This window comes from Kordiimonas sp. SCSIO 12603, from assembly GCF_024398035.1.
Taxonomy (GTDB): Bacteria; Pseudomonadota; Alphaproteobacteria; order Sphingomonadales; family Kordiimonadaceae; genus Kordiimonas.
Window position 1 is genome coordinate 967,672 of the sequence record NZ_CP073748.1, and the last position, 115,343, is coordinate 1,083,014.

Sequence of the window (115,343 nt, forward strand, 5' to 3'; positions counted from 1 at the left end):
GGCGGCGTTTCAGAAAGAGGACAAGAGCACGCTGGAAGCTGGCGCGGTTATTGTTTTGCCGGTTGCGAGCAATCTATCCGACACGGACCATACTTGGGTGCGGTACGGTGCTATGGATCATCTGATCCGCCGATTGCCGGCCTCTGACCATTTCGGCGTTTACCAAACCATTGATGTATTAGATGTTATAAAAAGAGCAGGCATCTCCGCAGAACGTTTTTCCCATGCCGACATCTCCCGCATTTTTTCTGTAACTGGGGCTGCTTTGATTGTTGAAGCTAAGCTTGGCGGTACGCCGCATGAATACCAGCTTCTGTACACGCTTCATGAGCGCAGCAATACCGAGAAGGGTGTCTTGCTGGCGGACCGTGTAGAGAATGGTCTGGACCGTTTGGCTGCCAGAATTACACAGAAGATCGGCAAAAAAAATCTGGGTACTGGTGGTACTTATTATTCCGACTTTGCAAATGAAATGATGGCGGCTGCGCTTGAGCACATGCAAACAGAGGATTTTGCGTCAGCAGAGAAATATCTGGAGGCAGCAGTTAAGACAGAACCAGACAATATGGCAGCGAAGCGGCTGCTGGCCCACAGCCTGGTGGCACAAAATAAGAGCGAAAAAGCCGCTTCTGTTCTTGAGGATGGACTTCAGCACGCTGAGGCAACTGATAGCAAACGTGAACTGGCACGGCTCTATTATTTGAAGGGCATCCACAAGCTACAAAATAGGGATTTTCAAGCAGGTCTCGATTTTTTATCGCTGGCTGCTGATGAAGCTGAAGCGCTCAAAGACTGGCTGTATTTGGGGTATATCTCGGAATATAAAGGCCATGCTAAACGCGCCTTAGGCGATTTGCCTGCCGCCCAGGAACACTACCGAACGGCAATTGAATATCATCAGATTATTCAGTGCCCTTACGGCCAAGCAATGGGCTTGTTGAATATGGCGCGTACAGCGCATGATCTTGGCGATGAGGCAGGAGCGCAATCAAACACCCAATCTGCTCTGGAAATTATTGAAAATCGAGACCTCAGGTCTCTTGAGGCGGAAGCTTCCAGATGGGCAGCAACGCTTGATAAACGAATGGATCAAAACAGCTCTAATCCTTAGAGATCATTTAAGGTATTGATATTAATGCCTTAAATTGAAATTTCAGACTATTTCAGACTATTTAATTGGCATCAGCTACATGCCAGAAGCATCTATTCAGCACCTTAAGGCGCGATCAGCGCTTTTCTAACCAATAACAAAGAAAATGGTGCCCTGATGCAAAAACACCTTTCAAATAAAACACGATTTAATGCGAGAAAAACCCTTTCAGCTCTACTCTGCTCCGTAAGTATTGGCGGGAGTGCTATGGCACACTCCCCTTCAATCACTGAGGCAGTTGGACGCCAAACAGTTAGCAATAAAGTTGCCTTCATAGGAGGAACGGTTATCAGCTCTCATCTTGCTGCCCCTATTGAGGATGCAGTCGTTCTTGTTAAGAACGGTAAAATTGAGGCTGTTGGCCCTGCCACAATGGATGTTGCTGGTGACTACCAGATTGTTGATGTTACCGGGCAGTATCTGGCGCCTGGTTACATTGATGCCCATATGCATTTTTTTCAATCAGGCAGCGCGTTTACCCGGCCCGATAGTTTTGATTATAGCAAGATTCAGCCTTATGAAAGCGATCGAACCTGGGTACGGGAGCATATGGCGGATACATATTTAAGGTATCTAGTGAGTGGTGTGACTGGAGTGGTTGATATGTGCGGGCCGTCTTTGAACTACCAGGTACGTGCAGAAGCCCGCCGTGAGGCCTTCACCCCAACTGTCGCAATTGCAGGTGCTTGTATTTCCAGTTTTTCCGCTCCGATCCTTGATCTCGGGGACGGTGATCCGGTATTTCAATATACTAACTCCACAGACGATGCTGTCGCATTTGTAAAAGCTCAACTTCAAAAGGGCCCCGACCTTATAAAAATTATCTGGTCACCGGATCAGGGTGAAACGCCGCAGCAGCTTTTCGATCTGTTCAAAGATGCAATCCAATTAGCGCGCCGTGAAGGTATACCCGTCGCTGTGCATGCAACGGAGCTTGCGAACGCTAAAATGGCAATCCGGGCGGGAGCAGACATTCTTGTTCACGGCGTTATGACCGAAGCAATTGATGATGAGTTTGTCGCGCTTATAAAGCAGCATCAAACCATTTATATGCCAACATTGGTGGTCCATGAGAAAACGGTTGAAATAGCCGGGAACGATTTGAAGTTTTCAAATCACGAACATGGCCTGGCCCATCCAGATATTCTGGAGAGTTTCAAGCTTGCTGATGTCATGCCAGAGAAAGCTGGTGCAATGGTACAGATAATGCACAAATATATGCCCTATGTTGATGCGGAAGAGGCTGAAGTAGCTGCTCTTTCTGAGCAAGAACAATTTATTGTTGGCCAGCTAAGAGGCTTCTTTTCCAGTAAGCTAACCCAAATCCAGCGCGATAATCTCCTACGTCTCTATCGTGAGGGTATCACTTTGGCGCTGGGTACCGATGCAGGCAACCCCGGTGTATTGCATGGCGGTTCTTTATATACAGAAATGACTGAATGGCACAAAGCAGGACTGCCTCTGTCTGCTATTCTCAAAGCTTCGACGCTTAATGGCGCCAAGGTTATGGGGCACGAGGCCTCGCTTGGTTCTATTGAAGTTGGAAAATGGGCTGATTTGATTGTCCTTGAAAAAGACCCGCTAAAGGACCTTGATAATCTGTCGTCAGTAGCAGCAGTGATTAAGGGTGGTAGGTACCGTACTGTAAATCAATTGAAAGCGCAGCTTGAAACGAAGCGTTAAACATCATGTTGAAGGTGTAATAGTCTGTTTGGTGATGTAGCTTTTACTACCTTTGATATATTCTGTAACGAAAGCTCTGGCAGCAACTATTGGGTAGTTAATACTTAGTTAGTTGCTGCTTTACCTATACGGAAATTCAACTGGTTTATCTGTTGCGTTGATCAGGAGCAGTGTTTCTATTCGTTGACATCATGCCCGGATGCTGTATCTACTACATATGTAGTAGATAATTTCTGAAGGGGGATATGATGAAATATTACTTACTGGCAGCTTCGGTGCTTTTTGCTTCTGGAGCTGATGTTGTCGATGCAAACATGGTTGATTACGTGAACACATCAGTTGATCCCACCATTGAGATTGCACAGAAAATACCGGAACTGATGAAAGTTTATGGTGTTTCTGGCTTAGCGGCAACAGCCGTAAAAGGGGATAAGGTTCTGTTCTCTCAAGGGTTTGGTGTTACCTCAGATGGTCAGTCATATAGTTCTTCAACCTCCTGCGGTTTATATTCAGCGACGAAAGTATTGGCATCGCTTACATATGCGAACCTTGCAAAAGATGGCAGGATCAATATGGAAGGCGAACTTGCTGATTATATTGAAGATGCCCCAGAAGCATGGCGGAAAATTCCTTTCTACAGGCTCCTCAACCATACCTCGGGTATTACGATGGCAGTGAATAAAAGCTGGTTTGGTGAACTTGTTTCGAATCCATCTACCCAAAATGCAGATATTTACCAAAAGGTGAGAGATATTCCCCTTGATTATAAACCTGGGGAGTTTTCCAGGTATCGCCAGTCTGGCTATGCTGTTGCGGAAATGATTTTAAAAAATAAACTGGGTGTAAGTTTTGCCGATATAGCGCTCGAATATCTTACCTCTCCAGCAAATATGACCAATACCAAACACCCTAGTGTTTCAGATGATAGTCAGCCCGCTTTTTTGCTAAGTGCGGGCGGTTTTGTAACAACCGCGGATGATATGTCGAAGCTTTTCATTGGTATTAATAATGGTGCGGTAATAGCACCACAGGAATGGAAAGCATTTCTCCTTAATCAGGATTATCGTTTTAAGGATTACAGCCTTGGAAGTTTGATTGAGGAAAGAGACGGTATCTTAACCATGGGTCACAGCGGTGGTGGCGCCAGAGCAAATATTCGCTATGCCCCTGACGAAAAAGTAGGAGTTATGATTTGTACGGATGATCGTAGTAATAAAGGATTAGCTATTCCTTTAGCGCGTATGCTGATGCATGAAATTGTGACAGGTGAAGTACCTCCGCTGCCACTTTTAACAGCGTTTGGGGATTATAAAGCCATGAATGGTGTTGATATTATCTCTGTCTATAAACAAGCGAAAGAACGAGCTGACGGCTATGATTTCTCTGATGCTGAGGCTCTGTTGAATAATATTGGTTACACATTCCTTTCCGATAAGAGGGTAGAAGACGCAATTCAGGTGTTTAAGCTGAACGTGCAAGAGCACCCGAATTCAGGAAATGTTTACGATAGTCTCGGAGAAGCGCAGTTAACAGCTGGCGATAAACTAGGTGCGTTGGCAAGTTATCAACAAGCAGTAGCGCTTGATCCGCACAACCAAGGCGCTGCTAAGGCTGTAAAAAAGTTACTTCAGGAGAAATAAGTAGGATGAGCTAGAGAGGTAATTGGCTGAACCGCTCTAGCTCTTTTCTATGCAGTTATTTGCGTGGTGAACCTGCTTTATATAGCCTTACAAATCTGGCGATAGCAGCCAAAATTAAAACCAGCCAGCCTAATAAGATGATATTGATCATTTGTTCTGATTTCATGGAAAACAGCATTAGGTCGATGTTGCTGGTCTGCCAATAAACCCATTCGCCAGCCAGTTCAGTTGCCAGAAATTTGTTTCCGGTTTCTAAAATAACGATGCCGTCCCCTGTCGCTGGATTATAACGTACAGAGGTGTTAATGGCGGGCTCGTTGCTGCCGTCGTGACCCGCGATAAAATCACCTTTGTTGTTGGATGCATAGAGAATGGTGCCAAGCCCCCAGATATCAGCGCCCAGTTCGGAAGCATGAGGTTCGCGCATACGGGTAAGCATTTCGGGTGAAAGGACACCTCTGCCAGCCGCAAGATCGTTCGTTGGGAAATGGGCTTGAATAAATAATGTCATATCGTGGCCACTGGTATAGAGAGAGGAAGCTGCGAGTGCTGTAAATTTATAATGAGTGGCAGGCTTGCCTTGGGTATCATAGAGGGTAGCAACATTTTCGTGGTGTGTATCTAGAATGTAAGTAGACCGCATCATACCTAGTGGTTGAAAGATATGTTGTTGCATATAATCGTTGAAACTTTGGCCAGAAACTTCCTCAATAAGCAATTGCAGCAGGGTGTAACCACCACCGGAATATGCGAAAGCACTACCGGGCTCGATCCCAACCATAACGCGGCCATCTTTTCCCGGTGAAGCATCTTCTGCTTGGGTTAGGGATTGTTCAAGGGATTGAATGTCTTGTTCCGGAAGAAAACCGCCGTATCCCAATCCGTCGGTAAGCCCTGCAGTATGGCTAAGTAAGCGTCTTATCGTTACCTTGGTATTGTCAAATTGGCTGGGAGGAAGATGCCAGCGGGATAGATAGGTATCAACTGGTGTATCCAGATCTAGTTTGCCTTGTTCGACAAGTGATAAAACGCCCCATGCAGTAACCCATTTGCTTAGGGAGGCCACTTGGAAAAGGGTTTGTTGGTTAATAGCTTGCTTTGTTGAGTGGGTGTAGCCGCTATATATTTCACCATCAGCAATTAGCAACAAAACAGCATTTCCTTGTGATCGGGTTGCGATCTCATTTTGGGCCGCGGTGGAAAAGGACTGAATATCCCCTTTAGGTGCAATTGCAGTGTGAAACCAACCTCGATCAATACTTGTAAAAGTTAAAAACGCCCACAATAGTCCAAGAAAAATCGCTATGAGCATTGTGTATACATAAGGCCGCATGGGGAGCTCCAGTGTGTGTCATGATGTTGCTTTGATCATAAGTTGGCGAAGCTATCTATTTTGCAATGGTATCTGGCCAGTTGATCTGTGAACGGTGGCCTATAGTCTGCAATCGGTAAGTTTGGATCAGGGTTTAATGTTGATTCAAACCTAACCGATGTGCCGAGTTTAAAAACAGTAACGGATCACAATTTAGTTAGTAGCTAAAATTAAAGCCTGTTTTTACGCATTAAAAGTGGTTTTGAAAATAAACCGTTTTACAACTATTGCGGTATTTTTAGAAAATTTAATTTTCTATTATATAAGACTTTTTCGTAATTTTCTTATTTTAAAATGAATTAAGTGGAAATAGAATTCTACTTCTTTAGATTAGTTTAATTCAATAAAAACTATCTAATTAATTGATAATTATACATAATATGAAAATATTTTCAGAAATTAAATAACATAACATGTTAGTTTTGTTAGCTTATGTCTATTGTGTTTTTATTACATCTAATAATAGTATTTTGGCTTGTTCTAAGTAGATAAGGGAGCCATGGGCTGAACTATCAGCCGATGGCTGTTTGTACAATTGATACAAGAGAGGGAGCCCTATCATGCCAAGCACGAATGGGAATACGGTAACGGTAGCAGGCGTAGAATATACGGAAGTTTCACACGAGGTTCTGTTCGGTACTGATGAATTAGCGGAAGAGGGATTATTAAGTTTTCCGTTTGAAGCATTTAATAATCTTCCAGCATTTATTACATCCGCCAGCTTAAGTAATCCATTATTTGATTTTGGTGTTGCAGTGGTGAACGCTGCAGACGAATCTTTCGATGGATTTGTTGATGATTTGGCTGCGGTTACAACAGCTGCACTTGAATTGATTTCCGACGTAATTGTTGGCGCAGACGGTGCCGACATTCAGGTGGCCGTAACAATCAATCCAACCCTAGGGCCTGGTACTGTTGCAAGTGCAACTGCGGGAAGTTTTTTTGTTGGCCCGGAAAGTGATGACGGTTTTGTTGAAGTGTTTACATCCGCTCAACTGGAACTTCAGCAAGGCGTAGATTTGAACGGCGATACCCCAGATATCGTTATTAACGTAAATCCTGAATTTTTACTTGGTGCATCTTTTGATGTTGATCCTGATCGTGTTGCAGTGCCAGGTGTAACGGATTTTGTTTCTGTACTGGCGCATGAAATTATCCACAGCCTTGGCTTCTTGTCGTTCCGCGATAATACAGGTCAAGATTTTCTGCTGGATATTGATGGTGACGGTGAACTTGAAACGCTCGATTCTACATACGGCACATTCGTGGAATTTGATGAGGTTGATGGTTTCCTTACGCCTACCTTTAATGGTGAAAATGCCGTAGAGGTGTATGGTGAAGCAATTACGCTTGAGAGTACATTTGATAGTGCCGGTTCAGACGTTTCTCACTTTGCACTCCGTAACCCTGATGGATCTATTGCTGATACAGCATTGGCGCTTGAAAACCCCTCTGTGATCCCGGGTGATATCGTAACGCTTGGCGCGCTTGAACTCGCGGTCTTCGAGGACCTGGGTTATACGGTGGAGCGTCCAGATGGTGTTGGTCTGGTGAATACGCTTGATGGTTTGCCTTTTACGCCAACAGTTTCTGTGAATCAGCAGCTTTCCGCGAACGGAGATACGGTTGAACTGATACTACAGTTTGATTCAGCATCGCTCTTTACCACGCTCCCAAGTTCAGTTGGGATCACTGTGATAGGCGCTGATGGTTCAGAGCAAACACTGCGTGCACAGTTTAATCCGGGTGAAACAACTGTGACAATTGAGCTGGATGCAGATGAATTCTTTGATGTTACAGGTCCTGATGGCTTTACCAGCGTATCTGGTGATGTTGATGTAACACTTTTCTTCCCTGCACAGGCTGATCTAGCAAGTGGTGATCAAACTGAAACTGTTTCGGTATCTGCGAATTTGATCAGCGGCACAATCGGTGATGATGTTATTAATGGCAGCCATGGTGACGAGCAACTGTTCGGTGGTGATGGTGCTGATGAAGTGAACGGCGGCAACGGTAATGATCTTGTGAGCGGTGGTGCTGGCGACGATGATCTCATCGGTGATCACGGTAATGATACACTGTTAGGCGGCGAAGGTGATGACGAGCTTGATGGCGGCACCGGTAGTGACCAGCTGTTAGGTGGCGAAGGTGATGATGAACTTGATGGCGATCATGCAAACGACACGCTAGATGGTGGTGCAGGTAATGATGTAATTGATGGCGGTACAGGCCACGATATTATCAGCGCTGGCTCAGGTTCCGATACGGTTGAGGGTGATCACGGCGATGATCTAATCTTTGCAGGCGAAGGTGATGATATTGTGAGCGTGGGCAACGGTAGTGATACTGTATCAGCTGGTGATGGCGCCGATGTCATTGATGGTGATCATGGTGATGATTTGCTGTTGGGTGGTGCTGGCAACGACAATATTTCAGCAGGTACTGGCGGCGATACACTTTCAGGTGGCGCAGGCAGTGATACGCTTGAAGGTGGTTCGGGCGGAGATGATTTCATTTTCAACTTCGGTGATCAGGACGATGCTGATGTCATCACTGATTTTGAAAGAAATGATACCTTGTCATTTGATGGGTTTACATCGTTTGAAACAGCTGAAGATGTGTTGGCTGCTGCCAGTCAAATAGATAGTGGCGTTCTTATCACGTTGGATGCGGCAACAAATCAAACCCTTCTTCTTGAAGGTGTAGAGCTTTCGTCGCTTGCAGCATCAAACATTTCGCTAGAAGTGGAAGAGTTTAACTTGCCGACTTTCGGATCTTTCATCTCGAATGATCTGGCAAACATAGCTTAACGTCATTTTAGATACGGAAAGGCCCGCATATGGCGGGCCTTTTTACTATTGTGCGTTTTGAAGCCAGTTCTCAAAATGCTTGAGGAACCTGTCTGCATCTTCTTTTGAAAAAACAATAGGCGGTTTAATTTTCAGAATATTATGAAAGGGCCCTTCAGTACTGAGGATGATATGCCGCTCTTTAAGATACTCAATTAATTCAGCCGTTTCTTCTGTTGCCGGTTCTTTCGTATCACGGTTTCGCACCATCTCCACACCCAGGAATAAACCAAGACCACGTACATCACCCAGTATTTCAAAGCCCTGCTGCAGTGCCTGAAGTTTTCCTTTGAAATAAGCGCCAACTTCAAGAGCATTTTCTTTGAGGCCTTCATCCTTAATCACATCAAGAACAGCCATACCAATGGCACACGAAACTGGGTTGCCGCCGAAAGTGTTAAAATATTCCATACCCGTAACGAAAGCGTCTGCAATTTCCTGGGTGGTAATAACAGCAGCTAGTGGATGCCCGTTGCCAATTGGTTTGCCGAGTGTCACTATATCTGGCACCACACCTTGTGTTTCGAACGCCCACATGTGTGTGCCCACACGTCCGAAGCCTACTTGTACTTCGTCAGCAATACACACACCACCTGCGCTTCTTATATGTTCATAGACGTGTTCAAGGTAACCTTCTGGCATGATAATTTGGCCCGCCACGCCTTGCAGGCTTTCACAGATAAAGGCTCCTGGCTTTTTACCCTTGCTTTCAAGATCCAGAATGGCTCGCTTTACATCAGAGGCATATTTTTTGCCCGTTTCCTTCGTGGTACCTACATAGGTGCCTCTGTAAGGATCTGGCAACATTACTTTATGAACATAATCTGGTGCACCTTCACCGCCCGGGCCGTCAAATTTGTAGGGGCTTGCCTCAATGCAGGCGTTTGTGTTGCCGTGGTATGCGCCTTCAACCGTTAAAAGTTCTCTTGAGCCAGTGAAATTGCGGGCTAGCCTGAAAGCTAGTTCGTTGGCTTCACTGCCCGAGTTTACAAACATGCAGACAGATAGCTTTTCAGGCATGGTGGTGAGGAGTTTTTCAGCGTAATCTACCAGATTGTCGTGGAGGAAACGTGTGTTGGTGTTGAGCTTTGCCATCTGTGCTTGGCCAGCGGCAACCACCTTCGGATGGCAGTGGCCAACGTGGCAAACGTTGTTCACCATATCCAGATATTCAGTACCATTTTCATCATAAAGATAAGGGCCTAAACCACGTACTATTTTAAGTGGTTCTTTAAAACTCAAGCTAAGGGTTTTCCCCAGATGTTGCTGCCGGAAACTGTGAATATCTTCTTTGGCCTGACCATTATCTGGTTCTATTCCACATGCTTTCTTAAGTTGGCATTCAATGGCAAAAGGCGCCATGCGTTTAAGTTTTTTAAGGAGGTCAAATGCAGGGCGCACAGAAACCAGTAAATATTCATTGTCTGGATGTTTTTTATATTCCGTTGCTGCATTACAAAGTGTGGTGCAAAGCCTGAGAGCAATCAGTCCGTAAAGTACTTCGAAGTCCGCAACGGACAGTGGGCGTGCTTGATGATAAGCACTAACAATGACTTTCAGCGTTTCTATAGGATCATGTTGATCAAGCAGCGCGTAGGCACAGGCGATTGCCAGTTCATTAATGGTGTGGCTATGAACCATATCGCCAAAATCAATTAGCCCTGTAACAGTTTTAGGCTCGTTTGGATTATCTATCAAAATGTTGTAGTCATTGGCATCATTGTGGATGACAGATGTTTCGAGCTTTCCAAGCTGTGACATGATATGGCTGTGATAGTAGCTAAGAAAATGTTCAACAACGCCTTTATGTTCTTCGTTTAGATCCACTTTTTTGCTCTGGCAAATGCTGTAGCCGTGGGCCAAATCCCAATCAAAAAAACGGTATGCGCCAGTATGTTTGAAGTTTTTGAGGGCGTTATCCATTGTGCCTAAAAATGTGCCCAAACTTGTCCACAAATCAGTGCCGTGGGTTTCGGGTTTTGCTTCCGCATAGAACTGGCCTTCAAGGAAGCTGAGAACTCGAAAATGGAACTGGGTACCTTCGTCATTTGTAATGAAGCTGATCTCGGCACCATCTGTAGATTTCAGTACGTGTGGCACAGCTATTTTTGCTTTGGTCAGATGCCCCATCGCGGCGTTTTGCATATCAAGCTCGTTAAAGCTTTCCTGCCGGTTGGCAATTTTTACAATGAGCTTGTTGTCCGTCTCTGTTTTCAGAAGAAAGTTCTGGTCACTATAGCTGGCGAGCGCCTTAAGTGTGCCTTTCAAATCATATTGATTTGAAAGGTGTTCCAGAATGGTTGCTTCGTCAAAAGAAGGGGTAAGCGACTGAGACATAATTTTTACTCAAATTTCTAATGTACGTTGCGTGCGAGTTTCGCAGTGTCTTTACCAGAGGTTACAGGAACCAGTGTGAAACTATACTGATAATTGCCTGCCGGAATAGTATATTCCTTATGCACAAGTCGTCCCCACGAAGTATCGCCACCCACACCCATTTGTTTATGGTCAATGTTGAAGGTGCTGATATCGCGTTGGGGCACATCAATAGCATGTTTGGTGGTGACAGGTACAAGGCCGGAGGCCGAGGCAGAACCATCACCGGCGCTGAAATCAATATCAGATTGCAGGTATGGCCATGCGCTCGCGCTCAGTGGTCTATTACCTACAGCCATCAAGCCTGATCCGCTTTCGTTAAGGAGTGCCATCCAGCGCACATCTGTCCGGTTTTCGTTTTCTTGCGGGCGTACATAGTGATGTTCGCCTTGTCGGATATCTTTTTTGTAAAGTGAGATACGAGCAGATGTTTTCCTGTCCGCATAGCTTTCATGGGGGCCTCGACCAAACCAGCTCAAATATGTATGGCCCTTCGGCATAATCAGTTGCATGCCGTAACGTGGTAGGTTTGGAAGCTTTTGATCAGAGGGCAGTTTAAGTTTATTTGAAACTTTCACCTGACCATTGGCACCAAATTTATAGGTAAGCTCTAGTGATCCAGGAATTCCTTCGAATGCATAAGATGCTTCTACCATATTCTCGCTAGTCTCTAAGCTGATAAGGGAGAGCTTATCAGCTGCGGTTTGCCAGATAGCTGCCCATTTATGCATATTGTTGCCGAGGTCATTGTCTGTTGGCGCACGCCAGAAATTTGGTTTCAGAGCGCCTGCCAATAATGATTGCCCTGCATGTTCATACACTTCCAGCCAGCCTGTCGTTTTATTGAAGCCGAGTTTTGTATCAGCGTTTTGATAGGTAACCATACCGCCGGCATCGGTAACTGTATAAGAGGCATGCAAGGTTTTTGGGCTTACATCAGGCTCCTGTACTGGCAGCTTAAATTGTTCAAATGCGATTTCATGCCCGATTGGCAGCATTGGATCAGCTTCTCGAGTAACCGCACTCAGGGTTATGAAATATTCAGCGTTACTGGAGACAGGGAGAGTAGGAAGATTGAGTTTCAGTTCCGTAGTGGCGTCGGGCGCTACCGATGGCATGGCTTGATAACCTTCTTTTACCAGTTTTCCGCCGGCTTCAATTCGCCATTTCAGGTCATATTTCTTCAGGTCGGTGAACGCGTATTTATTTATTACGCTGAACAGGCCTGCGGCAGCATCAATCACATTAAATCGGATCGGTTGATAAACCTTTTTTACCTCATAAGCATGAGGATGGGGAATGCGATACGCATTCACAAGGCCGTTGTTCAGGAAATTGCCATCTGTTGGTAAAGTGGGATGAAAATCCTTGCCATAAGCTAGATATTTCACCCCTTTATCACTTGTGTATTCAAGGCTTTGGTCTACCCAGTCCCAAATAAAACCGCCCTGTAGTACGTCATATTTTTCAATTGCGTTCCAATAATCTTGCAGATTACCAACCGAGTTACCCATGGCATGTGCATATTCGATCATAATAGCTGGGCGTTGGGGTTTGCTTTCGGCATATTTCACCAGTCGTTCGATAGGCGGATACATTGGCGCATAAATATCTGTGTACGCTTCGAGACCCGCTGGTTCATATTGCACAGGTCGGCTGTCATCGTGTTCCTTAAGCCATTTGTACGTAGCTTCAAAAACCTTGCCTTCACCAGCTTCATTCCCAAGTGACCATATGATGATTGACGGATGATTTTTATCCCGCTCAAACATGCGTTTGGTGCGATCAATATGGGCTGGGAGCCAGCTCATTTCGTTGCCCAATTGCGTATCTTCATGAATAGCTAATGGATGTGATTCAATATTGGCTTCATCAATGATGTAAAGGCCGTATTTATCAGTAAGATCATACCAGTAAGGATCGTTAGGGTAGTGGCTTGAGCGTACGGCATTGATATTCAGTTGCTTCATTAGGCGGATATCTTTTTCCATGGAAGCCCGGTCAACCACATGGCCTGTGTGAGGGGAGGTTTCATGCCTGTCTACGCCGCGGATATAAATGGCTTTGCCGTTTACGAGCAGCTGGCTACCCGCAATCTCAATACGTCGGAAGCCAATATCATCGCGGATGACCTCTAAAGTTTTACCGTTACTGTCCTTCAGTGTAATCAGGAGTGTATAAAGATGAGGGTTTTCAGCGGACCAAAGCCTTGGGTTCTGAAGTTTACCGATAAAGGTAAATTCTGCTGTTTTCCTTAGATCTATATTTTGAGATCCACTAAGTATTCTTTCCATATGATTTGACGGATTGAGAAGTGCATATTCTACAGTAACAGTAGTGCTACTATCGACATAATTTTCAAGCGTTACATCCAGTTCAAGCTCACCAGTTTTTAGGCTTTTATCCAGTGTTGGTTTCGCGTGAAAATCGAATATATGTTGCTTTGGTGTGGCATAAAGATAAACATCTCGCTCAATACCCGAAATACGGAGCATATCCTGGCTTTCCAGATAGCTGGCGTCTGTCCAGCGGCGGATCTGGAACGCAATCAGATTTTCACCCTTCTGTACGTAGGATGTGAGATCAAATTCTGCGGGCGTTTTTGCGCCTTGACTGAAGCCAACCTTTTTTCCGTTTACCCATACGTCCAACGATGATTTAGCGGCGCCTACATGCAGGAAGATTTGTTTACCGTTCCATTTGGCAGGGAGAGTGAATGTGCGGCGGTATGATCCAACCGGATTATAGTCTTTCGGTACATTTGGCCATTTGGTGGTGAAAGGAAAACGTTCATCCAGATAAATAGGATAGCCGTAGCCTTCAACCTCCCAGTTGCTAGGTACTTTTATTTTATCCCAGTGCCTTGCATCATATTCAGGTTGCTCGAAACCTTCAGGCAAATTGGTTGGAGATCGCTGCCAGTGAAATTGCCACATGCCATTTAGGAGGACATAATTATTGCTTTCCTTTAGGGAGTTGTTGAGTGCTGCTGATTTTGATGAATAAGGAAAAAGCGTGGCGTGCGGCTCAAGTTTGTTGATGCCGAAAACAGTATGATCTTCCCACCGTTCTTGTGCAGAAACCGTATTACAAAACAGTAGGCTGGCGGCTATTGTTAGTATGCTCCAATATTTCACCGCAAATCCCCCTAGATAGCAATAAATATTAATTATTATTTATATGATAAATGACAAGATGGGGGCAAGAGTTATGTCTGTTAAGAATGGAAGAATAGAAAGGCATATTGATGTGTTAATCAATATGCCATTGTTTTATATGGCAGTTATTTAGCAGGTAAAAAGTTACTGACGACCTGTTTAAACTTTTCATTTTCTTCTGCCCATATCCAGTGACCACTTTTTTCAAACATCTCAAATTGAGTTGTTTGCTCAGGCAGCATTTTATATAGGCGGTATACAAGCTCCGGTGTGGAAACCTTGTCCGCCCGACCACCAAGGATAAGAGTAGGGATATTAAAGCCCCGCAGTTTGTCCTCAACTGTTAGGCCTTTGAGAGTGCCAGTGATTTCCCATTCTGGGTCTTCACCTATAATATCGAGATAAACTTGAAAATTAAATCGGTCACGCTTGTCGTTTGAACGATATTTCCATAAGCCTTTCCGGTTTGCCCGGTTGAACCACTGAAGTTCACGACCAAGTGCGCTCTCGTAAATCAGGTCCAAATATTCATCTTCGGACGAAAGCATACCTTTTGCACGTAATGCCATAACTTGCTCATGAATTTCAGGATATTTGGTTTTCATAAGATGGCTTACGTGATCAATATTCATTTGCTGGCTTTGAGCGTCATAGGATGCGCTCAGCATAACAAGGCGTTCAACATGCTCTGGGAACTGAATGGCATACTGCATGGCTGGAATGCCGCCATATGAATGGCCCATAACCACAATTTTTTCTGCGTTCAGGTGTGCCCGAAGCGCTTCCATATCATCCACCGTCATTTGCGGTGTAAACTTGCCTTTGATGTTTCGTTCAGAACGGCCCCTGCCAATTTCATCGAAGTAGACGATCTGGTATCCCTTTGTTTTAAGGAATTCAAACCAGCCTAAGAAAACACGGTGACCAGCACCTGGTCCGCCATTAACAATAAAAACAGGCGTGCCGCTGCCTTCAGTCTCGTAATAGATTTTACCGCGCGGTGTTTCGAGATACTGCCCATGGCCATATGGATTGCTTTGCTCTGCATCAGGTTGGCTGAAAGCTGATTGGGCGCCTAGAATGAGGGATAATAAAAGAAGAATACGCAAAGTTCGCTCCTGATCTATTCGTAAGATTGCAAGAGGAATTTCCGTGAATCGCAGCTGTGCACAAGGCCTCAATCGGTCAGTTGGACATGGATGCGGTGAACTGGATTATTGGTAAGGAAAGTTGGAGTGCCTTTATTTGATACCTGCAAAACGGCTTTTGAAATCTTTCATATAACTGCGGCTGGAAGCGATCTTGGTGCCGGACTTTAGAATAAGCGTGAAGTCACCTTTTCCTTTTGGGTCCAGTTCTTTGATAGCGTGCAGGTTTACGATGGTTGAGCGGTGGACACGCTGGAACAGTTGTGGGTCCAATGTACGGTTCATATTGCTTAAGGAATCGCGTTTTAGAAATGTGCCATCATCGGTACCAATTTCTACATAATCCCCAGCGCCTTGAATAACAGTAATACTTGCGACAGGTAATAAGACAATCTTCTTGTCCCGCTCTAGTGCGATAAATTCAGGGTAAGTAGAAACCGAGGTGATGGAAGAAATCGCTTCTGCAGCCTTTTGTGCTTCATCGCCTTTTACAAATCTAAGCCCCATTTTGAATGCCAGATAAAGACCACACCAAACAAGAATAACCAGCGAGAAATTTAATGAGCCTGAAAACCAGCGCGGCCAGGGTAGTTCCCAAACGAGTAAGCCCTGCATAGCAAAAGCTATAGGGTTAACGAGAAGGGAAACCGTCGCACCAATAATGTAGGCACTCAATAGAGTAGTCAGGAGTAGTTTTTGCGTGCTTTGCAGGCGACTTTGATCAAATAGTGGAATTAACAGAAGTGTAGAGGTAAAACCTAAAATGCCATATGAAATGTTCCGTACCAGTGCAACCTCAAGCGTTTTAAACTGGGATAGGCCAGCAAGAAACATGATGACAAAGGTAACGCCCCAGAAAATGAGATGGAAGCGCCAGAACTGATTGCCAAATCCCTTTTTGAGGTGTGCCTGTACGTCGGTATTATCTGAAGAGCTCACGAGCTACACACCCTAGGTTATTGCGTTTGTTGAACCTGTATTTTGACATATACAACATAGTACCTCTGATCAATATTTCTATTGGGTATAAACGTTTAATCGCATTTATGGTTAACGAATCAAAGTTTCTGTGCTGCATTGAATTAGATAAGAATTTAATAAAATATGATGTTTTTATCGCGCTCAAATGGTGCTTAGCGGTGTGATTTAACAAAAAACATTCATAAAAGTTGAATTAAATTGCCTTTTATCTCAATTGCGGGAACACTGAAGTTCGTGGGTGATAGAAATATCAACGAGGGATTTATCGTGAATAAATATGTAAAACTACTAGCAGGCGTTTCTGCAGGCGTAATGATGACAACAACAGCAGCTTTCGCTGGTGATAAAGGTGATTGCTATGAAGCTGTTGCAGCTTATGAAAATGGCATGCCTTCAATTGCTAAAGCGCAAGGTATGGAAGTTGAAAAGCAGGTTGAACTTGTATCGGGTGAGTTCAAGAAAGTTATCTCTGCTTCAACTGCTGCACACCGCTGCTATGTGAAAAGCATGAAATCAGCGTCTGATGCTGACCGTGCTGATCTGAAAGCTGGCATGAAAAAAGCTGGTGCTATTCTTGTTAAAGCACAGTCGCAGTTCAGCGGTTGGATTGATGAAATGTCAGTTTCCATGATGTCTGATATCGCACCGGCAGCTGGTGCAACGACAGAAGCAAGCGATGCTCCATCTGCTATGGAAGCAAGCCTTGATGTGCTTATTGGTTCTTACATGCTGCTTGATGATGCAACAGAGGTTGCGTCTCGCATGACTAAAGGCAGCTAATTTAGCTAACATAATTTGGAAGAGCCGCTCAATATTGGGCGGCTTTTTTTATGGGATTATTTATTGGCTTTGATGAATTTCACAAAATCAGGCCCAAATTCTTCCTGCTTTGAAGCCCCCACCCCGTGCACGAGACCGAAATCAGTAAGATTGGTGGGTTTCATGAGTGCCATATCCACCAGCGACTTATCAGAAAATATTACATAGGCAGGCACACTGCGCTCAACAGCAATTTCCTTCCGGTATTCCTTAAGCGCCTGATACAGATGTTGCGCGTGTTCCGGTAATTCGATGGCGGTGGCTCTTGAGCGTGAAGCGCCAGCAGCTTTTTTCTTCGAAACCAAGTCAGGCCGATACTGAAAGCTTTCTTCACCTTTGATCAGCTTTATACCTAAATCAGTAATCTTCAGGGCGCCAAATTCCATATCAGCAACAATGAAGCCTCGAGCCATTAGCTGTCGGGCAATGGTTTTCCATTCATTCTGACTGTATTCCTTACCAATACCGTAAGTGGGTAGTGTATCATGGCCAAGTTTTTCGATTTTGTCTGTAAGCTTGCCAAGAAGAACATTCACGATATGGCTGGTGCCAAAGCTTTGGCCTGTACGGTAAGCCGCAGACAAGAATTTTTGCCCAGCCTCGGTGGCCTCGCTTGTTGGTACAGGGTTCGCACAGAGATCACAGTTGCCGCAGTGTTCAAATTCTGGTGTTTCGGCGAAGTACCTGAGAAGTGTAACACGCCTGCATTCAGGTGCTTCCGCATAGGAAAGCAGGGCGTTAAGCCGCTGGTGACTACGCATTTTATGATCATCGCTCGCGAATTCATCATCAATGAACATGCGCCGCATGCGGATATCATCCATGCCGTAAAGCATGTGTGCAACAGCGGGTTCACCGTCTCTGCCCGCACGGCCAATTTCCTGATAATAAGCTTCAGGGGAGGATGGCAGATCCGTATGAAATACAAAACGGATATCCGGTTTATCAATCCCCATACCGAAGGCAATAGTGGCTACCATTATCAGATCATCCTCCGCCATAAAGCGGCTGAGATTTTCTTCTCTCTGCGCGTTTGACATGCCAGCGTGATACGCAAGTGCGTTATAGCCTTTTTCTCTTAGGATACTGCACGCTTCTTCAGTGCGTTTGCGGGAAAGGCAGTAGACAATGCCATTTTCCTGAAGGCCTTCACCGGGCTTGGTGCGGCCAGCGATAAAGCGCACCATCTGCTGTTTCCAGCCGTTTTTGATTTCAACATTCAGGCTGATGTTAGGGCGATCAAAGCCTGTAAGAAACGTATGAACCTCGCGTGAAAAAATCTTCTGTTCGATTTGATCGCGGGTGGTTTCATCGGCGGTGGCGGTAAGTGCGATTACTGGGATATGAGGAAATCTTTTATGAAGAAGAGCCAGATCTTCATACTCGGGCCTGAAAGCGGCACCCCACTGTGAAATACAGTGCGCTTCATCAATGGCGAATAAGCTTATATTCAGGATTTCGACTGCATTCAGCATGTTGGTGGTCAGCAGCTTTTCCGGCGAAATATAAAGCAGTTTCAGCTTGCCGTTCTGCATCTTTTGCCAAATTGCTGCGTTTTCTTCCCGGCTGTTACTGCTGTTAATAGTGGCCGCTTCAACGCCCAGAATTTTAAGGGCTTCTACTTGGTTTTGCATTAATGAGATCAGCGGAGAAACAACAATCCCAAAACCTGATTTCATCAAAGCTGGGATTTGGTAGCAGAGCGATTTACCAGCGCCAGTGGGCATAATAGCAAGCACACTCTCGCCCGCAGTTACGCGGTCTATAATCTCGGCTTGCTTACCTCGAAAGCTTTCATACCCAAATACGCTATGTAAAATTTCTGCTGCGGTTTGCTGCATGAAAGCCCCTAAGAGATACTAAATTTCTGCATTCTTAACGGGCTTTATATCTGGCGGCTAGTCAGAAAATTATTGGTCAAACATCAGAGCTGCGCCTTTGAGAGCGGCATCTGGTGCTGTGATAAGGTTTACAGGGATATCGGCCACGAAATGTGACATGGGTGGTTTGTGCAGAAACCGTTTCAGGAAGTGGCTGTTTGTGAAGAAATCGGAAACCTTTGGCAGAATACCGCCACCAATGAAAACACCACCTTTTGCACCAAGCGCCAAGGCAAGATCACCGGCCACGCTACCCATGATGCCGCAGAAGATAGTGAGAGTTTCCATGCAAAGTTCATCTTCACCATCCATAGCGAGCTGAGAGATTGTACTTGGTTCATAATTGAGCGGAGAAACATGGCTGATATGGCATAGCTCGCGGTAAATCCGCATCAAGCCAACGCCCGAAAGCATTGTTTCAACGGTTACACGTTCAAGGCTGTTTTGAAGATTTTCCCATACTGCTTGCTCTCGCTCGCCCTGCGGTACAAAGGAAATATGCCCACCTTCGGTGGGGACTACAGTAACACCAGCGGCATGGCGCACGAGAAGGGCAAGGCCAAAGCCGGTGCCGGGGCCCATAATGGCGATTGGACTATCTGGTGCGTTATTGCCGTTGGTTAAGATAACCAGATCGTTATTTTCCAGCGCTGTGACAGACCGGGCAAGGGCTGCAAAATCATTCACTAACTTTACATCTTCAAAGCCAAACTCCTGTTGAAGTTTACCCTCATCAAGATGCCAGCCAAGATTTGTGAGATGGGCTGTGCCATCAAAAATTGGCCCGGCAACAGCCAAACAAGCGCAGGTAGGTTTATGGTTGGGGAAATCGATTTGATACTGCTTAATAACCTGTGACATATCGTGATATTCAGAATTTGGATACGCTCTGAAATCTTGTATCTTCGGGGCTGAACTATCAGTGCTGAGTGTGGCAATTGCCAACCGTGCGTTGGTGCCGCCAATGTCGCCAACCAAAATAGTCTTGCCGCTATTTACTGTTTCCTCAAGCATGATCATCCCCTCTCACTACTTTTTACTGGTGGTAATCACAGATTATGAATTGTCCTTCCCAAGGCCTTATTTCTTAATCTTGCTTGACAGCGCTGTCAATTATTGCTTTAGATATTTTGGGAATTTTCGCCACGCTCACTTGTGTGGCAGGGACTATTTGGAAGGAATGCCGTACCTTATGGTATGAGCATAAATAGGGGCCCAAGGGGCCCACTTAGTAGTTTAGGGGAGGACTATGTTATCAACTCTCGATGTCACAGTTGTGGCACTATATGCTGTTGCGCTTTTTGCAATTGCGCAGTGGGTATCTCGTGAAAAAGCAGGGCATGAAAAAGATGCCTCAGATTATTTCCTTGCAGGCAAGGCACTGCCTTGGTGGGCGATTGGCGCGTCCTTGATCGCAGCTAATATTTCTGCAGAGCAGATTATTGGTATGTCTGGTTCCGGATATGCGATGGGGCTTGCAATTGCATCCTATGAATGGATGGCGGCTGTTACGCTCTTGGTTGTTGGTAAATATCTACTGCCGATCTTCTTGAAGCGCGGTATTTATACGATGCCACAATTCCTTGAACAGCGGTACGACCACAGTGTGCGTATGGTAATGGCCTTCTTCTGGCTCGCCGTTTATATCTTTGTGAATCTTACCTCTATTCTTTGGCTGGGTGCGCTGGCTATTTCATCAGTTGCGGGCGTTGATCTTGTTACTGGCCTTGTTGTGCTGGGTTTGTTTGCAGCGGCATACAGCTTCTATGGCGGTCTGAAAGCTGTGGCATTTACTGATATTATTCAGGTTGTTTTACTTGTATTCGGTGGCCTTGTGATCGCTTATATTATGCTTGATCAAATCTCTGGCGGTGCAGGCGTTGCAAGTGGCTTTAATACGCTTCTTGAGAGAGCGCCCGAGAAGTTCGATATGGTGTTTGAGAAAGGTCACCCTTTCTATGATGCCCTTCCGGGTATTAGTGTGATTGTTGGTGGTATGTGGATTATGAACCTCTCTTATTGGGGTTTTAACCAGTATATTATCCAGCGTGCATTGGCTGCTAAAAGCCTTCCGGAAGCGCAAAAAGGTATCGCTTTTGCTGCCTTCTTGAAGATTCTTATGCCTGTTATCGTGGTGCTACCGGGCATCGCTATCGGGGTTCTCTCTACAGAGCCTTTAAGTGCGCCGGACCAGGCGTATCCTGAAGCTATGAAGCTATTGCCAACTGGTCTTCTCGGTCTTGTGTTTGCAGCGCTTATCGCGGCTATTGTTTCAAGCCTTGGTTCCATGACCAACAGTATTTCAACCATCTTCACTATGGATATTTACCCATCCTTTGTGAAAGAAGAAAACCGCAAGAACCCTGTTGTCGTTGGTCGGTTTGTAGCGGTTGTTTCTATGTTAATTGCGATTGTTATCGCGAAGCCACTTCTTGGTAACTTTGATCAGGCGTTCCAGTATATCCAGGAATTCACAGGCTTCTTCACGCCAGGTATTGTTGTGATCTTCTTCCTCGGTATGTTCTGGAAGAAGACAACGGCTAAAGGCGCTCTTGCTGCGGCTGTTGGGTCGTTTGTCCTGTCACTCGCTTTCAAGCTTTACTGGCCTGAATTGCCGTTCATTGACCGCGTTGGTGTTGTGTTCCTTATCTGTGCGGCACTCGCGGTTGCGATTTCCCTTGTCCAGAAGGGTGGTGACCAAGAAGGTGCGGTTGAATTGAATGATATCCAGTTCAGCACTACAGCGGGCTTTAACATTGCCTCGATAATCGTTGTTGCAATTATCGCAACACTTTATACGATTTGGTGGTAAGTAGAGTTTGGAAGGTGGGCATGGGCTCGCCTTCCAAAATTTCAGGCTAAGGGGGCCGTATGTCTGGTTCTGTGACCATTGATGACGTTGCCAAAAAGGCGGGCGTTTCTATGAAGACCGTATCACGTGTTGTAAACCGTGAACCGAATGTCAGTGCTAAAACCAGAGAAAAAGTTCAAGCTGTTATCAGCGAATTGAATTACAGGCCTAATCCTTCGGCTCGTGGCCTTGCTAGCCGCAAATCATTTGTTATTGGGCTGCTGTACGATAAGCCCAGTCCAAACTATCTCGCAAAATTACAAGCCGGCGTCCTCGAAGTATGCCAGAAAAGCGGTTATAGCATGGCGCTTGGGCCGTTTGATTTTCATACTGAAAACCTTGTTGAAGATATCCTCAATTGGGTGCGCCATTCGAATATAGACGGTGTTATCCTTACACCGCCGCTCAGTGATTTTTTCCCACTTCTTACAGCTCTTCAGGCACGCAGGATTCCTGTTGTAGCTGCGTCATCGAAGGGAAACGGTGAAGTACCTTCCGTGATGATTGATGATGAAGAAGCGGCTTACCAGATGACGCGGCATCTCATTAAAGGCGGCCATACCGATATAGCGTTTGTAAAAGGACATCCTGATCATTTGTCTACCCGTTACCGTTTTGAAGGATTCTCCCGTGCGGTGGTCGAAGCGGATATTGAAGTGGTGGATACATTTATCTGTGACGGCCTTTATGATTTTGAAAGCGGCCGAACAGCGGGTGAAGCACTACTTACACAAGTGAAGCGCCCCACAGCAGTTTTTGCCAGCAACGATGATATGGCCGCGGGTGTCATGAATATGGCGCATCAGCTAAATATTAAGATGCCATTTGAACTTGCGGTCTGTGGGTTCGATGATACTCCGATTTCGCAGCAGGTTTGGCCAACCATGACGACAATCCGTCAGCCAATCCGGCAAATGGGAATTAGCGCTGGCGAGATACTTCTGAAAAATATCAACGCCAAGACAATTGAGGCGGAAATATCTCATCACCAATTTGAGCTGAAAGAGCGCGGTTCTACCCAGAAATAGCTGTGAATTTGACTAATTTCTCCAATAAATCACATTATTACCATTTGACAGCGTTGTCATATGGTAATAGCTTCCTTGTCATGAATTGAAAACATCTCGGCCCTATGATGGGAAGTGTAAGTTGGAAGGTGTGATATGGTTGATGTGTTTGATCTGGTGATTTTTGGTGGTACCGGGGACCTATCCCGTAAAAAGCTGTTGCCCGCGCTTTATGCTGGATATGTGGCTGGCCGTATCTCAAGTAAGAGCCGTATTTTTCTAACTTCACGAAGTGCACAAGATGCAGCCATGGAAGAATGGCTCAGGGAAGTGTTTGCGGCAACTACGCCAGCATGCGGGATTGATGCCATATCGATTCGTGAGTTTGCGAATATGGTGGAAGTGGTTGAACTTGGTCTCACTGAAGGTGGTGAGCAGTGGGAAACGCTTCAGGCGAAGCTTTCAGAAACCAAAAGCACTTCTGTTGTTCATTTTCTTGCAATTCCGCCATCACTATTCACAAGCACATGTAGCTTGCTTGCTGAATATGGCCTCAACGGCACCAATGCACGGGTGGTACTAGAAAAGCCGCTTGGTAATAATTTGGAAACTGCGCAAGCAATCAATGCGGATGTCGGTAAGTTTTTTGGTGAAGACCAAACTTTCCGGATTGATCATTACCTAGGTAAGGAAGCTGTGCAGAACCTTCTTGCTCTTCGCTTTTCAAATATCATGTTTGAAGAACTTTGGAGCGCCCGCACTATTGATCATATCCAGATTACGATTGCCGAAGATCTGGGTGTGCAGGGCCGCGCAGGCTTTTATGAAGGCACAGGTGCTATGCGTGATATGGTGCAGAACCATTTGCTGCAACTTCTTTGCCTTGTAGCGATGGAGCCGCCAGCGCGGCTTGATGCAGACAGCATCCGTGATGAAAAATTAAAAGTTCTGAAATCACTTCGCCCACTTGAAGGCGATTTGATCGACCGTAATGTGGTGCGGGCTCAGTATGGCGCAGGTGCTATGCATGGCGAAGCAGTAAAAGGCTATGCTGATGATCTTGAACTTGAAGATCCATCAAACACCGAAACTTTTGTGGCTATTAAAGCCCATATTGAAAACTGGCGCTGGGCAGGTGTTCCTTTCTATTTACGTACGGGGAAACGTCTTCCGGAACGGTTTGCTGAGATTGTAATCCAGTTCAAAGAAGTGCCGCATAGCCCGCATCCCGACTGGAAAGGCGGTATTAATCCGAACCGCTTCATTATCCGCCTGCAGCCCGAGGATCATCTGGCACTCCGTATGATGGTGAAGAACCACGGTGCGAAATCGGAAACGCTTCGCGAGGTGGAAATGAACCTAGATGTAATGGGCAATAGCGGCACACGCCTTGGTCCGTATCTCCGCCTTATCCTTGATGCTGTGAAAGGGGACCAAAGTCTCTTCGTACACCGTGATGAGGTTGAGCATGCCTGGCGGTGGGTGGACCGTATTATCAACCACTGGCAGGAGAAAGGCCAGGCACCAAAAAGTTATCAGGCAGGCACATGGGGGCCGTATGAGGCACATGATTTGATGGTGCGTGATCGCCGTGAATGGTTCCATGAAACCGTTGGGAAGTAAGGTTTAGAGTAATGATTTGGCATAAGTTTGATAGCCGCGATGAAATGGTAGCTGCGCTGAAGCATGCTACCAAAGAAAAGCTTGAAGCAGCACTTGATGCGCGCGGCCAGGCAAGTTGGTTGGTGTCTGGTGGTTCAACACCAAAACCGCTTTTCGAGGCAATGAGCGCAGAAAAGCTTGCGTGGGATAATGTGCAGATAGCACTTGTGGATGAGCGCTGGGTGGACATAGGTCACCCGCGGTCTAACGAAGCCTTCATGCGCGGTGCACTTGAAAAGGGTGAAACCGCGGCAGCTAATTTTATTGGTATGAAAACCGAGCATGCTGATCCGTTTGAAGCGGTTGAAGCTGTGAATGAGCGGTATGGCTCTATTGTCTATCCATTTGATAGCGTGCTTCTTGGTATGGGACCAGACGGCCATACAGCTTCCCTGTTTCCTGACGCAAAAGGGCTGGATTCTGCTTTTTACCCGGAATGCCGTAATATCTGTGCAGCGCTAACGGCTGTTAAATCAGATGTAACTGGCGAAGAAGTTGACCGCATGAGCCTAACCGCGGCTGCAATCACTAAGGCCCATCATGTGGTGCTAATGATTACGGGCGATGAAAAATTACGGGTGCTTGAGGAAGCTCTTGATCCTCAATCCCGCTTGCCAATTGGCAGGCTCGCACGCCGCAAACCGTTTGAAGTTTATTGGGCACCGTAAGGGGCCATCTGTCAGGAGTGTGTAATGACACATCCAAAACTCGTTGAAATTACTGAGCGGATTAAAGAACGCTCTAAAGATACCCGTGCAATTTATGAAGCTCGTATTGAAGCTATGCGGGCGCAAGGCCGTGCTCGTCCGCGCCTTTCCTGTGGTAACTTGGCGCATGCTCTCGCGGCCTGTTCAGAAGCCGAAAAGCATAAACTGATGCAAGACGGCATGGCGAATATTGGTATTGTAAGCGCCTATAATGATATGCTTTCTGCCCATCAGCCATATCATCAGCTTCTGGATCAGGTAAAAGAATATATCACCGATGTTGGTTCCGTTGCGCAGATGGCGGGCGGTGTTCCTGCTATGTGTGACGGGGTAACTCAAGGCCAGCCGGGTATGGAGCTTTCTCTTTTCAGCAGGGAAGTGATTGCTATGTCAACCGCTGTGGCGATGACCCACAATGTGTTTGATGCAGGGCTCCTGTTCGGTATTTGTGATAAGATCGTGCCGGGCCTTCTTATTGGCTCGCTTTCTTTCGGGCACTTACCGTTTATGTTCTTGCCCGCAGGGCCTATGCAGACAGGTATTTCCAATAGCGAAAAAGCCAAAGTGCGGCAGGATTTTGCTCAGGGAAAAGTTGGTCGCGCGGAACTGTTACAAAGCGAAAGCCGCGCTTACCACAGCCCAGGAACATGCACTTTCTACGGCACAGCAAACTCGAACCAGATGATGCTTGAAATGATGGGGCTTCAACTACCAGGTAGTAGTTTTGTGAACCCAACCGATCCGCTAAGGGAAGCGCTCTCGCGGTCAGCGGCCGCACGTATTGCTGAACTTGCACAGCCGGATGCAAATATCGGTCTGGCTGAAATGGTGACAGCGGAATCCATTGTGAACGGTACCATTGGTCTCTTGGCAACAGGTGGTTCAACAAACCACACGCTTCATATTGTGGCGATTGCGGCCGCTGCTGGTATTCAGATTACTTGGCAGGATTTTGCTGATCTTTCCGAAATTATCCCGCTTCTTGCCCGCGTTTATCCGAACGGTACGGCAGATGTGAATGCATTCCACGAAGCTGGCGGTACACCATTTGTTGTGCGCGAGCTTTTATCCGCAGGCCTTTTGAATACCAATGTTCAAACTATTCTCGGTGAAGGCATGGAAGCGTTTGCTGAGACACCAGTGCTGAAGGATGGGCTAGCCGTTTGGGAAGAAACACCAGCTAAGCCGAGTGATGATATGATTCTCCGCAAAGCAGATAATCCGTTCCAGCCAAACGGTGGCTTGGCTGTACTTCACGGTGAACTTGGTGAAGCGGTGATGAAAATCTCTGCAGTAAAGCCGGAGAAGCGGTTTGTAGAAGCGCCAGCGGTGGTGTTTGAAGATCAGGATGAACTTCTTGAAGCTTATAAAGCCGGTGAACTTGAAAAGGATTTCGTGGCAGTTATCCGGTTCCAGGGCCCAAAGGCAAACGGGATGCCTGAACTGCATAAGCTTACCCCAAGCCTTGGTGTTCTTCAGGACAAAGGGTTCAAGGTTGCACTGGTAACGGACGGCCGTATGTCTGGTGCATCAGGCAAGGTGCCTGCGGCGATCCATGTAACACCAGAGGCAGCACATGGCGGTGCTATCGCACGTGTGCAAAACGGTGATCTTGTGCGTGTAGATGCTGAAGGCGGCAAGCTTGAAATCCTTGTGGATAAAGCTGAATTTGAGGCGCGTACACCATCTACTGGCCCTGCGGTTATGGATACTTTTGGTCGTGATTTGTTTGCTGGTATGCGCAGCCTGGCTGGTCCTGCGGGCCTTGGGGCATCTTTCTTTGAAAATAATGGAATTCGCTAATGACAACTGTTCTTGAAGTAATGAAAGCAGGGCCTGTTATCCCTGTACTTGCGTTTAAAAGTGCCGATGAAGCGGTGGCTGTTTGCCGGGCGCTTTACGAAGCGGGTATCCGTGTTTTCGAAATTACCTTACGCCATGAAACAGCGCTTGAAGCGATCAAAGCGGTAGCAGATGATCTGCCAGAGGACGCAATCGTGGGAGCTGGTACAGTGCTTACGCCAGATCTGGCGGAAAAAGCGAAAGCCGCTGGTGCAGTTTTTGGCGTGAGCCCGGGACTTACAGAAGAACTGGCAAAAGCTGTTAAAGCACTTGATTGGGCGTTCCTTCCGGGTGTCGCCAGTATTTCAGAAGCGATGCAGGCCAAAGAATGGGGCTTTTCTGAGCTGAAGTTTTTCCCAGCAAGCGTTTCTGGTGGGCCAGCTTTCCTGAAGGCAGTTGGCAGTGTGCTGCCTGATCTTACCTTCTGCCCAACAGGCGGTGTAACACCTTCAACGGCGGATGATTACCGTGTACTAGCTAATGTGGCAACAGTAGGTGGTTCCTGGATCACGCCGCGCGGTGAAGACGGCACGATTGACCCTGCAAAGGTTAGAGAATTAGCTACCGCTGCAATCGCAATATAAAGATAAAGAAAACTTGTGATGCGCTTGTTCCCTCTGCTCGGTATGGTGATCATATCAGCAGGAAAGCAGGCGCATTATTATGTTATCTGATTTACTTAAAAAATTCTCATCACATGGTAGCGTTGATTGGATTGGCCTCAGGCCGGAACGCAAAGCGCCTATGAAAGTGGTGGAAGAAGTTGAGGTTACAGAAAGCGGCCTTGTGGGTGACAGGCGTGAAAAGCCCGGCAAGCGGGCTGTTACCCTTATTCAAGCAGAGCATCTGCCTGTTATTGCGAGCCTTGCTGGCCTGGAGGTCATTTACCCTGAACAGCTTCGCCGGAATATTGTTGTCTCTGGCTTAAATCTGCTGGCCCTCCGACACCATGAAATCAGAATTGGTGAAGTTATCCTCCGTACTACAGGGCCTTGTGCGCCATGTAGCTATATGGAGAAAACACTTGGATTCGGTGCTTATAACGCCATGCGTGGGCATGGGGGCTTAACCGCTGAGGTAGTTCAGGGTGGTATCATTAGGTTAGGCTCTGAAGTTTCTCCTGTTTTGAAAGATTAAATTCAACGATTGTTGAATAAATACACTTTAGTGACTTGACGCTCTATCGCTCTCGCGACTAGGCTTTCTTCAAATACTGGAGGGGAGGCCAGTCCTGTGAAGCTTATACATGTTGTTTTTGCTCTGCTACTTGTCGTGGCAGGGATTACCATTTTCGTCCTTACATCCGAACCGCCATTGAATGCTGCTGGTATTGCCAGTGATAGTATTAAAGGTGTGAGTTTAGGCGGTGATGGTGCCGAGCGCCTCAGCACGATTGGTGACGCGCCACTTTATTTCCAGATTGCCGTTATTCTTCTGGCTGTATGCCTTCTGATGATGGGTGTAAACCCAAAGCGCAGGGATACTCTCTTTAAAGGGCTTATGGCAGGAGCCGGTGCTTTCGCACTGTTTGCCTGGATTATGCTTTACACCAGTTATCAGGATTATCTGGCAACCGGACAAACAGATATTGTTGCAGGTTTCCCAGTGCCGACCAATTGGTTCTTCTGGGGTATTTGGGGCAGCTTTGTTGTTTTTAACATGATTTATGTGGTGTTCTTTAACCGCTACTTCCTTCACCCGGATGATGAAAAAGCATTTCAGGACTTAGTGGCAGAACTTAAAACCGAGAAGGGAGACGCATAATGGAAGCGATGCGTCAGGAAATTATTCTCGGCTGTGTGTTTATCTATCTACTGCTGTGTATTGGTGTTGGCTTGTGGGCAATGCGCCGTACGAAATCTGCTGGTGATTTCTTTGTAGCGGGCCGGGGCCTTGGCCCTGTGGTGATCAGCTTGGCTGTGTTTTCCTCCACCCTTTCCGGCTTTGGTTTTGTTGGTGGGCCCGGCCTTGTTTATGCAACAGGGTTATCATCTGTCTGGATGGCAGTGTGCTCCGCGCTTGGTTTCGCAACGGGCTATTATCTCATTTCCAAGCGTATCAGGATGATCGCAGAGGTGCGGGATACTATGTCTATGCCTGATGTAGTGTTTGCTCGTTACGGAAGCGAAACGGCAAGGCTGCTTACCGCAGCAACAATCATTCTGGGTGTGCTTGGGTATCTGGCGACGCAAATTCTTGCCATGGCACTTGTGCTGCAGAGCATTCTTTCTGCCACTGATATGCTTGCCGATATCAGCCTTCTGGCATGTGTGGTTATCTCATCCGCTGTGCTGATTTTCTACTGCGTAACTGGCGGTATTATCGCGTCTGTTTATACGGACCTGGTGCAAGGTATCGTGATGATTATCTCGGGCGCACTTGTGGTGATTACCGCCTACAGCGTTTTCGGTGGTGGTTTTACGGAAGTAAGCTCCATTCTGCTTGAGAAAGACGGTGAAGATATCATGCCGTTTGGGACACTGGGATCTATGGCATCGCTCAGCTGGTATTTCCTCTTCGGGCTTGGCCTTGCGGGCCAACCTCATGTTGCCAGCAAGATGATGATGAACCGGAAGCTCTCGGATAACCGTGTTGTGCTGCCGATGACCATCTTTGGTTATGTAATCGCAGCTATGCTGTGGGTGAGTGTTGGCGTGGTGATGCGGGCACTTGTGCTTGGTGATGTAGCATTGCCACTTGGCGCACCAGATGAAGCTGCACCTGCTTTCCTTTCCACTTATGCGCACCCGCTTCTGGCAGGTATTGTATTCGCAGGATTGTTTGCGGCGATTATGTCGACAGCAGATAGTTTCCTCAATATCGGTGCTGCGGCAATTATTCATGATATCCCGAAGGCTATTCGCGGAAAATCTCTGAATAACGAGCTTTTCTGGGCCCGTGCATCCACCGTGGGGTTGGCAGTTTTTGCAGCGGCTATCGCGCTATATAGTGGCGATCTGGTGGCGATCCTCGGTGCCTTTGGTTGGGGTACTTTTGCAGCCGCCTTGGTGCCGGTGATATTGATCGGATTAAATTGGAAACAAGCTTCGGCAAAAGCAGCAATAGCTTCTATTTCAATCAGTTTGCTGATCAACTTTGTAATCCAGCTTTATGGTATCAAAGTGCCGTACGGTATCAGTACAGGTTTCCTTGCAATGCTTACGAGTATGATCCTGTTCATTGGTATTTCACTGCTCGAGAAGCCGAAGAAATTACCATATGATATTGATCGGATTATGGATTTATAGCGTAATAAGCCTCAAGTAATTGAGGGCTTTTATGAAACCTGTTCTGGTGTTGATGAATGGTGCGCTGCGCCTTAGTGATCATCCGGCGCTTTATAAAGCGTCGGAAACTGGTGCGCCTGTTATTCCTGTTTATATCTATGATGATGAAAGTCGGGGTGTGCGGCCGCTTGGCGGGGCATCAAAACTTTGGTTGCTGAAGTCACTTGATAGTTTGACCAAGTTTCTCGACCAGCTGGGTAGCAAGCTGATTATTCGCCGAGGTGCCACACTTGAGGTGCTTAGAAACCTTGTCGCTGAAACGGATGTAGGCGGTATTTATATGACTCGCCGTTACAGTCCGTGGGCTAGGGATATCGAAGAAGATATTCACGGTTTTGCTGTGAATAGCCAGATTGAATGCAGGCGTTTTGGAGGTAATCTGCTTGTAGAGCCGGAAGAGCCGAAAACCCTGCAAGGTAAGCCTTATGGCGTGTTCAGCCCTTTCTGGCGAAAGCTTCAGGAAATTCTTGGCGCTGTAATGCCGTTGCCCTTACCTCAAAAATTGGTGCCGCCAGCAGTTTGGCCTGAAAGTGAAAGTTTAAGTGCGGATGATATTATCCCCAAGCCACATCACTGGTTTGCACCAATCGAAGAAGCATGGAAGGTGGGCGAAGCTGGTGCAGCTGCGAAACTGGAGCGTTTTACCGAGGAAGCTGTTCATCATTATGCCAAAGGGCGTGATTTGCCTGGGCGTGATTTCACCTCCCAGCTTTCTCCCTATCTGGCGTTTGGTGAGATAAGTCCACGGCAAATTTGGTATCATTTACAAGAGGTAACCGAAGGCCGCCCTGAATGTGAAAAGGATGCATATTCTTACCTTCGAGAGATCGGCTGGCGGGAATTTAGTTATCACCTCTTATTTCATAATGAAAAAATGCCCAAGGAGCCGTTGAGACAGAATTTCAGGGATTTCCCCTGGTTCAAAGGCGAGGGTGATACGCTTGCGGCGTGGCAAAAAGGTAAAACAGGTTTCCCGATTATTGATGCAGGAATGAGGCAGCTTTGGCAAACGGGTTGGATGCATAATCGCGTACGGATGATTGTTGCGTCTTTCCTTGTGAAAGATCTTCTTTGGCACTGGCATGAAGGGGAAGAATGGTTCTGGGATACGCTCGTGGATGCCGATATCGCGAATAACACCGCTAGTTGGCAGTGGGTAGCTGGATGTGGTGCTGACGCGGCGCCCTTTTTTCGAATTTTTAATCCTGTCACGCAGGGCGAGAAGTTTGATCCAGATGGTACTTACATCCGGAAATATGTGCCAGAGCTCAAGCATATGCCTGACAAATTTATTCACAGACCTTTTGAGGCTCCACTGCTGGTGCTGAAAGAAGCTGGTGTGGAACTTGGCGATACCTACCCTGAACCTATTGTGGATAGGAAAAAGACACGCGTTGATGCACTGGCTGCATACGAAACGGTGAAAGTCGCAAAATAACCTCTGGATTGTCTTCCGCCGATTTAAAGCCTATACCTGAGGAAACATTCAGAGGGTTTTATGCTTAAATTTATCCGCCGTTTTTTACTTGTTCTCTTTGTTCTGACCGGGCTGTTTTTTGCGCTCAGCCCCATTCTCGTACCGTGGGTGGTGGAACGGTCTGCACAAAGTGCCTTTTCCAAATCAGTGACTGGGGAATTAAGCATTGAACGAACATCCTTTAATCCCTTCACGTTGAAGCTGGAAATTGAAGGAACCCGTGTTAATGGCCCCGATGGGGAGCGAGTGGCAGAGTTTGCCAAACTGCGTCTGGATGTTGCCTGGCGTAGCGTGTGGGCAGGGCATGTTGATGTTGAAGAAGTAGCGCTCCTGAGCCCTGATATTTTTGTTGAGCTTACTGCCGATGGTTCCCCGAAAATTCTGCAGATGCTGAAACCTTCTGAGACGATAGAGGCGGCAGAAGAAGAAGCTGGAGAACCGCTCATTGTGCAGATTGCACAAATTGTGATCGAAGGTGGCCAGCTTGAAGTGCAAGATAGCCAGAATAATACCTTAAAAACTGGGGAAATTAACCTTACCGCGAAAGATATTACAACTGAGGCTGGGAAAGCTCTTAACCTTTCTGAACTTCTGGTGCCGCTTGCTGATGGACGTTTGAGTATCACGGGGGAGATTAAGCATTCGCCGCTTGAGCTTGATATACGCATCGAGGCTGAACGTTTGCCCGTGGTGAATATTGCGGCACTTGCTGGAAACCCTGATTTTAAGGTGAAAGATGGATTACTATCTGGCAGCCTCACTTTAAAACGTACAGAGGTATATAGTGCCGTTGGAAATATTGAGCTTGAAAGCTTTGAGGTTGAAACACAAACACCCCTCAAAAAAGCGAGCATTGAAAAACTCACGATCCCTGCTTTTTCTGCTGATACAGAAAACAGCTCGTTGATATTGAGTTCGGGTTTGGAGCTGGTTGGCTTTTCTGTGGAAACGAATACGCCCGTTAAACAGGCAGCTGTTCAAGCGCTTACGGTTGACGATTTTTTGTATGATTTTGCTGCCAGTGAAGTTTCTGTGGGCCCGGTGCGTATTAATAACCCAGAGCTTGTAATCGATCAGAGCCAGAAAACAGAGAATGAGCCTGCGGAAGTAAGTACCGAGAAAGATACGCCGCTCGAGATATCGCTTGCAGAACTTAAAGTGCAAAATGGCGCTGTGACATATGTGGATAGCTCATTACCGGGTGACCATCAGGTCGATGTTACAGAATTAAATGTATCGCTGACAGATGTGAAAGCTGCAGAAGCTATTGAGACAGCGTTTGATGTTTCAGCGGTAGTTGCAGGAGAAAGCCCGTTCACGGCGAAGGGTGCCCTGAAGCAGGCAGAAACGCTGAACTTAGAAGGCAAGTTCGTGCTTGATAAATTAAGCCACCAAGTGGTTAGTCCATATACAGAAACCTTTATTGGTCGCTCCTCTGAAGAGGGTGGTTTGTATATAGATATGGATTACAAAATCACCGAAAACCAACTGAATGGCAAAAATACGCTACTGTTTGATCGTTGGTCTTGGGGCAACACGCTTGATGGTTATGAAGGCGATGCTGTGCCTGTGGATATGGCCTTTGCTCTTCTTCAGGATAGCCGGGGCCGGGTGAATATGAATATCCCTGTGGAAGGGGATTTGAATGATCCCAATATCAAAATTGGTGCTCTTGTCAGGAAGGCAACTGCCAACGTTGTTACCAAACTTGTGAGTTCCCCGTTCAAACTTCTGGGAAGTTTGATACCGGGCGGTAAGAGCGATCTTGATCTTACCAAGGTGAAGTTTGAAGCATCTGTATTTGAAATGGTACCACTTGAAAAAGCAAAGCTAGATGCTTTGGCCGTAGCTCTTAAAGAACGTCCACGCTTGAAGCTGGAGTTAACAGGGGAAGCTTATCAGGCGTCCGATCTGTTGCCGCCAGTGGAAGAAGATGGTGAACCAATCATGCGAGACGAAGCTTCGCTTAAGAAATTGGCGGTGATGCGCGCTGATAGTGTGTATCAGCTGTTGCTTGAGCAGGGCGTGTCAGCAGATCGCCTGATTAAAACAATCCCGAAGGTGGGTTTGTCTAAACGCAAACGGTCTGCCTATGTACGTTTGAAGCTGATTAAATAACTCCAAGTTCCTTTAGGATCGCATCGGTATCAGCGCCTTTTTCCACAGGACCATGACTTACCTCTGGTTCTGTACGAGAAAATTTGGGTGCTGGTGCTGGCTGCATCAAACCATCTATTTCCGTGAAGCTGTTTCTTGCCTGGTTGTGAGGGTGCTTGTGCGCTTCCCAGAACGGGAGGATAGGCGCAAAGCAAGCATCTGACCCTTCAAGAAAATCGCACCATTCTTCCTGCGTTTTGGTTTTAAAGAGTGTGCGCAATTCTTCTTTCAGTTCTGCCCATTTACTGAAGTTCAGGTGGTTTTGCATCCAGCTTTCATCAAGGCCTGTTTTCTCAATAAATTCCTGCATGAATTGAGGTTCCATTGCCCCGAAGCTCACGAACTTGCCGTCTTTCGTCTCAAAAGTGTCATAGAAATGCGCACCACCGTCGAGGAGGTTCACGCCGCGCATAGGCGCCCAGCGCTGGCTTGCCATCAGGCTGTGCATCAGGGTCATCATCAAAGAGGAGCCTTCAACCATGCTTACATCAATCGCCTGACCTTTGCCTGAGTTCTTAGCCTCAAGTATGCCGCACACCATGCCGAAGGCGAGCATCATGGCACCGCCGCCATAATCACCGATCAGGTTCAGTGGTACGGTTGGTGGACCGTCCGCAGGGCCAATGCCGTGAAGAGCGCCAGATAGGGAGATATAGTTGATATCATGCCCAGCAGCATGGGCGAGCGGACCGGTTTGCCCCCAGCCGGTCATGCGGCCATAAACAATCTTCGGGTTGCGCTTCAATACATCATCAGGACCTAGGCCGAGTTTTTCCATCACGCCGGGGCGGAAGCCTTCAAAAACAGCATCTGCTGTTTCGCAGAGTTTGAAGAAAATTTCCTTATCTTCGGCGGACTTTAAGTCTAGGGCGATTGAGCGTTTACCCCGGCGGTTAATGTCAACTGGGAGTTCAACAGGGGAGGCTGCACCTTTACGGTCAACAGCAATAACCTCGGCCCCCATATCTGCCATCATCATGCCAGCAAAAGGCCCCGGGCCAATGCCAACCAGTTCAATTATTCTAACGCCAGAAAGCGGTCCCATATTGTCCTCCCACATCTCATTTATCTGAGATTTAGACTGATTAGTCTATTTTGCAAGTATCCTTTGAAAATAGAAAAAGGCGGCACCATTACAGTGCCACCTTTTTTGTAACTGCGGAAGATCGTTCGCTTATTTTGGAGCCATGCGTGCAGCAGCATCCATGCGAATTGTTTCACCGTTCAGGTATGCGTTTTCAACGATGTGAGCCGCAAGCTTTGCATACTCTGCTGGTTGACCAAGGCGTTTCGGGAACACAACCTGCTCCTTAAGGCTTTCAACAGCTGCTTCTGGAAGGCCATCAAACAGTGGTGTGTGAATAAAGCCCGGTGCAATTGTCATCACACGAATGCCTGAGCGGGCAAGCTCACGTGCAACAGGAAGCGTTAGGCCAACAACGCCGCCCTTGGATGCAGAGTAAGCTGCCTGACCAATCTGGCCTTCGTATGCTGCAACAGATGCTGTGTTGATGATAACGCCGCGTTCGCCATCAGCATTTGGTTCATTCGCCTGCATTGCCTCTGCTGCGTGAGAGAGAACATTGTATGTACCCACGAGGTTTACAGCGATAATTTTCTGGAAGTATGCGAGCGGGTTGCGGTTGCCTTCGCGGTCCAGCACCTTTTGTGGTGTACCGATGCCCGCACAGTTTACAGCAATATCAACGCTGCCAAACTGTTCTTTGGCATATTCTATAGCCGCTGTAACTTCGCTTTCGTCAGCAACATTTGTTTTCTTGTAAGCAACTTTACCGTCATGAGCAGCCACAAGTTCTGCACCTAGATCATCGTTCAGATCGATTACCAACGCGTTAGCGCCTTTTTCTACAAAATACTCAACCGTTGCACGGCCAAGGCCAGATGCACCACCAGTTACAACAGCGGTCTTACCTGCAAAATCCATTTCTCGTCCTCCGTAAGGGTTTGTTGCGGTGCAGCATATGCGCGGCGCACAACTTGATCAAGCCAAACTATTATGAAGTATATGAAAGGAAAATAGATGTGCATTGATGGAAGGCAAAAAGAGAGGAGGCGAGTGGTTGTACGCTTCCTCTCATCGCTGGGAGTTAGGTCTTTGGAAACTTTATTATTCTGCTGCTACCTGGGCTGCTGAAGTCTGCTCGTCGGCAATATGTATTGGCTTTACGCCTGGGTTTACCCATTCGCCATTACGTGCTTGGTACTGGTATGATACTTCACCCTTTTGCCAGTCTGTATCCAGAAGAATTGTCGCTTTGAAATTCTTTGGAATAACAGGCCCAACACCGCCGCCTTTAGGCCAGTCAATCACTGGGTAGCCTTCAAGGTCGATACGAATTTTAGAGCCGGGGCCCATTACCGTTTCATAGATAACAGGGCCAGCAACGTCAGCCGTGCAAACAACAGGCTGAGCAAGAGCCTGCGTTACTTCTGCAAAACCAGAAGCGCGGTCATGTACTGTATCGATGCCGAGGAATAGATGTAAGGTAGGTGCACCCGGCATACCGCCTTCTGCAATTAGAGGGAGGCGGAATAAACCAGCACGTTGCTGGCCTTCAAATGTAGTTGTTTTAGTCATGATTAATCCCAATCGTGTTCCAAGATTTAAAGAAATGTTGGTGATTCAGTTATAATCGGACGAGCATTAAAATACAATTAATGATATAAATAATTCATATTATCGCCTATAAATTGCCACTAAAAAGTGTATTTTAGAAATAAACGCTTTGAATCAAAAACTTAAAAATATAGGAAGGCAACTTAGAATTTTTTGAATTCTTTGGTGTGGTAAATGGTCCTATTCAAAATGTGTGCTTGACGCTGCGATCATAAAATTGTGATCCTGTTATCAGGAATGTAGCCATTGGCAGTCGGAATATCATGTCCATATAGAGGACAATTCGTTTATAAAGCCGGGAGGCAGTTTAGTGACTTTTGATTATGATTTGTTTGTGATTGGTGCAGGTTCTGGTGGTGTGCGGGCCAGCCGTATTGCGTCCAGTTTTGGTGCCAAGGTAGCGGTAGCTGAAGAATACCGTGTTGGCGGTACATGTGTGATCCGCGGTTGTGTGCCGAAAAAACTTCTCGTGTACGCTTCTCATTTTTCTGAAGATTTCCATCTTGCAGAAGGTTTTGGTTGGACAGTTGGTGAAACATCGTTCGATTGGAAGAAACTGATAGAACGTAAAGACGCTGAGATTGACCGTTTGAATGGCCTTTATATCAATACACTGAATGGTGCGGGTGTAGAGATCATTAATGGCCGTGCAACTGTTGAAGATGCAAACACTGTTCGTGTTGGCGATAAAACCTATACCGCCAAGAAAATTCTTGTTGCTGTTGGTGGTTGGCCTTCAATGCCTGATGTACCAGGTATTGAGCATGCGATTTCATCCAATGAAGCGCTGCACCTTGAAGAGCAGCCGAAGCGTATCGTTGTTGTAGGTGGTGGTTATATCGCTGTTGAGTTCGCAGGTATTTTTGCAGGTATGGGCAGTGAAGTGATTCAGCTTTATCGAGGTGATCAAATTCTACGCGGCTTTGATGATGATCTTCGTGAACGCCTCGCCCGTGAAATGACAGGCAAAGGTATTGATCTGCGTCTGGGTACAAACATCACTGAAATTGAAAAAACAGATGATGGTGTACGCCTTACATTGACAGATGGCTCCACGCTTGATGCTGATGCTGTGATGTATGCAACAGGTCGTGTTCCGAAAACAGAAGGCCTTGGCCTTGAAAATGCAGGCGTTGAAATGGAACGTGGTGCAGTGAAGGTTGATGCATACAGCCGTACAAACGTGCCGAGCATTTTCGCAGTAGGTGACGTAACGAACCGTGTGCAGTTAACTCCTGTGGCGATTAAGGAAGGCCATGCTTTTGCGCTGACCGAATTCGGTGGCACTGAACAGGCTGCTGAGCATGATGCTATCCCGTCTGCTGTGTTCTCACAGCCGCCGATTGGCACAGTGGGCCTTTCAGAAGCGCAAGCGCGTGAAAAATATGGTGAGATTGAAGTTTACACATCTGATTTCAAGCCAATGAAACACACGCTTGGTGGTTCTGATGAGCGCGCTTTCACAAAAATGATTGTGGATAAGAAAACGGATGTAGTTGTTGGTGCACACATGATTGGTGCTGATGCCGCTGAAATTATTCAGGGTGTTGGTATTGCGGTGAAAGCTGGGCTTACAAAAGCACAGTTTGATGCAACAGTTGCGGTACACCCATCAAGCGCAGAAGAATTTGTATTGATGCGTAACGCTAAATCCTAAATAGTGAATAGGTTCCCTTTGCCGAGAGTGCGAAGGGAACCATTTTAATATGTAGAGAGTGGTTAACAGTAAGAAGTTTATGGTGAGTATGGTATAGTTGAAATGATCTCAGGATAGCGGTTCCCTTGTATCTACCGTGACGCCTGAAGGAGGACATGGCGATGGCGTTAGAGGTTCAAAGTCTTGAATCTGCGGTGGTTCGATTTGCGGGCGACAGCGGGGATGGAATGCAGCTAACCGGGAGCCAGTTCACTAATTCAACCGCACTCTCAGGAAATGATCTTGCCACTTTCCCGGATTTCCCAGCTGAAATCCGTGCTCCTGTTGGCACCACCTTTGGTGTTTCTGCTTTCCAGATAAATTTTGGTGCAACGTCTATCAAAACAGTGGGCGATCAGCCTGATGTGCTGGTCGCTATGAACCCTGCTGCTTTGAAGGTAAACCTTGGTAACTTGCGCAAGGGTGGGATGCTGGTGCTGGATGAAGGATCATTCACTACAAGAAATCTCCAGAAAGCCGGGTATGCAGATAACCCTGTAGAGGGGGATGCGCTTGATGGCTATCAGGTGATCAAGCTTGATATCTCGAAGATGACCATGGAAGCGGTGAAAGACTTTGGCCTTGGCAATAAGGAAGCTCTCCGCTGTAAGAATATGTGGACATTGGGGCTTATGCTCTGGATGTACACCCGGAAACGCCAGCCAGTGGTTGATTGGCTTGAAAAGAAATTTGCCAAGAAGCCGGAAATCGCGAACGCTAATATTGCGGCTTTGAATGCTGGCCACGCGTATGGCGAAACATCAGAACTATCAGCACACATACACCAGTATGAAGTGGAACCAGTGCATGCTGAACCGGGCATTTACCGGACCGTAACCGGAAGTCAGGCACTTTCCTGGGGGATTGCCGCAGGTGGTGACCTTTCAGGGCTTGAGGTAATGTTCGGCAGTTACCCGATCACGCCTGCATCTCCCATCCTTCACACGCTTTCAGGAATGAAAGAGCTGGGAATTGTAACGTTTCAGGCGGAAGATGAAATTGCCGCTATTTGCGCTGCCCTTGGTGCATCATATGCAGGCGCTTTAGGGGTAACCAGTTCATCAGGGCCAGGTATTGCGCTGAAGACAGAGGCACTTGGCCTTGCCATTTCAACGGAACTTCCGCTGGTGGTGATAAACAGCCAGCGTGGTGGGCCATCAACGGGGCTCCCGACCAAGACAGAACAATCTGATCTCTATCAAGCAATTTATGGCCGGAACGGTGATGCGCCCATGCCTGTAGTGACAACCAGAAGTCCGGGGGACTGTTTCGAAGTAGCTATAGAGGCTTGCAGGTTGGCCGTAAAATATATGACGCCAGTAATGCTGCTAACGGACGGCTTTATCGCCAATGCGGCGGAACCATGGAAGCTGCCTGATCTTGATGCTATTGAGCCGTTTCCGGCTTCTCAGGCAAAAACCCCTGAAGGGGATGAAACCTTCAATCCGTTCCTTCGTGACGAAGAAACACTTGCCCGCAATTGGGGCGTGCCGGGTGTGAAGGGGACGGAGCACCGCATTGGTGGTATTGAGAAAAGTTATGACACTGGCCATATTTCCTATGACCCGGATAATCACCAGAAGATGACAGATACCCGTTTTGCCAAAATAGACGGCATCGCGGGTGATATTCCTGATCAGGTCGTTGATCAGGGTGAAGATAGTGGAACGCTTGCCGTTGTTGGCTGGGGGTCAACATATGGCCCTATCGAAGAAGCAGTGAAACGTGCGCGTGCAGATGGCCTGAGCGTTAGCCATATTCATCTTCGGTATTTGAACCCTTTCCCGAAAAATTTAGAGAGTCTACTGAAAGGGTTTGATAAAATTCTGGTGCCGGAAATGAACAACGGCCAGCTTAAAACCGTGTTGCGGGATAAGTTCTTGCTGGATGCCAAGCCGTTCACACAGATCTCTGGCCTGCCGTTTAAAATCAGCGATTTGCTCGGCGCAATCCGTGCAGAAATCGCAAGTTAAGGGGGCGAACGATGAATGAAATGACAACCCCGCAAGAGAAACTCACCATCAAGGATTTTACCAGCGATCAGGAAGTGCGATGGTGCCCGGGCTGTGGTGATTACGCTATCCTGAAGTGTATGCAGCGCACACTGCCAGAGCTGGGAGCAACCAGAGAGAATACTGTGTTTGTCTCTGGTATCGGGTGTTCGAGCCGCTTTCCCTATTATATGGATACATACGGCTTCCATACCATCCACGGCAGAGCCCCTGCAATTGCAACAGGCGTTAAGCTCGCAAAACCTGAACTGGATGTGTGGGTTATTACTGGGGATGGGGATGGTTTATCTATTGGCGGGAACCATCTGATGCATGCTATCCGCCGCGATGTGGATTTAAATATCCTGTTGTTCAATAACCAGATTTATGGCCTCACCAAAGGGCAATATTCACCAACCTCGGTGGTAGGAACAAAAACACCTTCAACCCCGCAAGGCTCTGTTGATCCAACGTTGAATCCAATTGCTTTTGCACTCGGTTCCGGTGCGCGGTTTGTGGCCCGTACTGTGGATACGGCGCAGAAACATATGCCTGATGTATTTAAGCGTGCGCATGCTTTCAAGGGTGCTTCGTTTGTGGAAATTCTCCAGAACTGTATCGTTTATAATGACGCTATTTGGGAGGAGATTACCAACAAGAAAACGGCACCTGATCATCAACTGTTGTTGGAGCATGGCATGCCCATGATCTTTGGTGCTGAGCGCAACAAGGGAATTATCTTCAATGCCAAGAGCTTTGCGCTGGAGGTGGTAACTATTGGAGAAAATGGTATCACCGAAGGAGATATTCTGGTCCATGACGAAACCAGCCTGCAAATGGCCCGCATGCTTGGTGATTTAGGTGAAAACCCCAGCGAACCAGCCCCGATGGGGGTGATTTATGCTGCGGAAGCTGATCAGAGTTATGTAGATGCCGTGCGCGGCCAGATGGTTTCTGAGAAAGGCAAGCGCAGCTTGAAGGATATTATTCACGGCGGCCAAACATGGGTTGTGGAATAAAGCCTAATCCCGCAGTTTTTCTTTATGCTGATACATGCGCAACCAGTTCTTTAAGCTGGTTTCAGGGGTATCCTTGAACGGCTCGCCTGTTTTCTCCGCAGTTTTCATACGGTCGAGCCGGAAATGGCGGTAATCATTTCTTAGTTCGCACCATGCGAGTAACAGCCATGTTGGTCCCCAGAATGTAAGCGCTAGCGGGCGCACTGTGCGCTCTGATGCATTGCCGGATTCGTCTTCGTATTCAAGGCGCAATATATCTTTAGCTCTGATCGCTTTTCGAAGTTCAGAGAAATCAATGGTCCACGGAATTTTAATGCGACTTGGCGGGGCATACATCGCCGTGCCTGAGAATATCTCTCTGTCGCGTTCAGGAAGTACAGATTTCAGTTTGTTCACCAAACTGCGGGCGGATTTTGCCATGGTTTCATCAGACCAGCTGCTTACCATTTCCGCCCCCAACATAAGGGCCTCAAGCTCGCTAACATCAAGCTGCATAGGCGGCAGGCAGTAGCTTTTATCAAGCAGATATCCAACGCCTGCTTCACCTGAAATAGGAACGCCTGTCAGGATCAGGTCCTGTACATCCCGGTAAACGGTGCGGATACTTACATCAAACTCTTCCGCAATATCTTGCGCGGTTACAGCAACCCTGCGGCCCTGCATGAAATTTACTATCTGAAATAATCTGTCTGAACGTCTCATGAGTTTGCTTTTAAAACACTATTACTGTCAATTTTTGTCAGTATAGCTTGTGCCGTAAATAATTCAGTAGATTTCACTGTGGACTTCCAGTGGCCCAAACGGCACTTTGGTTGCGATCAAACAGAGAGCATATGAGGCACCAATGGCAGCGAAGAAACATTCGGCGCTTTATCGCCATATTGAAAGTTTGCATGGAGCAAGTGCGTGGGGTCGTATGCTTGATGCTGGTACTGGTGTTAATTCCCTTAGCTGGGTTTCAAGCCTGAAAACTGAAAGTTGGACTGCTGTTACGGGTTCCTCGCAGGAAGCCGGTTGGGTGCGTGATACGCTTAAAGCCAGCATCCGCTCACAAGACAATATCATCGAAGGTAACTGGGCTGATCCTCAGCTTCTCAAAGGCGAAGTTTATGATATCGTTCTGGCAGATTATCTCTTGGGTGCTATTGAGGGGTTTGCGCCGTATTTCCAATCGTATCTGTTTTCCCGTCTGCGACCCCATGTAGGGGGAAGGCTATATGTTACGGGGCTTGAACCCTATGTGCCCACTGTGAAGCCGGAAACTGAAGCTGGTCGTCTGCTATGAGAAATTGGTAGGTACCGAGACGCATGTGTGTTGCTGTCTGGTCAGCGGCCTTACAGAGAATACCCTGCGCAGTGGGTAGTTGATAGTTTGCAGCGGTCAGGTTTCGTTGTTCGTTCAGTAAAACATTTCTCCATTGGTTTTAGGAAGCGCTTTGTGAATGCACAGATTGATCTGGTAATGCCCGGGCTTGAAACACTTGAAGATAGACAACTAGCAGATACTCTCAAAGCTCGTGGGGAAGCATTACGCCGTGAGGCGTTCGACATGATCACCTCTGAAGGAGCGCTGCGTCACTGCCGGAATTATGTGGTCGTTGCCGAACCGGCATAAGGCGCTGACCCAATTCACGATAATGGGAGGGAGCGGTTGTTTGCCTGCTCATCCCTTGCCGGGTTTCCCTTATCGCTCTAACTTTCCTACTGTCAGGGTAGGGAGAGCGTGATGCTGAAGAAAATTGGACTTGGTTTTTTGGTTCTGTTGCTGGTGTTAATACTGGCGCTTTGGATTTTCTGGCCTAAAAATTTAAATATTGGTGGTCCGCTTCTTGATTTTGTTACGGGCAAACAGCTTGAAACTCCTGATACTGCAACAATGAATGCGCGCTTCCAGCTGCCTGATGGGTTTAAGCTCGGGGTGTTTGCCGAAAATGTACCTCATGCTCGCATGATGCGTACCACAAGCCAGGGTGACCTTGTGGTTAGCAGTATGCGTGAAGGTAAGGTTATTCTCTTGCATACGGATGATGATGGTGATGGTCGCTCTGATGGTAGAACTGTGCTGCTTGAAGGGCTTGATGTACCTCATGGCCTCGCACTACAGGATGGTTATCTCTATATAGCGGAAACCCACCGGATTATCCGCGTTCCTTTTGCTGCAGCCAGCAGAAAGGTTGGTGCGATTGAAAGTGTGTTTGAAGGTTTGCCACCTGGTGGAAACCACAGGACACGTACAATTGGTTTTGGCCCTGATGGTTGGCTTTACGTAACCATAGGTTCCAGCTGCAATGTATGTATTGAAGAACATGAATACCGCGCTGCTATGTTGAGGATGCACCCTGATGGCAGTGAGGCCCGTATATACGCAACGGGCCTGAGGAACACAGTAGGATTTGATTGGCATCCAATCACAGGTAAACTTTACGGTACAGATAATGGCCGAGACCTTCTGGGTGATGATACGCCGCACTGTGAAATCAACCAGATTGAAGAAGGGCAATCCTACGGCTGGCCTTATACCTATGATGATAAGCAAGTTGACCCAGATTTTGGTTTAGGAAATGAAGATAAGATCGCTGCTTCTAAAGCTATGGTGCACGGGCTTGGTGCACATGTTGCACCGCTTGGCATTAAGTTCCTGAAGCCGAACTTGGCCCCTGAAGGGTATGATAGTGTTGCGCTTGTTGCACTGCATGGTTCATGGAACCGCAGCACGCTTTCTGGCTACAAAGTGGTATCGCTCCATTATGGTGACGATGGTTCAATTGAACAGAGAGATTTCCTTATGGGTTTTGAGGAAAATGAGGATGTGATTGGCCGCCCTGTGGATATCGAACAAGGGCTCGATGGGGCTATTTATATCTCCGATGATTATTCTGGCACCATCTACCGTGTGGGATGGGGTGATATTCGAACCTCTGCGGCCACCACGGAAAATGGGGTAGTGCGTGATCCATTTGAAGGTTTGGGCGAGGACAGCATTCGCTCATTAAGTGCGGTAGGAGAAGTACTGTACAGAGAGCAGAACTGTGCATCTTGTCATGAAGCTGGGCAGGCAGGTGAAGGTGTTCAGGTGAAACTTTTGAAGGGTTTGCAAAGTCGCTACACCTTAAGTGGTCTTCAGGCGCTGCTTGCTACACCACCTGGCCCGATGCCTAGACCTGATATCTCAGATGAAGAGCGCAAAGCCTTAGCAGCCTATTTGCTTTCAACACGTTAGGTAAGGCGTTCTTCAATAGGGATATAATCCACGTCATAACCAAAGTATCTTGGTGCAAAAACGGATAATCCCTCTGCGGTACGCCACAGAGGATCACATTTGAAGCCTAGTACGGTGACAGCTTGGTCTTTCTTGAAATCAGGATTGTTGACGCCTTCTGCTGTTGCTTCATCCACTACGGTGATGAGGTCAGGGCAAGTGGCTATAACTTTACCGTTAAGCTGTGCAACAAGATGTTCGTTTTTATAGTCAAGAAGCATAGTCTGGCCGTTAAAAGTATCTGTGCCGGATAAGGTTAATGTGCCAACAAGGAAACCGTCTTTATCTTCCCAAGTGAAATCTTTTACATATCCACTGAATAATTTATATCCGCCGCCTGCAATGCGTGCTGCTTCAATAGGGTTTTGGCCTTTACTTTTTGCAGTGCGGGCTGCTTTGCCGATTGCTGTAGCTAGTGAAAAGCTTCCGGTTACGAGAGTGCCTTTTTCCTTTGCCTGCGCGCCCGTGATCGGGGCATCGGCAACGCCCACAAGCCTGCTGATAACAGATAGTGTGCGGAAAATGTCTTCTTCCCGAGATGGATCTTGCAGGCTTTGCAGAATGATTTCATCGCCAAACATGGTAACGCCAGCGGCGGGGGTAAGAGGGTAACCAGCAACACGAACAGAGTGTTGGTTGATTTCAGGTGTAGCGCGGCCAACAGTATCAGCATCCAGCGCAGGCACACCAAGCCGTGCAGCAATGGATAGACCTTCTGCCATGCTGAGTGGCCCTATCTCACCGAGAATAACACCTGCGAAAGTTTGCCCTATATGTTGTTCGAGCAATCGAAAGGCATTTAGAACTGGCATTTCTATCTTGTTCGGGATGGTGTTCAGGCGAGTTTCCATTTCACCGCTGATCGGCGCAAGGCTTGCGAGCGCATAAGGGCAGGCAACGCGATCAGTATCCTTTAACGTATCCACGTCTATGCTTTTGAACTGTAAGCCACTGGCTAAATCAGCTGCAATAAGTTCCCGCGCTTCAGAGAGGCTACCTCCACCACCACAGCCAAGGTAGCTGCTGCCCACCAGCGCATCTTCAAGTATTTGTGGTGTTAAAGCTTTGCCACTATTTGGTGATGGATTTGCTGTGTTTGAAGAAAATGCAGATGTTGCGCTCAGGGGGAGTGCGCCTGTTGCAACAGCAAGTCCTTGAAGAAATTGACGGCGTGCCAGCATGGGCTGCTCCTTTGGTTGATGCCCATGGGGAACGAGCATCATTACGGAAATAGAAAGCTCAGAACACTAGATATTAGTAACAATGAATAAGAAACTGAACAAGGGTATTGGCAGAGGGCCTTCAGAGAATATTTCAAACGAAAGTGAACAAAATTACCCGAAGATGGATTTCCTCGAAGGGTAAGTGATCTAGTTCATAAAGAAAGTAGATCAGGGAGCATTTTATGATCAAAGTTCACCATCTGAACAACAGCCGATCTCAGCGTATTTTATGGGCGCTTGAGGAGCTTGGGCTCGAATATGAAATTATCCAATATCAGCGTGATGCGGAAACGCGTCTTGCGCCTGAAAGCTTAAGGGAAATCCATCCGTTGGGGAAATCCCCAGTGCTTGAAGATGGTGATGTGAAAATTGCCGAATCTGGCGCGATTATTGAGTATCTTATCCGCACATATGGCGGCGGTAAGTTTGCTCCTGCCGCAGATAGTGCAGCATACAACAAATATGTGGAATGGATGCATTATGCAGAAGGTTCTGCCATGTTGCCGTTGTTATTAGGATTATACACGAGCTTACTTGGTGAAGCTGCGGCACCGCTTCAACCGCGTATCCAAAGCGAGTTTGCCAATCATTTTGGTTATATGGCGCAGTCGCTTGGTGAACAGCAGTATTTCATGGGTGATGAGCTTACGGGAGCAGATTTTATGCTGAGTTTCCCGATGGAGGCTGCGAATTCAAAAGGCGCGTTAGGCTTTTTCCCTAACCTTGATGCCTATATGAAGCGGATTGAAGCGAGAGAGGCGTATAAGCGCGCTCTGGAGCGTGGCGGACCATATAAACTTGGTGCATAAATGCGTATGGCAGGCCTTGGCCTGCCATTTATGCTATAGGGATCTATTACTGAGGTGTGGTTAGGCGGTAAAACTCCAGCTTTTGAATACCGCTTTCCCTTAAGGGTACATGCTTTTTATAGTCAGGGTTTCGGCTTAACTGAGCAAAGGCATCAGGGGTATCCCATTCAACAAATGTTAGTTGCGCCGGGGCTTCGCCTTTTGTGTTGGCTTCATATTTTGGAGTTTGCATTTTATAGATAAAGCGCCCACCCGCTTCGTTTACCACCTGTTTGATTGCGTCCAGATAGCGGAAATAATCATTAGGGTGTTCAGGGTTTGTCCAGGCAACAACCAGCGTATAGCTTTTTTCCGGATCGAAGGTGATGTTTAGGTCTTGTTCAATGGTTGCGCTGTAGAATTTAATCTCTTTCCAAGCTTCTTTACGCAGCTTTACGATTTCTGGCCACATTGCTTCGTTTGTTAACTTTCTCTCTGACGCTTGATCAGGATAGGAGAAAAACAAAGCCGCTGATGGGCTGTAATCACTTATAATTTTCTGTTCAACTTTCAGGCCTGCTTCTCTTTTCAGCCCATATTTTTCCGCCAGAGGAAAGGCCGCGGAATAATAAGCTTCACGAAGCATGTTTTTCGCTGGATTGGTTTCAGGAAGAACAACGGTAAGGTATTGTCCTTTTTCAAGATGAAGGGCCGGTGCTTTATTTCCAGCATAAACCGGGGAGCTGTTTTGGTGCCATATTCCTGCAATCAGGAATATGGCGATTTGGGCTAACAAGAGGTTTTTCATTTCCATAATCCTCGGCTGTCTTTGGAAGAAATTGTTTTGTGGCACCAAGGTAGGGAAATAATTTGAAGATGTATGGATTTACTTTTGCTTTCTTTGGTGCAAAATTGCACCAATGGAAAATTGGGATGATTATAGATTTATTCTGGCTTTAAGCCGATACGGAACTGTTCGGGGGGCAGCGCATCAGCTGCGGGTTACCCATTCTACGGTTTCAAGGCGGTTAGCGGTGATTAATGACCGGTACGGCGCTCCGGTTTTTGAGCGTATTGCTGGTGGCTATCGCCCTACTGAACTTGGGGACCAGTTACTCGCCGCCGCACGCAGAATGGAACAGATAAATTATGCGGCGAACCGTAAGCAGCGCGCACAAGGTGTTGGTGAAGCGGGGCCAATTACTATTTCTATTCCGGGCGTTATGGGGCAGTTTTTTCTGCTTGATGCACTGGATGAGTTTTCCAGAATGTATCCCGAAATCGAGCTAACTATAAATAGCGGATATCACTTCGCTGATTTGGATAAATCTGAAGCTGATGTGGTGGTGCGGGCAACATCAAAACCACCGGAACACTTGGTGGGCCGAAAGTTATTCTCTTTTTATCTGAATTATTATTGCAGGGTCGATTATCTGGAAAAAACATCTGCTTCAGATGTGCGGTGGATTGTAAATTCGCGCGATCCTGCACCAGAAGAATGGATTGTGAAAACACCGTTTCCCGAAGCACCTATTGGTTGGCGGCTTGATGATTTTTTGTTGCGTCATCTGGCGGCACTTCAAGGGCGGGGAATATACCGGGGCACCTGTTATATGGCTGATCCAGACCCCAATTTGATGGCGCTCGAAGGAAGTGAACCCTTCCCGTGGCAGGATATATGGGTGTTAACGCATCCTGATTTGAAAAACACACCGCGGGTAAAACTTTTGATGCGTTTTATCTCGAAGGTGCTTACGGAAAAACAGGATCTTCTACAAGGCAGGTATAAAGTGTCGCAGTGACAAGCTGTCATCTCTGTTTTGTATCTAACACTTCATAAACTGTCTTTCACATTCATTAGCTGTGAGGGGCTGACTTATGAATATTTATCTGGTGGCAGCAGCTGCTGCATCTTTCCTGACATTTGCAATCCACACATGGGTTGGTGGGCCAGTTATTGCCAAACCACTTGTTGAAAGTGATATGCACCGGGTGCCCAAATATACCAATTATGCATGCTGGCATATTGTTACCATTATGCTTTTTGCGATGGGAGGCGCTTTTCTTTGGGCTGCTTATTTCTCAGATGCCATTGAGCTTGCCTGGTTTGCATTTTTGCTATCAAGTGCAACGCTTGTTTGGTTTGCAGTATTGATTTTATGGAAACGATTAAGCTTGGTTGAATTCCCGCAGTGGGCGCTTTTTGTCACCATTGATATTTTGGCATTTATGGGGTTGGTATAGCCCCCACGGAAGGGGCTATAGAGCTTGTTTATGCCGCGGCGCTATTTTGCGCTTCAAGGTAACCAATCAAATCTTCGATAGTTACGACAGGCATATTGTGGGCTTTACCGTAAGCGCAGATTTGAGGCAGGCGTGCCATGGTTCCATCAGGCAAGGTAAGCTCGCAAAGTACGCCTGCGGGCTTGAAACCTGCCATTCGCACCAGCTCCACAGAGGCTTCAGTGTGGCCGTGGCGAGCCAGAACGCCGCCAGTGTGCGCTCTTAACGGGAATACATGGCCGGGGCGCGCAAGTTCGCTTGGTTTGCAGCCATCTTTGATGGCGGTTTTGATCGTGGTAACACGGTCAGTCGCCGAAACACCGGTGGTTACACCTTCTTTCGCTTCGATAGAAACCGTAAAGGCAGTACCCATACTGGATGAATTATCTGTAACCATCTGCGGTAACTCTAGCTCCTGGAGTTTTTCATCAGGTAGTGTGAGGCATACAATGCCTGATCCTTCACGGATCAGAAGTGCCATTTGCTCTGGTGTAATGGTTTCAGCGGCGAAAATGAAATCACCTTCATTTTCCCGATTTTCATCATCCATAACTAAGATGCCGTGCCCTTCTTTAAGTGCAGCGATAGCATTTTCAACACGCTCAACCGGTGTGCCGAACTCGCTTAGTTCAATTGTTTGATCAGTCTGATTCACTGTTTGTCTCCATAAATTTCAGACAGCAGGAATCAGGGCGTAAATATAGGGAACAGACGCGCAAAACGGAGCACGCCCTATAGCAATAGACCACCCTTAAAAAGGTGTCATATGCTGCTTCCACTCTACCATCCGGACTATACCGTCGGCTCTGGCCTCTCACCAGATCTGCTGACCCCACCACAGGTGCGGTGGGCGCTCGCGGGCTTATCTAAAAAACAGACATACCGCCGGTCAGGAATTTCACCTTGCCCTGAGTACAAGCTATGTATGCTCCAAAAAGGAACACACATTATTTAGAGCGAACCAACGTGTGTTTCAAGGAGATTAACTACTACAGCCGCCGCCACAACCGCTGCTGCATCCGCCACCATCACCGCCGCCATCTCCGGCACTGTCACCGCCTGAAGCACCAAAGATTGCCGCGCCAGAACCTGCACTTGTTCCTGCGGCGGCCGCGGCCATACACTGGATGTGACGAGCATTGAAAATCCGTTCATCAAATGCGGATTTATTAAGTGTGTAGGTAAAGCCATTTTTCACATTAAAGCGTGCATCAAGCGCAAAGAGGGGCGGCAACCTGTCTGGTTTTTTAGGATCTATATTCTGTTGGCGGCATGCATATTTCCAGGCACGCTTAAGGCTATCTTGCGCGGAGTTTTCGCTGTGCATTGCCTCGGAAGGAATATGATGAATAAAGCGGCCAAGCCCCTTTTTGCAGAAGCTTTCATATTCACGTGTTGAAAGAATAAACTCATGCCATGCGTCATCCACAATTTTTGACGGCATAGCGATACCTTTCTTTTTCTCAACCTTATGAATGATGAAGTAGTCTTTCAGGGCAGAGAAAACAGTGTTGATGTCACTATTGCTGAGTTCAGGATATTGTTCAGATAACTTCTTTTTTACATGTTCGGGGAACTGATAATCCGCAAGAAAGGTTGCGCGGCCTGATGCTTTTAAAAGCGCATAAACACCATAAATAAGGCCAATAACAATAATAGCTGCAAAAAATTCAATCATAAATCCCCCTGTATTGCTTTTTTAAATATCTGGGAGGTTGGGCAGGATAAATCAAGTTATGCAGCTGTGTCAGACGGTTTTAAATGGTCTTCAATCGCTCTTTCAAAGTCACGCGGGTTGTCGAGCACCATATGAATGGATTTTATAGGTAAATTCGAGTTTTCAATTAGATTAAGCGCGATATTGGGTTCGGCTAGAAAGACATTGATAACATACTCTTTATCGCGTCTTAGTTCCTGACTGTCTTTTGGTTTGCTGATGTTGCGTATTGAGGAAAACGGTACAGTATGTTTGTTTGAAAAGCCCCAACAGGTTTCGATAACGCCATTCCTGATATCTACTTTGACTGGGCTGTGTTTCCAGCTTTTTAAAATGCCGATAACATATATGAACCCAAGAAAACCAAGAATAAAGGCAGGAAGGCTCCAGCTGGGTTTCAAGAAGATTAGCAGAACGTGAACCGCTACAATTTCCAATAAGGAGGCGAAAAGCATGGCCTTCATCAAACCAACATCTTGGTTGTCATCATAATAGCTGAAATGGATATCAGATTTTATGGAGGCCTTTGGTTTTAACCAGAAAAATAACCCAAGAAGTAGGGTGCTTATGGTTGGATGAAGTTTCGAAATTGTCTCGTACATAAGCACCTCTTATTGGATTAGGGATTGTTACCAATCCCAGTCATCATCATCGTCTTCATCTGTGTCCACAACAACCACGCCGTATAGGTCATAGTCATTGCTTTCTGTGATATAGGCCATCACCATATCGCCGGGGGCATAGGCTGTTGCGCCTTCCAAATATACGCGGCCATCGATTTCCGGTGCATCAGCATATGTGCGGCCAATGGCACCTTCTTCTGTTATCTCGTCAATGATAACGGCCATTTCCATACCAATACGCTTCTTCAGCTTTTCGGCAGAGATTTCCTGCGATACCGTCATAAAACGTTCCCAGCGCTCTTGCTTTACGTCTTCTGGCACTTGGCCTTCAAGTTCGTTGGCTACAGCGCCATCAACAGCTTCATATTTAAAGCAGCCAACGCGGTCTAATTGTGCTTCTTGTAACCAGTCGAGAAGATACTGGAAATCTTCTTCAGTTTCGCCGGGGAAACCCACGATAAAGGTAGAACGAATTACAATTTCAGGGCAGATTTCACGCCATTTTTTTAAGCGCTCAAGCACTTTGGCATCGTTCGCTGGGCGCTTCATTGCCTTCAGTACCTTAGGGCTTGCATGCTGGAATGGGATATCCAGATACGGCAAGATTTTTCCTTCTGCCATCAGCGGGATGACGTTGTCTACATGCGGGTATGGGTAAACATAGTGCAGGCGTACCCAGACACCTAAATCACCAAGTGCCTCTGCAAGGTCTTGCATATGCGCGCGGATTTCGCGGTCTTTCCATTCTTCGGTGGCATGCTTGCGGTCGAGCCCGTAAGCAGATGTATCCTGGCTGATAATCAACAGTTCCTGGGTGCCTGCCTCTACAAGCTTTTCGGCTTCACGAAGTACAGCCCGGATCGGGCGGCTATCCAGATCACCGCGCAGGCTTGGAATGATGCAGAATTTGCAGCGGTGGTTACAGCCTTCTGAAATTTTCAGGTAGCTATAATGGCGCGGGGTTAACTTCAGGCCAGCCTCAGGCACAAGGTGTGTGAACGGATCGTGCGGTTGGGGTGCTGCCTTGTGAACCTCTGATACCACATGCTCATATTGCTGAGGACCAGTGACTGCTAGAACACCGGGTACCACTTCGCGTACCGCGCCTTCATCCACGCCTAGGCAGCCGGTTACAATCACTTTACCGTTTTCGTTCATTGCTTCTTTGATAGCGTTAAAGCTTTCTTCCTTTGCGCTATCGATAAAGCCGCAGGTGTTTACGATAACAACGTCTGAACCCTCATATTCAGGTGAGATTTCATAACCTTCGGAACGAAGCTGCGTGAGGATGCGTTCGCTATCCACCAGTGCTTTTGGGCATCCAAGGGAGATAACACCAACCTTGCTGGTTGCTGGTGCGGCTTTCGGCGATTGAACTGTATCAGTTTGTGTCATGTTATTTCTCTGTGCGGTACCCGTTGGTCGCTAAAGCAAACCATTACACCGCATCGATGTTTCAAATGTGTAGCCCACGCCTTATTTACAAGTACAAATAACGTGGGGGATTCTATGTCGTATTTGAAACTGTTGGCCCTTTTGCCGTTCCTATATCTTTCATCAGCGATTAGTGCAACCGATGAATGCTCTAAAGACTGCCAATTATCAAAGATTCAGGCCTATTTTGCGCACCTTGATAAAGTGAGTATGCAAGGTTCAACAGTGGCTGATATTGATGCGCTACTCGGTGATATGCATGAAGATGTAGAATATATTCATGCTGAATATGATGCGAATTTTGATAGGGCGACTTGGCGCAAAGCATTTATTCGCAACCTTGAAGCAGGTGCATATCAGGACGGGCCTGAGAATATCACACAGATAATCCATACAATTCACGGCAACAGGTTTGTGGCAGTGGAATATCTTGGTGCTTACAAGGATGAGAACGGGAAAAATATTCTGACCGAACCAAGACTGGCAATGTTTGGGTTTAAAGACGGAAAAATCATAAATATCACTGAATATTGGATTGCGAAATAACTGCCCTTGTAACGGCCTTTGCTGAACTTATGTTTAGATAATAACATATAAAAATACAGCGAGGATATTATGAAAAAGATTTTAGTGGCTGCTGCGGCTTATGCAGCAGTATCAATGGCGGTTCCCGCCCAAGCTTCAGATTTTAACTCAGTTCAAACGGATCAATTTGTTGCTGATTTTGCACCTACCGAAGGTAAGAAATATGGCGTGTTGGTACTTGGTGGTTCAGAGGGCGGTAAACCAAAAGATTTGGCTACTAAAATTTCAGATATGGGATATCCGGTTCTGTCTTTAGCCTACTTTAAGGAAGAAGGCCTGCCACAGGAACTGAACGAAATCCCTCTTGAATATTTTGATGCACCGAAAGATTGGTTGCAGGCTCGCGCTGATACAAAAGATGATGGTGTGATTATTGTAGGTTGGTCGAAAGGCGCAGAACTTTCCCTTCTTCTTGCCTCGCGTGATCCTTCTTATAAAGGTGTAATGGCAATTGCCCCAAGCAGCGTTGTGTGGGCTGGTATCCTTAAGGATTGGACGAAAATACCATCGTCCAGCTGGACTGTGGGTGGAGAGCCAATGGCTCATGTGCCATTTGCACAGGGTGTTCAGATAAACTCCCTTGTTGATCTGTATGAGGCTTCTTTAAAGCAGGAAACCTTTGCAGAAAAAGCAGTGATCCCCGCAGAAAATATAAGAGGTTCCGTTCTTCTGATGTCTGGCGGTATGGATGAAATCTGGCCAGCGGGTATGATGGCGGATGATGTTTGCAAGCGTATGGAAGCTGCAGGGGGTAGTTGCTCCCACGCACATTATCCAGATGCTGGGCACCTTCTAAACCCGGATTATCCTATTGGCGGCACTGATGAGGGTAATAAAAAAGCGGGTGTGGATAGCACTGCCAAGATGAAAGCTTTTCTGAAGAAATTGAATTAATAAAGAAAGGGCGCTTTCTATAGCGCCCTTTTTAAAATCTATTCGGTTTCAGACAGCCGTTTGATAGTAGCTTCAATGCGCTTCATCTGTTCAGCGCCGGGGTTATGCTCAGTTGCTTTTCGGTAAAACTCAATGGCATGTGCTTTATCACCAGAACGTTCGTAAGCATCAGCGAGGCTATCGTAAGTGTTCCAGGAATTTGGAAAGTCCTCAATGTTTACTGCGAATAGCTTGATAGCACTTTCAAAATCTCTTTTACGCATCAACATATAGCCTACATCATTGATAATAGCTTCCATGTTGATATCTGAATTATCAGCCTTCAACTTCATGTAACGTGCGATAGCATCATCAAAATCATAAGCTAAAAAGCTGTTTGTGACTTGTTCGTGGATAAGTTTGTTTTTGTCATACAGTTTCTCATCCACAAGGCTTGCAACATGGTTGATGACCGTGTTGTGGATAATCTGATATTCAAACCCATTGCTTAGATAGATGATGGTGAGATCTTCTGTTGGGAATTTCCTGAAGCTGGAAACACCACCCCCCGTGAAACCGATGCTATCCACGCCTGCAAGAGGATAATAATCCCAGCCGTGCATGAAACGGCGATCTGAGTTGCTGTAATGGAACTGCTGCCACATCTGCTGCTTGGTGCTGTTTTTCAGAAGTTCGCCTTTATCAAGGCGATTGTTCCATTTTATGAACTCATTAAGACTGATATTGAGCCCGTTCGAGCTGTGTGCAACGGGGCCAGCATTGAAATCAAGCCGTTCATAGGTTTTAGACATCCGGTTAAAGTTATATTTCACAATCCGGTTTGGAATAACCTCGAAAGCATTGGAGTTAAAAAGAGCCGATTTGGTATTTTCAAGTTGGCGTGACAGGACAAAATCTTCAAAGCTTTGCCCAGAAAGCTTGGCGATAATCCGGCTTAAAAGCCAGAAATTGGTTTGATTATAACGGTATCTTGCGCCTGTTTCGAACTGCATATCATCTTCCGCAAGGCGCTCTATGATTTCCGCTTCAGTTAAATCTTTGAAGGCTAATCGGTGTTCCAGAATATCTGGCAGGCCTGAGGAATAGCTGAGCAAGTGCTTTACCTGTACCTTTTTCCAATTCGCCGGGAAGTTCGGGAAAAGGGTGTGGACATAAGTTTCCACAGAAAGCTTGCCTTCCTCAATAAGCTGGAAAACAGCGACTGATGTTAAAAGTTTGGTGGATGAATGTACCCAGAACATCTGATTTTTCGATAAAGGTACACGGTGCTCCAGGTTCGCATAGCCATAATATCCTTCGTGGATAGTCTTACCATCTTTGATAACAGCAAGGGCAATACCGGGAATGCCGTGGACCGCCATGACTTCGCGGATGTAGCTATCAATTTTCTCTTGGGTAGGGCTCTCGGTTGTCGCTCTGGTTTTCAGCGGTACTGCGATAAACACTGCACACAGCAGTGCCATAGATAAGAATAGTCTGCACATTGTGCATATCCTCTCTGTCTAGAGTTCACATTATATGTGGTGCCGCATGTATATTTTTATACTTATGAGAGAATATTTAGATGTTGTGAACTCAGATTCAATTAAACCTAAGTTTATTAATTCTCTTCATTGGCTGTAAAGGAAGATGGCTTTATACTCTACCCATCAATCACTAAATAACGCGCCTTGAAGGGACGAACGTGAACTATGAAAAAACGTATGAAATAGAAGATATCAATTTGGCCCCCAGTGGCCGCAAGCGCATTGAATGGGCGCGGGCAAACATGCCTATCACACATTCAATCGGTGAAAGGTTTGAGCGTGAAAAACCTTTTCAAGGCAAAGCCATTTCTATTTGCCTGCATCTAGAAGCCAAGACCGGGGTTTGGCTTGAAGCACTCCGCAAGGGCGGTGCAGACATCGCAATTACTGGCAGCCCGGGCACCACACAGGATGATACCGCCGCAGCCCTTGTCGCTGATATGGGCATATCTGTTTTTACTCGTAAAAATGAAAGCTTTGAGGAACATCTATCCTACTATGAGCGTGTGTTGGAATTTACTCCTGATTTGATCGCCGATAATGGTGGGGACCTACATCATCTGATCTACCAACACTCTGAGTTTTCTCACCTACAAACCAGCCTTATTGGAGCGACAGAGGAAACCACGACTGGCGCTAACCGTATTCGTAGAGAGGAACTGACAGGCAATTTTCCAACCTTTGTAATCAATGATACACAAGCAAAGCGGATTGTTGAAAACCGCTTTGGTGTAGGCTCCAGTGTGATGGACGGTATTATGCGGGCCACCAATATTATGCTGCACGGGAAACGGGCTGTAGTCATTGGGTATGGTTATTGTGGCTCTGGCGTAGCGCAGCGTCTCAGGGGCTTGGGTGCACATGTTGTGGTAGTTGAGGCGAACCCGCTCACACGCCTTGAAGCACACCTCGAAGGGTTCCAAACCGCCGATCTTACGAATGCGGTCTCGGTTGCTGACCTCGTGATTACCGTGACCGGTGAACGCGGTGTTTTAGGTGCTGAGCATTTTGCAGTGATGCAAGATAAAACCATCATTGCCAATGCGGGTCATTTCGCCAGTGAAATAAGTGTTGATGCGTTAGCTGATATGTCTACTACCTCCTCTGAGGTGAGGGAGCATATAACGGCCTATAGTCTATGTAATGATAATACGCTTTATCTGCTGGCAGGCGGTAATCCCGTTAATCTGGCGGCAGGTGACGGCAACCCGATCGAGATTATGGACCTTGGCCTCGCTCTACAGGCACTTAGCCTTGAACGCCTTGTGTTAGGCGCAGGAGATTATGAAAACACACCGCAGATAGTGCCAGAAGATATTGAACGCCTTGTTGCCGAAGGCGCTCTTAAATATTGGGCAGGTGTTTGATCTTTAGATGAAAAATTAGATCAGTTATGTAGTGTATGAAACAAGGTAGGTTGGTTTTCTGCCTTGTTTGCTCCATTACTTTTTACCTCATATGAGTGAGTGGAGTTTCAAATTGACTATGCTACTTTTTTGAAGACAGGGCTGAAATTCCATAGATCGGGAACGAAACAGGATATTATCTTTTTTATGATGACGGCAGTAACGTTATTTTGCCCGGCGTGTGCAAGGTGCTCGATACTATGATATATTTCTCAATGTATGATAGGAGCAATGTATGCGGGTTTTAATATCTATGCCTTGTGGAGTAGGTGAAAAAGGGCAGGTCTTACATTTTAAAGGCATCGCCCCTTTAAAGGATAGCGTACGGTTCTGTTTCTTTATTGAAATGCCAGATGGTAAACGGATGAATGTAGGGGAGTTGGCATCATATGGGTTCGGGGAAAGCCTACATGATGTTTATGAAGTAGGCGTACCAAACAATAGAGCGTCGGCTCCTAAATATGATGCATTCTTGGAAATCCCCAATGATATTATCCCAATCATTCAAACCCATAATATTCGAGAACTATATTGTGAGCTAGAAGTAGTGAATGCTACAGATGCAGCATTCACATATGATGAGTTGGAGTTAATACCCGCTTAGCGGTGTGTTACAATTGATATGCCCTTGTACGGCAAGTCTGCAACTGGAACGGGTCGGTTGTCTTGATCTGTTACCGTAATCGTCAGTACGATCATATCTTGCCCATTGTCTAAATAATCCTTCAAGGGGTTCGTAATATCTTGGTAGGAATCGAATGGGGTAAGATGATGTTTTGCCCTTTTATCATAAGGATTTGGTTCTGGAACGGAACAGTGGCCTGGCGCACCCGGACATTGGCCATGGCCTAATATCACGAATCTTGCTGCACCCGTAAAGTCAGCCACTGTATCCGTTTCTCCAATCGCGATATTGATAATCAGTGTTTCTTCCGCTTTTTGCAGGCCTTGAATTTCAAGAAAAGCATGCTTGAAGCTACGATCTGAAACGGGAATTCTAAGATACCCAGTATTAGCGTTCGCAGATGGAGTGATAGCTGCTTCATCTCCATCTGTTTCAGGGGTGAATTCGCTATCAGCATATGTGTAACCAAAATATGCCGTATCCATAGTGTCCTGGCCTTTATAAGGAAAGGGGGCGCATACCCAGTTGAGGACAGAAGTTGGTACAGTGCTGTTGCCGTTATGGCGCTGCCATTCAAACCATTGGCGGTCTACATTGCAGTGGTGACACCAGAAAATCGGATCATAAGCAGAAAGAGGTACACGCCCCATATCGCCGCCTACCCAGACATGTAAACCATTATGGGGTTGTTCGAGTGCGGGGTGGAAACGATCATAAGTTTGTTGCCTTAGTGCAAGTTCATACTGGTTTCTAAGATTAGAAAGTTCATCGTTAGGGTGTGGGTTCCGGGTGGTTTGAGTGTTAGTCACTTGTGAGTAAGCAGAGAGAAGTGGATTGGGTTTGGTTTCGCCGGTATCTAGGTCTGTATATGTTTCATCGGTGAATGCGTCTGGAATGCCGATCAAATGGGCATCTTCTGCTGACCAATCCCAATAGGGTAGCATAACAGTTGGAACAATATCCTGCAGCCTCTGCTCATATTCATATAAATATGCACGGTGCCATGTAGGGAAATTGGCATTACCATGTTGGCAGTAAACTGGAGTTGGGTATCCGTGAACACCTGCTATCCACTGATAACCCCGTTCATCGTTATTACCGCCCTCTTCGGAAATTTTATATAACCCCTCAATAGCTTTTCTAAAGTCATTCAATTCTCTAGCTGACAAATGCAGGATGTTTTTGCGCATTCTTACGCCACCTAAAGAAGCTCGAATAGATGTGGCATTTACTGTTTCAGTCATAATAAACCCTTATTAAATTTGAGCATTCAACCAACGTTTACTTTGGTCAATGATGGTTACACTCAACAAATAGCCAGCAGAGGTGCCAATACCCATGCCAGCAATCATCGCAGCGTTAAGAACAACGCTGTTAAAAACTGTCTCTTCCATGAAATGAAAACTTGCCAGATCGCCAGCTAGCATCATGCCTGCAAACATCGTAATAGCGCCGATCGTGTGAATGGTAATGATCTGTAGCCGATTAAAGTGGTGTTTAAGGCAGAGGCCTGCTTTGAGGCAGGCAGGTATGCAGAATAGCAGCATGCCGATTGTCATGCCGCTAAACAGAATAAGTGAAATTGCCCCTGAATGCAGAGCGTGGTGGTTTATAGGAAACAGTAGATCACCAAGGATCATGCCTGCACCACCAAATGATATTGCTCGTAAGCCGCAATTACAGGAAAGAGATGTAGCTTCTTCTAGTGTTAGAGACATATATCACCAGTCTTTGAGTGGAAGGATATACTTAAAACTACCTTTTAAATATATCTTGCTCTTTATAGGTGTGTCCGTGATCAGGATCATGATGTGGATAATAAATTGCCAACACAGGTTTTCTTTCAGCCTTAGGCAGGGATAGGCGATGAATGCCTGAAGGTGTTGGTAGGTGCGTTAACACTTGCCTGTGCCCTTAAAAGCTATAGTGTCATCTATTCAATAAATCTGTGAGGCAAGTATGAGCAAATGGTGGAAAATCCCTGTAGGTGTTGCAGGCGTGCTGGCGGTGGCTTCATATGCTTCGGGTATCACACCAGCATATGTTTCAAATGCGCCAGCCATGGTAACCGGTATGGGAGCGATGGTTGCCTGCTCTGCGAAATATGTTTCCGGCATTGGCGCTGAGCAGAACTTGAGCGATCTGGGCAGTTACTCTCCGCTACTGGCTGAACTTGATATTACTTATGATGACAGTGAAAAACGTGTAAGTGCGGAGTTCTTGGGCCTTGATATAACATCGGCTTCTTACCGAGAGGGTTTGGGTTGCGCGCTGGATATTGGTGATACATCGGCTCTTGATCGATTAACGATCCCAAATTTTGAGAATGAACCAAATGCTCTGTGGCCTATGGGGAATAAGGCGCTTGCGCCCGATGCGGAAGTGCAAGCTATCCTCGAAAACCTGATCGTAAAAGATAATGCGGCTGGCCTTCAGACGCGAGCGTATCTTGTGGTGAAAGACGGGCAGGTTATTGCAGAAACTTATGCTGAAGGCTTCGACGCAAAAAGTAAGCTTTTTGGCTGGTCTATGACCAAAAGCATGAATGCCATTATGGTTGGCAATATGGAAATGCGTGGCCTTATTGATCCAGCTCATAAGCCTGTGTTTGGAAATTGGGCAGATGATGAGCGTAAAGAGATTTCTCTCGATGATATGCTCCATATGGCCTCTGGTCTTGATCTCGCGGAAACCTACCAGCCAGGTGAAACTGTAACCCGCTTGTTGTTCACAGAAAACAGCGGTTCGGCTCTTGGGCTTGATGTACCGCTGGTTGCCGAACCGGGCACGCACTACCAGTATTCGTCAGGTACATCGAATCTGCTTTCACGCCTTGTATTTGAAAAGAATGGCGGTGCGCAGGCGAACCTTGATTATCTCTACGGCACGTTCCTGAAACCAATGGGAATGCGGGATACGCTTTTTGAAACAGACCCGCAGGGTGTTTTGATGGGTGGTTCTTTCATGCTTTCAAGCGCCAGAGATTGGGCGCGTGTAGGGCAGTTAATGCTGAACGGTGGTGAACTTAATGGCCACCGTATTGTGACAGAAGCCTGGGTGAAGCGTGCGCTAACACCAAACCACACCGAAAACAACAAGGGCTACGGCTATCAGTTCTGGTTGAATTATGGGAATGAGGAAGCGCGGTGGCCTGATCTACCAGCTGATACGTATGCTATGCTCGGTAGCCGTGATCAGATGGTGATGATGTTCCCGAGTGAGAATACTATTATCGTGCGTCTTGGATGGAATGCGGATAATGCCTACCCGAAAAATGAGCAGATGCGCCAGATACTGGATGCAATATCCTAAAAGGAAGAAAGGGCAAACCAAATTGGTTTGCCCTTATTTTTATCTTAATCGGAAGCAGCTTCTTCCTGTCTGGCAGCGGCCAAGCGGTCACCAGCCGATAGTGGTTTGGTGGTGATATATTCCGCCATAATCTCTTTAGTATCTGCGATTGATTTCGCTTCAGTGATTTTACCGTCTTGAAGATCAGCAGCTACGCCAAGGATTGCCATGTACATTTCCTGAGGTTCACCAAGAATAGTAAGCGCAACGGTATCATTTTCAGCGAAAAGCTTATCCCATTCTGCTCGAACTGCTGTCCACAAGCCTTCGGTTTTTTCCCAATAATCTGTGCCCACATCAGTACGGAAATCACCAAATTTCTTGTAGGTGTTCAGGCCAATCTCGTGCACGAGAACCTCTGTGTTGTTACCATCAATAATAATCTTGGCATTATCTTGCTCGTGCACCCAGCCGTTTGGCGTAATTGCGTGGCGGTTTACGGCAGAAATTGTGTGGTAATCATCGCGCTTGGTAGCGTCACGGCGCGGAAGTGGGCGCCAGCTTTTTGGCGATGTCCATGCGGGTGAACCGTTTGAGTGATCCCAAGCGGCAACAGCCGCATAACGCGGTGCATCATCAACCTGGTAAACAACCTGCGCCCATTTGCCCGCGCGTTCTGTTTCTGTCAGTTCGCGCTTTTCCCAGATGTTTGCGCCCGCATATTCCATGATGCTTGTAGGCTCAAAAATCCAGTCCTGTCGCCAGTGTTTGATTGGCATAACAGGCATTTTCTCACCGTCGCCCACAATCAGAATATGCTGAAGAGCGATATAAGTGCCTGTATCTTCGATCACACGCACCATTTCGTGGCCGCCGGAAAGCTTCGGCTTTTTGATTTCATATCCGTCTTTGAAAGAAACCGTCTCACGGAAATCGAAAGTCACTTTATAGTCACCAACCATTGCGAGAATGGCAGCTCTGTCTGCTTCAAAAGTTTGTGCAACTTTTGCTTCTGCGGCCGGTGCTGAAGATATAGCTACTGGCGCCGTATGGTTCGCGCATGCTGCAAGCCCAAACGCTGCAAGCGCAAATACCCCAGCACGTACCGGGCTGGAAAAACTAGAAAATGCCATGATGAATCCCTCTAGGCGAATAATAATAATCATTATTATTATCTCTTAAGTAAGAGAGTCAAGAATAATGCATATAAGAATCGTTTGCATTATTAGATGCTCTTATATGAATATGTTAGGAGGGCTAAAGAGTGTAATTAGTTGTGTAAGTAGCGGTGCTTTAGTAAGTTTCTAAAGATGTAAAAAAGGCTTATATTTTCAGGCCAATATCCAAGATGAATTTAGCATATCAGGGGGGAAGAAGTATGCGTTTATTCTTTGTTTTATTATTAGTTATTATTTCGAACCATGTTCTGGCTGATGAGAAAAAGATCTCCTCTGTAATTAATTTATATGGCGTAACTTTTCAGCATGGAACTCCGCCATGGATAACTGATGTAGAAAACCCATTTCTTGAGGTGAGGCCTTTTAGAAACCAGAAAGGCCGTAATTTTGTATTTGAATTGATTCCTCGGGATGAAAGTTTCAAAAATTGGAAATCAATTTTCGCTGTTTCTGCCCTAAAAAATAATAGGCCGATAGCTGCAAAAATATGGAGTGATTATTCCTTGCAAGCCCTGCGCGATGCTTGCCAAAGCTATAGTGAAGAGGTTTTGTTGATGGAAAAAAATATAGCTTTGATTAAAGTTTATTGCCCAAAAGTTGTTGGTGTACCTATGCCTGGATATGAAGGCGATGTTGGGGAGATTGGTGTTTTCGCCTTTCTTGTAATGGATAATGTATTGATAAATCACCATATCGAATGGCGTGGTAGTGCTTTTGATACTTCAAACCCAGAAACTTGGCCGATATCTGTCGAAGGGATAGAAAAAGGTTTGACGGAGCTAAAAAAAGCCAAGGCTATTAGCTCCGCTGGTATGCTTGGATTTGATTCAGAATAGTATATGTTATTCTAATCTATTCAGCGCCAACGAGTGTTCTAGCGAACTCCTTAGGGTCAAAGGGCTGAAGGTCTTCGATGCTTTCACCCACACCGATGGCGTGAACAGGCAGGCCGAATTTCTCGGCGCAAGCCACAAGAACACCGCCACGGGCGGAGCCGTCCAGTTTGGTCATGATAATGCCCGTGATCTTCGCCATCTTCTGGAATACTTCCACCTGGTGCACAGCATTTTGGCCCGTGGTAGCATCAAGCACGATCACCGTATCATGCGGGGCACCGTCCAGTTTTTTGCCAATTACACGCACTACTTTTGCCAGCTCATCCATCAGCTCTTCACGGTTCTGAAGGCGACCAGCGGTATCAATTAACAGTACATCCACATTTTCGCGGACAGCACGGTCCAAGGCTTCAAAAGCAAGAGCGGCGGCGTCTGAACCAATTTCTTTTGTAACGACAGGGACGTCTGTGCGTTCCCCCCAAACCTGAAGCTGTTCAACAGCTGCTGCACGGAATGTATCACCGGCAGCAAGCATCACGGATTTGCCTTCGCCTTTATATTTCTTGGCGAGTTTACCGATTGTAGTTGTTTTACCAGCACCGTTTACGCCAGCCATCAGGATAACGTGAGGCTTATGCTCAGGGCTTGGTATGAGCGGCTTTGCAACAGGGGTAAGGATTTTTTCAATCTCACTTGAGAGGATTTCTTTCACTTCCTCGCCAGTGATTTCCTTATCGAACCGATCTTTTGAAAGAACTTCTGTGAGCTTTGCGGCTACGCCTACACCCAGATCTGACGTAATCAGCAGGTCTTCGAGATCATCCAGAGTGTCTGCATCAAGCTTGGCTTTGGTGAAAATGCCTGTGATGCCATCTGAAATAGCGCTGGTTGATTTTTTAAGGCCGTCTTTAAGGCGCTGGAACCAACTTCTTTTTTGCTCGCTCACGGATGAGTGCTCCTGATCGTATCTTTATTATGCTTTGTCTGCTGTTGTCATACAGCGGGTATCATTTTTCGCCAAGACCACATCGATAATTTCACCAGCTTTGGCGGTGGTTTTTGTGGTCACTGGAATAAATTGTTCGGTATGGCCGTGGGCCGTGCCGTCTTCTGCCACGCGCTCTAAAAGGAGTTTAGCTTTTCGGCCAACGCTGCGATCAAACAGTTTCTGGGTTTGCATTTCGCCAGCTGCACGCAAGCGTGCGGCCCGTTCTTTGCGGATTTGCTTTGGTACTTTGTTTGGAATGCGAGCAGCCGGTGTGCCTTCCCGTTCAGAATAGGGGAATACATGCAGCCACGTAAGATCACATTCTTCGATGAGCCTCAGGCTGTTTTCAAACATCTCTTCAGTTTCTGTCGGGAAGCCTGCGATGATATCAGCACCATACACCATATCAGGGCGTGCTTTTGAAACGCGATCACAAAACTCAATGGCTTGCTCGCGCATATGGCGGCGCTTCATCCGTTTGAGGATCATGTTATCCCCAGCTTGCAGGGAAAGATGCAGATGCGGCATCAATCGATCGTCCCCAATGATGGCATCATAAAGCGGTTCATCCACTTCAATACTATCGATTGAGCTGATCCGAAGGCGCGGCAGGTCTGGCACCAGTTTAAGGATTTTCTGTGTTAGCTGGCCAAGGGTTGGATTGCCAGGCAGGTCTTCACCGTAACTGGTGATATCCACGCCCGTAAGAACCACTTCGTTATAGCCTTGCTGCACAAGCCGTTTGATTTGGTCAACCGTTTCACCCATAGCAACAGAACGGCTGTTGCCGCGACCGTAAGGAATAATGCAGAAAGTACAGCGGTGATTACAGCCATTCTGGATTTGCACAAACGCCCGTGCCCGTTCACCGAAACCGTCAATCAAATGCCCGGCAGTTTCTTTTACAGAGAAAATATCATTTACCTGTACACGCTCAAGCTCGTTAGTGGCGAGCGCTGTGAAGGATTTAGCTTCCAGCTTTTCCTGATTGCCAAGAACGGTGGTTACCTCATCCATTTTGGCGAATTCATCTGGGTTAATCTGCGCTGCACATCCCGTTACAATAATAGGTGTATCTGGGCGTTCGCGTTTCATGCGGCGAATGCTTTGACGAGCTTGGCGGGTGGCTTCTGCAGTTACAGCACAGGTGTTCACGATGATTACATCATCAAGGCCTGCTGCATCTGCATGCCGCTGCATCACTTCACTTTCATAAGCGTTCAGGCGGCAGCCGAAAGTCACAATGTCAGCTTTGTTCGTCAAACTGCGATCTCGCCTTTATACACAAGTGTTGCTGCGCCTGTCATTTGCACTGTGCCGTCTTCCAGCCATTCAACTTCAAGATCTCCGCCATCTAGGCGCACAGTTGCTTTGCGGTCAATCAAGCCTTTGCGGGTGGCGGCTACAACGCTTGCGCATGCTGCTGTGCCGCAAGCTTCGGTGATACCTGCGCCGCGTTCCCAAACCCGCAGGCGGATGATACCATTATCCACAGAAGCAATTGAAGCATTCACACGTTCGGGGAATAATTCATTTAGCTCAGCCTGAGGGCCAATCACTTCGATATGTTCGTTCTCAGCATTATCCACAAAAAATATGGCGTGCGGGTTACCCATGTTTACGCAGCCCGGGGCAGAAACACCGTCAATTTCGAAATCAGCACTATCGGTTGCCATCTCGGAAGCCAGTGGGATTTCATTCCATTCAGTGCGGGCGGGGCCCATGTTAACTGAAATACCAGCAGCAGCACGTTTTGCAGATAGAAGGCCTGCATCTGTTTCAATACTCACTTCATCTTGGCTGAGTTCATCCAAGATCAGCATACCAACACAGCGTGTCGCATTCCCGCATGCACCAACGCGGCTACCGTCAGCGTTCCAGATTTCCATGAATACATCTGCTTTCTCTGAAGCACGCAGCACAATCAACTGGTCACAACCAACGCCGCGGTGGCGATTAGCCACACGAGAAGACAGCTCTTCATTCATCATGAGAGGTTCTGTGCGAGCATCGAAAATAACAAAATCATTGCCGAGGCCGTGCATCTTTAAAAATGGGCGCATATGTATCTCTTTATTCATAATCGCGCTTATATGGGGGTTTGATCGTTGCTGTCTAGTTTTGTAATGCCGCATTTATATTAAAAAATACTAAGCGAGGCATGGACAAAAGCTTATGCCCCCCGCTAAAACGGGGCCATGAAATCACTATACATCCATATGGGCTTGCACAGAACAGGCACAACAACACTGCAAAGACTGCTGAAAACCCAGCGTGAAAAACTGGAAGAAAACGGGGTCTCGCTGGTGCTGCGTTCTGATATGTGTGCCCATGAAAACCTTGATATGCGAAGGTTTTATGCGTCTCGCTGGTGGAGGTCGAAGAAGACAGGGCCGGTTGTGGATGGTCTTGATGCGCTCGGCGGTAACAGTGTGATCGTGAGCGAAGAAGGTTTGCCGGGTATAATGCCGGGGATCCGCAGTATGCGTGCTTACCCGACTGTGGATGTATTTGCGAAAAAGATTGCTGAATTTTCACCGCGTTTTGATGTGCAGCCGCGCCTGATGTTAAGGCGGCAGGATAAATTTATAGAATCAGTCTATGCCTTCCGTGTGTCACGGGGGATGAATATGAGCTTTCGAGATTTTGTGAAAAAAGTACCAACCGCTGATCTTGATTGGCGGCGATTTACAAAAACGTTTGAAAAAGTCGGTTTGAAAAACAGTGAATTTTATGTACTCGAAGATCTGCAAGGCGAAGGTTTCGCCGGCAAGCTCATAGAGATGGTTGGATTGAAAGATGTGCTTGAGACGCCAGCGCGTTTGCCAAAAGGGAATGGACGCCAGAGTGTTGAAGCGCTGAAATTGGCTCTTGCTCTTAACAAGGCTGAGTTGCTCACCGTTAGTGATGACCGGAAGCAGTTTGTTTATCGAAAATTTGAAAAGAAGCGCGCTTTAACCGCTGAAGAGTGTTTGTACGAATTACCAATTAACCCGATTGAAAAAGACCGAGTGCGTTCCCTGATGGAAGAAGAAACTTCCTTTGAGTTCACGGATGAAGAACGTATGAAATTTCTAGCTAAATATGAAACGGCCAATAGCGAACTATTGGCCCATGATTTCGTTAAAGCAGATGCTGATATCTGGCTAGAAAATTAGCGGCAACAGGAAGTAACAAATACTGGATACAGCAAAAGTACCCAGTACATTCAGCCATAAGCCTGCTCGTATCATTTGCGGTACTTTTACTTCCCCGGTTGAGAAAATTACCGCATTTGGCCCGGTTGCTACCGGTAGCATAAAGGCACAGCTCGCCGCCATTGCAGCAGGTGCTGCCAGCATGATGGGATCAATATTTGCGGTGGTAGCTAAAGCCCCCAAAACAGGTACAAGCGCTGCAGTGGTTGCTGTGTTACTTGTCAGTTCCGTAAGGAATGTAATCAGCGCGACAATTGCCAGAATAATCAGGAATAAGTGAGCTGTTGCAAGGCCACTCATAGCTTCACCGAGCCATAGTGCGAGGCCCGTTGTTTTAATGGCTGCCGCGATGCTGAGACCACCACCAAACAGGAGAATAACCCCCCATGGCAGAGTAACTGCACTTTCCCAATCCAGCAGGTTCCCTTTCGTGTTGTCAGAGTCAGCCGGAATAATGAACATGGCAAGGCCCGCAGCCACAGCGATATGCATATCTTTAATTTTTGCAACAAACGGCAGAAGGTCTGTGAGCCAATCCCATTCGGTATAAACCTGCCGGAAACTCCAAGCGAGAGCGAGTGTGGTCATAGCAATCGCAACACGTTTTTCCGGTGTTGTTAGTGTGCCCAGTTTCGCTAGTTCTTCTTGAATAACGCTTGATCCGCCTTTGGCAAGGCGTGCCTCAAAAGGGAAACAGATGCGCGTGAGCACGAGCCATGCCAGTGGTACCATCACCATCACGATAGGCACACCAATCATCATCCATTCATAAAACAGGATTTCCCTGCCTGTGCTTTCTTCTATGAAACCTGTCACAAACAGGTTTGGTGGTGTGCCGATATAGGTGCCAAGCCCGCCTATGGATGCTGACCACGCACAGCCAATCAGAAGCGCGATCGTGAAGCGGTGCCCCTTTGCTTGCTCGCCTAAAATGGTGGAAGCTACGGTGATGGCGATGGGGATAATCATCAGTGTTGTGGCTGTGTTCGATATCCACATAGAGAGAAGCGCACAGGCAGCCATGAAACCGCCAATAAGCGCATATGGATGATCACCAACACGAGCAAGAATATTAAGGGCGATCCTGCGGTGCAAATTCCATTTTTGCATAGCCATAGCTGCGATAAATCCTCCCAGAAGAAGATAAATTACAGGGCTCGAATAGGGTAGAGATGCGCCCTTTGAATCTGTGATACCGAGTAGCGGCAGCAGCACGAGCGGCAAGAGACTTGTTGCAGGTACAGGGATAGCTTCAGTGGCCCACCAAGTGGCGAGGAACAGAGCAACAGCTACAGTTTTCCATGCCTCAGGTGATAGGCCTTCTGGCACAGGTAATAACAGAATTAGGCCGAATAAAAGTGGCCCAAGCAGTAGCCCGATTTTTTGGTATAGCGCTTTGCCTTGCGGTTCGCTTGCAGCAAGCTCCGTCATACAGTCCTCCCCGATTGCAGGCCCCCGCCTGATTTGCGCCCATCATTACCTATGAAGTTCAGTTTGGAAAAGGTTTAATTGGTCTTTGTTCGCGGAAGTATGACTTGCGAACGGCTGGGCGCTGGGTATGCTCTCTCAAAATAGAGTAGGGAGGAAGCACATATGGGCTCGTATGTTTCTAAAGGATTAAGCACTATCGCTGTGGCTGGCAGTATTTTACTGGCAGCATGTTCTGAAGTACCGGCAGAAAAAGCAGAAAAGCTGTCGCTTGAAGAATTTCAGGAAAAAGTATTCTGGGATGAGGTGAAAGAAAGCCCACAAACGCTTTCAAGCCTTCGTATTCTAGAAGAGCGGGGCATTACCGAACATAATGGCCGCCTTGATGATCTTTCTGTGGCTAAGCAGAAGGCTGACCTTGAGCGCACTAAGGCGTTGCTGCAAGAACTAAAAGATTTTGATGATGCTTCGCTCACTGAAGAGCAAAAATTGAATAAGGCCCTTATGGTGCATTCCATGGAACAAGACATCAAAGAATCTCCATATATGTTCCATAATTACCCAATTACGCAGCTATACGGTTGGCATAATAATATTGCTGGTTTCCTTACAGGAACGCATGCGATTTCAACGGTTGAAGACGCTGATCATTATATTGCGCGCCTTAACTCGTTGAGAGGGCAGTTTAACCAAGTGATGGAACAACTCCGGCTTCGCGAAAAGCTTGGTATTATCCCGCCAACTTTCATTATTGAGAAAGCAGAAAAACAAGTTGAAGGCTTTATTGCCGGACAGCCAAAAGAAAATGCTTTTTATGTTTCCTTTAAAAACAATGTCGAAAACATTGAAGGTATTAGTGATGTAGATAAATTACGCCTGCTTCAGGAAGCTGCAAAAGCTGTTGAACTGCATGTGTATACAATCTGGGGTGAGCTGAAGGCCTATCTTGCAGGCCTAAAGGCGCGCTCAAACAATGATGCAGGGGCCTGGAAACTGCCAGACGGAGCTGCTTATTATCAAACCCAGCTGGAGCATTTCACAACAACAGATATGACAGCTGAGGAAATTCATAACCTTGGTTTGAGTGAAGTGGCCCGTATTCAAGCTGAGATGCTTACGCTGTTTGAGGCAGAGGGATATGACACATCAAAGTCATTCGCTGATTTAATTAACGGTTTTGCTGCAGAAGATCGCCATTATTATCCTGATACAGATGAGGGTCGCGCTCAAATCCTTAAAGATTATACTGCGATGGTTGATGAAATCGCGGCTGGTATTTCTAATCAGTTTAACTTGAAACCAAAAGCGCCGGTTGAGGTTGTGCGAGTGCCGGTGTTCCTCGAACAAGGTGCACCAGGCGGCTATTATAACAGCCCGGCTCTTGATGGCAGTCGTCCTGGTCGTTTTTATGCGAACCTCTATGATATTAAAGGCACACCAAAATTTGGTATGCGCGCCTTGACATACCATGAAGCTGTGCCAGGCCATCACTATCAGATTGCGTTGCAGCAGGAGCAGGAAGGCCTGCCAATGTTCCGTAAGTTCCTCGGTTACACGGCTTATATTGAAGGTTGGGCGCTATATTCCGAACGTGTCGCAGCAGAGATGGGTTTCCTGAAAACCAATTTTGACCGTATTGGTGCCCTTCAATCTGAACTGTTCCGCGCTGTGCGTTTAGTGGTGGATACAGGTATGCACGCAAAGAAATGGACCCGTGAAGAAGCGATTGATTATATGGCTTCTAATACCGGTATGGCGATGAGTGATGTTGTTACAGAAATCGAGCGCTATATTGTTTGGCCAGGGCAGGCAACGGCTTATAAAGTTGGGCAGCTTTCCATTCTAGAGATGCGTGATAATGCCCGTGAAAAGATGGGTGATAAGTTTGATATCCGCGAGTTCCATGATCTGGTGCTGAAAGGCGGATCATTACCGCTTACCGTTTTGGAAGCGCGTGTTGAAAACTATATCAACAGTAAATAACCGTTACTTATTCTAAGGGGGCTTCGGCCCCTTTTTCTTTTGCGGGATCAAAGGGTTTGGTCTAGGCTATGTTCCGGTGAGGAATTTGAGTGGGCTAGCATGCTGGATCGTTACTTCAAGGCGAACGATAGGATACAAGAGGCGCTTGATCGTCTCTATGTGCAGCAACTAAGCCGTATTCTTTCTATTGGTGCTTTTTATTATCTGGTTATCAGTGTAGCGCATTTCTTCTTTGTTCCTCGTGACATATTAATCCCGTTGATATCCAGTTCACTTGCAACAGCGATTGTTTCTGTGATCATTCGTATAGCTGTTCTTCGGGGGGCTCTTACCCCAAAACAGTGCCGGTATGCTTTTATTCCAACAGGGATTTTGGGAAGTGTAGCCGTTTACCTGCATGTTTACCTGTCAGGGGATATTCTTCAGCTTACTAATAATGCGTTGATTATGTTTGTTATCTGTATGGCTACTCTGTCAGTGCGGATTTTCTTAGGGTTTTTAGCGCTTACAGCCGGGCTTTATATCTATGCAATGTTGCAGCTTGGCGGCCCGCTTGTGGGCCACTTTGCCTTCCTGCTGTTTGGTACTGCGGTTGTAAGCATTATGGGCTTTATGGTGCGTTATAAGGCTCTCTATAGCGCTGAAGAATTGGCACTTGAAAATGCAGATAAAGCAGCACGGCTTGAAGAAGCTAACAAGCTTGTGGAGCGCAAACGAGCGGACGCGGAAAAAGCTGTTGAAGAAGCGCGCAGAGCCAATATCGCCAAGGATGCATTTTTGGCCAACACCACCCATGAACTTCGGACACCACTTACTGGCGTGCTGGGTATGCTTGATGTTCTTGAAACAACTGATTTAACAAAAGAACAGGAAGAAACTGTAAGCGCAGCACAGTTCAGCGCGCGGAGCTTGCTGGTTATTATCAATGACCTTCTGGATATTGCAAAAATCGAAGCAGGAAAATTTGAGTTCAGAACCAGAAGCTTTGATCTTGAGGTTATTCTTCAGCAGGTGAAAGGATTGTTATTACCCAAAGCGCAAAATAAGAAAAATGTTCTTATTATCAAAAGGCTTACAGGCCCCCGTAAAACATTTCTGGAAGGTGATCCAGTTAGGGTTGGGCAGGTTCTTTTTAACCTGATTGATAATGCGATTAAATTTACAGATGAAGGCTCGGTTGTTGTCAGTACTCAACTGACTGTCGAAGGTGATTTCGCTCATGTTTCATGTAGTGTTAAAGATCAAGGTGTAGGGTTCCACGCGGAGGAAGCTGAAAAGCTGTTTCAGCGGTTTGGGCAGATTGATGATACCTCAACAACATCAACAGGCGGCACTGGGCTAGGGCTTCCTATCAGCCGTGAACTGGCGCGTTTAATGGATGGTGATGTGGTGGCGGAAGCTATCCCGGGTGAGGGAGCAACCTTCACCTTCACTGCTAAGTTTAAATTGTCTGACGAACAGGAAGCTACTAAATCCGCAGTGCAGACGGAAGTGCTGCCCTCTATATCCAAAGCGCCACTCCGGGTTCTTATTGCTGAAGATGTTTCCATCAATCAGATGCTGATAGAAAAACTTTTGGCAAAGCATGCGTGGCAACTTGAGTTTGCTGATGATGGTCAGATTGCCCTTGAGAAAATTGAAGCCAACCCACCGTATGATTTTATTCTTATGGATATCAGAATGCCGCGTATGGATGGTGCGCAGGTAATTCACGCTGTGCAGGGAATGGAAAAGGCAAAAGCAGATGTTCCTATCATTGCATTAACGGCCAACGCTGGCCCTGATGATAGAGCGAGTTATCTGCGAATAGGGGCAGCTGCGGTGGTTGGAAAGCCGATTAAGGAACGCAAGCTTGCTGAAGCTATTAACAGGCTGGTTTCGGTGAAAGCTTGAAACCTTTAAAACAGTCCTTTTTCCTTGACTCTCATGCCTTAAAAGCTTAACGAATGCCTGCTTTTACAGCACAACATAGCTAGAGAGTGTCTACTGAGGTCTACCCAGTGATACCCACCAGTCAGCGAGTTTCGCCCACTGGTGCTATTGGTCTTTGGTTTGAATGTTTTCTGTAATGCTTTGAATTTGAACCGCTTTTTACGAAGGTGAAGAGAGTATGTTTGATAGTTTGTCCGATCGGTTGAGTGGCATTTTTGATGGCCTGACGCGTCGTGGTGCGCTGAAGGAATCAGATGTCTCTGCAGCGATGCGCGAAGTGCGTGTAGCACTTCTTGAAGCAGATGTTGCGCTCCCGGTTGTTAAAGACTTTATCAAAAAAGTTACTGAAAAAGCGGTTGGTCAGGAAGTTCTTAAGTCGGTTACACCGGGCCAGCAGGTTGTTAAGATCGTTAATGATGAACTTGTTGGTATGCTTGGTTCTGAAGCCAGCACCATCAATACGGCAGGTGTCCCGCCTGTTGCAATCCTTATGGTGGGTTTGCAGGGTTCTGGTAAAACGACCACAACTGCGAAAATCGCTAAACGCCTGACAGAAAAAGATAAGAAAAAAGTATTGATGGCGTCGCTTGACGTACGCCGTCCGGCTGCGCAAGAGCAGCTTAAAGTGCTCGGTGAACAGATTGGTGTGAAAACGCTGCCAATCATTGCTGGGCAGATGCCTGTTGATATCGCAAAACGCGCTATGGATTCTGCCAAGTTGCAGGGTTTTGATGTTGTAATGCTTGATACGGCGGGCCGTCTTCATGTTGACCAAAGCCTGATGGCAGAAGTAGTAGCAGTGCGCGATACAACGCAGCCGCTTGAAACACTTCTTGTTGCCGACAGCTTAACTGGTCAGGACGCGGTTAATGTCGCGAAAGAATTTGATGCTCAGGTAGGTATCACTGGTGTGGCTCTCACCCGTATGGATGGTGATGGTCGTGGTGGTGCTGCGCTTTCCATGCGCGCAGTTACTGGCAAGCCGATCAAGCTTGCGGGTACGGGCGAGAAAATGGATGCGCTGGAAGATTTCCATCCTGAGCGTGTTGCCAGCCGTATTCTCGGCATGGGTGACGTTGTAAGTCTTGTTGAAAAAGCTGCTGAAACCATTGAGCAGGAAGACGCTGAAAAAATGGCCAAGAAAATGGCCAAAGGCGAATTCGATCTTGATGATCTCAGAACACAGCTTCAGCAAATGTCCAAGCTGGGCGGTATGAAGGGTGTTCTTAATATGTTGCCGGGTATCGGCAAGATGAAGAGCGCGCTTAACCAATCTGGTGTGGATGATAAAGTGTTCAAGCGTCAGGAAGCAATCATCTGCTCTATGACGAAGACGGAGCGCAAGAAACCACAGCTTATCAATGCATCTCGCAAAAAGCGTATTGCCGCTGGTGCGGGCGTTGGTGTGCCTGAGGTGAATAAGCTCCTGAAAATGCACATGCAAATGGCCAAGATGATGAAGAAAATGTCCAAAATGGGCAAAGGTGGCCGGATGCCTGGATTACCTGGTGGAATGGGCGGAATGCTTGGCGGCGGTGGCTTGCCGGGCGGCGGTCTTCCTCCTGGGTTCGATAAACTGCTCAAGTAATTTGCGCGAGCCCCCCCCTTTAAAATGATTTTATTTTGAAGGGATAAGGTGAACCGGATATTGAGCAAAACTAAACTTGAGAATAATCCCATATTGGTTTGGGATTCTGAAAGGAAACTAAAATGGCACTAGCAATTCGTCTCGCACGTGGTGGCGCAAAAAAACGTCCTTACTACCGTATCGTAGTAGCTGACAGCCGCATGCCTCGTGATGGTCGTTTCATCGAGAAAGTTGGCGCATACAACCCAATGCTCGCTAAAGACGACGAAAACCGCGTAATTCTTATCGAAGACCGCATTAAAGAGTGGATGGGCAAAGGTGCGAAGCCTTCTGACCGTGTGCTACGCTTCCTTGAAGCTGCTGGTATTGTTGCTGACAAACGCGTTCGCAACAACCCTAACAAAGCGAAGCCTGGTCAAAAAGCTCTAGAGCGTATCGAAGAGCGTAAAGAAAAAGCTGAAGCTGCTGCAGCCGCTGCTGCGGAAGCTTCAGAAGAAGCTGCTGCTGAATAAGCACACGCTTTTTGCTGTTAAAGATGGTGTACGGTTCGTTCCGTGCACCATTTTTTTATGCCTGCCTTATGGTTGTGTGTATATTATTTATAGGATAGTAACAGTGCCCACGATATGACTGTTGGGGGTGGATATGGCTGACATTGGCCTGTTGAAGAAAATCTTTGGTAAAAAGAAACCAAAGAACAAACGAATTAATGATCAGCAAGGTTTGTTGAATGAAGAAAAAGACCTGACCGGTCGCTTTTGTTCTCTGCCCTTTGAAAAGCTGGAAATCCACGGCAACGGTAATGTGTATTCATGCTGCCCGGGCTGGATTGATCTACCTATTGGTAATGCGCGTGATAACCATGTTCGTGATTTATGGAATGGGGAAAGTTCACAGAAATTCAGGGAGTCTATCCTTGATGGTTCCTTTCGTTATTGCCGCAAGAAAATCTGCCCCTCTATTCAGAATGATAGTTTGCCGACCGTTGAAGAGGCGCTGAAAAACCCGAAATATGCTGAGATTATTTCGAAACAAAAACGGATGATTGAAGATAAACCTGTTGAGATTGATTTTTCTCATGATCGCTCGTGTAATCTAGAATGCCCAAGTTGCCGAGTGAATAAAATCTTGCTGACTGAAGGGCCTGAGTTTGATGAGAAACAATATTTCCATAACCAACTGGTGGAGGAGTATTTCAGTGAGCCATCAGATCATAAATTCTCTATCAAAGTAACAGGCTCGGGTGATCCATTCGCTTCGAAAATATACCGTGAATTTCTTTCAGACCTTGATGGGGCGGATTATCCTAATCTAACCGTGAACCTTCAGACAAACGGTGTGATGTTCACGCCCAAAAATTGGGACCGTATTCATAAAATCCACGATAACCTCGGTTTTATTCTGGTAAGTGCTGATGCTGCTACTTCAGAAACCTATGATCCGATCCGGAAAGGTGGGGATTGGGGTTTGCTGATGCAAAACCTTGAGTTTTTAGGACAGCGCAGAGCAGAGGGGAAATTCACTCATTTCCGTATGGATTTTGTGGTGCAGGATACCAATTTCCATGAAATGCCTGCCTATGTGGATTTGTCGAAGAAAATGGGTGCGGATGTTGTTTACTTTATGATTGTCCGTAACTGGGGTACCTGGTCGCCTGAGGAATTTGATACAAAATGTATCTGGCGGGAAACACACCCGAAGTTTGCTGAATTCATGCAGGTACTTAGGGATCCTCGCCTTGGTGACCCAATGGTCGATCTTGGAAATGTAACGCACTACCGCAAGCAAGCGCTTGAACAGGTTAGTTGAGTATCCTCATAATTTATGCTACTCGCGCCTCTCGTTGATAAGATAAAATGTTAGACCGTGGGTAAAAAATGACACGAGCAAATGAAAAGAACCAGGCTGGAATTGAAGGTGACTGGATTTGTATCGGCGCCTTTGCGGGCTCCCACGGTGTGCGTGGTGATGTGAAGCTGAAGTCTTTTACGGAAGAACCTGAAGCCATCTTTACCTATGCCGATATTCATAATGGTGCAGCTGGTCCCAAAATAGCACTTAAGAAGGTACGTGCGAGTAAAGATGGTTTTGTTGCGCGTGTGGAAGGTGTTACTAATCCTGAAGATGCACTGAAGCTGAAAGGCAAACGCCTTTATGTGCCGCGCGATACATTCGCTGTCGAAGAGGATGATGAGTTTTATCTGGCTGACCTGATCGCGTTAACGGCCGTGGATGAATCAGGCAGTGAAATTGGATTCGTGAAGTCTGTTGAAAATTTTGGTGCTGAAGATCTTCTGGAACTTATCCTCAACGAGCCAGTAAAAGGCCTCGGGCGCAGTGTATTTATCCCGTTCCGTAAAGCACTTGTGCCGGTGGTGGATATTAAAGCTGGCCGTGTGGAAATAGCTTTCTCAGAGTGGCAAAAAAGCCAAGTATCAGAAAGAGATACGGATGATGCCGCTGGAGGGCAAAACTGATGGAACCACAGTTTACAGCGCAGCTTTTAACCCTGTTTCCCGAAATGTTTCCGGGCACCCTTGGCCAGTCCCTTGCAGGGAAAGGGTTAAGGGATGGTAAGTGGGCGCTGAAAACACTGGACATCCGCGATTTTTCAAGCGATAAGCACCGCTCAGTTGACGATACCCCCGCGGGCGGTGGTCCGGGGATGGTTATGCGTGCTGATATTCTGGGGAAAGCCATTGATGCAGCGAGAGCTGAGGCGAAACCAGAATGGCCACTTGTTTATATGAGCCCGCGCGGGAAAAGGTTTGATCAATCTGAAGCGCAGCGATGGCAAGATGCAGGTGGTGTTACAATCTTGTGTGGACGCTTCGAAGGCGTTGATGAACGTGTTCTTGAGGCGCGCGGGGTTGAAGAAATCAGTGTTGGTGATTTTGTGCTGTCAGGCGGTGAGCCAGCAGCGATCGTGATGCTGGATTCGGTTGTGCGGCTTATCCCCGGTGTGATGGGGAAGATGAGCACGCTGGATGAAGAGAGTTTTACATCGGGGCTTCTTGAATACCCTCAATATACCAGACCACAGGTTTGGGAGGGCAAAGAAATTCCGGAGGTGCTAACAAGCGGGCACCATAAAAAAGTCGCTGAATGGCGCCGCGAAAAAGCGGAAGAGTTGACTCGTATACGCCGGCCGGATCTCTGGTCGACCTATGTGCGGGAAAAAGAAGAAAAGGAATAATATCGTGAATATTATTGAAAAACTAGAGCAAGAACAGATTGCTAAACTTACTGAAGGTAAAGAAATCCCAACATTTGGTGCTGGTGATACACTTCGCGTAGACGTTAAAGTTCGCGAAGGCGAGCGTGAGCGTATTCAGGCGTTTGAAGGTGTATGTATCGCACGTGCTAACAAGGGTATCAGCTCTAACTTCACAGTTCGCAAACTTTCTTACGGCGAAGGCGTTGAGCGTGTATTCCCACTTTATGGTCCAGCTGTAGACAACATCACTGTTGTGCGTCGCGGTAAAGTACGTCGTGCGAAGCTTTACTACCTACGTGGCCGTACTGGTAAGGCTGCTCGTATCGCTGAGCGCAAAGACTGGATGAGGAAATAAGTCTTTGAAATAATATTTCAAAATTCAGCATTTAAGCTATTATTAAGTTGCTTAGTACTGGAGGCGAGATTAAAGAACGGGGGCAGGATTAATTTCCTGCTCCCGTTTTTTATTGTCTGATATCATTGGGTCAATCAGGCCAAAGGCGGGATATGTGATTTAACCGGCGATGAGCGGAGCATTTTCATGTCAGGTACCATGCCACAAACGATGTATGATAAGATTTGGGAACACCATGTTGTTGAAGAGCGTGAAGGTGGTGTGGCTCTCCTCTATATCGACAGGCATCTGGTGCATGAAGTAACAAGCCCTCAGGCTTTTGATGGGCTTCGTGCAGCTGGCCGTAAAATCCACAGATCCGATAGTATTATCGCAGTGCCGGATCATAACGTACCTACGAAAAACAGGCATCTTCCGAACCCTGATCCAATGTCTACGGCACAACTCACAGCCCTTGAAGCGAACGTGAAAGAGTTCGGCCTTGAGTATATTGCTATGGATGATGTGCGGCAGGGCATTGTGCACGTGATCGGCCCGGAGCAGGGCTTTACCCAACCAGGTGTAACACTGGTGTGTGGTGATAGTCATACCTCTACCCACGGTGCTTTTGGTGCGCTTGCGTTCGGTATCGGTACCAGTGAGGTTGAGCATGTAATGGCAACCCAAACACTGGTTCTTAAGAAATCCAAGAACATGCGGGTAACAGTGAATGGTACCTTGCCTGTTGGCTGCACGGCCAAAGATGTGGCGCTTGCCATTATTGGCAAGATCGGTACTGGCGGCGGCACGGGCTATGTTATTGAATATGCAGGTTCGGTTATCGAAGGGCTTTCGATGGAAGGCCGGATGACGCTCTGTAATATGTCGATTGAAGCAGGAGCGCGCGCGGGCCTTGTGGCGCCTGATGAGAAAACTTTTGAGTATCTAAGAGGCAAGCCAAAGTCTCCAAAAGCAGGGCAGTGGGATGCCGCTGTTAGCTACTGGAAAACGCTGGGCTCCGATGAAGGTGCTTCGTTTGATACGGAGGTCATATTAAACGGCGATGATATCGTGCCGCAGGTAACGTGGGGCACAAGCCCGGAGGATGTAGCACCTGTTACTGGTTTTGTACCAGAAGCATCGGATATTCAGGATGAGCATAAGAGTGCATCATTAGAGGCAGCACTGAAATATATGGGGCTGGAAGAAGGGCAGGCAATTACAGATATCCCGGTAGACCGAGTGTTCGTGGGTTCATGCACTAACAGTCGCATAGAGGATATTCGTGCAGTGGCGGAAATCGCTAAGGGTAGAAAGATTGCCGACCGGATTATAGAAGCGATTGTTGTACCGGGTTCAGGCCTGGTAAAAGAGCAAGCGGAAGCTGAAGGGCTTGATAAAGTTCTCACAGACGCAGGTTTTGAATGGCGGGAGCCGGGGTGCTCTATGTGCCTTGCTATGAATCCTGATAAAGCAGGTGCAGGTGAGCATGTTGCTTCCACAAGTAACCGGAATTTTGTTGGGCGACAGGGCCCCGGTGCGCGTACGCATCTTGTAAGCCCTGCGATGGCAGCAGCTGCGGCAATTGCTGGCCATTTTGTTGATGTTCGTGATTTTTAAGGCGGGGGAAGAGAGATGGAAAAATTTACGCAGGTAACCTCAATCGCAACCCCTTATATGCGGGCGAATGTTGATACGGATATCATTATCCCGGCGAAGCATCTGAAATCAATCAAACGCACAGGGTTTGGTGAGCATGCATTCGAAACGGTTCGTTTTGACGCGGATGGTAACCGTATTGCAGATAATGTTTTTGATAGTGACCGTTATAAAGGAGCGAAAATTCTTGTAACCGGTGATAACTTTGGCTGTGGTTCAAGCCGTGAGCATGCACCGTGGGCGATCGCCGAACTTGGTTTCCGCTGTATTATAGCACCAAGCTTTGCTGATATTTTCGCGGGTAACTGTGTGAAAAACGGTATCCTTACAGTGGCACTGCCTCAGGCCGAGGTGGATGCAATTGCTATGGCTGCCGAAGGCGGGCAGGATATTACGGTGAACCTTGAAGATCAGACCGTAGAAGTTGGCAACAGCAAATATGAGTTTGACTATAACGCGGCACACAAACATATGCTGCTGAACGGGCTTGATAGTATTGGACAAACGCTTCAGGCATCGGCCGCAATTTCCGCCTTTGAAGAAAAGCAAAAACATATGACACCGTGGCTCTACCGGGCATAAGCGGCAAGGGATTTAATACATTATGACAACACATAATATTATGCTTTTGCCGGGTGACGGCATCGGCCCAGAAATTATGGCGCAGGTTCGCCGTGTAATGGCGTGGGTTGAAGGCGCTTACGGTGTTACTTTCAATGTGGATGAAGGCCTTATTGGTGGCTGCGCATATGATACGGAAGGTGTGCCACTTTCAGATGATACACTTGCAAAAGCTAAAGCATCAGACGCTATTGTCATGGGCTGTGTTGGTGGCCCCAAGTGGGACGGCAAAACTGATTATGATAAGCGCCCGGAAGCTGGTTTATTACGCCTCCGTAAAGATCTTGATTTGTTTGCGAATTTGCGCCCGGCTATGTGCTTTGATGCGCTTGCGGATGCATCAAGCCTGAAGCGTGATCTGGTTGCAGGCCTTGATATTCTGTTCGTTCGGGAACTTGCGGGCGGTGTTTATTTTGGTGAACCACGCGGTATTGAAGAATTGCCGGGTGGTGGCCGTGTTGGTATCAACACACAGCGCTATACGGATGCTGAAATTATCCGAATTTCCCGCGTAGCCTTTGATATGGCGCGTAAGCGTGGTGGGCGTGTGCACAGTGCTGAAAAAGCCAATGTAATGGAGGCGGGCCTCTTGTGGAGAGAAGAAGTAACCAAACTTCATGCGGAAGAATACTCTGATGTGAAGCTTGAACATATTCTTGCAGATAACTGTGCTATGCAGCTTGTGAAAGCACCAAAGCAGTTTGATGTGATCCTTACCGATAATTTGTTTGGGGATATTCTTTCTGATGCAGCAGCTATGCTTACGGGCTCGCTTGGTATGCTGCCTTCTGCTTCGCTTGGTGATGGTGGGCCGGGGCTTTATGAACCTGTTCACGGTTCAGCCCCTGATATTGCAGGACAGGGTATTGCAAACCCAATCGCTGCTATTCTCAGTTTTGCTATGGCACTTCGCTACAGCCTGAATATGGGTGATGCAGCGGACAAGGTTGAGGCTGCAGTATCCGAGGCGCTAGCTCAGGGGCTGAGAACAGGAGATCTGCTGTCTGATGGTATGACAGAAGTGAATACTGAAGGCATGGGAGACGGTATCCTTAAAGCGCTTGGCTAGTATAGTGGAATAAGAAAAATTGATTCACCACACTATGCATTAGTGTTTGACCATTAAGGGGGCTCCCGTCATTAAGGAGCCTCAAAATTTTTTACCCACAGGAGAGTATAATGGGTTTTCGTGTCGCTGTTGTAGGTGCGACTGGTAATGTCGGTCGTGAAGTACTTAATATTCTAGCTGAGCGTGGTTTCACAGCTAAGGAAGTTATCGCGATTGCATCCCGAAAATCCATCGGTCAACAGGTGGGTTACGGTGATAAAGATCTCGATATCGTAGCGCTGGATACTTTTGATCCAAAAGGTGTTGATATCGCATTTTTTGCAGCGGGTTCAGGTGTTTCAAAAGAGTTCGCGCCAAAGTTTGCAGAAGCCGGTTGTGTGGTGATTGATAACTCATCACTTTACCGTATGGACCCTGATGTACCACTTGTTGTGCCAGAGGTGAACGCAAAGGCGCTTGAAGGCTTCTCTAAGAAAAACATCATTGCGAACCCAAACTGTTCAACTGCACAGATGCTTGTGGCGCTGAAGCCACTTCATGACGCCGCGAAAATCAAGCGTGTGGTTGTGTCTACATACCAGTCTGTTTCTGGTTCTGGTAATGCTGCGATGGATGAGCTCTTCAACCAGACACGCGCTGTGTTTGTAAACGATCCTATCGTAAACGAAGTGTACCCGAAGCAGATTGCTTTCAACGTTATCCCGCACATCGATGTGTTTATGGATGATGGTTCCACCAAAGAAGAGTGGAAGATGGTTGCTGAAACACACAAGATGCTTGATCCAGATATTGAGCTAACAGCAACATGTGTGCGTGTGCCTGTATTCATTGGTCACTCAGAAGCTGTAAATATCGAGTTTGAAAAACCGATCAGCCATATTGAAGCGCGTGAAATCCTTCGGGAAGCACCGGGCTGTTTGGTTGTGGATAAGCGCGAAGATGGTGGTTACACAACACCAACAGAATGTGTGGGTGATTTTGCAACATACATTTCTCGCATCCGTGAAGATAAAACCGTTAAAAACGGCCTGAATATCTGGGTGGTTTCAGATAATCTGCGTAAGGGTGCAGCACTGAACGCTGTACAGATTGCAGAATCTCTTGTGAACCAAGGCCTTATTTCTGCTGGATAAGCAGTGCTGACAATTAGAATTCAAGGGAAGGCGGCTTTAGATAAAGTCGCCTTCTTTGTCTGACAGCAGTTCTTTTGGGAAATGTAGGCGTACTGTTGTGCCTTCACCCTCTTCACTTTCAATAGAAAGCTGGCCGCCTTGTTTTTCCATCATCATGATAGAGAGTGGTATCCCTAACCCTGAACCATTTTGATGAAATTCATAAGTGCTGCCAATATCTTTCATAGGCTTGGTGATCACAGATATCTTCGCGGCAGACATACCAATGCCAGTATCTTTAACCGCTATCTCAGCGCCATTTTCATCTTTGGAAACGCTGATTTCAATCTCGCCATTTTCTGTATATTTCACAGCATTAATAAGCACATTTAGAAGTGCTTTTTTGGTGAGAGTAACATCGCCAGTTATATAAACAGGTTCAGTTTGCTTAATTGGCAATATCTTAAGGTTTTTGCTGGCGGCCTGTTGCATTTGCATACGTTTGCCAGCAATCGCGGTATCCGTTAAATCAAAAGTTTCCCTGGCAATTGAATTGCCCCAAAGCTCCAGCGAGGAGAGAGAGATAATATCGCTGACAAGCGCTTGCAGCGTTTCACCAATGGTACATATGCTATTGGCAAAATCCCTAACTTCTTTTGGGTCGACTTGACCGTCCCTGATAAGGGCTGCATATCCAATCATGGAGGCAAGTGGATTATGCATTTCGTGGCTGATATTCGCCATAAACATAGATTTTGTATAGTTCAGTATTAAGGAATCGCTCAGCGTATCCTGTAGTTTTTTCTGCAAGATATAATGCTGCAATTCTGCTCTGGTTCTGGCCGCGGCGATGCGTGCGAAATCCATGATCAGGCTGTCTACTTCGATAGGCTGCTGGCTGAGAGCAATGATAGCCCCTATTGTTTTGCCGTTTTCATCGATGAGCGGATAGCCGATATAGCCTTCAATGGCATCGTCCACTAAATCCTGATCATCGGGGAATTCATGCTGAACACCTTTACGGTATATGCAGTAATCGCGAGTGACCGTTTCTGCGCACGGTGTGCCCTTAAGGCCATATTGAAGATCATCAACATGTTCGCCAAAACGGTACATAGCGATGGTTTGCATGCTTTGGCGGTCTTCGCTTAATTGCCCAACGAGTGCGATATCAGCGCCGAGCGCATCACATATGCTTTTAGAAACTGCTTTCAGATAGGTTATGCCGGAAACGTTTGCCAAGCCTTCTAGTAAGGCCTTGATGGTGGGATTGATTTCTAAATTACTTCCAAAACTCTGAACGGTATCTGGCATATATGACATAGCAGCACCTTCTTATTACCCCTATGCATATACTTTACTAAATTGTGTTGAAAAGAAAGCTGTATTTTACTTCGGTTTAACTTTGCTTGACTGTCTGTAAGTTATGTTCGGTTGACAGTGATGGCCGGATTTGTCAGACCGGATAGGTGAATAATATAACAAAATCTATCAGGAGGGGCTTGATATGAGGAATATGAAATCCGGTTTATCAAAACTTGCGATTTTGACTGCGGCATCCATGGTGATGGCTGCATGTTCGCCAGCAACTAATGATGCCCGTGTTGCAGTACAGGCTGAAAGAACACCAACGCTTGCGGAAGCTCAGGCTTTTATCTTGGATGCGGAAAAACAACTAGATGCTGAAGGTTTGGCTTATGGTCGCGCTCTTTGGGTGCAGGCAAATTTCGTAACCACAGATACAAACCAACTAGCTGCAAGCGCTGATGAAAAATTCACGCTTCTTACCGTTGATTTGGCTACAAAGGCAAAGCGCTTTAATGACGTTGAAATGCCTGCCGAACTGCGCCGGAAGTTTAACAAGCTGAAGTTCCTTCTTGATCTGCCAGCTCCTCAGAATAAAGAGCGTACTGCAGAACTTGCGACCATCAAGGCAAATCTTGGGGCAACATATGCAACGGGTAAACTTACGCTGGACGGTAAAGAAGCTACGCTTGGTGATGCTTCTGATGTGCTCGCGAGAGAACGTGATCCTGCTAAGCTTCTTGAAGCATGGAATGGCTGGCGTGAAGTTTCCGTGCCGATGAAAGATCAATATGCTCGCATGGTGGAAATTGCCAACGAAGGCGCCATTGAAATGGGTTTTGATGATATTGGCGGCATGTGGCGCGGCCAGTATGAAATGGAAGATTTCGCGGGTGAAGCTGACCGTCTCTGGGGGCAGGTGAAGCCACTTTATGATTCTCTTCACTGTCATGTACGGGCCAAGCTTAATGAAAACTATGGCGATGAAGTTGTCTCAAAAACTGAAGCTATTCCAGCACACCTGCTCGGTAATATGTGGGCACAGAGCTGGGGCAATATCTATGATATGGTGAAGCCTGAAGGTGATGCCAAAACCTTTGATCTTACAGAGCGCCTTGTAGCCAATGGGTATGACGCGAGGAAAATGGCAGGTGCTGCGGATGATTTCTTCCAGTCGCTTGGTTTTGAACCACTGCCGGACACATTCTGGGAACGTTCACTGTTTGTGAAGCCGCGTGACCGGGAAGTGCAGTGCCATGCTTCTGCATGGAACCTGGATGCGAAAGACGATATCCGTATTAAGATGTGTACAAAGGTGAATGGTGAAGATTTTGCCACCATGCACCATGAAGTTGGCCATAACATCTACCAGCGTGCTTACAAACACCAGTCTGGTCTTGATCAAGGCGGTGCGCACGGCGGCTTCCATGAAGCAATTGGTGATATGATCGCGCTTTCCATCACACCAGAATATCTGAAAACAATTGGCTTGATTGATGAAGTGCCATCAGCTGATGCAGATATTCCACTTCTTATGAAGCAGGCGCTTGAAAAGGTAGCGTTCCTACCGTTTGGCTTGATGGTTGATCAGTGGCGCTGGAAGGTGTTTTCTGGTGAAGTAACACCAGCAGGCTACAATGATGCCTGGTGGCAACTGCGTGAGAAATACCAGGGTGTGAAAGCACCGAATGAGCGCCCAGCTGATGCGTTTGATCCGGGTGCCAAATATCATATCCCGAATAACACATCTTACACACGTTACTTCCTGGCACATATTCTACAGTTCCAGTTCCACCAGACAGCCTGTGAAGATGCTGGTTGGGAAGGTCCACTGCACCGTTGTTCTATTTACGGCAACAAGGAAGTTGGCGCCAAGTTTAAGGCAATGCAGGAACTGGGTTCATCAAAGCCGTGGCCTGATGCTCTTGAAGTGTTCACAGGAACACGTGAGATGAATGGTTCTTCCGTTGTGGCATATTTCGCACCGCTTAAAGAATGGCTTGATGAGCAAAACAAAAACCGTTCGTGTGGTTGGTAAATTGCCACATTAGATAATCCAGTACTGGATAATTACGAAAGCCCGGGTAGAATGCTCGGGCTTTTTTTTCTACCTTTATGAAGGATTTCGCAGTGTCTGATTTTCGCCCCCGTCGCAGTGTTCTATTTATGCCTGCCAGTAACGCACGTGCACTTGAAAAAGCGAAAACACTGGCCTGTGACGCTGTGATTTTTGATCTCGAAGATGCGGTTAGCCCGGACGCTAAGGAAGAAGCACGAGAACAGGCAGTAGCCACCATCAAATTTGGTGAGTACGGCCACAGGGAACGTATCATTCGCATCAATGGCTTGAATACTGATTGGTGGCAAGATGATCTGGCCGCCGCTGCATCTGTTAAACCGGATGCTATTTTAGTGCCGAAGATTGAATCGGCGAATGATGTGAAAGCCATTGCTGGTGCTCTTTTGGCTCAAGGCGATATGGATACAGCGATTTGGGCCATGATGGAAACACCACTTGGGTTCTTGAACGCACAGGAAATTGTGGGCGCGTCAGAACGGCTTCAGTGTGTAGTGATTGGTACTAATGATTTAGTGAAAGATTTGGGGGCAAGCCATACGCCATCAAGAGAGCCGGTCATTACAGCTCTTGGGCTTGCCATGCTCGCGGCACGTACACGAGATATCACTATTCTGGATGGTGTTTATAATGATTTTAAAAACACTGAAGGATTACATGCTGAATGCGAACAGGCGAAGGCAATGGGTTTTGATGGTAAAACCCTTATCCATCCTTCGCAGATTGAAACGGTGAATAATGTTTTTGCTCCATCTCCTGAAGAAGTTGCCTTTGCGGAACGTATGATTAGTGCTTTTGATAAGGCAAAAGCCGATGGCAAAGGTGTGGCGGTGCTGGACGGCAAGATGATTGAAGAACTACATGTAGAGCAAGCTAGAAAGATAAAAGCAACTGCCGAAGCAATTGCTGATATTGGCCACTAGCAGTATATCGGCCTCTATATATAACCCGCCATCCTTAGTTCTGCTGCGACGGATATAGTTAAACCGGCTAAGGCAAAATATATGGCTGTGGATAAAAGCAGAGAGATCAACAAGCCAGACCAAGTTAGCTTAAAGAAAACTTTTGAACCATACGCAAACATGAACAGAAGAACTGCTGAATAAACCCATAGATTAAAATAAGAAAGCATGCCGAAGAGAAGCATAGTGAGAAGAATGGGAATATTGATCAGGGCCGTATGCGCGAAGATATAACAGAGAAAACTGGCAACCTCGGCATAGTTTCTGCGTTTTCTATAATGTAGTAACCTCAGGAAAAGGGCTGCAATTGGGATCAGTATCAATTGCATTGGTTGAAGGTACTCTGAGTAAACCTCAACGGTGGCTTTTTGCCGAGCTTTTGCATACTTGAGAACAGCGTCATTTAAGTCTTTTGATTGTTCCTGCCACGCCAGATTGGCTGTGGTTACTTTCTCTACAGTTTGGTCAATCTGGCCAGAGAGATGCATAATCGCCAGAATAAGTGCGAAAATGGTGATGCAGTATTTCACCGGGTTCAGGTAAGCAACGCGCGCACCACCTATGTAATTAAGAGCAACTTGGCCGGGGTTCAGGGTAAGTTCTTTAATTGTTCGGAATACTTTTGAATCCAGTTCCATAAGCGCTTTAAAAGCGCCACCAAGAAGTGTCTTAATTTCAAGTCGCTGAGTATCGGTTTTTTGCCCACACTGATTGCAGTAGAGGCCAGTAATGGTATTTTCGCAATTTACACATGTTCCTTCATGCGGTGAAAATACTGTCATGCTGGCCTCATTAAATTTTATTTTGCTATACGCAAAATATCTTAGCTACCAAGATGTTCTTTCAGGAACTTCTCTGTTGCTTCCAACATCTTCTTTCTGTTGTCAGAGGTATACATGGAATGTCCGCCTTCTTCGAACAGGATATATTCGCTCTTTGTACCTTGTTTTTTAAGTGCTTTATGCATATCAGCTGAATGTTCGTATGGAACACGAGCATCATCTTTTGTTGCAATAAGCATTACAGGAATATTGAACTCAGTTGCGCGGTGGTAAGGGGAAACGTCTCTATCGTTTTTATCCTCGTGCCCCATTCGTTTGATCCAGGCACTACCACCAATGGTGCTTTTCTTATCTGTCACCTTGAGACGCGGTAGATTGGCAACACCGTTAATGGAAATGGCACATTTATAAAGGCCTGGTTCCTTGATTGGTCCCATAAGTGAAGCGTAGCCACCATATGACCAACCAACAATGCATACTTTTTCAGGATCAGTATAGCCTTGATCAATAACCCACTTTGTAGCGTCAGTAACATCATCTTGCATCAAACCACCCCACTGTTTTACACCTTTGGCATAGTGGTGGTCGCCATAACCGCCGGAACCACGGAAATTAGGCTGAACTACCAAGTATCCACGGCTTGCATAAAACTGTGTCCAGTAATTCCAGTGTGCATCATCTCTAACACCGTATGGACCACCGTGTGGTAGGATAATCGTTGGCATGTTTTTCGGTGTTTCAATGCCATTTGGTACGGTGATGTATGTAGGTACTGCATCATCATCCCGTGTTGGAACGTTTACAGATAAAACTGAAGCCATTTGTTTCGGATCAATGAAATCTCTGGCTGAAGCGAAATAGCCCAGTTTTTTATTTTCCCGGTCATATACATAATAACTGCCAGGGTCCGTATCATTAGAGAGCACAAACATATAGAGCTCTCTATCGCGGGCAGAGCTGATCAATGTTACGTTTTTGCTTTTAAGAGCCTTAGCAATGCTGCGCTGAATTTTTGATAGTGTTTTATCAAAATATTTCGTGTGCTGGAAATCAGTTGTGTATGTCACGCCTGCTGGCTTGTTAGTGATAGGATTTAAGGTAATAAAATCCATATCGACCATTTCATGGATAAACAGGCTTTCCACAATTTCACCGGATTGCAGATCAAGAGTGAAAAGGCCATTAGTACCGTGATCTGTTTGGCCACTTACATAAATGATATTGGGGTCTGTTGTGAAACCTTCAAAAGTGTATTTCTGGTACCAATCTGTGTTTGAAAGATCCTGCCATTCGCCTTTAGCATTTTTAAAGCGAATGTTAAATGTTTCTCCTGAGAAACCAGTCCCTAAGCGTACTTCAGAACTGTAATCTGTAAACCAGTTTTGAATACCCTGACGTGCAGGTTTAACGGAGCGATATTTACCAGAATGAACATTTGCTTTGTAAACGGTTGAAGCGCCATCAAGCTCAAAATCCATTTGCAGAAGCACATGGTCAGGATCATCAAGAAGAAGATCCACGATACGCTCATTCTGCGACATACGCTTGTTTTTCTTCGGTTTAGCAAGCCAACGAAGTTTGTTTTTCTTTAGATCGTATGATTGAACCCGTGTTTCATGCACCTTTGTGCGAAATTCATCACGTTTACTGGTGCCGCCTGATGTTAAAATCATGATATTGTCGGTTTTCCAGTAGAAGGCCTCAATACTGGTATTTGCAGGTGCCGGAATAACCTTTGGGTTCTCACCGTCAATATTTTGCACAAAAAGGGCACTTTTCCCTTTCAGGTCGATAAAGAAACCTAGCTTTGTTCCGCTAGGTGATAGTTTTGGCTGACTGATGTTTGGAAGCTTTGAGAAAGCTTCAACTGGTATGATTTTGTCTTTTGCAAGTACACTTGCTTCCATGGATGTTGTGAAGAAAAGTGCAGTGAATACGCACAAAAATCTAAGCATATTTCTCCCCCGAAAAATAAGAATGCCCAATTTTGTAGAAGATCTGGCGACTTCTACCCCCGACAAGAGTTATACATCATTATTCCTAAAGTGTAAGACTTTAGTTCGAAATGGTTTCAACAGGTACTAAATTAGCGGAAGTTTGAGTAGATGCTGGTATAATCAATAATGTATTCACAAAGTGTAGTATTTTAAAAACCCTCCTACAGGATACTCCTATAAAGAGTTCGTTTGTCTGTAATTGTTGATGGCACCTTCTGAAGGTGACGGTGGCCTCTATGCGATATGAAATACGCTAGTGTTGTGCCACCTGAAGATATTTAAACATTATCCAGAGCAGTTAGTAGGCCGGTAAATCGATCAATAGGGATTTGTGTAGTTTGTTGGTCGCTGTTTATCGAAAATATGTGAAATACAGTAAAAAATTAATACCACATCCAACGAGCACGACGCCATCCCCCTTTGTGTCATTCTAGTGCTTTATAAATTTGGATTGTACAATTAGAAGTTGTGCTTGAATGAGGCAATATCTTTCCTCAACGATAGTTCTAATTGCTGCATGTGCGAAATATTGTCCCGAAAATGATATCTTTTCTTGCAGTTGCATAGGGTTGAAGGCTAAAAGTAAACTCGAATCAAAGCGTCCGTCAGTGGCGCCGGGTCAACAATGTTAATTTCTGTCAGGGGACTTTTCATGGCAAAAGCGAAGCGTCCGCTTTCCCCCCACCTTCAGGTTTACCGCTGGGGTGCACATATGGCTGTTTCCATATTGCACCGTGCTACAGGGTCAGCTCTTGCTGTTGGCTCAATCCTGCTTGCGTGGTGGCTCGTTGCAATGGCAACAGGGCACGATTACTTCAACACTGTTCAGGGATACGCAGGCTCAGCGCTTGGCCGTATCGTTCTGTTCGGTCTTACATTTGCGCTGATGCAGCATTTAGCATCAGGTATCCGCCACCTTTATATGGATGCAGGCAAATTGTATGATCTGAAAGTGAACACTCTTTCCGCTAAAGCAACTTTCGTTGTTTCGATTGTCCTAACAATCGTGATCTGGGTTGCAGCCTATAAAGTGATGGGAGTGCTTTAAATGACAGATTATAAAACACCACTCGCGAAAGTGCGCGGCCTTGGTTCTGCCAAGGATGGAACCCACCACTGGTTCACACACCGCATCACAGCGCTTGCCAACATTCCACTGGTAATCTTTTTCGTGGTTTCCTTCGTAGGAAATGCAGGTAAAGGACACGACGAATGGGTGGCATGGCTTAAGCAGCCGCTGGTTTCAGTGTTGATGATTTTATTCGTTGCAAACTTTACGCATCATATGCGCCTTGGTTTGCAGGTGTTGATTGAAGATTATGTTCATACGCCGGGTACAAAAATGTTCTCGCTTATTATGGTGAACTTCGCTTGCATTCTGATTGCAGCAATCAGCATCTTTTCTGTTCTACGTATTGCATTCGGGGGCTAGGCCATGACTGCAGCTTATCCTATTGAACATCACACCTATGATGCCGTTGTTGTCGGCGCAGGTGGTTCTGGTTTGCGTGCAACGATGGGCCTTGCGGAAGCTGGCCTACGTACAGCATGTATTACAAAAGTTTTCCCAACACGTTCACACACTGTGGCAGCACAGGGTGGTATCGCGGCATCCCTTGGTAACATGGGCCCAGATACATGGCAGTGGCATATGTATGACACTGTTAAAGGCTCTGACTGGCTTGGTGATCAGGATGCGATTGAATATATGGTGCGCGAAGCACCAGCTGCTGTTTACGAGCTTGAGCACTACGGTGTGCCATTCTCTCGTACAGAAGAAGGTAAGATTTACCAGCGTGCGTTTGGTGGTATGACAACTGAGTTCGGTGAAGGCCCTGCGGCACAGCGTACATGTGCGGCGGCTGACCGTACTGGCCACGCGATGCTTCATGCGCTTTACCAGCAGTCTTTGAAGTATGACAGTGATTTCTACATTGAGTATTTCGCGATCGACCTGATTATGGAAGACGGCGAATGTCGCGGTGTGATTGCCATGAACATGGAAGATGGTTCTATCCACGCCTTCCGTGCCAAGTCTGTTGTGCTTGCAACAGGTGGCTATGGCCGTGCTTACTTCTCTGCAACATCAGCGCACACATGTACTGGTGATGGCGGTGGTATGGTTCTCCGTGCTGGTCTGTCTATGCAAGACCTTGAGTTCGTACAGTTCCACCCAACTGGTATTTACGGTGCCGGCGTTCTGATTACAGAAGGCGCGCGCGGTGAAGGTGGTATCCTGATCAACTCTGAAGGTGAGCGTTTCATGGAACGTTATGCACCGTCTGCGAAAGACCTTGCGTCTCGCGATGTGGTATCTCGTTCAATCTCTAACGAAATCCGTGAAGGCCGTGGTGTTGGTCCTGATAAAGATCATATGTATCTTCATCTGGATCATCTTGAGCCTTCAATTCTCGCTGAGCGCCTGCCGGGTATTTCTGAATCTGCGAAAATCTTCGCAGGTGTGGATGTAACCAAAGAGCCGATCCCGATTATTCCGACAGTTCACTATAACATGGGCGGTATTCCAACCAACTATCATGGTGAGGTGATTAACCCAACAGCTGACAATCCTGATGCGGTTGTACCTGGCCTGTTCGCGGTTGGTGAAGCTGCTTGTGTATCTGTTCACGGTGCGAACCGCCTTGGTTCCAACTCTCTTATTGACCTTGTGGTATTTGGCCGCGCGGTTGGTAAGCGTATTCCAGAAACTATCAACAAGAACGAAGCGTTTAAGCCTCTACCAAAAGGCTTTGATGAAATGGCTCTTGGTCGTCTGGATGCAGCACGCTATGCAGATGGTGGTATTCCAACGGCGGAACTTCGCCTTGAAATGCAGCGCACGATGCAAAATAACTGTGCGGTATTCCGTACAGAAGAAGTTCTTGCAGAAGGTGTTGAGAAAATCGATGCGGTGGCTGCAAAAGCTGGCGACGTTAAGACAACTGATCGTTCACTTGTGTGGAACAGTGACCTTATCGAAACGCTTGAGCTTCAGAACCTGATCCCGCAGGCAGTACTTACAATGCATGGTGCTGCAGCGCGTAAGGAAAGCCGCGGTGCACATATGCATGAAGATTATCCAGACCGTGATGACGTAAACTGGATGAAGCACTCAATGACATGGTTCGACGGTAAGAAAGTGACAATGGGTGAGCGCCCAGTGCACGATTATACGCTTACTGAAGAAGTTGAATACATCAAACCTAAAGCTCGGGTTTACTAAGGGAGGGTATGAACAATGGCTGAATTTTCACTTCCCGCTAACTCCAAAGTTGGTAAGGGTAAATCTGTAAAAGCTGATGGTGCTACAAACACCAAGAATTTTAGTGTTTACCGTTGGAACCCGGATGACGGTGAAAACCCGCGCATGGATACTTTTGAAGTAGACATGGATAACTGTGGTCCGATGGTGCTGGATGCGCTCATTAAAATCAAAAATGAGATGGACAGTACTGTAACGTTCCGCCGTTCCTGCCGTGAAGGTGTTTGTGGTTCATGTGCCATGAACATCGACGGTAAAAACGGTTTGGCGTGTACAACTGCTATTGAAGATGTGAAAGGTGATGTATCTATCACACCACTTCCGCACATGGAAGTTGTGAAGGATCTTGTGCCGAACATGTCAAACTTCTATGCGCAGTATGCTTCGATCAAACCGTGGATGCGTACTCAGAGCCCAACGCCTGAAGAAGAGCGCCTTCAATCACCAGAGGACCGTAAAAAGCTTGATGGCCTTTACGAGTGTATCCTTTGTGCTTGTTGTTCTACTTCTTGCCCAAGCTACTGGTGGAACGGTGATAAATATCTTGGCCCAGCTATCCTCTTGCAGGCATACCGCTGGCTGATTGATAGCCGTGACGAGACAACAGGTGAACGTCTGGATGAACTTGAAGATCCATTCCGTCTCTACCGCTGTCACACTATCATGAACTGTTCAAACGCTTGTCCAAAGGGCTTGAACCCAGCGAAGGCGATTGCAGAAACTAAGAAAATGATGGTTGAACGCAAGTATTAATTACGCGTTTGATTTCTAAGTTATTGAAAAGGCATGGCTTGTTGGCTGTGCCTTTTTCTTTTGGTTGATTTAGAGGGGAATAACTAAGTTTTAACATCTTCTATGCATAATGCGCCGCATGAAATGGAAAGACATATTTCTTCGGAATGGGGCAATGGTGGGTGCCGCACTAATATTTGGTGCGGCTTCTTTTTTGCTGCCTGTAAGTAGCGTGTATGCCGAAGATAAAGTTATTGCAGGTATTTCAAAACAAAGTGTGTTGCGCACCGCGTGGCGAGCAATACTTGACGAAACAGGCTTGTCAATCGAACTTAAGACCCTTCAGGCAAAGGACCGAAGGTTACAGTTTGTTGAGGGGCGCATAGATCTTGATTGTTGCTCAATCCCTGAATGGCGAACAAAACCTGAAGAAATGGCAGTGCAGCTTTATACAGAGCCGTTTTTTGTGTCTGCTCAGTTTTTTATCTACCACGAAACAATGCCGTTTCACTATAAAACGCCAGCTGATCTGAAATCAAAAACCATTGCCATTATCAGGGGGCATGATCATCTCCATCAGGAGTATTTTGGCGATAAGGTTTTGGTTAATGATTTCAGGGAACTGTTTGAAGCGGTGTCTGATGGCCGTGCGGATATTGCAATTGTGAACGAACAGGAATTTAAGTTCCAGATGTCGCAGTATGATTTTCCTGTGGCGCAGGGGGATGTGTTTCACCGTTTGGCGGCTAGGGCCAGAGTTCATAAAAGCCGGGCTGACCTGCTGCCCAAGTTAAATGGTGCAATCAAAAGGCTGAAAAGCAGCGGTGAAATCAATATGCTTATTGGCCGCGAGATGCGTAAGAGAATGTATCAATCCAAGCCTTAAGCTAGGTATATATCTCTCAGCTTTTCCAGGCGGTCATCATCTAAACCAAGGGCCTCAGCGAAATAATTTTGCAAGCTGCCATAGTGTTTTTCAATAGAAGCATAGGCTGCATGCAGGAATGAGGCTTCAACTCCTGCCAGTGGTACAACGTCAGTCGGTTTGATGGTGCGTCCAGCTTTCTTTGAAATCCACTGTGCAATTTCTTCTGTTGCTGTGTCCAAGTTTACCGCGCGGTTGGTAAGCAGGAAATCTTCCATAATCTGCTCATCAGGAATATCCAGTGCCTTCATAAGAAGGGCGCCTGCAATCCCGGTGCGATCTTTCCCTGCGGTACAGTGGAAAAGAACCGCATTGCCTTTATGATCGTCAATCAGCGTGTTGAAAAATTCTCTCAGGCCTTCCGCATTCTCAATAGGGATAGTTTCAAAAGCTTTGATGAATTGTTCATGTAACTCTTTTGCTGGGAAATCACTGTCTGAAAGACGGTCATAAAGTTCTTTAACCCATGCGGCTGCATTCCCGCCGATTGGTACTGCGTGATAATCGGGTATCCAGCTGTTCGGCCAGCGAACAGGGTGGCGATCTTTCTCTCGGGGTGAGCGAAAATCAATCACTGTTTCGATATCGCGAGCGAACATCTCTGTGCCGCAATCTTCTGTCATATCTGATAAATGGCCAGATCTGAAAATGCGGCCTGGGCGCATATACCTGCCGTCTCTTGCGCGGTAGCCTGCCATATCGCGGAAATTTTTTACACCGCATAGGGGCACGATACGTGAATCGACGTTCATAAACAGGCCTTTCTTAGGGTCGCGCGTATCCATACGACTCATGATACCGCAAAATTACTAAAACATTATGATTACGTAATGTTTTCTTAGGGCGAAATTAGCAGCTTTCAATTTCTTTTACAGGCTTGTCATTCAGTGTGCTTTCGCTACATGATACGGAGACGAAAAGATAATAGAGGTTTTCAGTGTCCGAAACCATGCACCCTGAGGGGCCACTCGCAGCTTATGCTGCCTTGGAAAAAGAAGGTGAAATCCGTGCGGATGATGATCAGCGCAGGGTTCTTGAGTATTTTGAGCGCCTTTATGGGGAATTGAAGGATTATCCCGAAGTTGGGGATAAGTCGGGCGGGCTTGCGCTAAAGAACTGGCGTTTTTCCCGCTTGTTTCAGTGGTCGGGTAAGGACAGAAAGCCTCCCCGCGGTCTTTACGTATATGGCGGTGTAGGGCGCGGCAAATCCATGATTATGGATTTGTTCTATGAGATCGCTCCGGTAAAAGCGAAACGCCGGGTGCATTTCCATGAGTTTATGCTGGATGTGCATGCGCGGCTGAAAGAGTGGCGTTCTTTATCTGGTAAGGAACGTGCGGCACGTGGCGGAAGGGCTTCAGAAGATGATCCAATCCCGCCCGTTGCACGGCAATTGGCGGCTGAGGCAACACTCCTTTGTTTTGATGAAATGCAGATCACCGATATTGCGGATGCGATGGTAATCGCCCGTCTCTTTAAGGAAATGATGGAATGTGGTGTTGTGGTTGTGGCTACATCGAACCGGCCGCCGAATGATCTTTATAAAGATGGCCTGAACCGTCAGCTGTTCTTGCCGTTCATTGATAAACTCAATACCGATTTTGACGTGATCACTTTAAATGGCCCAACGGATTACCGCTATGACCGCCTTAAAGGGGTGGATACATATTACACCCCGGTGAATAGTGAAACCACGGCCAAGCTCTCTGAAGCCTTTTTTCGTCTGACGGACCGGGATGTTGAGAACCGGGATAAAGTACCTTCTGATGAGTTAACCGTTCACGGGCGTAAGCTGTTCGTTCCGAAAGCGGCTCGTGGTGTAGCGGTTTTCTCATTCAAGCGTTTGTGTGCCAATCCTCTTGGTTCTGCTGATTATTTGGCTATCGCGCGTGCCTATCACACAGTGATCATGGTGGCGATCCCGCAGCTCAGCAAAGAGAAGCGTAATGAAGCGAAGCGTTTCGTAACCTTCATCGACGCGCTTTATGAGCACGGCGTTAAATTCCTTTGCTCCGCTGAGGTAGCTCCAGAAGAACTTTATCCAGCTGGTGACGGCTCGTTTGAATTTGAACGCACCGTTTCTCGTTTGATGGAAATGCAGTCGGAAGACTATCTTGCCAGAGGGCACGGTATAGAGGCTTAGGATAGTTTCTCTGCATTGATGAGGGGCTTTTGGTTCGAGTCGTTAGAAAATAGGCTAAATTTCACTGATATTTCCGCTTAGTTGATGGTTAGGCTTTTAATTCAGTTGAGTTTTGTTCATAAAAAATTGAAGAATATTTCCAATTATGTGTCTGGTACGCACTAAATGCATAGCTGATGGGCTGAAAAAGTACGGCAAATGGGGTGTTTTTTTACTATGGTAACGTTTCGTCAACATATACGGGGCTAGGTAGAGTAATCATGGCTTGTCTGAGGGACATAAACGCGCTAGTTACCACCTTGAATATTCTTTCGTTTTCAGTAGCGACCTCAAGCTCGTTGTCGCCAAACACTTTGCTGGAGCATAATTAAATGGCACGTAAAAAAATTGCACTGATCGGTGGCGGTCAAATTGGTGGAACCCTTGCGCATCTTGCAGCGCTTAAAGAAATGGGTGATGTGGTACTTTTCGATATCGTAGAAGGCCTACCACAAGGTAAATCACTAGACCTCGCACAAAGTGCTCCGGTTGAGGGTTATAACTCTACACTTAAAGGCGCGAATGATTACGCAGATATCGAAGGCGCCGATGTTGTTATCGTAACAGCAGGTGTGCCGCGTAAGCCAGGCATGAGCCGTGATGATCTTCTCGGTATTAACCTGAAGGTAATGAAAGCTGTTGGTGAAGGCATCGCGAAGTACGCTCCCGATGCCTTTGTTATTTGTATCACAAACCCGCTTGATGCGATGGTTTGGGCGCTACAGAAATTCTCTGGTCTGCCAACAAACAAAGTTTGCGGTATGGCTGGCGTTCTTGACAGCTCACGCTTCAGCCACTTCCTTGCAGAAGAATTCAACGTATCTGTTCAGGATGTAACAACATTCGTACTTGGCGGCCATGGCGATACAATGGTTCCGCTAACACGTTATTCTACAGTAGCAGGTATTCCTGTTCCTGATCTTGTGAACATGGGTTGGTCCACACAAGAGAAAATCGACGAGATCGTTCAGCGCACACGTGATGGCGGTGCCGAGATCGTTGGCCTCCTTAAAACAGGTTCTGCTTTCTATGCGCCTGCAACAAGCGCAATCGAGATGGCTGAATCCTACCTCAAGGATAAAAGACGTCTGTTGCCATGTGCTGCTTTCCTAAGCGGTGAATATGGCCTTAACGACATGTATGTTGGTGTACCAGTAATTATTGGTGAAAACGGTATTGAGAAGGTTGTGGAAATCGATCTTCAAGGCGAAGAAAAATCTGGCTTCGACCATTCAGTAGATGCGGTTAAAGGTCTAATGGATGCCTGTCAGAACATTGATCCAACTCTAGCATAATAGTAGGGGCACTCCTTTAGGGGTTTTGAATAATGAATATTCATGAGTATCAGGCGAAAGGCCTGCTAAAAAAATACGGCGCACCTGTTCTTGCAGGCGGTGTCGCTTACACAGCAGCGGAAGCTGTTGACGCTGCAAAAGAGCTTGGCGGTCCTGTTTGGGTTGTTAAAGCGCAGATCCACGCTGGTGGCCGCGGTAAAGCGGGCGGTGTGAAAGTTGTTAAGTCTCTTGATGATGTTGAAGCAACAGCAAAAGAGCTTATCGGCAAAACACTGGTAACGCACCAGACTGGCCCAGAAGGTAAAGAAGTAAAGCGTGTATACGTTGAAGATGGCTGTGCTATCAAAAACGAATTCTACCTTTCCATGCTTCTTGACCGTGCATCTGGCAAGCTAGCGATCATGGCGTCTACAGAAGGCGGTATGGATATTGAAGAAGTTGCTGAAGCAACTCCTGAGAAAATCGTAACAATCACGATCGACCCGGTAACTGGCCTTCAGCCTTACCACTGTCGCCGTGTTGCGTTTGGTCTGAACCTTGAAGGTGCAGCTGCTAAAGAATGTCAGAAAGTTGTGGCATCTCTTTATAATGCATACACAGATCTTGATGCCTCTCTTCTTGAAGTGAACCCACTTGTTCTTACTGAAGATGACAAGATGGTTGTTCTTGATGCGAAGATGTCATTCGATGGTAACGCTCTGTTCCGTCACGCTGACGTTCGTGAACTTCGTGATGAGAGCGAAGAAGATCCGAAAGAAATCGAAGCTTCAAAGCACGACCTTAACTATATCAGCCTTGATGGTTCCATCGGCTGTATGGTGAACGGTGCTGGTCTTGCGATGGCAACTATGGACATCATTAAGCTTAAAGGCGGCGAGCCTGCGAACTTCCTTGATGTTGGTGGTGGCGCAACAAAAGAGCGTGTAACCGAAGCATTCAAAATCATCCTTTCTGACGACAATGTAGAAGGCATCCTTGTGAACATCTTCGGCGGTATCATGCGCTGTGATGTGATCGCGGAAGGCGTTGTGGCAGCTGCTCGCGAAGTAGCGCTGGCTGTGCCGCTTGTTGTACGTCTTGAAGGTACAAACGTTGAACTCGGCAAGAAGATCATGGCTGAAAGCGGCCTTCCGATCATCACTGCTGACGATCTAAATGATGCGGCTGAGAAAGTCGTTAAGGCCGTGAAGGAGGCCGCGTAATGTCTGTTCTTGTTGGAAAAGATACAAAAGTTATCTGTCAGGGTTTCACTGGTGCGCAAGGCACTTTCCACTCTGAGCAAGCAATCGCATACGGCACAAACATGGTTGGTGGTGTAACACCGGGTAAAGGCGGCTCTAAGCACCTTGATCTTCCTGTGTTTGATACAGTGGCTGATGCACGTGAAGCAACAGATGCGAACGCTTCTGTAATTTACGTTCCTCCTCCATTCGCTGCGGACGCTATTCTTGAAGCAATCGATGCTGAAATCGAACTTGCTGTATGTATCACGGAAGGTATTCCTGTGATGGATATGGTTCGTGTGAAGCGCGCGCTTAAGAATTCTAAAACACGTCTTGTTGGCCCGAACTGCCCAGGCGTTATCACTCCAGGCGAATGTAAAATCGGTATTATGCCGGGCCACATTCACAAGCCAGGTAACGTTGGTATCGTTTCTCGCTCTGGTACACTTACATATGAAGCTGTTGCACAGACAACTGCTGCTGGTCTTGGCCAGTCAACATGTATCGGTATTGGTGGTGATCCGGTAAACGGTACAAACTTTATCGATTGTCTGGATATGTTCCTTGGTGACGAAGATACGCACTCAATCATTATGATTGGTGAAATCGGCGGTTCCGCGGAAGAAGAAGCTGCTGAATTCCTGAAGCAAAGCAAAGTGAAAAAGCCTGTAGCTGGCTTCATCGCTGGCCGTACAGCGCCTCCGGGTCGTACAATGGGTCACGCTGGTGCTATTGTTTCTGGTGGTCAGGGCGGTGCTGAAGACAAGATCGAAGCTATGCGTTCTGCTGGCATCGTTGTGTCTGACAGCCCAGCAGGCCTCGGTACAACACTTCTTCAAGCTATTGGTGCTTAACTACTAAACAGAGGGGTGCGGCGTTATACCCGCACCATTTTGCCCATGGGTGCAGACCTAGATCAAATCGCCGCGCTGGAAGGCGTAAGCCCACAATTCGTTGAAACACTTTATGAACAGTATATTGCTGATCCTACATCCGTAGATCAGGGATGGCAGAATTACTTCTCCTCCCTTGAAGCGGGTATTTCAGCATCTGGCCCTAGCTGGGGTCGGTCTGATTGGCCACTTCGCCCGGATGATGACCTTACTACCGGTCTTGACGCGACAGACATGTTCATTGAAGCCAAAGGTGACAAACCTAAAGGCGCTTCGCTTTCAAGCGAAGATGTGCGCGCAGCGACAATCGACAGTATCCGCGCTCTGATGATGGTACGTACATACCGTGTACGTGGCCACCTGATGGCAAACCTTGATCCTCTGGGACTTGAAGAACGTCCAACAAATATTGAGCTGGAGCCGGCAACGTACGGCTTCGGCCCGAACGATATGGATCGTCCTATCTTTATGGACGGTGTGCTTGGTATTGAAACCGCAACGGTTCGCGAAATTATCGCCATCCTTAAGCGTACATATTGTTCAAACATTGGCGTTGAATTTATGCACATTAACGATCCGGATGAGAAATCCTGGATCCAGCGTAAAATCGAAGGCCGTAATAACGAGATTGAATTTACTGACAAGGGTAAAATCGCGATCCTGAACAAGCTGATTGAAGCTGTTCAGTTTGAACGCTTCCTTGGCAAGAAATACACAGGTACCAAACGTTTCGGCCTTGATGGCGGTGAAGCAATGGTACCGGCTCTAGAAGCTATTATGAAAACCGGTGGTCAGCACGGCCTTGATGAAATCATCATCGGTATGCCGCACCGCGGCCGCTTGAACGTTCTCGCGAACGTAATGCAGAAGCCGTACCGTGCGATCTTTAACGAGTTCTCTGGCGGTAGCTTCAAGCCTGATGATGTGCAGGGTTCTGGTGACGTGAAATATCACCTCGGTACATCTGCTGACCGTGAGTTTGACGGCAATAAAATTCACCTGTCCCTGAACGCGAACCCATCGCACCTAGAAGCGGTGAACCCGGTTGTTATCGGTAAAACACGCGCGAAGCAGGAACAGAAAAAAGATACTGGCGAACATAAAACAACCCTTTCGCTTTTGCTGCACGGTGATGCTGCGTTTGCAGGGCAGGGTATTGTTGCAGAATGTTTCGGTATGTCTGGCCTTCGTGGTTATAACACGGGTGGTACTGTCCACTTCATCGTGAATAACCAGATTGGCTTTACAACAAGCCCGCAGTTTGCACGCTCAAGCCCATATCCATCAGATGTTGCGAAAATGGTGCAGGCACCGATTTTCCACGTGAATGGTGATGATCCGGAAGCCGTGGTATTCGCAACAAAGCTTGCGACTGAGTTCCGCCAGGAATTCAAGCGTGATGTTGTAATCGACATGTTCTGTTACCGCCGCTTTGGCCACAACGAATCTGATGAACCAGCGTTCACACAGCCGCTTATGTATGCTGCAATTAAGAAGCATCCAAGCGTTGTGAACCTGTATGCTGACCGCTTGATCGCAGCCGGCGTTATTACCGCGGAGCAGTTTGCAAGCATGGAAAATGAATTTATCAGCTACCTCGAAGACGAGTTCGAAGCTGGTAAAGATTATTCAGTGAATAAAGCGGACTGGTTTGAAGGTAAATGGCAAGGTCTTGGCCTTGCTGATGAAGACCACGAGAAACGCCGCGCTGAAACAGGTGTTGCTGAAATTATGCTCCGCGAAGTTGGTGAGCATATCACGCAGTATCCGGAGAGTTTCAATATTCACCGTACGCTGAAGCGTGTGCTTGATAACAAACACAAGATGTTTGAAGAAGGCGCTGGGTTTGACTGGGCAACAGCGGAAGCAATGGCTTTCGGTACTCTGCTTCGTGAAGGTTACGGTGTTCGCCTTTCTGGTCAGGACTGTGGTCGCGGTACCTTCTCGCACCGCCATGCAGTGTTCGTGGATCAAAAAACTGAAGACCGTTATGTGCCACTGAAAACTATTTCAGATAAAGCACACTTTGAGGTGCTGGATAGCCACCTTTCAGAATATGGTGTGATGGGCTTTGAGTATGGTTACTCAATGGCAGAACCAAATTCCCTTACCCTTTGGGAAGGTCAGTTTGGTGATTTCGCAAACGGCGCTCAGATTATTATCGATCAGTTCATCAGTTCTGCGGAAGCGAAATGGCTTCGTATGTCTGGTCTGACACTTCTCCTACCGCACGGTTACGAAGGTCAGGGGCCTGAGCACTCATCAGCGCGTCTTGAACGTTACCTACAGCTTTCTGCTGAAGATAACTGGCAAGTTGTGAACTGTACGACGCCAGCGAACTATTTCCACGTTCTGCGCCGTCAGATGCACCGTCCATTCCGTAAGCCACTTGTGATTATGACGCCTAAATCGCTTCTGCGTCACAAGCGCTGTATTTCGAACCTTGAAGATTTTGGCCCGGGCTCTCAGTTCCACCGTGTACTTTGGGACCATGCTGAAAACGAAGTTGGTGGTTCTATCAAGCTGAAATCTGATGATCAGATTAAGCGCGTAGTTCTATGTTCTGGTAAGGTTTACTACGACCTTCTCGACGAGCGTGATAAGCGCGGCCTAGATGATACGTATCTTCTTCGTGTTGAGCAGCTCTTCCCATTCCCGGTGAATGCACTTTCAAAAGAGCTTACACGCTTCAAGAATGCGGAAAGCATTATCTGGTGTCAGGAAGAACCTAAGAACCAGGGTTCATGGAACCATATTAACGAACCGCTTGAAGATACTCTTATCAGCCTTGATCTGAAGGTTAAGCGCCCTGTTTATGCAGGCCGTGCTGCAAGTGCTGCTACTGCAACGGGCCTTGCGTCCAAGCACGCAGCTGAGCAAGCAGCGCTGGTAAATGAAGCACTTGGTGGTTAAGGTTTAACAAATTTTAGTCTGAATTTTCGACTTATTGATAAAGGGTAGGAGCACACCCAATGGCAATCGAAGAAATTGTAATCCCGCAAATGGGCGAATCTGTCGCTGAGGGTACGATTGGCACATGGCTGAAACAAGTTGGTGAAGCCGTGGCTCAAGACGAGCCTATTGTTGAAGTAGAAACTGATAAAGTTGCGATGGAAGTACCAAGCCCTGTGGCTGGTGTACTTGTTGAGCATATTGTTGCTGAAGGCGATACCGTGGAAATCGGCGCACTGATTGCGAAGATTGATACAGAAGGCGCAGCAACGGCGGCACCAAAGGCTGAAGCTGCTGCTCCAGCCCCTGCAGCAGCACCAGCAGCGGCCCCAGCGGCAGCGCCTGCACCTGCGGCTGCTCCGGCACCAGCGCCTGAAGCATTGATGCCAATGTCTCCAGCTGTTCGCCGCATTGTTGAAGATTATAATCTTGATCCAACATCAATTGCTGGCACAGGCAAAGATGGCCGCCTTACAAAAGGCGACGTGATGAAAGCGATTGAGGCAGGTTCTGCTCGTACACTTTCAGCACCAGTTGCAGCATCTGGCCCGGTATCGAATGAGCCACGCGAAGAGCGCGTGAAGATGACACGTCTTCGCAAAACAATTGCTCAGCGCTTGAAGGATGCTCAAAACACTGCAGCGATGCTTACAACATACAACGAAGTTGATATGACAGCAGTGATGGCAGCGCGCGCGAAATACAAAGATCTGTTCGCGAAAAAGCACAACATCAAACTTGGCTTCATGAGCTTCTTTACAAAAGCATGTTGCCTGGCACTTAAAGAAGTACCTGCCGTAAACGCGCAAATCGATGGCGATGAAATTGTTTACAACAACTTCGCAAACGTTGGTGTGGCGGTATCTTCTCCTAAAGGTTTGGTTGTTCCGGTTCTTCGTGATGCGCAGGATATGTCTTTTGCTGATACCGAGCTTGCGATTGCAGGTTACGGTAAGAAAGCCCGTGATGGTAAGCTGACAATTGAAGATATGCAGGGTGGTACCTTCACTATCTCCAACGGTGGTATCTTTGGTTCACTTCTTTCAAGCCCTATCCTGAATGCACCGCAGTCGGGTATTCTTGGTATGCACAAAATCCAGGAACGCCCAATGGCGATTAATGGTCAGGTTGAAATTCGCCCGATGATGTATCTAGCGCTTTCATATGATCACCGCATCATTGATGGCCGTGAAGCGGTGACCTTCCTCGTACGTGTGAAAGAAGCACTTGAGGATCCAACCCGTCTTCTACTGGACATGTAGTAATCGGCAGATTGATCAATATTTAAATGGGTGGAGCATTCAGTGGTTCCACCCGTTCTTGTTAAAAAGGGACATAAAATGTCTGACACATTTGATGTAGTAGTAATTGGCGCTGGTCCTGGCGGTTATGTAGCAGCTATTCGTGCAGCGCAGCTTGGCCTCAAGACAGCGTGTATTGAAAAGCGTGAAACACTGGGCGGAACATGCCTTAACGTTGGCTGTATGCCTTCTAAGGCGCTTCTGCATGCTTCACACCTGTATGACGAAGCAAACCATGATTTTGAAAAGTTCGGCTTGAGCGTTAAGGGCCTCGATTATGATATCGAGAAGGTTCTTGCGACAAAGGACGAAACTGTAAAAGGCCTTACTGGCGGTATCGAATTCCTCTTTAAGAAAAACAAAGTGGAGTGGATTAAAGGCGCTGGTAAATTTACTGGTAAAGACACTATTGAAGTTGCTCTCAATGAAGGTGGTTCCCGCACAATCACTGCGAAGAACACTATCATTGCAACAGGTAGTGACGTAGCGAACTTGCCGGGCGTAGAAATTGACGAGAAAACAATTGTTTCTTCAACGGGTGCACTTGAACTGAACCCTGTACCGAAGAGCATGGTTGTAATCGGCGGCGGTGTTATTGGCCTTGAGCTTGGTTCCGTTTGGCGCCGTTTCGGTACTGAAGTTACCGTTGTTGAGTTTATGGATCAGGTTCTGCCGGGCATGGATATGGAAGTGCGTAAGAACTTTGGCCGTATGCTGAAGAAACAGGGCATGACCCTTAAACTTTCTTCCAAGGTAACTGCTGTTGAGAAAACAGGTAACGGTGCGAAAGTAACGTTCGAGCCTGTTAAAGGTGGCGATGCCACAACGCTTGAGGTTGATGTGGTTCTTGTATCCATTGGTCGCCGTCCGTACACAGACGGCCTTGGTCTTGAGACAATTGGCGTTGAAATGGATGAACGTTCACGTATTAAAATCGGCCATGATTTCTCAACAAATGTACCGGGTGTTTATGCGATCGGTGATGTGGTTGAAGGCCCAATGCTTGCGCACAAAGCGGAAGATGAAGGTGTTGCAGCAGCTGAGAACATTGCAGGTCTTACTGGTTATGTGAACCATGATGTGATCCCGGGTGTTGTTTACACATACCCTGAAGTGGCATCTGTTGGTAAAACGGAAGAAGAACTTAAAGAAGTTGGTATTGCCTACAATGCTGGTAAGTTCCCATTCACAGCAAACAGCCGTGCGAAGGCAAATCTTGCAACAGATGGCTTTGTGAAAATCCTTGCGGATAAAGAAACAGACCGCGTTCTTGGTGTGCACATTATCGGTGCTGACGCTGGTAACATGATTGCGCAAGCGGCAACTGCGATGGAATTTGGTGCATCTGCTGAAGATATCGCTCTTACATGCCATGCGCACCCAACAGAAACAGAAGCAATGAAAGAAGCAGCGCTCGCAGTTCACAAGCGCACAATTCATATGTAATCAGTTTCTGATTTAAGCATTTAAAAAGCCCTCGCAGATTGCTCTGCGGGGGCTTTGTTTTTTAGATGTTAGGCTGTTATTACGGCACAAGCACAATTGGAATGCCGATCACGTGCGCAAGCTTGTTTGCCACGCTACCGAGCAGTAGATCAGAAATGCGAGAGCGACCACGACGACCAATGAATACCTGGTTTACATGCAGGTCTTTCACCCGCTTGCGGATCACCTCAACAGGGTCACCCCAATGGAACTCTGTATCAATTTCAACACCGTCTGCAGCATATTTCTCAACAAGGGGCTTTAGAACGTCCTCTTTGGCGTGGCGCTCTTCTTCCGCTTTTTCCAGCGGGCGGTGCGCCATTTCATCAAGGGTCATAGGTTGGAAACCAGACCACGGGATAACAGTGATCAGTTTCACTGCTGCTCCTGTCTGTTTTGCCATAAAGGCCGCATGCCTTGCAGCGCGCTCACCCCACTCACTACCGTCTACTGCTACTAGATAAAGTTGCTTGGTCATGTCTGGTCTCCAGAATCATTTGCTTCCGATGAGCCATATTATACAGGAGTAGATTTGTAAGGATTTGACTGTGGTCAAATCAGGCGCGTTCTATACGGCACTGAAAGCAATTATATTTTGTGGTGCGAACATGGAGATATGCCACCTCAGGGTTTTGCAGTAGTGCTCTACATTCGCGCTCCAATTCTGCAGTTTTAATGACCTTGGCAGCGAGATAGTCAATCCGGTTATCTTTACTATAGCCTCGCACAATTACTTCATCCCAGCGGCTGAAAATTTCCGGTTTCTTTGATGTGTTCGAATAAGCATCGCAAGTTTCCTTATGCAGGAAGATTGGGCCCGTTTCTGCATATGGTTGATTTTCTTCAAAAGGTTGGTAGGCGAGCACTAACATATTATCACCCGCTGCGATGGTGGTCAGGCAGTGGCGACAGTGGCAGCCGGGACCGGATGAAGGATGCACCTCTGGCATCATCCCGTAAGCATCCTTACTGCTTGTTTGAAGGGCTTGAGCATCGACCGTTGGAATGCCGATAAATTTGAGCGCGGTCATATTATGTTTCCTATTATCTGGGCATGCGAAAGGGTTTGCTCCCAGTGGGAGCATTGCCAAATTTTACCGTGTTGAGTGAATTAGAGGTTCAGGAGTGCACCTTCGTGCTTCAACAGCCATTCCTTGCGGTCAAGGCCACCTGCATAGCCTGTAAGGCTACCATCAGCGCCAATAACCCTGTGACAGGGATGGATAAGGCATACGGGGTTTCTGCCGTTTGCTCGCCCAATGGCCCGAGGGCTAGAGCCGAGCTGTTTTGCTAACTCGCCGTAACTCATGGTGTTACCTGCGGGTATCTCTTGTAGTGCCTTCCAAACGGATTGTTCGTAAGGTGTGCCAATCGGGCCTGACGGAATAGAGTTCAGAATATCTCGATCACCAGCAAAATAGGCTTCAAGCTTTTCTCTTAGGCTTTCAGGAAGTGGCACTTCGGTGATTTCATGGTTCGGGTAGAATCGTTTTATCTGTTCTTCCACTCGGTGTTGGCGATCAGCAAATTCGCAGATCACCATTGTATCGCCTTCCAGCAAAATGGTGAGGCCCCCAACAGGTGTGGAGAAGGTGGATTTATGAAGTGTAGCCATGTGAAGTTCTCCATTCACTTGGGGATATTTTATAGTGTTGCCTGAATGCCGTATTAAATCGTCTCAGACTTTTGAAGCCGGATGCGAAAGCGATATCAGCAATCTGGGAAGTTGGGTCCGTAAGCATTGCTTCAGCCAGGTAAAGGCGGTTTTCATTCCTGATTTCGATGGGGGACCGGCCCAAATGTTTCTGGAAAAGCCTTCTTAAGTGACGATCAGAAACACCAAGCTCGTCTGCCAGTTCTGCCATACTATCTGGGCTGTCGCCGCGTGCTAGTATACGCATGGCACGAATGATTGTGGCTTCGGTACCTTTCCAGGCAGGGCTTCCCGGGCGTGCTTCGGGACGGCAGCGTTTGCAGGCTCTGAACCCAGCTATCTGCGGCGCATCAGCATCTGAAAAATAGAGCACATTTTCTGGCTTGGGTTTTCGGGCCGGGCAGATTGGTCTGCAAAATATTCCTGTGCTGGTAACCGCAAAAAACATCTTGCCGTCATACCTTGCGTCTCTCTTCAGCAGAATATCATAGAGAATATGTCTGGGTGTATCGTTCATGTTGGCGAGTATAGCAGAGGCTTTGGAAATTACTCGCCGTTTTCGGACCTGTATCTAGATGCCGCTGAAAAGCCTGATAGCGATGATGAGGGTAATAGAGATTGTCAGGAAAGGCCATAGGTCCAACTTTGGTATATCCCTGCTTTCCTTCAGGTGCTTAAAGAATAGAAGCATGGCACGCAGGTTTAATATTGCAGAAGTGAAGCTCAGAAAGGCCAAGCCGATAAGTATCATTGGTATTTCAGCTATGTTGTTCGACAGCTGGTAACAGGTGTAGAGAATAAGAAGTGAAATAACGCCAAGAACGCCATATAAGGCAGCTATAGTCCAGCCTCTGAATTGCTCCACGTAACGATCCTCTCAAAACTAACTAACGGCGGAATGCTTTATCATACACATCACGAAGGCGGGCGCTATCCACTTCTGTATAAACTTGTGTCGCTTTCAAGTCAGCGTGTCCGAGAAGTTCCTGAATAGTGCGCAGATCGCCCCCACGGGATAGCAGATGGGTTGCAAAACTATGCCGCATTGCATGGGGCGTTGCGCTTTCAGGCAGACCCAGCACTGCACGAACTTGTTGCATGGTGGTCTGGATAATACGGGCATTGAGCCTGCCACCACGGGTGCCGCGGAACAGGGCTTCACCAATATCAAGCGTGTGCGGGCATTTCCTTGCGTAATCGTCAACGGCACTATGAACTACCGGTAACAGAGGAACGATACGCTCTTTGCCTCGTTTACCAATAATGCGCATGCTGTCTCCCGGCGGGATATCGCCCATATTAAGGGAAAGTGCTTCACCTATACGAAGACCACATGCATATAGAAGTGTGATAACCGCGGTATCTCGAGCGGCCTCCCAATCGGTTTTCGCGAAATCACCAGCTGCTTCAAGTACGGTTTTTGCACCTTCTTCATTTAAGGGGCGAGGCACGCGGTGTGGAACCTTTGGCCCCTGAACAGCTTTAATAGCATCATTAGTAATGCCTTCGGTGCGTGCCAGAAAGCGGTAAAAATTCCGAATTGCTGAAAGGCTTCTAGCTGCTGTTCTTGCTGAGATATCATCCTGACGTCTGTTTGCGAGAAATGCACGGAAATCGCGGATTGTTAGCGAACCTAAAGCGTTAGGCGATAGAGCCATATTTTTATGGGATGCCATGAATCGAATGAAGCTGCTGAAATCCCTGCCGTACCCATCAACTGTATGGGCAGACATTCGTTTTTCGCTAGTAAGATAACGGTGCCAACGTTCCAGTAACAGGCGTGCGGCATCATCCAGCCCCGTAAGGCTTTCACCATCCAGAAACGGTTTTTGTGGGGCCAAGGTTAGTGGCTCGTCGGGTAACGAAGGCGGCCAAGAAAGCCTGAAAGCGATGGCATTTTTTCGCACGCGTTACGCATTTGAAATTTGGCTTTCTCGATTTTCATCACATCTTCGATGCGGCGATCAAGAAAGGCCCATGTATCAGCGAAATCTTCGCTTTCGTCGTTCAGCCAATACATCACGACAGCACTGTAAACACCGCTTAGTGTCATACGCTTGGTGTACCAGTTATGATCTGTGCTGGTATCTCCTGCAGCGCGCCACATGGTATCCGCCGTAGCCCAAAGTGCTTTGGAGCCGAGTGCCAGATTTTGTGGCATCGCAAGTGTTGCCAAGCCTCTTCTAACAACCTCACGGTTTGGCGTTTGTTGTTCAAGGCGTGTGCGGACGGCTACTGTAATACGGTCACGGATTTTCATGGATTGAATATCCATCTCATCCAGTTTTTCGGCAAGCGCCTTATCTGCTTCTTCAAGATGTAGCTCTAGGACTTCAATAACACCACGAGGAAAAGCAAGTTCAGCCAACTCGCGTGAGATATTTAAATCCTCTGCAGCCATTTTAAGTGCTGTCTCTGTCCAGCCATCGAACGCTACATGTGGTAGAATCGCTTCAAGTATTGGAAGGCGAAGTTCAAGTGGTGTTCTATCGTCTGAAGCTGAAGTCATGAGATGTCTCGCGATTCGCAGGTTTTTACTTATCAGCTATATTCTTAGCATGCTTAAGTGCCTGATGCGAGAGACATAGTGCCGCAATTTTGCGTTATGGTTCCAAAAATGGTATGCTTCCGGCATGAAAAGAGGTTGCTGCAGTTAGGAAACTTTGCAGAACCCTCTACTTGTGTTGAAAATACTTGTGCCATACATGGGGATTTGCTAAAGAGCGCGTGCCCATGCGAACTTGTTCGTAAATTATGGCTATGGAAGGAGTGTGAAACCCATGGAGGTTTCCGTTCGTGATAATAATGTGGATCAAGCTCTTCGTGCTCTGAAGAAAAAACTTCAGCGTGAAGGTGTTTACCGCGAGATGAAAATGCGCCGCTTCTACGAAAAGCCATCTGAAAAGAAGGCTCGTGAGCAAGCTGCAGCTGTACGTCGTGCACGTAAGCTAGAGCGTAAACGCCTTGAGCGTGATGGTCTGGTTACTAAGAATCGTTAATTCGTTTTTTAAAACAGCATAAAGCATTTAAAAAACCCCTCGGGATATGTCCTGAGGGGTTTTTTTATTTATGCGTCTGCAGGTAATTTCAATAGCCGCAGCGGTTCATATCGATCAAGCTCACTTTTTATAAAAGTGTCGCCGTAAATGCTTGTTCCGATTATTAGTTTTTCGATGCCTGATCCGTCTTTAAGGCTGATAAAATATTCAGACCTGCCAGAACGGATGTTTTCAACAGCCTCATCATGAGAGACGAGCCACTCAATACCATTGTCTAAACGACCCCCGATATGAGTAACAACCTCCTTGCCGCCCGAATCTCGCTTCCGCTTGGCAAGGTTCACCATGTGTTTCAGTGTCATTACTTCCCTTCGACCTCTTGAACTACAGCCTGAGGTGTGGGCGAAACTACTGATATTTGTACAACTGAAAAGGGAAAATTAAATTCCCTTTTTATAGTAATGCTTTGAAAATTTTACGAAAATTTGAAACTTCTAATCAATCCACGAATCAGTGCAAATCACTATTAATAGTGGTTTGTAATGTGAGTTGCCTTGACGTTGTTGCACTGTTTGCGGGGGTAAATTATATGCTCAGTCAGGCTTCAATGATGTGGGGTAAAAACCGTGAAAGATCTTTTGTTATGGGGCTTTTATCTTCCCTTATCGCCATTCCAGCGGGTTCGTCGCCTACAATCCAGCTACCAATCACGGTGTGATTATCATCAAATTGTGGAAGTGGGTGAAGGCGTTGGTAAATATAACCTTCTTCGCCATACTCCCCATCAGCGCTTTCTATAACGTCACCATTTTCCATGATGCTAACATTTGCGCCCTCGCGGGAAAATATGGGTTTTTTGACAAAAGAAGATCCTAACTCTTCGCTGTTATCAGAAAAACTAGCGGGTAATAAATTAGGATGCCCCTTGTTGAATTCCCATATAAGTGGGAGGAGTGCCTTATTGGAAAGCACAGCTTTCCATGCGGGTTCTAGGAACATTACATCGCTTGGTAGTAAGAACTTGGAGTAAACCTCTCTGAGCATATCTTCCCAGGGGTACAGTTTGAACAGGCTTTGTATCAGCGCACCATTATGATCAGCAAATTCACCAGCCGTATTAACACCAATATCTTCAAGATATGTGAAATGAGGGAAGTGACCAGCCTGTGCAGCACAATCTTCAATATAGCGAACAGTTTGTCTGTCTTCATCGGTTCCTTTGCAGGAAGAGAAATGAATATGGCTGCCTTTTTCAAACAGCCTTTCAAATCGGCTGATTAGCTTTTCCTGTATAGAATTATATTGATCTGTTTCGTCAGGAAAGTCTCCGCATTCAATTTTATCATCCAGCCATAACCACTGAAAGTATGCGCTTTCATAAAGTGATGTTGGTGTGTCTGCATTAAATTCCAGCATTTTTGCTGGGCTAGTGCCATCGTAACTAAGGTCAAACCTACCGTAAAGTGATGGGTCTTTTGCATGCCAACTGGTGGCGATTACATCCCACATATCCTTAGGGATGGCTAGTTTAGTTAAAAGTTCTTCGCTGCGTACGGCACGGTCTACCACATCAAGGCACATTGTATAAAGCTCTGCGCTTGGGTCTTCGATGTGATTTTCAACTTGTTCCAGAGTAAAGCTGTAATAGGCACGTTCGTCCCAATATTGTTCCCCATACATGGTGTGGAAGATAAAGCCGAGTTGTTCGGCTTTATCCTTCCAATCAGGCCGTTCAGCCGTTTGTATACGCTTCATGGATCAAGTTAGAGTTTCGAAAGAAAGTCGTCAGTGTCGCTTTTGCCGCCGTCAAGAGCAGCTAATTCGCTATCCAGTGATGTGCCGGACAGAACGTCATCTAATTCGTTCGCTGCTTCAAGGCGTGCTGCCTTTTCTGCCTGACGAGCTTTCAGGCGGTCTAGTGATTGGGATGCATCAGAAAAGCTGTTGTTCACATTGGCATGGCTTGATGCCAACATTTCCTGTGATTTCTGCATTTGTTCTGTTGCTTTTACTGTATCCACCTCAGCGCGCATACGTTCTTTTTTGGCGGTAAGTGCTTTGATGTTGTTGCGAATATTATTTTCGGCTGTTGCATATTGATCGCGTAACGCAGTTGCTGCTTTCAAATCACCCTGAAGTCCCATTACGCGCTCCGCAGCCTGACGAGCCAGGTCCATATTTTCGGCAGCTTTCGCTTTGCGTGCGCCATCCGTATATTTTTCGATATCTACCTCAATATCGCTGATTTTCTTGTCTTGCAGATTGCGTTTTGCAGCCATGGAGGTGAGGCTCTTCTTGGATTCCTCAAGGCTTTGATCGCATTCGCGAAGTAGCTGGTCTAGTTCCGTAAGTGCATTCGCATCTGCAATTGCTTCACCAGCTTCATTTACGTGGCCTTTAACAACTGTAATCAAACGTTTGAAAATACTCATGAGATTGCTCCGGTTATTCTTTTCTTATTATGGGCTTAGGCAGCGTTTGCTACTTCAACGAATGCAGATACGACTTCTTCATAATTTTCAGCAAGGGCTGCAATTTCTGTTGCAACACTTGTTAATAATGAGCGGGAAGAGAGTGCGCCAAACAATTCGTAATAGTCCTGACCGTTAATCGTTGTAATGCCAATTGTGCTGAGAGGCAGATATTTGTGTGCTTTCAGAAGTTGTTCGTTCAAAGCGGTTTGGTCTGCAACGTCTGCGATTGGGCAAATCAGGAGCGAAACAAGAATTTGTTCGCCGTGGACTGCCATGATAGCTGTGCGGTCTAGGTCAGTGTATGTAATTTCAATAGAAGGGTTCATACCTTCCACGAGCTTGAGGCTGATCGCGTCCTGATCGAATAAATCAGAAGAGCTGAGTTCTTCGAAAAGTGCTTTGGCTGTCCATGGTGATACATCAGTCATGAAGTTAGATCCCTTGCTTGTCATCATTTCTTGCGTAAGTGTATGGGGTGGGAAAACACAGATGGCAGAACCTTCTCTTAGGGCTGGTTCCGTATCTTTTAGTTGCTTTTTCATGCGCTCAGGCACATATACTTCTACTTTATGAAGGTTTTTCTCCTTCATAAGTTGCCTTCTGCGTGTAGCTGCATTTGTCTTTGCGGGCATCTGCCTTTTCTTCCGATATCTTTTCAATTTGTGATCGATAAATTGAAAATAATGTTCGCGAACCCCTTTCGCGAATTAAATATATGTGTTAAGCGGTAATTGTGCAACCCTAAATGGGTTATTTTTTCGGGGAGGAAATTGTGTCCGCACTTGGGGTGCTTTTTTCAAAGATTTATTTAAAGTGCGTTGAGCTCGATTGGTCTGTTCTCGCGCTTGTTGCCGTGCTTCATTATATGGCTAGTTATTTCGGTTTTATGATGCTGGGCGAGGCCGGCTTGTTGGCTGATGGCGTGTTTGCTTACTATTATTTCACCACTGTTTCGACAGTGGGGTACGGCGATTACAGCCCTGTTTCTGAGAGTGGCCGGCTATTCTTTATTCTATTCATGCTGCCAGGTGGTTTAACTATTTTTACCGTTGTTCTTGGTAAGGCTGTGAGTGGGTTTTCTCAATATTTTAAAAAAAAGGCGAACGGCATGGGTGATTACTCAAAGCTTGAAGGCGCTACTGTTATTGTGGGCTATCACCCTCAGCGTACCCGTAAAATGGTGGCGGAAATTAAGGCTGGTTCAAATGGTGATGATACGCCACTTGTTCTTATAAGTAAGAAAGATGTGCCAAGTAATCCTGATTGGCGATTTATCAAAACGGAAAGCCTATCAAGTTTTGATGATCTCAAGCGTGCTGCAGTAGAATATGCCGCCCGTGTTATCGTTTATGCAGATACCGATGATCTTACGCTTGCTGCGGTACTTGCGGTGCGAGCACTGAATAAAGACGCACATGTAGTGTGTTTCTTTTCAAGTGCTGAGAAAGCGCAGCTGTTGGGTAGTAACTGTGATGCAGAGATCGTGGTTTCTTCCAGTGTGGAAATGGTTGCACGCGAACTTACAGATCCTGGTTCAAACGCGTTTTTATCGGATTTGATGTCAGCGCAGAGCGGCGTGGCAGCATTTCGAATGGATGTACCTGAAGGAGAAGCAGGTATTTCAAGAACGCAACTTTCAAAGGAATTAATTGAAAAGGCAGGAGCTACACTGATTTCTGTGAAGCCAAAAGAAGTTGCACAACCAATTTACGATCCCAGATCTATAAAAGAATTACATGCTGGCGATACTTTCTTTTACATCGCTGACAAACGATTAGATCCTAACGATATTAATTGGCGAGGAGCATAAAATGGGGTTGTTTGATTTTTTCAAAAACAAAAAAGACGAGATGAAAGAACCTGTGTTGCCGGTTATTCACGATATTTCCTTTGGTCGCACAGTAGTGATTGATCCTTTGGCGATTTCTCTTCTGGGCGCGGATCACCGAATGAAATTATCTACACCTTCATTAACGATAACGGGGCAAGGCACGGTACCATTTGAAGACGGCGTATGGTTACACCGTTTTTATACGGATAATCATGAATTACTTCAGATCATGGGTGGTGATGGCAAGCATGATTTTGGCGTGCAGCAAATCAGCCTGTTTAGTGTTTACGACAGTATTGAACCTGCAAATGAAGCGGCGCTTGAGGCAGAAATTGCAAAGTTGAAAGCGGATACCTACACACTGGATGGTGTTGAATATAAGCGTGTTTGGTTTGATGGGGATGGCCCGACAGAGCCTGTACAGTTTCATGAAACTGTTTATCTGGATGAAGGTGGTGCGGAAAATTATGGGATTCAACAGCAATGCATGTTGTTTGGTCGCGAAGTGGATGGGCAAGAAGAAAGCTTGCTTGTAACACATGAAAAAACAGATCAAGGGGATGAGAGCGTGACGTTGATGGTCGGCGCCGTTCTTTCTCCTAATGATATTTCAATCTAGGGAAAGTAACGAGGTAAATGATGATGGATGTAATCTATGATTCAGTTGAGGGGGTGCTCCCGTTTCTAATGTATTTCGGTGCAGCAATTGTGGCGTTAGCTGCTTTTGCACGGATATATAGCTGGGTAACTCCTTATGATGAAGTTGAGCTTATTAAGAATAATAATCCGGCAGCTGCTACAACATTTGTGGGTGCAATGCTGGGGT

The 115,343-nt window shown here is 46.8% G+C and carries 102 protein-coding genes and 1 riboswitch (2 of these 103 only partly in view); of the genes, 62 read left to right on the forward strand and 40 right to left on the reverse strand.

Annotated elements, in window-relative coordinates; translation table 11 throughout:
• The 3 genes from KFE96_RS04310 to KFE96_RS04320 all read left to right on the forward strand — a co-directional run.
• Positions 1 to 1,111 carry the 3' portion of a winged helix-turn-helix domain-containing protein gene (locus tag KFE96_RS04310; protein ID WP_255834771.1) on the forward strand. It extends 416 nt beyond the left edge of the window, so the window shows 1,111 of its 1,527 coding nt (coding positions 417-1,527); the start codon falls outside the window, past its left edge; it ends in the stop codon at positions 1,109 to 1,111.
• A gap of 246 nt (positions 1,112 to 1,357) precedes the next feature.
• A complete protein-coding gene (locus tag KFE96_RS04315; RefSeq protein WP_255834772.1) occupies positions 1,358 to 2,833 on the forward strand; it encodes an amidohydrolase family protein in 1,476 nt (491 codons plus the stop codon).
• Positions 2,834 to 3,081: 248 nt separating this feature from the next.
• Entirely contained in the window at positions 3,082 to 4,473 is a 1,392-nt protein-coding gene (locus tag KFE96_RS04320) for a serine hydrolase (RefSeq protein ID WP_255834773.1), read from the forward strand.
• A gap of 55 nt (positions 4,474 to 4,528) precedes the next feature.
• Here KFE96_RS04320 and KFE96_RS04325 read toward each other — a convergent pair whose 3' ends face one another.
• The gene (locus KFE96_RS04325; protein ID WP_255834774.1) at positions 4,529 to 5,806 is read right to left on the reverse strand and encodes a serine hydrolase; all 1,278 of its coding nucleotides are present in this window, start codon (positions 5,804 to 5,806) and stop codon (positions 4,529 to 4,531) included.
• A 599-nt stretch (positions 5,807 to 6,405) separates the two neighbouring features.
• Between KFE96_RS04325 and KFE96_RS04330 the strand changes: the two genes are divergently transcribed.
• Positions 6,406 to 8,655 carry a hypothetical protein gene (locus tag KFE96_RS04330; RefSeq protein WP_255834775.1) on the forward strand — a complete coding sequence of 750 codons (2,250 nt, stop codon included), beginning with the start codon at positions 6,406 to 6,408 and terminating at the stop codon, positions 8,653 to 8,655.
• 45 nt (positions 8,656 to 8,700) lie between these two features.
• On the opposite strand, the gene KFE96_RS04335 is transcribed toward KFE96_RS04330, so the two are convergent.
• From KFE96_RS04335 to KFE96_RS04350, 4 genes are all read right to left on the reverse strand, one after another.
• Entirely contained in the window at positions 8,701 to 11,031 is a 2,331-nt protein-coding gene (locus KFE96_RS04335; RefSeq protein ID WP_255834776.1) for an aminotransferase class III-fold pyridoxal phosphate-dependent enzyme, read from the reverse strand.
• Positions 11,032 to 11,048: 17 nt separating this feature from the next.
• Positions 11,049 to 14,207: a glycoside hydrolase family 2 TIM barrel-domain containing protein gene (locus KFE96_RS04340; protein ID WP_255834777.1), complete on the reverse strand. Its 3,159-nt coding sequence runs from the start codon at positions 14,205 to 14,207 to the stop codon at positions 11,049 to 11,051.
• 146 nt (positions 14,208 to 14,353) lie between these two features.
• Positions 14,354 to 15,337: an alpha/beta fold hydrolase gene (locus tag KFE96_RS04345; RefSeq protein ID WP_255834778.1), complete on the reverse strand. Its 984-nt coding sequence runs from the start codon at positions 15,335 to 15,337 to the stop codon at positions 14,354 to 14,356.
• 132 nt (positions 15,338 to 15,469) lie between these two features.
• Positions 15,470 to 16,315, reverse strand: a complete 846-nt coding sequence (locus KFE96_RS04350; protein ID WP_255834779.1) for a LytTR family DNA-binding domain-containing protein — start codon at positions 16,313 to 16,315, stop codon at positions 15,470 to 15,472.
• Between the two features lie 309 nt (positions 16,316 to 16,624).
• Between KFE96_RS04350 and KFE96_RS04355 the strand changes: the two genes are divergently transcribed.
• Positions 16,625 to 17,137 carry a hypothetical protein gene (locus KFE96_RS04355; RefSeq protein ID WP_255834780.1) on the forward strand — a complete coding sequence of 171 codons (513 nt, stop codon included), beginning with the start codon at positions 16,625 to 16,627 and terminating at the stop codon, positions 17,135 to 17,137.
• Positions 17,138 to 17,193: 56 nt separating this feature from the next.
• Here the strand turns inward: KFE96_RS04355 and recQ are convergent, their stop codons facing one another.
• Both recQ and glk read right to left on the reverse strand, forming a co-directional pair.
• Positions 17,194 to 19,017: a DNA helicase RecQ gene (gene recQ / locus KFE96_RS04360; RefSeq protein WP_255834781.1), complete on the reverse strand. Its 1,824-nt coding sequence runs from the start codon at positions 19,015 to 19,017 to the stop codon at positions 17,194 to 17,196.
• 69 nt (positions 19,018 to 19,086) lie between these two features.
• Entirely contained in the window at positions 19,087 to 20,070 is a 984-nt protein-coding gene (gene glk / locus KFE96_RS04365; protein WP_255834782.1) for a glucokinase, read from the reverse strand.
• Positions 20,071 to 20,305: 235 nt separating this feature from the next.
• Between glk and KFE96_RS04370 the strand changes: the two genes are divergently transcribed.
• The 11 genes from KFE96_RS04370 to KFE96_RS04420 all read left to right on the forward strand — a co-directional run bounded on the left by KFE96_RS04370 (position 20,306) and on the right by KFE96_RS04420 (position 34,007).
• Complete coding sequence (locus KFE96_RS04370) at positions 20,306 to 21,868, forward strand: sodium/sugar symporter (protein WP_255834783.1); 1,563 nt, start codon at positions 20,306 to 20,308, stop codon at positions 21,866 to 21,868.
• Between the two features lie 59 nt (positions 21,869 to 21,927).
• The gene (locus KFE96_RS04375; protein ID WP_255834784.1) at positions 21,928 to 22,935 is read left to right on the forward strand and encodes a LacI family DNA-binding transcriptional regulator; all 1,008 of its coding nucleotides are present in this window, start codon (positions 21,928 to 21,930) and stop codon (positions 22,933 to 22,935) included.
• Positions 22,936 to 23,070: 135 nt separating this feature from the next.
• On the forward strand, positions 23,071 to 24,537 hold the full coding sequence (gene zwf / locus KFE96_RS04380) for a glucose-6-phosphate dehydrogenase (RefSeq protein ID WP_255834785.1): 1,467 nt from the start codon (positions 23,071 to 23,073) through the stop codon (positions 24,535 to 24,537).
• A gap of 11 nt (positions 24,538 to 24,548) precedes the next feature.
• Positions 24,549 to 25,244 carry a 6-phosphogluconolactonase gene (gene pgl / locus KFE96_RS04385; RefSeq protein WP_255834786.1) on the forward strand — a complete coding sequence of 232 codons (696 nt, stop codon included), beginning with the start codon at positions 24,549 to 24,551 and terminating at the stop codon, positions 25,242 to 25,244.
• A gap of 24 nt (positions 25,245 to 25,268) precedes the next feature.
• Positions 25,269 to 27,086 carry a phosphogluconate dehydratase gene (gene edd, locus KFE96_RS04390; RefSeq protein WP_255834787.1) on the forward strand — a complete coding sequence of 606 codons (1,818 nt, stop codon included), beginning with the start codon at positions 25,269 to 25,271 and terminating at the stop codon, positions 27,084 to 27,086.
• Complete coding sequence (locus tag KFE96_RS04395) at positions 27,086 to 27,709, forward strand: bifunctional 4-hydroxy-2-oxoglutarate aldolase/2-dehydro-3-deoxy-phosphogluconate aldolase (RefSeq protein WP_255834788.1); 624 nt, start codon at positions 27,086 to 27,088, stop codon at positions 27,707 to 27,709. Before edd ends, KFE96_RS04395 begins: the two co-directional genes overlap by 1 nt.
• A gap of 79 nt (positions 27,710 to 27,788) precedes the next feature.
• Entirely contained in the window at positions 27,789 to 28,262 is a 474-nt protein-coding gene (locus tag KFE96_RS04400; protein ID WP_255834789.1) for an MOSC domain-containing protein, read from the forward strand.
• Between the two features lie 96 nt (positions 28,263 to 28,358).
• Positions 28,359 to 28,889, forward strand: a complete 531-nt coding sequence (locus KFE96_RS04405; RefSeq protein WP_255834790.1) for a hypothetical protein — start codon at positions 28,359 to 28,361, stop codon at positions 28,887 to 28,889.
• Entirely contained in the window at positions 28,889 to 30,373 is a 1,485-nt protein-coding gene (locus KFE96_RS04410) for a hypothetical protein (RefSeq protein WP_255834791.1), read from the forward strand. Before KFE96_RS04405 ends, KFE96_RS04410 begins: the two co-directional genes overlap by 1 nt.
• A gap of 31 nt (positions 30,374 to 30,404) precedes the next feature.
• Positions 30,405 to 31,850 carry a deoxyribodipyrimidine photo-lyase gene (locus KFE96_RS04415; protein ID WP_255834792.1) on the forward strand — a complete coding sequence of 482 codons (1,446 nt, stop codon included), beginning with the start codon at positions 30,405 to 30,407 and terminating at the stop codon, positions 31,848 to 31,850.
• A gap of 60 nt (positions 31,851 to 31,910) precedes the next feature.
• Positions 31,911 to 34,007, forward strand: a complete 2,097-nt coding sequence (locus KFE96_RS04420; RefSeq protein ID WP_255834793.1) for a DUF748 domain-containing protein — start codon at positions 31,911 to 31,913, stop codon at positions 34,005 to 34,007.
• Here KFE96_RS04420 and KFE96_RS04425 read toward each other — a convergent pair.
• The 3 genes from KFE96_RS04425 to KFE96_RS04435 form a co-directional block, all read right to left on the reverse strand.
• Entirely contained in the window at positions 34,000 to 35,091 is a 1,092-nt protein-coding gene (locus KFE96_RS04425) for a CaiB/BaiF CoA-transferase family protein (RefSeq protein WP_255834794.1), read from the reverse strand. The two genes, KFE96_RS04420 and KFE96_RS04425, sit on opposite strands and share 8 nt — an antisense overlap.
• Positions 35,092 to 35,220: 129 nt before the next feature.
• Positions 35,221 to 35,991, reverse strand: coding sequence for an SDR family NAD(P)-dependent oxidoreductase (locus KFE96_RS04430; protein ID WP_255834795.1), 771 nt, complete (start codon positions 35,989 to 35,991; stop codon positions 35,221 to 35,223).
• 183 nt (positions 35,992 to 36,174) lie between these two features.
• Positions 36,175 to 36,645 (reverse strand): DUF1842 domain-containing protein, encoded by a 471-nt coding sequence (locus KFE96_RS04435; protein WP_255834796.1) that lies wholly within the window; start codon positions 36,643 to 36,645, stop codon positions 36,175 to 36,177.
• Positions 36,646 to 36,994: 349 nt separating this feature from the next.
• Here KFE96_RS04435 and gor point away from each other — a divergent pair, with 349 nt between their 5' ends.
• The 3 genes from gor (at position 36,995) to KFE96_RS04450 (ending at position 41,390) form a co-directional block, all read left to right on the forward strand.
• Entirely contained in the window at positions 36,995 to 38,341 is a 1,347-nt protein-coding gene (gene gor / locus KFE96_RS04440) for a glutathione-disulfide reductase (RefSeq protein ID WP_255834797.1), read from the forward strand.
• 161 nt (positions 38,342 to 38,502) lie between these two features.
• Positions 38,503 to 40,353, forward strand: a complete 1,851-nt coding sequence (locus tag KFE96_RS04445) for a 2-oxoacid:acceptor oxidoreductase subunit alpha (protein WP_255834798.1) — start codon at positions 38,503 to 38,505, stop codon at positions 40,351 to 40,353.
• A gap of 11 nt (positions 40,354 to 40,364) precedes the next feature.
• Entirely contained in the window at positions 40,365 to 41,390 is a 1,026-nt protein-coding gene (locus KFE96_RS04450; RefSeq protein ID WP_255834799.1) for a 2-oxoacid:ferredoxin oxidoreductase subunit beta, read from the forward strand.
• Between the two features lie 3 nt (positions 41,391 to 41,393).
• On the opposite strand, the gene KFE96_RS04455 is transcribed toward KFE96_RS04450, so the two are convergent.
• Positions 41,394 to 42,092, reverse strand: a complete 699-nt coding sequence (locus KFE96_RS04455; RefSeq protein WP_255834800.1) for a YafY family protein — start codon at positions 42,090 to 42,092, stop codon at positions 41,394 to 41,396.
• A 142-nt stretch (positions 42,093 to 42,234) separates the two neighbouring features.
• On the opposite strand from KFE96_RS04455, the gene KFE96_RS04460 reads away from it, so the two are divergent.
• From KFE96_RS04460 to KFE96_RS04470, 3 genes are all read left to right on the forward strand, one after another.
• Positions 42,235 to 42,675 (forward strand): class I SAM-dependent methyltransferase, encoded by a 441-nt coding sequence (locus KFE96_RS04460; protein WP_255834801.1) that lies wholly within the window; start codon positions 42,235 to 42,237, stop codon positions 42,673 to 42,675.
• Between the two features lie 27 nt (positions 42,676 to 42,702).
• Positions 42,703 to 43,005 carry a hypothetical protein gene (locus KFE96_RS04465; RefSeq protein ID WP_255834802.1) on the forward strand — a complete coding sequence of 101 codons (303 nt, stop codon included), beginning with the start codon at positions 42,703 to 42,705 and terminating at the stop codon, positions 43,003 to 43,005.
• A gap of 111 nt (positions 43,006 to 43,116) precedes the next feature.
• Entirely contained in the window at positions 43,117 to 44,610 is a 1,494-nt protein-coding gene (locus tag KFE96_RS04470) for a PQQ-dependent sugar dehydrogenase (protein ID WP_255834803.1), read from the forward strand.
• Here the strand turns inward: KFE96_RS04470 and KFE96_RS04475 are convergent.
• A complete protein-coding gene (locus KFE96_RS04475) occupies positions 44,607 to 45,830 on the reverse strand; it encodes a DUF917 domain-containing protein (RefSeq protein WP_255834804.1) in 1,224 nt (407 codons plus the stop codon). The two genes, KFE96_RS04470 and KFE96_RS04475, sit on opposite strands and share 4 nt — an antisense overlap.
• 224 nt (positions 45,831 to 46,054) lie before the next feature.
• On the opposite strand from KFE96_RS04475, the gene KFE96_RS04480 reads away from it, so the two are divergent.
• Positions 46,055 to 46,681, forward strand: coding sequence for a glutathione S-transferase family protein (locus tag KFE96_RS04480; protein ID WP_255834805.1), 627 nt, complete (start codon positions 46,055 to 46,057; stop codon positions 46,679 to 46,681).
• Between the two features lie 46 nt (positions 46,682 to 46,727).
• Here the strand turns inward: KFE96_RS04480 and KFE96_RS04485 are convergent, their stop codons facing one another.
• A complete protein-coding gene (locus KFE96_RS04485; protein WP_255834806.1) occupies positions 46,728 to 47,468 on the reverse strand; it encodes a DUF1330 domain-containing protein in 741 nt (246 codons plus the stop codon).
• Positions 47,469 to 47,580: 112 nt separating this feature from the next.
• Between KFE96_RS04485 and KFE96_RS04490 the strand changes: the two genes are divergently transcribed.
• Together KFE96_RS04490 and KFE96_RS04495 are read left to right on the forward strand one after the other, a co-directional pair.
• Complete coding sequence (locus KFE96_RS04490) at positions 47,581 to 48,462, forward strand: LysR family transcriptional regulator (RefSeq protein ID WP_255834807.1); 882 nt, start codon at positions 47,581 to 47,583, stop codon at positions 48,460 to 48,462.
• A 76-nt stretch (positions 48,463 to 48,538) separates the two neighbouring features.
• Entirely contained in the window at positions 48,539 to 48,904 is a 366-nt protein-coding gene (locus KFE96_RS04495; protein ID WP_255834808.1) for a hypothetical protein, read from the forward strand.
• A 28-nt stretch (positions 48,905 to 48,932) separates the two neighbouring features.
• Here KFE96_RS04495 and ribB read toward each other — a convergent pair whose 3' ends face one another.
• The 4 genes from ribB to rimO form a co-directional block, all read right to left on the reverse strand.
• On the reverse strand, positions 48,933 to 49,598 hold the full coding sequence (gene ribB / locus KFE96_RS04500; protein ID WP_255834809.1) for a 3,4-dihydroxy-2-butanone-4-phosphate synthase: 666 nt from the start codon (positions 49,596 to 49,598) through the stop codon (positions 48,933 to 48,935).
• 116 nt (positions 49,599 to 49,714) lie between these two features.
• Positions 49,715 to 49,863, reverse strand: a riboswitch (FMN riboswitch).
• 62 nt (positions 49,864 to 49,925) lie between these two features.
• Positions 49,926 to 50,621 carry a hypothetical protein gene (locus KFE96_RS04505; RefSeq protein ID WP_255834810.1) on the reverse strand — a complete coding sequence of 232 codons (696 nt, stop codon included), beginning with the start codon at positions 50,619 to 50,621 and terminating at the stop codon, positions 49,926 to 49,928.
• Between the two features lie 56 nt (positions 50,622 to 50,677).
• A complete protein-coding gene (locus tag KFE96_RS04510) occupies positions 50,678 to 51,262 on the reverse strand; it encodes a hypothetical protein (RefSeq protein ID WP_255834811.1) in 585 nt (194 codons plus the stop codon).
• Positions 51,263 to 51,289: 27 nt separating this feature from the next.
• Entirely contained in the window at positions 51,290 to 52,678 is a 1,389-nt protein-coding gene (gene rimO, locus KFE96_RS04515; protein ID WP_255834812.1) for a 30S ribosomal protein S12 methylthiotransferase RimO, read from the reverse strand.
• A 114-nt stretch (positions 52,679 to 52,792) separates the two neighbouring features.
• On the opposite strand from rimO, the gene KFE96_RS04520 reads away from it, so the two are divergent.
• Together KFE96_RS04520 and KFE96_RS04525 are read left to right on the forward strand one after the other, a co-directional pair.
• Positions 52,793 to 53,263, forward strand: a complete 471-nt coding sequence (locus tag KFE96_RS04520) for a nuclear transport factor 2 family protein (protein ID WP_255834813.1) — start codon at positions 52,793 to 52,795, stop codon at positions 53,261 to 53,263.
• Between the two features lie 69 nt (positions 53,264 to 53,332).
• Entirely contained in the window at positions 53,333 to 54,196 is an 864-nt protein-coding gene (locus KFE96_RS04525) for an acyl-CoA thioester hydrolase/BAAT C-terminal domain-containing protein (RefSeq protein ID WP_255834814.1), read from the forward strand.
• Between the two features lie 38 nt (positions 54,197 to 54,234).
• Here KFE96_RS04525 and KFE96_RS04530 read toward each other — a convergent pair whose 3' ends face one another.
• On the reverse strand, positions 54,235 to 55,680 hold the full coding sequence (locus KFE96_RS04530; RefSeq protein ID WP_255834815.1) for a beta-lactamase family protein: 1,446 nt from the start codon (positions 55,678 to 55,680) through the stop codon (positions 54,235 to 54,237).
• Between the two features lie 200 nt (positions 55,681 to 55,880).
• Between KFE96_RS04530 and KFE96_RS04535 the strand changes: the two genes are divergently transcribed.
• Together KFE96_RS04535 and KFE96_RS04540 are read left to right on the forward strand one after the other, a co-directional pair.
• Complete coding sequence (locus KFE96_RS04535) at positions 55,881 to 57,089, forward strand: adenosylhomocysteinase (protein WP_255834816.1); 1,209 nt, start codon at positions 55,881 to 55,883, stop codon at positions 57,087 to 57,089.
• A 274-nt stretch (positions 57,090 to 57,363) separates the two neighbouring features.
• The gene (locus tag KFE96_RS04540; protein ID WP_255834817.1) at positions 57,364 to 57,732 is read left to right on the forward strand and encodes a hypothetical protein; all 369 of its coding nucleotides are present in this window, start codon (positions 57,364 to 57,366) and stop codon (positions 57,730 to 57,732) included.
• Here KFE96_RS04540 and KFE96_RS04545 read toward each other — a convergent pair.
• Positions 57,729 to 58,997 (reverse strand): tyrosinase family protein, encoded by a 1,269-nt coding sequence (locus tag KFE96_RS04545; RefSeq protein WP_255834818.1) that lies wholly within the window; start codon positions 58,995 to 58,997, stop codon positions 57,729 to 57,731. The two genes, KFE96_RS04540 and KFE96_RS04545, sit on opposite strands and share 4 nt — an antisense overlap.
• 12 nt (positions 58,998 to 59,009) lie before the next feature.
• Positions 59,010 to 59,471 (reverse strand): hypothetical protein, encoded by a 462-nt coding sequence (locus tag KFE96_RS04550; protein ID WP_255834819.1) that lies wholly within the window; start codon positions 59,469 to 59,471, stop codon positions 59,010 to 59,012.
• Between the two features lie 241 nt (positions 59,472 to 59,712).
• On the opposite strand from KFE96_RS04550, the gene KFE96_RS04555 reads away from it, so the two are divergent.
• Entirely contained in the window at positions 59,713 to 61,065 is a 1,353-nt protein-coding gene (locus KFE96_RS04555; RefSeq protein WP_255834820.1) for a serine hydrolase, read from the forward strand.
• Positions 61,066 to 61,109: 44 nt separating this feature from the next.
• Here KFE96_RS04555 and KFE96_RS04560 read toward each other — a convergent pair whose 3' ends face one another.
• On the reverse strand, positions 61,110 to 62,177 hold the full coding sequence (locus KFE96_RS04560; protein ID WP_255834821.1) for a DUF6607 family protein: 1,068 nt from the start codon (positions 62,175 to 62,177) through the stop codon (positions 61,110 to 61,112).
• Positions 62,178 to 62,422: 245 nt separating this feature from the next.
• Between KFE96_RS04560 and KFE96_RS04565 the strand changes: the two genes are divergently transcribed.
• Positions 62,423 to 63,058 carry a hypothetical protein gene (locus KFE96_RS04565; protein ID WP_255834822.1) on the forward strand — a complete coding sequence of 212 codons (636 nt, stop codon included), beginning with the start codon at positions 62,423 to 62,425 and terminating at the stop codon, positions 63,056 to 63,058.
• Positions 63,059 to 63,074: 16 nt separating this feature from the next.
• Here the strand turns inward: KFE96_RS04565 and ftsY are convergent, their stop codons facing one another.
• The 3 genes from ftsY to dapF are packed head-to-tail and all read right to left on the reverse strand — an operon-like array spanning position 63,075 to position 66,109.
• Positions 63,075 to 64,004, reverse strand: a complete 930-nt coding sequence (gene ftsY, locus KFE96_RS04570; RefSeq protein WP_255834823.1) for a signal recognition particle-docking protein FtsY — start codon at positions 64,002 to 64,004, stop codon at positions 63,075 to 63,077.
• 27 nt (positions 64,005 to 64,031) lie between these two features.
• Positions 64,032 to 65,309: a tRNA (N(6)-L-threonylcarbamoyladenosine(37)-C(2))-methylthiotransferase MtaB gene (gene mtaB / locus KFE96_RS04575; protein ID WP_255834824.1), complete on the reverse strand. Its 1,278-nt coding sequence runs from the start codon at positions 65,307 to 65,309 to the stop codon at positions 64,032 to 64,034.
• Positions 65,306 to 66,109, reverse strand: a complete 804-nt coding sequence (gene dapF / locus KFE96_RS04580) for a diaminopimelate epimerase (protein WP_255834825.1) — start codon at positions 66,107 to 66,109, stop codon at positions 65,306 to 65,308. Before dapF ends, mtaB begins: the two co-directional genes overlap by 4 nt.
• A gap of 135 nt (positions 66,110 to 66,244) precedes the next feature.
• On the opposite strand from dapF, the gene KFE96_RS04585 reads away from it, so the two are divergent.
• Complete coding sequence (locus tag KFE96_RS04585; RefSeq protein ID WP_255834826.1) at positions 66,245 to 67,204, forward strand: hypothetical protein; 960 nt, start codon at positions 66,245 to 66,247, stop codon at positions 67,202 to 67,204.
• On the opposite strand, the gene KFE96_RS04590 is transcribed toward KFE96_RS04585, so the two are convergent.
• Positions 67,193 to 68,674, reverse strand: coding sequence for a DASS family sodium-coupled anion symporter (locus tag KFE96_RS04590; RefSeq protein ID WP_255834827.1), 1,482 nt, complete (start codon positions 68,672 to 68,674; stop codon positions 67,193 to 67,195). The two genes, KFE96_RS04585 and KFE96_RS04590, sit on opposite strands and share 12 nt — an antisense overlap.
• Positions 68,675 to 68,836: 162 nt before the next feature.
• Between KFE96_RS04590 and KFE96_RS04595 the strand changes: the two genes are divergently transcribed.
• The 12 genes from KFE96_RS04595 (at position 68,837) to KFE96_RS04650 (ending at position 82,207) form a co-directional block, all read left to right on the forward strand.
• Positions 68,837 to 70,654: a DUF885 family protein gene (locus tag KFE96_RS04595; RefSeq protein WP_255834828.1), complete on the forward strand. Its 1,818-nt coding sequence runs from the start codon at positions 68,837 to 68,839 to the stop codon at positions 70,652 to 70,654.
• A 99-nt stretch (positions 70,655 to 70,753) separates the two neighbouring features.
• Complete coding sequence (locus tag KFE96_RS04600) at positions 70,754 to 72,547, forward strand: ATP-binding protein (protein WP_255834829.1); 1,794 nt, start codon at positions 70,754 to 70,756, stop codon at positions 72,545 to 72,547.
• A gap of 217 nt (positions 72,548 to 72,764) precedes the next feature.
• Positions 72,765 to 74,174, forward strand: a complete 1,410-nt coding sequence (gene ffh, locus KFE96_RS04605) for a signal recognition particle protein (RefSeq protein ID WP_255834830.1) — start codon at positions 72,765 to 72,767, stop codon at positions 74,172 to 74,174.
• A gap of 122 nt (positions 74,175 to 74,296) precedes the next feature.
• On the forward strand, positions 74,297 to 74,686 hold the full coding sequence (gene rpsP / locus KFE96_RS18245) for a 30S ribosomal protein S16 (protein ID WP_370650532.1): 390 nt from the start codon (positions 74,297 to 74,299) through the stop codon (positions 74,684 to 74,686).
• Between the two features lie 133 nt (positions 74,687 to 74,819).
• Positions 74,820 to 75,983: an SPASM domain-containing protein gene (locus KFE96_RS04615; RefSeq protein ID WP_255834831.1), complete on the forward strand. Its 1,164-nt coding sequence runs from the start codon at positions 74,820 to 74,822 to the stop codon at positions 75,981 to 75,983.
• Positions 75,984 to 76,051: 68 nt separating this feature from the next.
• Complete coding sequence (rimM, locus tag KFE96_RS04620; RefSeq protein ID WP_255834832.1) at positions 76,052 to 76,651, forward strand: ribosome maturation factor RimM; 600 nt, start codon at positions 76,052 to 76,054, stop codon at positions 76,649 to 76,651.
• A complete protein-coding gene (gene trmD, locus KFE96_RS04625; RefSeq protein WP_255834833.1) occupies positions 76,651 to 77,370 on the forward strand; it encodes a tRNA (guanosine(37)-N1)-methyltransferase TrmD in 720 nt (239 codons plus the stop codon). The genes rimM and trmD overlap by 1 nt, the downstream gene beginning before the upstream one ends.
• Before the next feature lie 4 nt (positions 77,371 to 77,374).
• Positions 77,375 to 77,746, forward strand: coding sequence for a 50S ribosomal protein L19 (rplS, locus tag KFE96_RS04630; protein WP_370650533.1), 372 nt, complete (start codon positions 77,375 to 77,377; stop codon positions 77,744 to 77,746).
• Between the two features lie 186 nt (positions 77,747 to 77,932).
• On the forward strand, positions 77,933 to 79,345 hold the full coding sequence (leuC, locus tag KFE96_RS04635; protein ID WP_255834835.1) for a 3-isopropylmalate dehydratase large subunit: 1,413 nt from the start codon (positions 77,933 to 77,935) through the stop codon (positions 79,343 to 79,345).
• Between the two features lie 15 nt (positions 79,346 to 79,360).
• Positions 79,361 to 79,966: a 3-isopropylmalate dehydratase small subunit gene (leuD, locus tag KFE96_RS04640; RefSeq protein WP_255834836.1), complete on the forward strand. Its 606-nt coding sequence runs from the start codon at positions 79,361 to 79,363 to the stop codon at positions 79,964 to 79,966.
• Between the two features lie 22 nt (positions 79,967 to 79,988).
• Entirely contained in the window at positions 79,989 to 81,074 is a 1,086-nt protein-coding gene (gene leuB, locus KFE96_RS04645) for a 3-isopropylmalate dehydrogenase (protein WP_255834837.1), read from the forward strand.
• Positions 81,075 to 81,184: 110 nt separating this feature from the next.
• Positions 81,185 to 82,207, forward strand: coding sequence for an aspartate-semialdehyde dehydrogenase (locus KFE96_RS04650; RefSeq protein ID WP_255834838.1), 1,023 nt, complete (start codon positions 81,185 to 81,187; stop codon positions 82,205 to 82,207).
• 36 nt (positions 82,208 to 82,243) lie between these two features.
• Here the strand turns inward: KFE96_RS04650 and KFE96_RS04655 are convergent, their stop codons facing one another.
• Positions 82,244 to 83,509 (reverse strand): HAMP domain-containing sensor histidine kinase, encoded by a 1,266-nt coding sequence (locus KFE96_RS04655; RefSeq protein ID WP_255834839.1) that lies wholly within the window; start codon positions 83,507 to 83,509, stop codon positions 82,244 to 82,246.
• A gap of 184 nt (positions 83,510 to 83,693) precedes the next feature.
• Here KFE96_RS04655 and KFE96_RS04660 point away from each other — a divergent pair, with 184 nt between their 5' ends.
• On the forward strand, positions 83,694 to 85,529 hold the full coding sequence (locus tag KFE96_RS04660; RefSeq protein WP_255834840.1) for a M2 family metallopeptidase: 1,836 nt from the start codon (positions 83,694 to 83,696) through the stop codon (positions 85,527 to 85,529).
• 92 nt (positions 85,530 to 85,621) lie between these two features.
• Positions 85,622 to 86,491, forward strand: coding sequence for a CoA ester lyase (locus tag KFE96_RS04665; RefSeq protein ID WP_255834841.1), 870 nt, complete (start codon positions 85,622 to 85,624; stop codon positions 86,489 to 86,491).
• Positions 86,492 to 86,505: 14 nt separating this feature from the next.
• Here the strand turns inward: KFE96_RS04665 and KFE96_RS04670 are convergent, their stop codons facing one another.
• Both KFE96_RS04670 and KFE96_RS04675 read right to left on the reverse strand, forming a co-directional pair.
• On the reverse strand, positions 86,506 to 87,312 hold the full coding sequence (locus tag KFE96_RS04670; RefSeq protein ID WP_255834842.1) for a DUF3667 domain-containing protein: 807 nt from the start codon (positions 87,310 to 87,312) through the stop codon (positions 86,506 to 86,508).
• A 41-nt stretch (positions 87,313 to 87,353) separates the two neighbouring features.
• Positions 87,354 to 89,267 (reverse strand): S9 family peptidase, encoded by a 1,914-nt coding sequence (locus KFE96_RS04675; RefSeq protein WP_255834843.1) that lies wholly within the window; start codon positions 89,265 to 89,267, stop codon positions 87,354 to 87,356.
• 694 nt (positions 89,268 to 89,961) lie between these two features.
• Between KFE96_RS04675 and sdhC the strand changes: the two genes are divergently transcribed.
• The 5 genes from sdhC to KFE96_RS04700 all read left to right on the forward strand — a co-directional run bounded on the left by sdhC (position 89,962) and on the right by KFE96_RS04700 (position 94,189).
• Positions 89,962 to 90,357, forward strand: a complete 396-nt coding sequence (sdhC, locus tag KFE96_RS04680; RefSeq protein WP_247015789.1) for a succinate dehydrogenase, cytochrome b556 subunit — start codon at positions 89,962 to 89,964, stop codon at positions 90,355 to 90,357.
• On the forward strand, positions 90,358 to 90,741 hold the full coding sequence (gene sdhD, locus KFE96_RS04685) for a succinate dehydrogenase, hydrophobic membrane anchor protein (protein WP_247015787.1): 384 nt from the start codon (positions 90,358 to 90,360) through the stop codon (positions 90,739 to 90,741). It abuts the gene before it with no gap.
• Between the two features lie 3 nt (positions 90,742 to 90,744).
• Positions 90,745 to 92,532 carry a succinate dehydrogenase flavoprotein subunit gene (gene sdhA / locus KFE96_RS04690; protein ID WP_255834844.1) on the forward strand — a complete coding sequence of 596 codons (1,788 nt, stop codon included), beginning with the start codon at positions 90,745 to 90,747 and terminating at the stop codon, positions 92,530 to 92,532.
• A gap of 15 nt (positions 92,533 to 92,547) precedes the next feature.
• Entirely contained in the window at positions 92,548 to 93,324 is a 777-nt protein-coding gene (locus KFE96_RS04695) for a succinate dehydrogenase iron-sulfur subunit (RefSeq protein ID WP_247015783.1), read from the forward strand.
• Positions 93,325 to 93,442: 118 nt separating this feature from the next.
• A complete protein-coding gene (locus KFE96_RS04700; RefSeq protein WP_255834845.1) occupies positions 93,443 to 94,189 on the forward strand; it encodes an ABC transporter substrate-binding protein in 747 nt (248 codons plus the stop codon).
• On the opposite strand, the gene KFE96_RS04705 is transcribed toward KFE96_RS04700, so the two are convergent.
• Positions 94,186 to 94,980, reverse strand: coding sequence for a tyrosine-protein phosphatase (locus tag KFE96_RS04705; RefSeq protein ID WP_255834846.1), 795 nt, complete (start codon positions 94,978 to 94,980; stop codon positions 94,186 to 94,188). The genes KFE96_RS04700 and KFE96_RS04705 overlap by 4 nt on opposite strands.
• A gap of 197 nt (positions 94,981 to 95,177) precedes the next feature.
• On the opposite strand from KFE96_RS04705, the gene zapE reads away from it, so the two are divergent.
• The 7 genes from zapE (at position 95,178) to lpdA (ending at position 105,520) form a co-directional block, all read left to right on the forward strand.
• Positions 95,178 to 96,371 carry a cell division protein ZapE gene (gene zapE, locus KFE96_RS04710; RefSeq protein WP_370650563.1) on the forward strand — a complete coding sequence of 398 codons (1,194 nt, stop codon included), beginning with the start codon at positions 95,178 to 95,180 and terminating at the stop codon, positions 96,369 to 96,371.
• A gap of 371 nt (positions 96,372 to 96,742) precedes the next feature.
• Positions 96,743 to 97,705, forward strand: a complete 963-nt coding sequence (gene mdh / locus KFE96_RS04715) for a malate dehydrogenase (RefSeq protein ID WP_247015775.1) — start codon at positions 96,743 to 96,745, stop codon at positions 97,703 to 97,705.
• A 32-nt stretch (positions 97,706 to 97,737) separates the two neighbouring features.
• Positions 97,738 to 98,907 (forward strand): ADP-forming succinate--CoA ligase subunit beta, encoded by a 1,170-nt coding sequence (sucC, locus tag KFE96_RS04720; protein WP_247015772.1) that lies wholly within the window; start codon positions 97,738 to 97,740, stop codon positions 98,905 to 98,907.
• Positions 98,907 to 99,782, forward strand: a complete 876-nt coding sequence (gene sucD / locus KFE96_RS04725) for a succinate--CoA ligase subunit alpha (protein WP_247015770.1) — start codon at positions 98,907 to 98,909, stop codon at positions 99,780 to 99,782. Before sucC ends, sucD begins: the two co-directional genes overlap by 1 nt.
• Before the next feature lie 45 nt (positions 99,783 to 99,827).
• A complete protein-coding gene (locus KFE96_RS04730; RefSeq protein WP_281501519.1) occupies positions 99,828 to 102,734 on the forward strand; it encodes a 2-oxoglutarate dehydrogenase E1 component in 2,907 nt (968 codons plus the stop codon).
• Positions 102,735 to 102,793: 59 nt separating this feature from the next.
• Complete coding sequence (gene odhB, locus KFE96_RS04735; RefSeq protein ID WP_247015766.1) at positions 102,794 to 104,035, forward strand: 2-oxoglutarate dehydrogenase complex dihydrolipoyllysine-residue succinyltransferase; 1,242 nt, start codon at positions 102,794 to 102,796, stop codon at positions 104,033 to 104,035.
• A gap of 78 nt (positions 104,036 to 104,113) precedes the next feature.
• Complete coding sequence (gene lpdA / locus KFE96_RS04740; RefSeq protein ID WP_255834848.1) at positions 104,114 to 105,520, forward strand: dihydrolipoyl dehydrogenase; 1,407 nt, start codon at positions 104,114 to 104,116, stop codon at positions 105,518 to 105,520.
• 79 nt (positions 105,521 to 105,599) lie between these two features.
• Here lpdA and KFE96_RS04745 read toward each other — a convergent pair whose 3' ends face one another.
• The 7 genes from KFE96_RS04745 to KFE96_RS04775 all read right to left on the reverse strand — a co-directional run bounded on the left by KFE96_RS04745 (position 105,600) and on the right by KFE96_RS04775 (position 109,722).
• A complete protein-coding gene (locus tag KFE96_RS04745) occupies positions 105,600 to 106,037 on the reverse strand; it encodes a universal stress protein (RefSeq protein ID WP_247015762.1) in 438 nt (145 codons plus the stop codon).
• A gap of 79 nt (positions 106,038 to 106,116) precedes the next feature.
• Complete coding sequence (locus tag KFE96_RS04750) at positions 106,117 to 106,590, reverse strand: DUF1203 domain-containing protein (protein WP_255834849.1); 474 nt, start codon at positions 106,588 to 106,590, stop codon at positions 106,117 to 106,119.
• Between the two features lie 80 nt (positions 106,591 to 106,670).
• Positions 106,671 to 107,174, reverse strand: coding sequence for a methylated-DNA--[protein]-cysteine S-methyltransferase (locus tag KFE96_RS04755; RefSeq protein WP_255834850.1), 504 nt, complete (start codon positions 107,172 to 107,174; stop codon positions 106,671 to 106,673).
• On the reverse strand, positions 107,158 to 107,730 hold the full coding sequence (locus tag KFE96_RS04760) for a bifunctional transcriptional activator/DNA repair enzyme AdaA (protein WP_255834851.1): 573 nt from the start codon (positions 107,728 to 107,730) through the stop codon (positions 107,158 to 107,160). Before KFE96_RS04760 ends, KFE96_RS04755 begins: the two co-directional genes overlap by 17 nt.
• Before the next feature lie 54 nt (positions 107,731 to 107,784).
• Positions 107,785 to 108,078: a hypothetical protein gene (locus KFE96_RS04765; RefSeq protein WP_247015754.1), complete on the reverse strand. Its 294-nt coding sequence runs from the start codon at positions 108,076 to 108,078 to the stop codon at positions 107,785 to 107,787.
• A gap of 22 nt (positions 108,079 to 108,100) precedes the next feature.
• Positions 108,101 to 109,054, reverse strand: coding sequence for a tyrosine recombinase XerC (locus KFE96_RS04770; RefSeq protein ID WP_255834852.1), 954 nt, complete (start codon positions 109,052 to 109,054; stop codon positions 108,101 to 108,103).
• Positions 109,055 to 109,056: 2 nt separating this feature from the next.
• Positions 109,057 to 109,722, reverse strand: coding sequence for a COQ9 family protein (locus KFE96_RS04775; RefSeq protein WP_255834853.1), 666 nt, complete (start codon positions 109,720 to 109,722; stop codon positions 109,057 to 109,059).
• Positions 109,723 to 109,993: 271 nt separating this feature from the next.
• Here KFE96_RS04775 and rpsU point away from each other — a divergent pair, with 271 nt between their 5' ends.
• Positions 109,994 to 110,212 (forward strand): 30S ribosomal protein S21, encoded by a 219-nt coding sequence (gene rpsU / locus KFE96_RS04780; protein WP_247015750.1) that lies wholly within the window; start codon positions 109,994 to 109,996, stop codon positions 110,210 to 110,212.
• Positions 110,213 to 110,280: 68 nt separating this feature from the next.
• Here rpsU and KFE96_RS04785 read toward each other — a convergent pair whose 3' ends face one another.
• The 4 genes from KFE96_RS04785 to KFE96_RS04800 form a co-directional block, all read right to left on the reverse strand.
• Positions 110,281 to 110,574 carry a DUF3892 domain-containing protein gene (locus KFE96_RS04785; RefSeq protein WP_247015748.1) on the reverse strand — a complete coding sequence of 98 codons (294 nt, stop codon included), beginning with the start codon at positions 110,572 to 110,574 and terminating at the stop codon, positions 110,281 to 110,283.
• A gap of 235 nt (positions 110,575 to 110,809) precedes the next feature.
• Positions 110,810 to 111,967, reverse strand: a complete 1,158-nt coding sequence (locus KFE96_RS04790) for a glutathionylspermidine synthase family protein (RefSeq protein ID WP_255834854.1) — start codon at positions 111,965 to 111,967, stop codon at positions 110,810 to 110,812.
• An 8-nt stretch (positions 111,968 to 111,975) separates the two neighbouring features.
• A complete protein-coding gene (locus KFE96_RS04795) occupies positions 111,976 to 112,644 on the reverse strand; it encodes a PspA/IM30 family protein (protein ID WP_255834855.1) in 669 nt (222 codons plus the stop codon).
• 35 nt (positions 112,645 to 112,679) lie between these two features.
• The gene (locus KFE96_RS04800) at positions 112,680 to 113,318 is read right to left on the reverse strand and encodes a DUF2170 family protein (RefSeq protein WP_255834856.1); all 639 of its coding nucleotides are present in this window, start codon (positions 113,316 to 113,318) and stop codon (positions 112,680 to 112,682) included.
• A gap of 140 nt (positions 113,319 to 113,458) precedes the next feature.
• Here KFE96_RS04800 and KFE96_RS04805 point away from each other — a divergent pair, with 140 nt between their 5' ends.
• The 3 genes in view from KFE96_RS04805 to KFE96_RS04815 are tightly spaced (at most 17 nt apart) and all read left to right on the forward strand, a layout consistent with a single transcriptional unit that may run on beyond the window.
• Entirely contained in the window at positions 113,459 to 114,496 is a 1,038-nt protein-coding gene (locus tag KFE96_RS04805; RefSeq protein ID WP_255834857.1) for a potassium channel family protein, read from the forward strand.
• Between the two features lies 1 nt (position 114,497).
• On the forward strand, positions 114,498 to 115,136 hold the full coding sequence (locus KFE96_RS04810; RefSeq protein ID WP_255834858.1) for a DUF2491 family protein: 639 nt from the start codon (positions 114,498 to 114,500) through the stop codon (positions 115,134 to 115,136).
• Between the two features lie 17 nt (positions 115,137 to 115,153).
• A protein-coding gene (locus KFE96_RS04815) for a DUF350 domain-containing protein (RefSeq protein WP_255834859.1) crosses the window boundary here: on the forward strand, positions 115,154 to 115,343 show its 5' end (the start). 230 nt of this gene lie beyond the right edge of the window; 190 of the gene's 420 nt are visible here — the first part of the coding sequence; it begins with the start codon at positions 115,154 to 115,156; the stop codon falls past the right edge of the window.

Bases quoted from the DNA above. Each gene is read 5' to 3' on its own strand.
- KFE96_RS04670 (WP_255834842.1), bottom strand. From the start codon at position 87,312: ATGACAGTATTTTCACCGCATGAAGGAACATGTGTAAATTGCGAAAAT.
- KFE96_RS04420 (WP_255834793.1), top strand. From the start codon at position 31,911: ATGCTTAAATTTATCCGCCGTTTTTTACTTGTTCTCTTTGTTCTGACC.
- KFE96_RS04410 (WP_255834791.1), top strand. From the start codon at position 28,889: ATGGAAGCGATGCGTCAGGAAATTATTCTCGGCTGTGTGTTTATCTAT.
- KFE96_RS04375 (WP_255834784.1), top strand. From the start codon at position 21,928: ATGTCTGGTTCTGTGACCATTGATGACGTTGCCAAAAAGGCGGGCGTT.
- KFE96_RS04370 (WP_255834783.1), top strand. From the start codon at position 20,306: ATGTTATCAACTCTCGATGTCACAGTTGTGGCACTATATGCTGTTGCG.
- trmD (WP_255834833.1), top strand. From the start codon at position 76,651: ATGGAACCACAGTTTACAGCGCAGCTTTTAACCCTGTTTCCCGAAATG.
- KFE96_RS04760 (WP_255834851.1), bottom strand. From the start codon at position 107,730: ATGAACGATACACCCAGACATATTCTCTATGATATTCTGCTGAAGAGA.
- leuC (WP_255834835.1), top strand. From the start codon at position 77,933: ATGTCAGGTACCATGCCACAAACGATGTATGATAAGATTTGGGAACAC.
- KFE96_RS04435 (WP_255834796.1), bottom strand. From the start codon at position 36,645: ATGACTAAAACAACTACATTTGAAGGCCAGCAACGTGCTGGTTTATTC.
- mdh (WP_247015775.1), top strand. From the start codon at position 96,743: ATGGCACGTAAAAAAATTGCACTGATCGGTGGCGGTCAAATTGGTGGA.
- KFE96_RS04745 (WP_247015762.1), bottom strand. From the start codon at position 106,037: ATGACCAAGCAACTTTATCTAGTAGCAGTAGACGGTAGTGAGTGGGGT.
- KFE96_RS04445 (WP_255834798.1), top strand. From the start codon at position 38,503: ATGGCGTTAGAGGTTCAAAGTCTTGAATCTGCGGTGGTTCGATTTGCG.
- KFE96_RS04785 (WP_247015748.1), bottom strand. From the start codon at position 110,574: ATGACACTGAAACACATGGTGAACCTTGCCAAGCGGAAGCGAGATTCG.
- KFE96_RS04800 (WP_255834856.1), bottom strand. From the start codon at position 113,318: ATGCCCGCAAAGACAAATGCAGCTACACGCAGAAGGCAACTTATGAAG.
- KFE96_RS04755 (WP_255834850.1), bottom strand. From the start codon at position 107,174: ATGGCTACACTTCATAAATCCACCTTCTCCACACCTGTTGGGGGCCTC.
- KFE96_RS04520 (WP_255834813.1), top strand. From the start codon at position 52,793: ATGTCGTATTTGAAACTGTTGGCCCTTTTGCCGTTCCTATATCTTTCA.
- zwf (WP_255834785.1), top strand. From the start codon at position 23,071: ATGGTTGATGTGTTTGATCTGGTGATTTTTGGTGGTACCGGGGACCTA.
- KFE96_RS04510 (WP_255834811.1), bottom strand. From the start codon at position 51,262: ATGTACGAGACAATTTCGAAACTTCATCCAACCATAAGCACCCTACTT.
- KFE96_RS04595 (WP_255834828.1), top strand. From the start codon at position 68,837: ATGGGCTCGTATGTTTCTAAAGGATTAAGCACTATCGCTGTGGCTGGC.
- KFE96_RS04495 (WP_255834808.1), top strand. From the start codon at position 48,539: ATGAATATTTATCTGGTGGCAGCAGCTGCTGCATCTTTCCTGACATTT.
- pgl (WP_255834786.1), top strand. From the start codon at position 24,549: ATGATTTGGCATAAGTTTGATAGCCGCGATGAAATGGTAGCTGCGCTG.
- rpsU (WP_247015750.1), top strand. From the start codon at position 109,994: ATGGAGGTTTCCGTTCGTGATAATAATGTGGATCAAGCTCTTCGTGCT.
- KFE96_RS04485 (WP_255834806.1), bottom strand. From the start codon at position 47,468: ATGAAAAACCTCTTGTTAGCCCAAATCGCCATATTCCTGATTGCAGGA.
- KFE96_RS04655 (WP_255834839.1), bottom strand. From the start codon at position 83,509: ATGTCATATATGCCAGATACCGTTCAGAGTTTTGGAAGTAATTTAGAA.
- KFE96_RS04540 (WP_255834817.1), top strand. From the start codon at position 57,364: ATGCGGGTTTTAATATCTATGCCTTGTGGAGTAGGTGAAAAAGGGCAG.
- recQ (WP_255834781.1), bottom strand. From the start codon at position 19,017: ATGCAGCAAACCGCAGCAGAAATTTTACATAGCGTATTTGGGTATGAA.
- KFE96_RS04395 (WP_255834788.1), top strand. From the start codon at position 27,086: ATGACAACTGTTCTTGAAGTAATGAAAGCAGGGCCTGTTATCCCTGTA.
- KFE96_RS04320 (WP_255834773.1), top strand. From the start codon at position 3,082: ATGAAATATTACTTACTGGCAGCTTCGGTGCTTTTTGCTTCTGGAGCT.
- KFE96_RS04650 (WP_255834838.1), top strand. From the start codon at position 81,185: ATGGGTTTTCGTGTCGCTGTTGTAGGTGCGACTGGTAATGTCGGTCGT.
- KFE96_RS04430 (WP_255834795.1), bottom strand. From the start codon at position 35,991: ATGGATTTTGCAGGTAAGACCGCTGTTGTAACTGGTGGTGCATCTGGC.
- edd (WP_255834787.1), top strand. From the start codon at position 25,269: ATGACACATCCAAAACTCGTTGAAATTACTGAGCGGATTAAAGAACGC.
- KFE96_RS04545 (WP_255834818.1), bottom strand. From the start codon at position 58,997: ATGACTGAAACAGTAAATGCCACATCTATTCGAGCTTCTTTAGGTGGC.
- KFE96_RS04550 (WP_255834819.1), bottom strand. From the start codon at position 59,471: ATGTCTCTAACACTAGAAGAAGCTACATCTCTTTCCTGTAATTGCGGC.
- KFE96_RS04615 (WP_255834831.1), top strand. From the start codon at position 74,820: ATGGCTGACATTGGCCTGTTGAAGAAAATCTTTGGTAAAAAGAAACCA.
- KFE96_RS04695 (WP_247015783.1), top strand. From the start codon at position 92,548: ATGGCTGAATTTTCACTTCCCGCTAACTCCAAAGTTGGTAAGGGTAAA.
- KFE96_RS04525 (WP_255834814.1), top strand. From the start codon at position 53,333: ATGAAAAAGATTTTAGTGGCTGCTGCGGCTTATGCAGCAGTATCAATG.
- KFE96_RS04555 (WP_255834820.1), top strand. From the start codon at position 59,713: ATGAGCAAATGGTGGAAAATCCCTGTAGGTGTTGCAGGCGTGCTGGCG.
- KFE96_RS04315 (WP_255834772.1), top strand. From the start codon at position 1,358: ATGGCACACTCCCCTTCAATCACTGAGGCAGTTGGACGCCAAACAGTT.
- KFE96_RS04590 (WP_255834827.1), bottom strand. From the start codon at position 68,674: ATGACGGAGCTTGCTGCAAGCGAACCGCAAGGCAAAGCGCTATACCAA.
- odhB (WP_247015766.1), top strand. From the start codon at position 102,794: ATGGCAATCGAAGAAATTGTAATCCCGCAAATGGGCGAATCTGTCGCT.
- KFE96_RS04700 (WP_255834845.1), top strand. From the start codon at position 93,443: ATGAAATGGAAAGACATATTTCTTCGGAATGGGGCAATGGTGGGTGCC.
- rimM (WP_255834832.1), top strand. From the start codon at position 76,052: ATGACACGAGCAAATGAAAAGAACCAGGCTGGAATTGAAGGTGACTGG.
- KFE96_RS04790 (WP_255834854.1), bottom strand. From the start codon at position 111,967: ATGAAGCGTATACAAACGGCTGAACGGCCTGATTGGAAGGATAAAGCC.
- rpsP (WP_370650532.1), top strand. From the start codon at position 74,297: ATGGCACTAGCAATTCGTCTCGCACGTGGTGGCGCAAAAAAACGTCCT.
- KFE96_RS04470 (WP_255834803.1), top strand. From the start codon at position 43,117: ATGCTGAAGAAAATTGGACTTGGTTTTTTGGTTCTGTTGCTGGTGTTA.
- KFE96_RS04325 (WP_255834774.1), bottom strand. From the start codon at position 5,806: ATGCGGCCTTATGTATACACAATGCTCATAGCGATTTTTCTTGGACTA.
- sucC (WP_247015772.1), top strand. From the start codon at position 97,738: ATGAATATTCATGAGTATCAGGCGAAAGGCCTGCTAAAAAAATACGGC.
- lpdA (WP_255834848.1), top strand. From the start codon at position 104,114: ATGTCTGACACATTTGATGTAGTAGTAATTGGCGCTGGTCCTGGCGGT.
- KFE96_RS04600 (WP_255834829.1), top strand. From the start codon at position 70,754: ATGCTGGATCGTTACTTCAAGGCGAACGATAGGATACAAGAGGCGCTT.
- KFE96_RS04705 (WP_255834846.1), bottom strand. From the start codon at position 94,980: ATGAACGTCGATTCACGTATCGTGCCCCTATGCGGTGTAAAAAATTTC.
- KFE96_RS04415 (WP_255834792.1), top strand. From the start codon at position 30,405: ATGAAACCTGTTCTGGTGTTGATGAATGGTGCGCTGCGCCTTAGTGAT.
- KFE96_RS04795 (WP_255834855.1), bottom strand. From the start codon at position 112,644: ATGAGTATTTTCAAACGTTTGATTACAGTTGTTAAAGGCCACGTAAAT.
- KFE96_RS04565 (WP_255834822.1), top strand. From the start codon at position 62,423: ATGCGTTTATTCTTTGTTTTATTATTAGTTATTATTTCGAACCATGTT.
- sdhD (WP_247015787.1), top strand. From the start codon at position 90,358: ATGACAGATTATAAAACACCACTCGCGAAAGTGCGCGGCCTTGGTTCT.
- leuB (WP_255834837.1), top strand. From the start codon at position 79,989: ATGACAACACATAATATTATGCTTTTGCCGGGTGACGGCATCGGCCCA.
- glk (WP_255834782.1), bottom strand. From the start codon at position 20,070: ATGCTTGAGGAAACAGTAAATAGCGGCAAGACTATTTTGGTTGGCGAC.
- KFE96_RS04450 (WP_255834799.1), top strand. From the start codon at position 40,365: ATGAATGAAATGACAACCCCGCAAGAGAAACTCACCATCAAGGATTTT.
- KFE96_RS04530 (WP_255834815.1), bottom strand. From the start codon at position 55,680: ATGTGCAGACTATTCTTATCTATGGCACTGCTGTGTGCAGTGTTTATC.
- sdhA (WP_255834844.1), top strand. From the start codon at position 90,745: ATGACTGCAGCTTATCCTATTGAACATCACACCTATGATGCCGTTGTT.
- KFE96_RS04775 (WP_255834853.1), bottom strand. From the start codon at position 109,722: ATGACTTCAGCTTCAGACGATAGAACACCACTTGAACTTCGCCTTCCA.
- leuD (WP_255834836.1), top strand. From the start codon at position 79,361: ATGGAAAAATTTACGCAGGTAACCTCAATCGCAACCCCTTATATGCGG.
- dapF (WP_255834825.1), bottom strand. From the start codon at position 66,109: ATGCGCCCATTTTTAAAGATGCACGGCCTCGGCAATGATTTTGTTATT.
- KFE96_RS04660 (WP_255834840.1), top strand. From the start codon at position 83,694: ATGAGGAATATGAAATCCGGTTTATCAAAACTTGCGATTTTGACTGCG.
- KFE96_RS04675 (WP_255834843.1), bottom strand. From the start codon at position 89,267: ATGCTTAGATTTTTGTGCGTATTCACTGCACTTTTCTTCACAACATCC.
- KFE96_RS04455 (WP_255834800.1), bottom strand. From the start codon at position 42,092: ATGAGACGTTCAGACAGATTATTTCAGATAGTAAATTTCATGCAGGGC.
- zapE (WP_370650563.1), top strand. From the start codon at position 95,178: ATGCACCCTGAGGGGCCACTCGCAGCTTATGCTGCCTTGGAAAAAGAA.
- KFE96_RS04475 (WP_255834804.1), bottom strand. From the start codon at position 45,830: ATGCTGGCACGCCGTCAATTTCTTCAAGGACTTGCTGTTGCAACAGGC.
- KFE96_RS04335 (WP_255834776.1), bottom strand. From the start codon at position 11,031: ATGTCTCAGTCGCTTACCCCTTCTTTTGACGAAGCAACCATTCTGGAA.
- KFE96_RS04490 (WP_255834807.1), top strand. From the start codon at position 47,581: ATGGAAAATTGGGATGATTATAGATTTATTCTGGCTTTAAGCCGATAC.
- KFE96_RS04585 (WP_255834826.1), top strand. From the start codon at position 66,245: ATGAAATCACTATACATCCATATGGGCTTGCACAGAACAGGCACAACA.
- sucD (WP_247015770.1), top strand. From the start codon at position 98,907: ATGTCTGTTCTTGTTGGAAAAGATACAAAAGTTATCTGTCAGGGTTTC.
- sdhC (WP_247015789.1), top strand. From the start codon at position 89,962: ATGGCAAAAGCGAAGCGTCCGCTTTCCCCCCACCTTCAGGTTTACCGC.
- KFE96_RS04330 (WP_255834775.1), top strand. From the start codon at position 6,406: ATGCCAAGCACGAATGGGAATACGGTAACGGTAGCAGGCGTAGAATAT.
- KFE96_RS04400 (WP_255834789.1), top strand. From the start codon at position 27,789: ATGTTATCTGATTTACTTAAAAAATTCTCATCACATGGTAGCGTTGAT.
- KFE96_RS04810 (WP_255834858.1), top strand. From the start codon at position 114,498: ATGGGGTTGTTTGATTTTTTCAAAAACAAAAAAGACGAGATGAAAGAA.
- rimO (WP_255834812.1), bottom strand. From the start codon at position 52,678: ATGACACAAACTGATACAGTTCAATCGCCGAAAGCCGCACCAGCAACC.
- KFE96_RS04460 (WP_255834801.1), top strand. From the start codon at position 42,235: ATGGCAGCGAAGAAACATTCGGCGCTTTATCGCCATATTGAAAGTTTG.
- KFE96_RS04750 (WP_255834849.1), bottom strand. From the start codon at position 106,590: ATGACCGCGCTCAAATTTATCGGCATTCCAACGGTCGATGCTCAAGCC.
- KFE96_RS04480 (WP_255834805.1), top strand. From the start codon at position 46,055: ATGATCAAAGTTCACCATCTGAACAACAGCCGATCTCAGCGTATTTTA.
- KFE96_RS04560 (WP_255834821.1), bottom strand. From the start codon at position 62,177: ATGGCATTTTCTAGTTTTTCCAGCCCGGTACGTGCTGGGGTATTTGCG.
- KFE96_RS04730 (WP_281501519.1), top strand. From the start codon at position 99,828: ATGGGTGCAGACCTAGATCAAATCGCCGCGCTGGAAGGCGTAAGCCCA.
- KFE96_RS04505 (WP_255834810.1), bottom strand. From the start codon at position 50,621: ATGATTGAATTTTTTGCAGCTATTATTGTTATTGGCCTTATTTATGGT.
- KFE96_RS04425 (WP_255834794.1), bottom strand. From the start codon at position 35,091: ATGGGACCGCTTTCTGGCGTTAGAATAATTGAACTGGTTGGCATTGGC.
- ffh (WP_255834830.1), top strand. From the start codon at position 72,765: ATGTTTGATAGTTTGTCCGATCGGTTGAGTGGCATTTTTGATGGCCTG.